Genomic DNA, 105,055 nt, shown 5'->3' with positions numbered 1-105,055 from the left:
GCCACTCGAGTACCCCCGAAGGAGCCTTTCCGTTCGACTTGCATGTGTTAAGCACGCCGCCAGCGTTCGTCCTGAGCCAGGATCAAACTCTCCAAACAAAAATCAGAGAAAAGACCTGACCAAAAAATAATCCAAAAAAATAAGAAATTGACTGGCAAAAAATTCGTCTTGTCAATGACAGACTCCTCAAGCACCAATCAATCACTGGCACAAGAAAATCCATCACACACTATCGAGTTCTCAAAAAACACACACCCATTGACACCACACAACCACAGTCATGCGAACTTCAATGAGCAGAGCGCCGCCCGGCAAGCGGGCAACTGTTCCAGACTAGCGTCTGAACCTCTTCGCCGTCAAGTCGCTCGGATCGGATTTCTCAAATCCCTTGCGCCGGCGGCCCGACCTAAGTTACACGCAGACGTGCACCTTCACAAATTCGCTGGTCAGGCGCCGATACGTGCGCCGGCGAAGGTCTTCTTACCGCGACGCAGCACCAGCCAGCGGCCGTGCAGGAGGTCGCCGGCACCGGGCGTCCAGTCCGCGTCGGTCACCTTGGCGTTGTTGACGTAGGCACCGCCTTCGTCGATCGCGCGCCGGGCGGCCTTGTTGCTGTCGGCGAGGCCGGAGTCGACCAGCAGCTCGACGATCGTCGGTTGCGCGCCGGCCGGGTACTCGGCGACGCCGGTCTCCCCCAGCGCCGCGGCGAGGGTCGCCTCATCGAGGCCGTCGAGCTCGGCACGCCCGAACAGCGCCTGGCTGGCGAGCTGCGCGGCCGCGGTGTGCTCCGGTCCGTGGATGAGATTCGTCATCTCCTCGGCGAGACGCTTCTGGGCGGTCCGCAGGAACGGCTTCTCCGCGGTGATCGCGGCGAGTTCGTCGATCTCGTCCCGAGTGAGGAAGGTGAACCACTTCAGATACTTCACGACATCGGCATCCGCCGTGTTCACGAAGTACTGGTACCAGGCGTACGGCGAGGTCAGCTCCGGATCGAGCCAGAGGCTGCCCCCGCCGGTCGACTTGCCGAACTTCTTGCCGTCGGCCGAGGTCACCAGGGGGACGGTGAGCGCATGGGCGGTGGCGCCCTCCACCTTGCGGATCAGGTCGACGCCGCCGATGATGTTGCCCCACTGATCGGAGCCGCCGACCTGCAGCACACAGCCGTACCGCCGGTACAGCTCCAGGAAGTCGTTCGACTGGAGCAGCAGGTAGCTGAACTCGGTGTAGCTGATGCCGTCGGTCTCCAGCCTGCGCTTCACGGTCTCCCGCGCCAGCATCACGTTGACCGAGAAGTTCTTCCCGAGATCACGCAGAAAGTCGATCGCCGACAGTTCCCGCGTCCAGTCCAGGTTGTTGACCAGCACCGCGCTGTTACTCGTCGGCCCGCTCGCTTCGCTCCCGGCGCCGGTCGGCGAGTCGTCGATCTCGACGAAACGCTGAAGCTGCCCGACGATCCGGTCGGCCCAGCCGGCCACCGTGTCGGTCGAGTTCATGGTGCGCTCACCGACGTCGCGCGGATCACCGATCAGACCGGTCGCCCCACCGGCCAGTACGACCGGCCGGTGCCCGGCGAGCTGGAATCGGCGCAGGGTCAGCAACGGCACCAGGTGTCCGGCGTGCAGGCTCGACGCCGTCGGGTCGAAGCCCGCGTACAGCGAGATCGGTCCCTCGGCGAGCGTCCGCGCGAGCGTCGCATCATCGGTCGTCTGGCCGATCAGCCCGCGCCACGTGAGTTCGCTGAGGATGTCCGACTGTTCCGAGTCGGTCACTTCGCCTCTCCGACCAGCAGACGATGCTCGTCGTCGCCGACCTTGCGGGCGTCGGCGATCAGCATGTTCGGGATGCCGAGTTCGTCGATGGCATACGCCACCCGCAGCCGGGGGTTATACAGCTCGTCGCCCGCATCGATCAGTTCGCCGAGATCCTGCGGGCACACCAGGCGCGCCCGCACGATCGGATCGAGCTGCTCTGCTCGTGACGTCATTCGTCCTCACTTTCGCCGGAGCCCAGGCTACTCGGCACGCTCACGACCGGTTGCGGGCCGGTCGCCGTCTCGCCCGACGGCCGCCGGGCGGCCGGGGCCCGGGTCGGCACCGACCAGTCGATCGACGCGGCAGCCGTCTTGGTGTAGCGGCGGTAACGTCCGCCCGGATCGCGATACCAGACCTTCGGACCGGGCTTCGGCACACCTCGCCGGACCAGCGCCGAGCCGAGCGGCCGGTACGACTCGCTGACCGGGATCTCGCTGACGATGCTGATCAGGTGCGGACGTTCGTGCGCTTCCAGTTCGCCGAGCGCGACCCGCAGCTGGGTCGGGGTGACCGACGAGGCTCCGTCGTGCAGGCTGAGCGCGGCGACGGCGACCTGGCTGCCGGGCTCCCCCACCCCGAAGACCACCACCTCGTCGATGCCCGCGACCCGGGACAGCGCCTGCCGGATCGGCTCGGGATACACCACACCGTCGCTGGTCTGGATCACCCCGGACGCCGAGCTGACGAACCACAGGTCGCCGTCCTGGTCTTGCCGGAACAGCAGACCGGACACCTCCCAGCGATCGTGCGGGCGGAAGACGTCACGCAGGACGCGCCCGCTCGCCTCGTAGCGCTGGCCGGCGTGCGCCATCAGCATCCCGACCTCGCCGGCCTCGGCGCGCCGGATGAAGCCGGAGTCCCGGTCGATCGCGAGCTGACCCACGTCAGCGCGATAAGCGGCGAGTTCGACGGCGTTGGTCTCCGGCAGCGGCCGGCCCATCGACCCGATCTTGCTGCCGTCGATGTTCGCCAGGATCGCCGAGCCGTCGGCGGTGGCGAAGAACTCCAGCACCTTGGCCTTGGGCAGCTTCTCGTCGATCTCGGCCCACAGTCCGGTCGGCAACCCCGAACCCATGAACAGCCGGACGCTGCTCAGCTGCGCGGGATCGAAGCCGGGGGCGTCGACCACCTCGCTGAGCATCGACCACGTGTAGGACACCACCGTGACGCCGTAGCGGCGCACCTCGGTGTGGAAGCGCTCGGCGTCGAGCCCGGTCGACAGGGCGATCCGCGACCTGCCGGCGACGGTGGCGCCGAGGGTGGTGAGCAGGCCGGATGCGTGGTGCAGGGGCGGCAGGCAGTACACGGTGTCGTAGCTGGTGAGACCGGCCGCGGCCGCCGCGCCGAACGCGGACATCGCGAAGCGGTGGTTGGTCACCGCCCAGCGGGTCAGCCGGCCTTCCACGCGGCTGTACAGGATGAACGCCAGGTCACCGGCGAGTCCCGGATCGGGCCGGTACCACGCGGGCATCCGCACCTTCTCCGGATCGATCCGCTCCATGTCGACGACGGTCGCGCCATCGGCGCGATCGATGACGCGCTGGTCACCGCCGCCGAGCACCAGGACGCGGTCGCTGACCGTCGAGGCGATCTCCAGATGATCGGGGTCGGTGACGATCACGCGGGCCTCCGCGACGGCGACCATCTCGCCAAGATCGTCGGCGCCCGCCGCCAGCAGCACGGCGACCGCACCCAGCCGCGAGAGGGCCGCGACCGCGACCAGGGCACTGGGCCGCGGATCCATCATCACGCCGATGTGCTCACCCGGCCGGACACCGCACTCGATCAGGCCCGCGACGACGTTGTCGATACGGGTGTTGACCTGCTCGTGGGTCAGCACCCGGTTCTCGAAGAGGAAGAGTTCGGCCTGCGGGCTGCGCTTGTTGTTCTCGCTCATCAGCTTGCCGAGCGAGATGCGCGTCGACGGCTGGATCTGACCGAGGCGGAACAGGCGCGGGACCGTGCGCACCGATTCGCTGGCCACCGCGCGGGCCGTCCGCTGCAGCGAATCCGCGGCGTCGAGCACTTCCTTGCCGATCACCGCACCCGCACCGGCCACCTGGCCGACGCCGTAGGTGAGCCGGTTGGTCCAGCTGATCCCCGATCCGTGCCCCGCGCGGTCCCGGCTCATCGGCGCCACATGCTCGGGCCGTTCGCCCGCGCCGTCGCGCCACCGGATCCACTCGGCGGTGGTCGGCCACGACAGCCGGCCCGCGGTGGAACCGACGACGAGGCCGAAGTGCCCGGCCGGGATCACCGTCTCGTACACGTCGGCGTCCGGTGCGGCGTCGACGATGCCGCGCACCGCGACCGGCTGGCCGATGTCGTCGGTCTCGCCGACGAACGCGAGCACCGGGCTGGTGATCTCGGTCAGCGACACGATGTCGCCGTCGATCACGAAGCCGCCGGACACCATGCGGTTGTGCGCGACGAACTGCCGGAGCAGTTCGGCGACGGCCGGGCCCGACCACGCGACCCAGCCCTCCTGTTCGATGAACCGGCGCTGGTCCTCCCGCGGCAGCAGAGCGTCGCGGTCGTGCAGCTTGCGCATGAAGTCGATGCGGCTGCGCGCGGTCTTCACCGGATCGGCGAGCTGGAATCCGGTGCGCGCCAGCCACCCGGGGATCCACAGGTGGCTGAACACCTTGTCGGCCAGCAGTTCGGCACCGGGCACGGCGAGGTTCGCCGGCAGCCCGAGCGGCAGCGCGGCGAGTACGTCGACCGGACTGCCCCAGGTGATCAGGCTGGCGATGCCCTCGGACCGGCGATACGCGGCGGTCTGGTACGCGAACATGCCGCCCTGGGAGTATCCGGCGAGGTGGACGTCGCGCCCGACCACCGCGTGCACCAGGTCGACGACGCGGCTGACCGCGAGGATGTGGTCGGTGAGGGTGCGCTCCATGCCGCCCTCTTCGTGGTCCGGGGACCCGAAGTCGATGACCCACGGAATGATTCCGTGCTCGTGCAGGATCGACACGGCGCCGTTGTGTTCGGTGACGTCGTAGACGTTGGCCGAGACCATCATCGGCGGAATCAGGATGATGTGCGAGCAGCCGTCGCCGGGGTCGTCCGGGAAGTACCGGCGCAGCCGGTACATTTTCTCGGTCTCGACGACGCGATACGGCGCCGGCTCGGTGCCGGTCTCGAACCCGCCGACCCGGATCACCTCGAGGCCGTTCTGGGCCGTGGCGACGATGCGCCCGACCGCCCCTCCGATGTTGGGCAGACCTACCACTGCGACACCCCTCTTCCGCGCACGATATGCCCAACTCTAAAGGATCGGCCGCGGTCTCCCTACCCGGGAGTCAGGTCACGCCGGAGGTCTCAGGCGAGCGCGGCACGCAGGTCGGCGATCGTGCTGCCCGCGACGTCGATCTGCCGCTGCACCTGCGACGACGACGTGCCGCCGAGCGCGTTGCGCGACTCGATCGACCCGGTGACGGTGAGCACCTCGCGCACCGCCGGAGTCAGCGCCGGGTGGATCGCGGTGAATTCGTCGTCGCTCAGGCCGTCCAGGCCGACGCCCTTGGTCTCGGCGGCACGCACGCAGGCGCCCGCCACCTCGTGCGCCACGCGGAACGGAATCCCCTGCCGCACAAGCCATTCGGCGATGTCGGTCGCGAGAGTGAAGCCGGCCGGGGCCAGCTCCGCCATGCGTTCCGGATGGAACTCGAGGGTCGCCACCAAACCGGTCATCGCCGGAAGCAGCAGATCGAGCTGGGCGACCGAGTCGAAGACCGGCTCCTTGTCCTCCTGCAGGTCGCGGTTGTACGCGAGCGGCTGCGCCTTGAGGGTGGCGAGCAGGCCGGACAGGTTGCCGATCAGGCGGCCGGCCTTGCCGCGCGCCAGTTCGGCCACATCCGGGTTCTTCTTCTGCGGCATGATCGAACTGCCGGTGGACCACGCATCGGCGAGCGTCACGTAGCCGAATTCCGGTGTGCTCCACAGGATCACGTCCTCGCCGAGCCGGGACATGTCGACCCCGATCATCGCCAGCACGAAGGCCGCTTCGGCGGCGAAGTCACGCGAGCTGGTGGCGTCGATCGAGTTGTCGGCGGCCTGGTCGAAGCCGAGATCCTCGGCGATGGCGGCGGGGTCGAGCCCGAGCGACGATCCGGCCAGCGCGCCGGAACCGTACGGTGACACGGCCAGCCGCCGGTCGGCGTCGACGATACGGGCGACGTCGCGCAGCAGCGGCTGGGCGTGCGCCATCAGGGTGTGACCGAGCAGAACCGGTTGCGCGGCCTGCAGGTGCGTCTTGCCGGGCATGACGACGCCCGGGTGCGCCGCGGCCTGGCCGACCAGCGCCTGTGCGAGGTCCAGGACGTCGGAGGCGACGCGGCGCAGGCTGTCGCGCAGCCACATGCGGAAGAGGGTGGCCACCTGGTCGTTCCGGGAGCGGCCGGCGCGCAGTCGCCCGCCGAGTTCCGGGCCCACACGTTCGATCAGGCCGCGTTCGAGCGCGCCGTGCACGTCCTCGTCGGACTCGGCGGCCACGAAAGCACCACTGACCACGTCGTCGGCCAGCCGGTCCAGGCCGACGAGCATCCCTTCGAGTTCCTCGTCGGTGAGCAGTCCGGCGCGCAGGAGCACGCGGGCGTGCGCTTTCGACGCCGCGATGTCGTAGGGGGCCAGCACCCAGTCGAAGTGGGTGGACTTGCTCAGCGCGGCCATCGCCTGCGCCGGGCCGTCGGCGAAGCGGCCGCCCCACAGGGCTCCGGTGTTCGTCGCGCCGGTGGTGTCGGTGTTCTCGGCCATTGCGTTGTACGTCCTCTTCAGGTGGTCAGGGTCGGTTGTCTGGGGCTTGGCTTCGACTCGGTCTCGGCTGGCGCCTCGACCGGCTCAGCCGGCGGTGGGCGAAGGTCACCCACGATGATCGAGCGGAGTCGAGATCACCCCACGCTGATCGAGCGGAGTCGAGATCAACACAGCACGACCGACCAGCACGGATGGTCTCGACTTCGCTCGACCATCATGGTGTCTCGACCGGCATGTGGGCTCACACCAGGCTTTCGATGCGGTCGGCGAGTTCGGCGCCGGTGACGGGTTCGCGGGCGAGGACGAAGACGGTGTCGTCGCCGGCGATGGTGCCGACCACGTCGGGCAGGCTGGCCCGGTCGAGGGCGCTCGCGAGGTACTGCGCGGCGCCGGGCGGCGTACGCAGGACCGCGGTGCCGCCCGAGGAGTCCGTGGAGACGAGCAGGTCGCCGAGCAGCCGGGACAGCCGGTCGGTGCCGCCCTCGACCGCGCGGACCGGGCTGCCGTCCTCGGGCACCACGTACACGCCCGCCCCGCCGTCGGGCGCCCGCAGCTTCACCGCGCCGAGTTCGTCGAGGTCGCGCGACAGGGTCGCCTGGGTGACGTCGATCCCCTGCTCGGCGAGCAGCTTGCTCAGTTCCACCTGGCTGCGGACCTGCCGGTGTGTGAGGATCTCGACGATCCGCGCCAGCCGCCCGGCCCGCGTCGCGGCGAGCCGGGCGTGGTCGTCGACGTGGTTCACGGCTGCTCCAGCAGCCAGGTGAGCAGTGCCTTCTGCGCGTGCAGGCGGTTCTCCGCCTCGTCGAACACCACGCTGGCCGGCCCGTCGATCACCTCGTCGGTGATCTCCTCACCGCGGTGCGCGGGCAGGCAGTGCAGCACGATCGCACCGGGTGCGGCCTGCGCCAGCAGTTCGTCGTTGATCTGGTACGGACGGAACGGCCCGACGCGGTCGAGTCCGTCGTCCTCCTGGCCCATCGACACCCAGGTGTCGGTGACCAGCACGTCGGCGCCGGCGGCCGCGGCGGCCGGATCGTCGATCACCGTCACGCTGCCGCCGGTCTGCGCGGCGCGATCGTGGACGGCCGCCAGGATCTCCGGGTCGGGGTCGAAGCCGTCCGGGCCGGAGAGGCGCACGTGCATACCGGCGGTGACGCCGCCCAGCGCCAGCGAGTGCGCCATGTTGTTGGCGGTATCGCCGAGGTAGGTCATGGTCAGCCCGGCCGGGGCGCCCTTGTGCTCGGTGATGGTGAGCAGGTCGGCCAGCACCTGGCACGGGTGGAAGCTGTCGGACAGCGCGTTGACCACCGGCACCGTGGCGTGGGCGGCCAGCTCGTCGAGCCGCTCCTGCCCGAAGGTCCGCCATACGACGGCGTCGACGAACCGAGACAGCACCCGGCCGGTGTCGGCGAGCGACTCGTCGCGCCCCATCTGCGTCTTGGTGCCGTCGACGACGACGGCGTGCCCGCCGAGCTGAGCGATGCCGACCTCGAAGGAGAACCGCGTCCGCGTCGAGTTCTTGTCGAAGATCACGCCGACGGCGCGCGGGCCGGCGAGCGGCTTGGGCCCGACCGGATCGGCCTTCAGTTCGGCCGCGAGGGCCAGCACGCGCGCTTGTTCGGCGGGCGTGAGGTCGTCGTCGCGGAGGAAGTGCCGGGTCATTTCTGGTCCTTCTGTGCGGCAGCGGTGTCGAGGATGTCCGGGAGGGCGGCGACGAAGGAGTCGGCCTGCTCCCGGGTGAGGATCAGCGGCGGGGCGAGGCGGATCACGTTCGGCGCCGGGGCGTTGATCAGGAAACCCCGCTCGCGCGCGGCGGCCTCGGCCTCGCGCGAGATGTCGTCGCGGAGCACCACGCCCAGGAGGAGGCCGTCGCCCCGGACCTCGACGATCTGCGGATGGTCCAGCGCCTCCATGGCGGCGGCCCAGTCCTTGCCGAGCGCGTCGACGTGGTCGATGAGGCCGTGGTCGTCGATGTATTTCAGCACGGTGAGCGCGGCGGCCGCGGCGGCGGGGTTGCCGCCGAACGTGGTGCCGTGCTGCCCCGGGCCGAACAGTCCGGCGGCCGGGCCGGTGGCGATGACGGCGCCGATCGGCAGCCCGCCGCCGAGGCCCTTGGCGAGCGTCATCACATCCGGCACGATCCCCGCGCGCTGGTGGGCGAACATGGTGCCGGTCCGGGCGATGCCGGTCTGTACCTCGTCGAGGATCAGCAGTGCGCCGCGCTCGGTGGTGATGCGCCGCGCCGCGGCCAGATAGCCCTCGTCGCGCGGGACGACGACACCGTTCTCCCCCTGGATCGGCTCCAGGATCACCGCGGCGGTCCGGTCGGTGACCGCGGCGTCGAGCGCGGCGATGTCGCCGTACGGCACGAACCCGACACCGGCGGGCATCGGCTCGAACGGACCACGTTTGGCCGGCTGCCCGGTCATCGCGAGCGCACCCATCGTGCGGCCGTGGAAGCCGCCCTCGGCGGCGACGATCTCCGGCCGGCCGGTGAGCCGGGCCAGTTTGAAGGCGGCCTCGTTGGCCTCGGTGCCCGAGTTGCAGAGGAAGACGCGCGAGTCGGGGACGCCGAAGGCATCGAGCAGCCGTTCGGCCAGTTCGACGACGATCGGCGAGATGTAGATGTTCGACACGTGGCCGAGGGTGCTCAGTTGCTCCGAGACCGCCTGCACGAGTTCAGGATTCGCATGCCCGAGCGCGTTGACGGCGATCCCGCCGAGCAGGTCCAGGTACTCGTTGCCGTCGGCGTCGTGCACGACGGCGCCCGCACCACGCACCAGCGCGATCTGCGGGGTGCCGTAGTTGTTCATCAGCGCGGTGGACCAGCGCTGTTGCAGCGGGGCGGTCATGACTTTCCTTTCGAAGCGAGAACCGTGGTGCCCGCGGTGGACGAGGTGAGCAGGGCGGCGAGTACGGCGTGCGGCTCGCGCCCGTCGATCACGTGGGCGGCACCGACGCCGCCCTCGACGGCGCGCAGGCACGCCTCCATCTTGGGGATCATCCCCGAGTCGAGCCGGGGCAGCAGTTCGGTGAGCGCGGCGGCGTCGATCTCCGAGGCCAGCGACGACCGGTCCGGCCAGTCGGTGTACAGCCCCTCGACGTCGGTCAGCATCACCAGGTGCTCGGCGCCCAGTGCCGCGGCGACGGCCCCGGCCGCGGTGTCGGCGTTGATGTTGTGCACCACCCCGTCGACATCGGGGGCGATGGTCGAGATCACCGGGATGCGGCCGGCGGCGATCAGGTCGTCGACCGCGGAGGTGTTGACCGCGGCGATGTCGCCGACCAGGCCGATGTCGACGGGCTCGCCGTCGACCAGCGCGGTGCGCCGGGTGGCGGTGAGGAGTTTGGCGTCCTCCCCGGTGAGGCCGACGGCGTAGGGGCCGTAGGCGTTGATCAGGCCGACCAGTTCGCGGCCGACCTGCCCGAACAGCACCATGCGGGCGATGTCCATCACCTCGGGGGTGGTGACGCGGAAGCCGCCGCGGAACTCCCCTTCCAGGCCGAGCCGCTTCAGCATGGCGGAGATCTGCGGGCCGCCGCCGTGCACGACGACCGGGTGGATGCCGCAGGCGCGCAGCAGCACCATGTCGGCCGCGAAGGCCGCTTTGAGACCGTCGTCGACCATGGCGTTGCCGCCGTACTTGACGACGACGCGGCGGCCGTGGAGGGCCTGGAGCGCGGGCAGCGATTCGGCGAGGATGGACGCTTTGTCGAGGGGGGTGGTCATGTCGTGTAGGCCGAGTTCTCTTCGACGTAGGCGTGGGACAGGTCGGTGGTGCGGACGGTCGCGCTCGCGTCGCCCAGGCCGAGGTCGGCGACCACCTCGATCAGGTCGCCGGACAGGTCGACGTCGCGGGCACCGGGCACCCCGGTGCCGTTCTCGCACACCGTCGAGCCGTTGAACGAGACGGTGATGGTGTCCGGGTCGATCGGCACGGTGACGGCGCCGATCGCCGCGAGGACGCGGCCCCAGTTGGGGTCGGAGCCGAACAGCGCGGTCTTGACCAGGGAGTCGCGGGCGACGGCGCGGGCGATGACGAGCGCGTCGTCCTCGGTGCGCGCACCCCGGACGGTGATCGCGCACCGCTTGGTGACGCCCTCGGCGTCGGCCTGCAACTGCGCGGCGAGGTCGTCGCACACGGCGAACACGGCGGCGTCGAGCTCGGCCTGGGTGATCTCGATCTGGCTGGCGCCCGAGGAGAGCAGCAGGACGGTGTCGTTGGTCGACATCGAGCCGTCGATGTCGAGCCGGTCGAAGGTGAGCGCGGTGGCCCGGCGCAGCGCGGTGTCGAGCATGTCGGGGGTGACCTTCGCGTCGGTGGTCAGCACCACGAGCATGGTGGCGAGCGACGGCGCCATCATGCCCGCGCCCTTGGCCATGCCGCCGACGTTCCACCGGCCCGGATGGTGCAGGGCGACCTGTTTGGGCACGGTGTCGGTGGTCATGATCGCGTACGCCGCGTCGGTGCCGCCTTCCAGGCCGCCGCCCATCTCATGGACGATCTCGGTGACCGCGGGCAGCAGCTTGTCCATCGGCAGTCGTTCGCCGATGATCCCGGTGGAGCACACCGCGACCTCGAACGCGCCGGTCTCGGTGCCCCAGTTCGACAGCGTCTCGGCGACCGCCTCGGCGGTGGCGTGCGTGTCCTGGAAGCCGCCGGGACCGGTGCAGGCGTTGGCGCCACCGGAGTTGAGGATCACCGCCCGCACCCGCCGGCTCTTCATGATCTCCTGGGTCCACAGCACGGGGGCGGCCTTCACCTGGTTGCGGGTGAAGACGGCGGCGGCACCGAGGTCGGGTCCCTCGTTGAAGACGAGGGCGACGTCGGACTTGCCGGACGGTTTGAGGCCCGCGGTGAGGCCTGCGGCCCGGAAGCCGAGCGGCGCGGTGACTCCCTGCCGCCGCATCATCCGCGCGCCGATCAGCTGATCGAGGTGCTCGTCGGGAAGGTTGGCGGTCACGGGGCGACTCCCACGGTGGTCAGTCCTTCGGTCTCGCCCCAGCCCAGGGCCAGGTTCATCGATTGCACGGCGGCGCCGCCGGTGCCCTTGGTCAGATTGTCCACGGCACCGATCGCCGTGAGGATACCGGTCCGCTCGTCGACGCCGAGGCCGATCTGGATCGCGTTGCTGCCGACCACCGCGCCGGTCTCCGGGAACTCTCCGGCCGGGAGCAGGTGAAGGAACGGCTCGTCGGCGCAGGCCGCTTCGTAGGCCGCCCGGACCCGGGCGAGATCGGTGCTCGCCGACAGCCGTGCGGTGCAGGTCGCGAGGATGCCCCGCGACATCGGTGCGAGGACCGGCGTGAACGACACCTCGACGGGCTGATCGGCCACCGCCGACAGCGCCTGGGTGATCTCCGGGGTGTGCCGGTGGGTTCCGCCGACCCCGTACGCCCGGGCCGACCCCATCACCTCGGAGGCGAGGAACGCCACCTTCGGGGCCTTCCCCGCACCCGACGTGCCGGTCACCGCGACCACCTGCACCCGGGGCTCGACCAGACCGGCGGCCAGGGCCGGAGCGAGGGTGAGGATGGAGACGGTCGGGAAGCAGCCCGGAACGGCGATCCGGCTCGCGCCGGACAGTTCCGTTCGCCCCCTGAGCCCCGTCGAAGGGTCGATCAGCAGTTCGGGCATCCCGTACGGCCAGGTCCCCGCGTGCTCGCCACCGTAGTAGTGGGCCCACTCGGCCGGGTCCTGCAGCCGGAAGTCGGCGCCGCAGTCGACGATCAGCGTGCTCGGCGGCAGGGCGTTCGCGATCTGCGCGGACTGACCGTGGGGCAGCCCGAGGAACACCACGTCGTGCCCGGCCAGTACCTCCGGTGTGGTGTCCTCCAGAACGCGGTCCGCCAGCGGCAGGAGGTGGCGATGGTGCTCCCCCAGCCGGGTCCCGGCGTTCCCGCCCGCCGTGAGGGCACCGATCTCGATCTCACCCGTGGCCAGGCGCGGGTGACCGCAGAGGAGCCGAAGAATCTCGCCTCCCGCGTAGCCACTGGCGCCCGCCACCGCAATCCGCGTTGTCATGGGATCATTATGCACGAGACTGCAATTTAATTCATCATCGGGTCGGCGGTCCGGCGCGTCTCGCCCCCTGACTCAGTGGGCATCGCCCACCCACGTCGTTGTCGCCCGCCCTGCCGAGTGGGCAACAACGAAGTCACGAGCACCGGTCCCGGTTTCGGCACCCGACGGACCACACCCGCTCAGCGGCGCAGTGTCAGCACCGCGATCTGCGGCGGCGCACCGACCCGGACCGGCGGGCCCCACGCACCCGCACCGCGCGACGTGAAGACCCGCACGTCACCGACATCGCCGAAACCCTCGACCACCGGTTGCTGCAGACCCACGAGATAGCCGAACGGCCACAACTGCCCGCCGTGGGTGTGCCCGGAGAGTTGCAGATCGACACCCCGACCCTGGACGTCCGTCGCCTGCCGCGGCTGGTGGGCGAGGTAGATCAAGACCCGGTTCGGGTCGTGCCCGGTCAGCGCCTTCGCCGGATCGGGAGCATATGGATCGGGCGCGGTGGCGTCGTAGACGCCGGCCAGATCGATCACGGCACCTTCGCGGTGCAGCTCGACGCGCTCGTTACGCAGCGGTCGCACACCGAGAGTCTGCCAGTAGTCGAGCCACGCCCCACCGTCTCCGGCGAGGTATTCGTGGTTCCCGGAAACGCCGAAGACGCCGAGCGGTGCGCGCAGGTCGCGCAGCGGGTGCAGATCGCGGCCCACCTCGGCGACCGTGCCATCGGCGAGGTCACCGCCCAGGATCACCACGTCCGGATGCGCGGCGTTGACCTCACGCACCACCCGCCGTGTGAACGACGCTCCCCGCGCGGGCCCGACGTGCAGGTCGGTGACCAACGCGATGCGCAGGCCGTCGAACGGCTGCGGCAGGCGGGCGATCCGTGCGGTCTCCTCGGTCGCGGTGACCCGGTTCGCCTCGGTGAGGCCGTACCCGACGATCACCGCCGAGGCCACCACGACCACGACCGTCGCGATCTGCAGCCAGCGCTGTGGACGGACCGGACGTCCTCGACCGCGCAGCCGGGAGACCGCGCGAATCGCCAGGGAGACGAGACCGAGAAGCAGGCTGCCGAGAATCAGATAGAAGACGACGGCCCACCAGGTGTACCCGGCGAAGCCGACCGGCCGCGCCCACGCCGGATCGAGCACACCCATGCCGACCAGAAAGGCGCAGACCCCCAGGACCATGCCGATGAGCAGGACCGTGTCGGCCACCATCGCCCAGCGGCCGGAGATCCCGGTGGCCACCACCAGCCGCCGATGCAGCCAGAAGGTCAGCGCGGCGACCACCGCGAGGGCGACGACGGCGACGATCCAGTACACGGCGGCCGATCAGGAGCGCATGCGGTCAGCGCAGGCGTGCGCCGACCACCCCGCCCGCGTGCTCGACCGCCGCGAGCTTGGCCGCGGTCGCCTCGTCCTCGGTGAGAGTGCGGTCGCCGGCCCGGAAGGTCAGCGCGAAGGTGAGCGACTTGTTGCCCTCGCCCACCTGCTCACCGGCGAAGACGTCGAACAGCGAGATCGACTCCAGGAGGTCGCCGGCGCCGGCGGCGAGCGCGTCCTGCACCCGCTGAGCCGGAACGTCCTGCGCCACTACGACATTCACGTCCTGCAGCACGGCGGGGAACGGCGAGACCGCCGGCGACGGCAGAACGGTCCGCAGCGGCAGTGCGTCGAGATCCAGCTCCAGGGCGCACAGGCGGGCCGGCAGTCCGGCACGTTCCAGGACCGCCGGGTGCAGCTCGCCCGCATGGCCGACGGCCACCCCGTCGACCTCCAGACGGGCACAGCGGCCGGGGTGGAACGGCGCGTACTGATCGGCGACCAGGGTCACCTCGATGCCCGCGGCGGCCGCGACGGTGCGGGCCGCCTCGAAGGCGTCGTACGCGTCGGCCGTCCGGCCCGGCCCCCACGGACCGGCGGGGTCGCGCAGCCCGGTGAGGACGGCGGCGACGTGCACTGGTTGTGCGGGCAGAGAGGCGTCGAGTGCGGTCAGCTCCTCGTCGGACGGGCGGCGGGTGACGTCGAGCGGTGGCACCACGGGCCCCCGCTCGCCGCCGAGCACCACCTGGCCGATCGTGTACAGCGACAGGTCGCGGTTGCCGCGCGCGATATTGCGGGCCGTCATCTCCAGGAGGCCCGGCAGCAGGGTGGTGTTCAGCTCCGGCCGGTCGGCTTCCAGCGGGTTGAGGACCTTCACGGTGTCGCGGCGCGGGTCGTCATCGGCCAGGCCCCAGGTGTCGAACACACCGGCCGGCATGAACGGATACGGCAGCACCTCGACGTAGCCGTCGGTGGCCAGGGCGATGCCGACGGCGCGGCGCCGGTGCTGGCGCGGAGTGAGGCCGGTGCCGCCGGGGGCGCTCGGCAACACCGCGGGGATGTCTTCCAGACCTTCCAGGCGCAGGACCTCCTCGACGAGGTCGGCGGGCTGCCGCAGGTCGGGACGCCACGACGGCGGGGTGACGCTCAGGGTGCCCGCGACGTCGTCGACCGCGGCGCCGACCTCGCGCAGTCGTGCGACGGTGGTGCCCGCGGGGTAGACGACGCCCGCGGTGCGGTCGGGCAGGTCGGCGTCGATCACGATCGCCGCGACCGGCGGCACCTCGGCACGCACGTCGGCGAGCGGGCCGGCGATCTCGCCGCCGGCGACCTCGGTGATCAGCGAGGCGGCCCGATCGGACGCGACCGCGGTGATCTCCGGATCCACCAGACGTTCGAAGCGCTTGGCGGCCTCGGAGCTGAGCTTGTGCCGCTTGCCGGTGCGGAAGACGCGGACCTGGTCGAAGTTCGCCGACTCCAGCAGGATGCGCGTGGTGCCGTCGGTGACCTCGGTCGCGGCGCCGCCCATCACGCCGGCCAGCGCGATCGGGCCGGAGTCGTCGGCGATCACCACGTCCTCGGGATCGAGGGTGCGTTCCACGCCGTCGAGGGTGGTCAGCTTCTCCCCCGCCCGTGCGGCCCGCACGACGACGGTGCCGGTCACCTTGTCGGCGTCGAACGCGTGCAGCGGCTGGCCGAGCTCGATCATCACGTAGTTGGTGACGTCCACGATGGCCGAGATCGGCCGGATCCCGGCGACCATCAGGCGCTTGGCGATCCACCACGGGGAGATCGCGGTGGCGTCGACGCCCTCGATCACGCGGGCGGTGTAGCGGGTGGCCTTGCCGTCGTCGTCGAGCCGCACCGGCCAGGACGCCGGCCCGGTGACTCCCTCGGCCGGCTCAGCGATCGACGGGACCGCCGCCGGGTCGGCGTAGTCGACGGCGAAGGCGCTGGCCAGTTCGCGGCCGAGGCCACGCATGGAGAACGCGTAGCCGCGGTCCGGGGTGACGTTGACGTCGATCGCGACGTCGTTCAGACCGAGTACCTCGTGCGCGTCGGCGCCGGGCTCGGCGGTCCCCGGCGCGAGGACCAGGATGCCGGCGTGGTCGGTGCCGATACCCAGTTCGGAGACCGAGCAGATCATGCCGTTGGAGACCCGGCCGTAGGTCTTCCGCGCGGCGATCTCGAAGTCACCGGGCAGCACGCAACCGGGAAGCGCCACGACCACCAGGTCGCCTTCGGCGAAGTTCCGGGCGCCGCAGACGATCTCCTGCAGCGTCGTGCCCGCGTCGGTGGCCTCGGCATCCCCCGTCGCTGCGCTCGCCCGGTCCCCGACGTCGACGCGGCAGAAACGGATGGGCTTCTTGAACTCGGTGAGTTCCTCGATCTCCGCGACCCGCCCGATCACCAGCGGACCGGTGACGGCCGGGAACGGTTCGACGTCCTCGATCTCGAATCCGACGCGGACGAAGCCGGCGTCGATCTGATCGGTCGACGCCGACCAGCCGGGAGCTCCGGCCTGCAGTGCTTCGGTCAGCCAGGACTGGGAGAGGCGCACGGGGAACTTCTTTCGCGTGAGTGCGGGGTGTGACGGTGTCTGCGGTGGGCCGGGGCTTAGAGCGCCGCGCCGAACGGGAGGGTGAAACGGATGTCGCCCTCCACCATGTCGCGCATGTCGGGCAGGTCGTTGCGGAACTGCAGGGTGCGTTCCAGCCCCATGCCGAACGCGAAGCCGGTGTACACGTCGGGGTCGATGCCGCTGGCGCGCAACACGTTCGGGTTGACCATGCCGCAGCCACCCCACTCGACCCAGCCGGCGCCGCCCTTCTTGCCCGGGAACCACACGTCGACCTCGGCGGAGGGCTCGGTGAACGGGAAGTAGCTGGCGCGCATGCGGGTGGTGGTGTCCGGGCCGAAGAGCGCCTTCGCGAAGGTCTCCAGGGTGCCGCGCAGGTTCGCCAAGGTCAGGCCCTTGTCGACGGCCAGGCCCTCGATCTGGTGGAAGACCGGGGTGTGCGTGGCGTCGAGTTCGTCGGTGCGGAACGTCCGGCCCGGGCAGGCGACGTAGATCGGCACCTCGCGGCTCAGCATGGATCGCACCTGGACCGGAGACGTATGCGTCCGCAGCACCTGCCGCGACCCCTCGGGAGCGATATAGAAGGTGTCCTGCATGGAGCGCGCCGGATGATCGGGCAGGAAGTTGAGCGCGTCGAAGTTGTGATGCTCGGTCTCCACCTCCGGGCCCTCGGCGATCTCCCAGCCCATGCCGATGAAGACGTCGGCGACCTGGTCGGCGATCACCGTGATCGGGTGGCGGGCGCCGGCCCGGCGTCGCGCCGCGGGCAGCGTGACATCGAGGGTCTCGGCGACCAGCACCGCGGCATCCCGCTCGGCGGTCAGTTCGGCGGTCCGCTCGTCGAGGGCGGCGGCGATCTGTCCCCGCACCTCGTTGACCAGCTTGCCCGCCGCCGAACGCTCCTGTTTGGGGAGCGCACCGAGGGCGCGTCGTGCCAGGGCGACCGGCGACTTGTCACCGACGTGCGCCACCTTGGTCTCGGCGAGCGCCGCGAGGTCCCGCGCATCGCCGAAGGCGGCGACCGCGGCGGTCACCGCGGCGGAAAGCTCCTCCGCGGACGGGAAACTGCTCTCAACGACATCGTCAGACACCGACGTGTTCTCCCTGGGCTCGACTGGCGAATATGCACCACAAGATTAGTCGACGCACCCGAACCCGCTGCCCGCGACCCGAAGGGGCAGGCGGCGGGCGGTCTTCTGCGCGACCAGCCGGGCACGGCGCGGACGGAAGTAGGCAGCACCGTCACGGGATGCTCCGCGCCGCCCTGCCGGGGTCGAGTCACACCCCGACGGGGGCCGCCTCTTCACGAACGGCCCGCCGCGGAGCCGGATCGAACAGCCGGTCCACCAACGCGCCGAAGACGAGTCCGATCACGAGCCAGATCAGCGTCTGGTTGAGCAGCGAGTACCACCGGAACTTCCACAGCACGTCGGCGTCGAACCCGGGATAGACGATCTGTCCGGGCGCGACGGTCCTGCCGTCGATGGTCAGCGGCGTGGACAGGATATTGGTGATCGGCTGCGGGGTCTCGGTGGCGGCCCGGGCGAAACCGAACTGGCCGCTGTGCGCCACGTTCGCCGACAGATCGCCCAGCGACGGCATCACGGCGAGCACGATCCCGAAGACCACCAGGAACCCGACGACGCTGACGATGATCGACGTGCCGCGCCCCAGCCGGGGCGTCAGCTTGACCGCCGCGTACACGGTCAGGCCGAGCAGGATCAGCGAGATGGCCACCATGCCCAGGTACAGGTGTCCACGGGCCTGGATGGTGAAGTCGTGACCGATGGCCGGCGGATTGGCCGGTACTTGACGAACGGCAGCAGGAATACGCCGAGGTAGCCGAAACCGGCGATCAGCCACGCCAGAGTGCGCGGACGGATCGAGAACCGGCCGTGCAGCACCACATACGCGACCGCCACGAGCGCACCCATGGCGATGGAGAACCCGATGATGCCGGTGGCGATCCCGACGGTCGACTGGATGGTCCGGCTGAAGATCTCCGGCCCGTCCGGTTCGACCGCCCGGCCGGCCGCCTGATTCAGCGCATGCAGGGCGTCGTCGCGCCCCGACTCGTAGTCGATGGCCTTGTTGATGACGGGTTCGGCGAAGACCTTGGCGAAGATGAAGCCCAGCACGCCCGCGATCAGACCGGCGAGCGCTCCGCGCCCGATGACACGGAGTTCCATGATGTCGGTCCCCGCTCAGTGGCAGGGGAAGCCGAGGAAGTGACGGGAGTCGTGCACCCATTCGTGCACGACCATCGTCTTGCCGAAGACCGACGTCATGCCCTCGTCGACACCGATGAAGTAGTACGCCAGCAGTGCGAGCAGCACCGTGATGCTCAGGATCAGGGCGACGCGTCCGGCCGACAGCGCCTCGGCGGAGATGCCGGCGCGCGGGTCGTGGGTCGAAACATGTGTGCTCATCGGGAGGGCCTCCTTCGGGGTGGTGCGCCCCGTCGTCGTCGGATGTCGAGCATGACGGCCGCGTATCTGACTCGATCCCCGGCCATCCGGTGATCTCACAGTGGCGCCACCGTCCCGGAGTCCCACCGGGTTCCGCTGGCCGTCGTACCTTCTCAAGCTGACCACCCGACATCGTCGCAGGTCAAGCCGGTGACCGATTTGCCACGAAGGTCGCATCCAGGGCGCGATCCACTCTCCCGGCACCGGGTAGATCTACGCATCGGGCACCCCGCAGGACTACTCGACTTGTCTCTTGGGGCCGCTGCAGCACGTTCGCGGGACCCCGATCACGGTAGGTTTGTCCCAAGCTTTGCCCCCGTCGCTCTCGCCCAGGAGGAATAGTGCCCGTCGCACCAGGTTCTGACATCGCCGGTTACCGGGTTGTCGCCCAGCTCGGGTCGGGCGCCATGGGCGACGTCTATCTGGTCGAGAACCCGCATCTGATGCGCCGGGAAGCGATGAAGGTGATCTCGGTCGGCGGGACCTCGAACCCCGACTTCCAGACGCGCTTCACCAACGAGGCCCGCACCGCGGCCGCCCTCGATCACCCGAGCATCATCACCGTCTACGCGTACGGCGTGGAGAACGACGCCCCGTGGTTCACCATGAGCTACCTCGACGGCCCCGACCTGGCGTCGGTGCGGCTCTCCACCGCCGACGTGATCAACGCCGTCTCGCAGGTCGCCGACGCCCTCGATTACGCGCACGCGCGGCAGGTGGTGCATCGCGACATCAAGCCGGCGAACATCGTGATCACCCGCGACGAGCACGGCAAGCTCCGGCGCGCCGTGGTGCTCGACTTCGGCATCGCGCGGCTGGCCGACTCGCCGCAACTCACCGCGGCGAACTCGGTGGTCGGCACCATGGCGTACACGGCGCCCGAGATCATCTCCGGCCAGACCGCCGACGCGATGTCCGATCAGTACGCGCTCGCCTGCACCACGTACACGCTGCTGGCCGGCACCACGCCGTTCCACGGGGACACCTCGGCCGCGATCATGATGGCGCACCTGCAGCAGCCGACGCCGTCGATCGCCCAGGTCCGTCCCGACCTCGCCGCGCTCGCCCCGGTGCTGGAGCGCGCCATGGCCAAGGCCCCGGCCGCCCGCTTCCCCGACTGCCGCACCTTCGCCGCGGAACTGCAGCGCGCGCTCGGCCAGACGCCGGGCGGCACCGCGACCGCGGTGGCGCCGGTGCCACCGGCCGGCGCGCCGAGTCAGCCGTCGCACCCCTCCCAGCCGTCACATCCCTCCCAGCCGTCGTATCCGACCGCGAACACCGGCGGCCAGCCGTCGGCGATGCCGCCCGGCTTCACCGGATTCCCCGGTCAGCAGAGCCATCCGAGCGTGCCGGGCACGGCCGGACAGACCGCGTGGTCGCCGATGGCGTCGTACCCGGGCCAGCCCGGCTATCCCGGCGCGCCCGTGCCGCCGAAGAAGAGCCGCAAGGCGCTGTGGATCTCACTGGCGGCGATCGCCGCGGTGGTCATCGTCGCGGTGCCCCTCGGGATCTTCCTCGCGAACATGGGCGGCGACGACGACGCGCCACCGACCGCGTCCGCCGCCACACAGGCTCAGCTGGCGTCGTTCGTCGGCACCGTCTGCGCCGTCCAGCACGACGCGCTGTACTGCTGGGGCAACAACGGCGACGGCCAGCTGGCCGACGGCACCAAGGACGACCGGGCGACACCGGTCAAGATCAACGGCCTGACCAATGTCACCGCCGTCTCGGTCGGCGGATACCTGCCGAGCAGCAGTGATTCGTCGGCGACGATCTCGGTGTGCGCCGTCGCCGACGGCCACGCGTACTGCTGGGGCAGCGGCCTGTTCGGCGTCCTCGGCGACCAGGACGACGGCGACCGCGGCACCCCCTACCAGGTGCCGGGGCTCGGCAAGGTCACCGCGATCGCCACCGACTTCCACACGACCTGCGCGGTCTCCGACGGCGACGTCTACTGCTGGGGCTGGAACGCCAACGGCGAGGGCGGACGCGGCTCCAGCGCCGGCCAGATCAACACCCCGACCAAGGTCGACGGCATCGGCGGCGTCGCGTCGATCTCGATGCGGCTGGGCACCACCTGTGCCCTGACCACCGAGCACAAGGCCTACTGCTGGGGCGATAACCGCAACGGCCAGCTCGGCAACGGCAACACCAGCGACGAGTACCAGCCGCAACTCGTCGGGAATCTCCTCGACAAGAAGGTGACCTCGATCGCCGTCGGCGGCGGGTCGTCGAGCACCAGCCGGTTCAGCCAGGTCTGCGCCGTCGCCGACCACCAGCTGTACTGCTGGGGCGCCCCGATCGGCGACGGCTCCAGCGATCAGACGACGCCCGCGCTGGTGAGCGGAGTGGAGAAGGTCGAAGCGGTCACCACCGACCTGAACACCGTGTGCACGGTGGCGTCGGGCGACGTGTACTGCTGGGGCAGCGACGGCTACTCGCAGGCCGGCGGCTCCGGTGATCCGAAGATCGTGAACTCACCGCGTCAGGTCAACGGCCTCAGCAAGGTCACCGCGGTGATGACCGGCACGCTGACCAGCTGTGCCCGCTCCGGCGACGACCTCTACTGCTGGGGTGACGGAGAGATCGGTCAGCTCGGCAACGGCAGCAAGACCGAGAAGACGGCGACGCCGCAGAAGGTTCAGTTCCCGGCGTGAGCTGAGGCGTAAAGGCAGATCGCCGACGCGGCCGCGAGGTTGAGACTCTCCGCGCGGCCGCGGATCGGGATCGACACCCGATGGTCGGCGGCGGCAAGGACGTCGCCGGGCAGGCCGTGCGCTTCGTTGCCGAAGAGCCACGCGTGCGGCCGGGCCAGCAGCTCGCCCGCGGCGGGCAGCGGCACCTCCCCGTCCATCGTGGTGGCGAGGGTGGTGCGGCCGGCAGCACGGATACGGTCGAGCGCCCCGGCGATGTCACGGTCGGTCAGCAGCGGGACATGGAAGACGCTGCCCGCGCTGGCCCGGACGCATTTGCCGTTGTGCGGGTCCACGCAGTCCCCCAGCAGCACCACCGCGTCGGCGCCCATCGCGTCGGCACAGCGAATCAGGGTGCCGAGGTTCCCGGGCTCCCGTGGTTCGACGGCCACGACGAGGAATCCGGCGCCCGCGAGGGCGTCGTCGTCCACCGGTCCGGTCAGGAGTTCACAGACCGCGATGATGCCGGGCGCGGTGGTCGTCTCGGCGAGTTTGTCCGCGGCGCGCGCGTTGAGCAGGTGCACCGGAAGACCGGCCGCTTCGGCGCGGTCGATGAGCCCGGCGAAGCGCTCGGCGTCGTCGGACCGGACCAGCAGCTGTTGTGCCCGGCCGGTGGCGAGGGCGGCGTCGACGCTGTTGGCGCCCTCGGCGAGGAAACGGCCCTCGGCACGTCGTACCGGGGCGCGATGAAGCTTGGACAGCGAAACGACCCGTGACGAGCGTTCGGTGAGAACGTCCATCACGGGTCGTTTCGGTGGGTGCTGATCGGCGACGATCAGGCAGCCGGCGCGTTGACGTCGGCCGGGAGCGCCTTGCGCGCGACCTCGACCAGGCCGGTGAAGGCGGTCGGGTCGGTGACGGCCAGGTCGGCCAGCACCTTGCGGTCCACCTCGACACCCGCGAGCTTGAGGCCCTGGATGAAGCGGTTGTAGGTCATGTCGTTGGCGCGGACCGCGGCGTTGATGCGCTGGATCCACAGCTTGCGGAACTCACCCTTGCGTGCGCGGCGATCGCGGTACGCGTAGGTCAGCGAGTGGAGCTGCTGCTCCTTGGCCTTGCGGTAGAGGCGCGAACGCTGGCCGCGGTAGCCCTTCGACGCTTCGAGGGTGCTGCGGCGCTTCTTCTGGGCGTTGACGGCCCTTTTCACACGTGCCATGAGTATCTAGTCCTTCACTAACGATTCTTGAAAGTCACTTGTTGAGCAGGCGCTTGATGCGCGGGGCGTCGGCCTCGCTGACCACCTCGGTGCCGCTCATCCGGCGGGTGACGCGCGACGACTTGTGCTCCAGGAGGTGGCGCTTGCCGGCCTTCTCGCGCACGATCTTGCCGCTGCCGGTCACCTTGAATCGCTTCGCGGTGCCCTTGTGAGTCTTGCTCTTAGGCATGAATTTCCTTCATTCGGGCGAAGTCCGATCCCGGGCCGGCTGGCCGGCTCGGGATCGACTCCGCGTGAGTGGGGGTTTCGGGGTGGGTGCGGCTCAGGAGCCCGAAGCGGACTGCTTGGCCTGCGCCCTGGTCTTGGATCCCTTATGCGGGGCCAGGACCATGGTCATGTTGCGGCCGTCCTGCTTGGCCGAGGTCTCGACGAAGCCGTAGTCGGCGACGTCGCCGGCCAGCCGCTGGAGCAGCCGGAAGCCCAGCTCGGGGCGGGACTGCTCGCGACCGCGGAACATGATGGTGACCTTCACCTTGGAACCCGCTTCGAGGAACCGGACCACGTGACCCTTCTTGGTCTCGTAGTCGTGGTCGTCGATCTTCGGGCGGAGCTTCTGCTCCTTGATGACGGTCATCTGCTGGTTACGGCGGGACTCGCGCTGCTTCTGCGCCGCCTCGTACTTGAACTTGCCGTAGTCCATGATCTTGCACACCGGCGGGCGCGCGTCGGGCGCGACCTCCACCAGGTCCAAGTCGGCTTCTTCAGCCAGGCGGAGCGCATTTTCAACACGCACGATGCCCACCTGCTCCCCGCCGGGGCCGACAAGTCGAACCTCGGGGACGCGGATGCGGTCGTTGATGCGGGTCTCGGTGCTGATGTGGCCTCCTCGATCAATGTTTCTCTCTCGCCGACCGGGCTGGGCGGTGGCGGAGTAACAAGGGGGGCTTCGAACCGTGGACGCCATCGATCGCGGGCCGCGCCCTTCCCTACGGAAGGTCGCGCTGCACCGTCGTCGTACGATGACGTGACCGGAACCGCAAAACTGCGCGTTTCTCGCTCATCGAGCTTGTCGAAACGTCACGTCGGGCGGTGGGATTCGAAGATCCTCTTGCTACCCCGACAGAGCCGGGGCGGTCGTGCTGTGCCAGTCTAACAGTCGTGAGCGCAGATTCCCACTCGACCGATCCGTCCGGCACGCCGGAGTCCTCCGCCGACGACCAGGTCCGCGAGCTGGCCACCATTCCGGCCATCGAGGTGATCACCCGCGCCGCCGTCATGCTGATGAGCGCGGCGGCGGAGAAGATCGGTCCCGAGGCCGGCGGTGACGAACAGTACCGCGACCTGCCGGAGGCCCGCGCCCTGATCACCGCGCTCGCCGGTCTCGTCACCGCCTCCGCGGGCGACCTGGGCCTGCACCGCAAGCCGATCCGCGACGGCCTCACGGCCCTGCAGCTCGCGTTCCGGGAGGCCAGCGCCTACCCCGACGCCCCGGGCGAGGGCCCGGGCGAGAAGCTGACCGGCCCGGTCAAGGGATAGTCGTTCCCGCTGGTAGCTTGCAGGCATGTTCGGTAAGGCACGACGTCAGCAGCAACACATCGATCACCTGGCGGCACACGTGCGGAATCTCACGGGTCTTTCGGGGGTTCTGGCCGAAAGGGCGGGAGTGGACCAGCGCGAACTCGCCGCCCTCGAAGCCGACGCCGACCCCGGCCTCACCTCTGAGGTGCGCGGATTGGCCGACCGTGGTGACGCGGTAGCCGCCATCCGCGCCTACCGCGTGGCCACCGGCGCGGGATTGATCGAGGCGAAGGACGCCATCGACGCCTACACCACGCGACGGCCTTAGTCTCTCGTTCTCAGACCGTTGCATCGACGGTCATCATTCCCGCTTCTGCGACGGTCTGCGAGCTACCCCCTACCCCGCGTTGCCGGAGCCCATCGACTTGCGGATCTCGTCGAGCTTGGCTTTCGCGGCCTGCTCGCGCTCGGCGAAGAACTCGTCGAACGACATGCTCTCGGGCATCGCGGCGAGCAGTTCCTCGGTGCCGATGGCGAGCGCGGCGCGCTGCTCGATCTTCTCCCGGACGTGGTCGAGGGTCGGTTCTCCGGCGCGCGTGTAGCCGGTGACCTCCTCGTACGACGGCGCGCTGACGCCGGGCATCTCGACCACCTCGGCGTCGAGGATGGTGTCGGGATCGATCGGCTGGTCGGCGCTCATGGCCCCAGCCTAGTGGCGGCGCCGCTGGCGGCGCCGGACGGTCCAGCCGAACCTGGACGCCGCTGGCGATACCTGACCAGCGGCGTGGAAGTCCGCCAGCGCCGTCCGACGACGCCCGCGCGATCAGCTGGCGGACTCCTCGGCGGGGAGCAAGGGCCGCAGGAAGCCGCCGGTGTGTGACGCCGGGGTGGCCGCGATCTGTTCGGGGGTGCCCTGCGCGACGACGGTGCCGCCGCCGCTGCCACCCTCCGGCCCCATGTCGATCACCCAGTCGGCGGTCTTGATCACGTCGAGGTTGTGCTCGATGACGATCACCGTGTTGCCCTTGTCGACCAGGCCGTTGATCACCAGCAGCAGCTTGTGGATGTCCTCGAAGTGCAGGCCGGTGGTGGGCTCGTCGAGCACGTAGACGGTGCGGCCCGTCGAGCGCTTCTGCAGTTCGGCGGCCAGCTTCACGCGCTGCGCCTCGCCACCGGACAGCGTCGGCGCGGGCTGCCCGAGGCGCACGTAGCCGAGGCCGACGTCGACCAGCGTCTTGAGGTAGCGGTGGATCGAGCTGACCGGCTCGAAGAATTCGGCGGCCTCCTCGATCGGCATGTCGAGCACCTCGGCGATGGTCTTGCCCTTGTAGTGGACTTCCAGCGTTTCGCGGTTGTATCGCGCACCGTGGCAGACCTCGCACGGGACGTAGACGTCGGGCAGGAAGTTCATCTCGATCTTGATGGTGCCCTCGCCCATGCACGCCTCGCAGCGGCCGCCCTTGACGTTGAACGAGAACCGTCCGGGCTGGTAGCCGCGCACCTTGGCCTCGGTGGTGGCCGCGAACAGGGTTCGGATCTTGTCGAAGACGCCGGTGTAGGTGGCCGGGTTGGAGCGCGGGGTGCGGCCGATCGGCGACTGGTCCACCTGGACCAGCTTGTCGAGGTGCTCGAGCCCGGTGATGCGGGTGTGGTGGCCGGGAACCTGTCGTGCACCGTTGAGCTTGTTGGCGAGGACGGTGGCCAGAATGTCGTTGACCAGGGTCGACTTGCCCGACCCGGACACCCCGGTGACGGCGGTCAGCACCCCGAGCGGGAATTTCACGTCGATGCCGCGCAGATTGTTCTCGCGGGCGCCGACGACGGTCAGCTGGCGCTTGCGGTCGATCGGCCGCCGCAGGTCGGGCACCTCGAGGGTCTTGCGGCCCGACAGGTAGGCGCCGGTCAGCGATTCCTTGTTCTTCAGCAGCGCCTTGTAACTGCCGCTGTGCACGACCTGCCCGCCGTGCTCGCCGGCGCGCGGGCCGATGTCGACGATCCAGTCGGCAGCACGGATGGTGTCCTCGTCGTGCTCGACGACGATCAGCGTGTTGCCCAGGTCGCGCAGGCGCACCAGGGTGTCGATCAGGCGGCGGTTGTCGCGCTGGTGGAGACCGATCGACGGCTCGTCGAGCACGTACAGCACCCCGGCGAGACCGGCGCCGATCTGCGTCGCGAGCCGGATACGCTGCGCCTCGCCACCGGACAGTGTGCCCGCGGCGCGCGCCAGCGAGAGGTATTCCAGGCCGACGTCGAGCAGGAAGGTGATGCGCGCCTGCACCTCTTTGAGGACGCGCCCGGCGATGGCGGCCTCGCGCTCGCCGAGCGCCAGCGAATCGAGGTATTCGGCGCACTCGGCCACCGACAGCGCGGTGACCTCGGCGATCGACTTGTCGCCGTGCTCCGGGCTGTGCAGCGTGACGGCCAGGATCTCCGGGCGCAGCCGCGTCCCCGAGCAGGCCGGGCACGGCACGTCGCGCATGTAGCCCTCGTACCGCTCCTTCATCTGCTCGGATTCGGTGGCGTCGGCCCGGCGCGTCAGGAAGGCCATCACGCCCTCGAACTCGGTGTAGTAGCTGCGCGTGCGGCCGTAGCGGTTGCGGAACTTGACGTGCACCTGATGGTCGGAGCCGTCGAGCAGCGCCTTGCGGGCGTTGCGCGGCAGTTTGTTCCACGGGGTGTCCAGATCGAAGCCCATCTGTTCGGCGAGCCCGCCGATGAGCCGGCCGAAGTATTCGGCGTTGTGGCCGGTGGACCACGGGGCGATGGCCCCCTCGGCGAGGGTCATGTCCGGGTCGGGAACCACCAGCGACTCGTCCACTTCCTTGCGGACGCCGAGGCCGTCGCACACCGGGCACGCACCGTACGGCGAGTTGAACGAGAAGCTGCGCGGTTCCAGGTCGTCGATCGCGATCGGATGGTGATTGGGGCAGGCCATCTTCTCGGAGAAGCGGCGAGTCCGTTCCGGGTCGTCCTCAGCGCGGTCGACGAAGTCGAGCACGACGATCCCGTCGGCGAGCCGCAGCGCGGTCTCCACCGAATCGGTGAGCCGCTGCTTGGCCGACGGCTTCACCACCAGGCGGTCGACGACGACGTCGATGTCGTGCTTCTCCTGCTTCTTGAGCTTCGGCGGATCGGCGAGCTGATGCACCACCCCGTCGACGCGGGCACGCGCGAAACCCTGGGTCTGGAGTTCGGCGAACAGGTCGACGAACTCGCCCTTGCGCGTCCGGACCACCGGAGCGAGGACCTGGAACCGGGTCCCCTCCTCCATGTCGAGCACCTGGTCGACGATCTGCTGCGGCGTCTGCCGGGAGATCTTCTCCCCGCACACCGGGCAGTGCGGGGTACCGGCGCGGGCGTAGAGCAGGCGCAGGTAGTCGTACACCTCGGTGATGGTGCCGACCGTCGACCGCGGGTTGCGGTTGGTCGACTTCTGGTCGATGGAGACCGCGGGCGAGAGACCCTCGATGAAGTCGACGTCGGGCTTGTCCATCTGCCCGAGGAACTGGCGCGCGTACGCCGACAGCGACTCGACGTAGCGGCGCTGTCCCTCGGCGAAGATCGTGTCGAAGGCGAGCGACGACTTCCCGGACCCGGACAGGCCGGTGAAGCAGATCAGCGAATCACGCGGCAGATCGACGTCGATGCCACGCAGATTGTGCTCACGCGCACCCCGGACGATCAGGCGATCTACCACTGCTCAAACCTCACAGAATTCATGTTCGTCACCGCTGCCGGTGCAGCGGTTTTCCCATTGATCAAGCCTACGCGGGGGTACCGACAAGATCCGCGCTGGAAGCCTTCGCCCGTAGCGGACACCGCGAGACCTGTGAGCGCGGCCACTACCCTGAACGGTATGAGCATTCCAGTGACGATCTCCGACGACTACACCGGCGACGTGACGCCCGCGCCGGACCATCACGGCGTCCGCGCCCAGCGCCGGATCCTCGACGACGCGACGATCGTCAAGATGTCGGTCGGCCCGATGGACAACAACGTGTACGTCGTGACCGACGCCGCGACCGGCAAGAGCCTGCTGATCGATGCCGCCAACGACCCCGAATCGATCCTCACCCTGCTCGACGCACTGCCCGGCGAGCTGACCCAGATCGTCACCACGCACGGCCACTTCGACCACTGGCAGGCCCTCGAAGACGTGGACCGCGCGACGCACGTCCCGACCGCGGCCGGCGAGGCCGATGCCCCCGAACTGCCCGTCGCCCCGACGCGGCTCCTGCACGACGGCGACACCATCGAGGTCGGCGGCCTCACGCTCGACGTGATCCACGTGGTCGGCCACACCCCCGGCTCCATCGTCCTCGCCCTCACCGAGAAGAGCGGCCGCGTCCACCTGTTCACCGGTGATTCGCTGTTCCCCGGCGGCGTCGGCAAGACCTGGCAGCCGGGCGATTTCGAGATCCTGCTGAACGACGTGGAGACCAAGCTGTTCGGGCGGTACGGCGACGACACCGTCGTCTACCCGGGTCACGGCAAGGACACCACGCTGGGCGCCGAGCGCCCGAGCCTTCCGGAGTGGCGCGAGCGGGGCTGGTAGCGACCCGGTGGACGTTCGACCGCGCGAAGGGCCGGCGACCGACCGGAGTCGAGATCACCCGCCCGACGACGGGACCGGTCTCGACTCCGCACGATCGTCGGGGACGGGCCGGAAGCGGTCGATCAGTGCCAAAGGGGGTCGAGGCCCGCACATCGCCGCGCGGATGTGCTTACTCTCGATGCGGAGCCCCCGTTCACGGCGGCGGGCCGTCCGCACGCTGTAGTCCCCGAAAGCCGGAAGGTGTTCTCCCCTGTGATTCTCCGCAAGATCGCCCGTCCCCTACTCGCTTCCGCGTTCATCGCCTCGGGCGCCGAGTTGCTGCGCGCGCCGGCCCCCGTCGTCGAGACGGTGCAGCCGATGGTCGACACCGGCCGCGATGCGCTGCCCGCCCCGGTCGCGGGCAAACTGCCCGCCAATGCCGCGACGGCGATGCGGATCGCCGGTGCGGTGCAGATCGGCGGCGGCGTGCTGCTCGCCACCGGCAAGATGCCGCGCTTCGCGTCCGGCATTCTGGCCGCCTCGATCGTCCCGGTCACCGTCTACGACAGCGCGTTCTGGACCGAGACCGACCCGGTGCGCCGCGAGGCCCGCAAGGTCGGCCTGATCAAGAACGCCGGGCTCCTCGGCGGTGTCCTGATCGCCGCCGGTGACACCGCGGGCCAGCCGTCGCTCGCGTGGCGCACCCAGCACGCCATCGCCGAGGCCGAGTTCGCCGGCAAAGTCGCTGCCAGGGAAGCCCAGCTGGCCGGCAAGGTCGGCAAGCGGGCGGCCAAGCGCGCCGCGAAGCGGGCCGCCCGTCAGGCCCTCCGGTCGCACGGCCACCCGGTCGCCGCCCTCGCCCTCCCGGTCGCCGTCAAGGCCGGATCGTCGGCCGTCTCGCACCTGAACGACAAGGCCGGCGACGACTTCGCCGACTTCACCGACCGGGCCGCGGTCGTGGCCGACAAGGCACGCGGCCGTGCCGAGGTCGCCGCGGTGAAGGCCAAGGCCAACGCGCCGGTGCTCGCCGAGAAGGCCCGTAACCGGGCCGAGGAGGCCGCCGCGGTGATCGCCGACCGCGCCCCCGTGGTCGCCGAGGACGCCAAGGACAAGGCCGCCGAGCTGGCCGGCAAGGTCGCCGATCGCGCGCCGGTGGTCGCCGAGAAGGCCCGCGACGGTGCCGAGCAGGCCCGCGACCTGGCCGCGGACTTCGCGAGCAAGGTGGCCGACCGGGCACCCGAGGTGGCCGAGGACGCGAAGGAGAAGGCCGCCGCGGCCGGCCAGAAGGTGGCCCGCCGCGTCCGCAAGGCGCAGGAGAAGGCCGCGAAGAAGGTCGCCGAGGCGAGCTGACACGCACCGCAGTCGCTGTCGACGACGGCCGCCCGACCACGTCGGGCGGCCGTCGTCGTTCCTGCCGATGTCGCGGCGGATCAGTACACTGGAACGACTGTGACCCCTGATCCCCGCCTCGCCGAAGAACAGGTCTACCTCGATGCCGTCTACGGGCGGCTCGACCGCATGCGCGCGACCGCGAACCGGCGCCTGGATGCCACGCTGCTCGAATCGGCGGGGACGCCGCAGGCGCTGTCCGAGCGGGAGTCGTACGAGCGGCACTACCAGCAGATGCTGACCCGGATCGACGCCGCCGAGCACAACCTGTATTTCGGCCGGCTCGACATGTCCGACGGCGAGCCGGACGACGACCCGGTGCGCCGGATCGGGCGCATGGGCATCCTCGACGACGATCAGGTGACCACCCTGCTCCTCGACTGGCGCGCCCCGTTGTCGCGGCCGTTCTACCTCGCCACCCCGGCGTCGCCGGAAGGCGTGGACCGGCGGCGCCACCTGCGCACCCGGACCCGGGCCGTGCGCTCGGTGTCGGACGAGTACCTGCTCTCCGGTGAGATCGACGCCGCCGACGCCGGTGAGGTCTCGGTGGTGAACGAGACCGCGCTGGTCGCCGCGCTCAACGCCGCCCGGACCGGCGAGATGACCGACATCGTCGAGACCATCCAGCGCGAGCAGGACGAGATCATCCGCTATCGGCACCGCGGGGTGCTGGTGGTGCAGGGCGGGCCCGGCACCGGTAAGACGGCGGTCGCCCTGCACCGCGCCGCCTACCTGCTCTACACCCATCGCGACACCCTCTCGCGCAGCGGTGTGCTGATCATCGGCCCCAACGAGACCTTCCTCGACTACATCGCGCAGGTCCTCCCCTCCCTCGGCGAGACCGGCGTGCTGCTGTCGACCGTCGGCAATCTGTTCCCGGGAATCCGGGCGGAAGGCAACGACAGCCGTCGTGCCGCCGAGCTCAAGGGCGACGCCGAGCGGATGCTCCCCGTCCTGCGCGCCGCGGTGCGGGGCCGTCAGACGCTGCCGCCGCGGGGAGTGACCGTGCAGGTCGACGGCTATCCCGTCGCGGTCGACGCCGAGGTGATCAAGAAGGCCCGCGCGGCGGCGCGTTCCACCCGCCGTCCGCACAATCTGGCGCAGCGGACCTTCCTGCGGACCGCGCTCGACGAGCTCGCCGCCGCCCACGCGCGGAAGATCGGCTCGTCCACGCTCGACGGATCCTCGCTGCTGACCGCCGCCGATCTCACCGACATCCGCGACGAGATGGAATCCGACGACGACGTGGTCCGCACCGTCCTCGAGTACTGGCCGGCCCTCACGCCCCAGCGACTGCTCCGCGAGTTCTACTCGGACACCGCCTTCCGGCGCCGGTCCACGCGCGGCTGGACCGACGACGACCGCGCCGCCCTGGCCCGGCCGGCGCATCCGCTGCCCGACGACGCGGACCTCTCCCCGGCCGACGTTCCGCTGCTCGACGAATTGGCCGAGCTCATCGGCTACCGCACCGACGAAGCACAGCGCGAGCAGAAGGCGCAGTGGCGCAGGCGGATCGCGGAGGCACAGGACGCCCTCGACATCCTCACCGGCTCGGCGCCCCAGGATCTCGAGGATGAGATGGACCCCGAGCTGCTGATGGCGTACGACCTGATCGACGCCGAACAACTCGCCGAGCGCCAGGAGGTGACCGAGTACCGGACGACGGCCGAGCGCGCCTACTCCGACCGGAACTGGACCTTCGGTCACGTGATCGTCGATGAGGCCCAAGAGCTATCGACGATGGCGTGGCGGATGATCATGCGCCGCATCCCGAATCGGTGGATGACGGTGATCGGGGACACCGCGCAGACCGGCGATCCGGCGGGCACCACGTCGTGGGGGCGGATCTTCTCGTCGTACGTCGCCGATCGGTGGCGGCTGCGGGAGCTGACTGTCAACTACCGCACGCCGACCGAGATCACCCGCTACGCGAATCGCCTGCTGGCGCGGATCGATCCGGCGCAGACGCCGCCGGAGTCGTTGCGGAGCAACGGGATCGAACCGTACGCGGTGCCGACCTGGGACGAGAGTGCGCTCGCCACGGCACTGGCCACGGCGCGGGCGGCGGACTGGCCGGGACTCACCGCGGTGCTGGTGGCCGACGTCGAGGCCGACGCGGCGCGAGCCGCCGACGATCCGGACGGTATCCGGGTGCTGCCGCTGACCTCGGCGAAGGGGCTGGAGTTCGACAACGTGGTGCTCGCCGAACCCGCCGAGATGCTCAGCACCTCACCGCGCGGACTGTCGGACCTGTACGTGGCGCTCACCCGGGCGACGCAGCGGCTGGTCGTGGTGCACGATGCACCGCTGCCGGCAGATCTCGCGGATCTGCCGGCAGGGGAAGACGTCTAGAAGGTGTGGTCTCGACTTCGCTCGACCGGCATGCAACCGTGCCCGACCACCATGGAACCGTGCCCGACCAACATGGAACCGTGCCCGACCACCATGATGGTCGAGCGGAGTCGAGACCGGGCGAACTACGTGGTGTGGACGATGAGGACGTCGCAGGCGGCCTTGCGGGCGACGTCGGCGGGGACCGAGCCGAGGAGGCGGCCGGCGATCGAGTTGAGCCCCTTGTTGCCCACCACCAGGAGATCGGCCTGGACGTCGGTGACCAGCTGCAGCAGCGCGTCGACCGGGGCGCCCTTGACCGAGCGGGTCTGGATCACCGACGCACCGGCGGCGGCCGCGCGCTCCTTGGCGCTGCGCAGGATCTCCTCGGTCGGCGAGCTGCCCATCACCTGGTAGGCGTCGGCGCCGAGCGCGTCGCTCGCGGCGCTGGCCGAGCGGCCGTCGTTCGGGAAGTAGGCGCACGCGATCACGAGGGTGGCGCCGTCACCGGCGATGCCTCCGGCACGCGCGACGGCGTGCAGTGAGGACTCAGATCCGTCCGTACCGACGACGATGGTCTTGTAAGCACTCATTCTGGGTTCTACCTCCGGAGTGTTCCCGGCCGGCGTCTCCGACCTGAAGGGCAGTGTCCTAGAAGATACCTTGCCACGCCGGTAACTTACGGCTACTTGATCCCCGCCGCATCCATCCCGCGCAGTTCCTTCTTCAGATCCGAGATCTCGTCGCGCAGCCGCGCGGCCAGCTCGAACTGCAGATCCCGGGCCGCGGTCATCATCTGCTCGGTCAGTTCCTGCACCAGATCGGCCAGCTCGGCGCGCGGCATCGACGATGTGTCCCGCTGTTCGTAGACCCCGGCGCTGACCGCCTTGGACACCTCGCCCTGGGCACGCCGCCCGCGGCTGGCGTTGCGGCCGGAGCCGCCGATCTCCACGGTGTCCTCGGCTTCGGCGTACACCTGGTCGAGGATGTCGTTGATCTTCTTCCGCAGCGGCTGCGGGTCGACGCCCTTCTCGGTGTTGTAGGCGATCTGCTTGGCACGGCGCCGATCGGTCTCGTCGATCGCGTTGCGCATCGAGTCGGTCACCTTGTCGGCGTACATGTGCACTTCGCCGGACACGTTGCGGGCCGCGCGGCCGATGGTCTGGATCAGCGACGTGGTGCTGCGCAGGAAGCCCTCCTTGTCCGCGTCCAGGATCGCGACCAGCGAGACCTCCGGAAGGTCGAGTCCCTCGCGCAGCAGGTTGATGCCGACCAGCACGTCGTATTCGCCGCTGCGCAGCTGACGCAGCAGTTCGACGCGCCGCAGGGTGTCGACCTCGGAGTGCAGGTAGCGGACGCGGACACCGAGTTCGAGCAGGTAGTCGGTGAGGTCCTCGGCCATCTTCTTGGTCAGCGTGGTGACCAGCACGCGCTCGTTCCGCTCGGACCGTTCGCGGATCTCGCCGACCAGGTCGTCGATCTGGCCCTTGGTGGGTTTGACGACGATCTTCGGGTCGAGCAGACCGGTCGGCCGGATCACCTGCTCGACGAATTCGCCGCCGGACTGCCCCAGTTCGTACGGCCCGGGCGTGGCCGACAGGTACACGGTCTGGCCGACGCGGTCGACGAACTCGTCCCAGGTGAGCGGCCGGTTGTCGACCGCCGACGGCAGGCGGAAACCGAACTCGACCAGATTCCGCTTGCGCGACATGTCGCCCTCGTACATCGCTCCGATCTGCGGCACGGTCACGTGGGACTCGTCGATCACCAGGAGGAAGTCGTCCGGGAAGTAGTCGATGAGGGTGGCCGGCGCGCTGCCGGCACCGCGGCCGTCGATGTGCCGCGAGTAGTTCTCGATGCCCGAACAGAAGCCGACCTGGCGCATCATCTCGATGTCGTAGTTGGTACGCATCCGCAGTCGCTGCGCCTCCAGGTGCTTGCCCTGTGCCTCGAACTGGGCCAGCCGCTCCTCCAGTTCCTTCTCGATGCCGTCGATGGCCCGGGCCATCCGCTCGGGACCGGCGACGTAGTGCGTCGCCGGGAAGATGCGCAGGCTGTCGACCTGGCGGATCACATCGCCGGTCAGCGGATGCAGGTAGTAGAGCGCCTCCACCTCGTCACCGAAGAACTCGATACGGATCGCGAGCTCCTCGTACGACGGGATGATCTCCACGGTGTCGCCACGGACCCGGAAGCTGCCGCGGGTGAAGGCGACGTCGTTGCGGCTGTACTGGATGTCGACCAGCAGCCGCAGCAGGGCGTCGCGGTCGATGGTCTCCCCCACCGACAGCTCCACCGACCGGTCCAGATAGCTCTGCGGGGTGCCCAGGCCGTAGATGCACGACACCGAGGCCACCACCACGACGTCGCGCCGGGACAGCAGGCTCGACGTGGCCGAGTGCCGCAGGCGCTCGACGTCGTCGTTGATCGAGCTGTCCTTCTCGATGTAGGTGTCGGTCTGCGCGATGTACGCCTCGGGCTGGTAGTAGTCGTAGTACGAGACGAAGTACTCGACGGCGTTGTTCGGCAGCATCTCGCGCAGTTCGTTGGCGAGCTGGGCCGCGAGAGTCTTGTTGGGCGCCATCACCAGCGTCGGCCGCTGCATCTTCTCGATGAGCCACGCGGTGGTCGCCGACTTGCCGGTGCCGGTGGCACCCATCAGGACCACGTCGCGTTCGCCCTCGGTGAGCCGCTGCTCCAGGTCGGCGATCGCGGTGGGCTGGTCGCCCGCGGGCTCGAGTTCGCTGATCACCTCGAAGGCCGCGGCGCTGCGCTCCACCTCCCCGATGGGGCGGTATTCCGAATGCGCGACGATCGGCTGTTCCGCTGCAAATGCCATGAGACCAGGGTATCCGGCGGTACCGACAACACCGGGTGACCAGCGCTCCGTGAGCGCTTCCCAGGCGACTGCCAGGTTCGGCGGCGACAATGGATGCGCACAGCCCCGCACCGACCGAAGGACGATCGACCATGGATCAGCCCGTCTCCGCACCCGTCGCCCGCCGTACCGTTCTGACCGGCGCCGCGGTCGGCGCCGTCGCCCTCACCGCGGCCGCCTGCGGCGACGCCCGGCAGGCCGCGACCAAGCCCAAGACCACCGAGACGCCGGGCACCGCGCTCACCACCACCGACAAGGTGCCGGTCGGTGGCGGTGTGGTGACCGGCGACATCGTGGTGACCCAGCCCGTCGCCGGCCAGTACAAGGCCTTCGCCCGCACCTGCCCGCACGCCGGGTGCGCCGTCGCGGCCGAGGGCGCCGGGCTGGCCTGCCCGTGCCACGGCAGCCGATTCGACCTGTCCGGCGAGGTGACGCAGGGACCGGCCGCGTCGAACCTCACCTCGGTGCCGATCCGGGTCGACGGCACCGACATCGTCCGGGCTTGACGGGGCGGTACCTGCGACCCTGGCCCGATCCACCCCGCGCCCGGACAATGGGACCATGACCGACGGACAGTTCCGCGAGTTCGAGATGACCACGCTCCGCCGGATCGGCGAGAAGGTGATGCCGCCTCTCGTCCGGGCCGGTCTGATACCGCACACCTACATGCTCACCACCGTCGGCCGGAAGAGCGGGAAGCCGCGGAGTCACCCGGTCACCCTCGTCGAACGTGACGGCCGCCGCTGGCTGGTGGCCCCGTACGGCCCGGTCGGCTGGGTGCACAACGCCCGCGCCGCCGGTACGGTCCGTATCCGGCGGCGCGGGGAGAACAGTGAACTCGGGATCCGGGAGGTCACCGATCCCGCGGAGGCCGCGCCGATCCTGAAGGACTACCTCACGATCACCGGTCCGCCGCGCGACTATTTCGCCGCCGCACCGGAGGCGCCCCTCGCCGAGTTCGAGGCCGAGGCCGGGCGCCATCCGGTGTTCGAGCTGCTGCCCGGCGGCCGATGATCAGCCGGTGACGCCGGTCATCTCCAGGTTCTCCTTGCCGGTGGAGTGCTCGGCGAGCACGGCACCGTCGTGCAGGCTCACCGCGAGCACCCGCTTCTTGGCCGGATCACTGACGTAGGCGGTGGAGCCGATCACATGCAGATCGGGCATCGGATCCTGCCAGTTCTCCGGCTCGGTCCACGGATCGATCACCGGGTAGGCCGCCTTCTCCTGGCCGCTCTCGGCGTCGAAGACGTGCAGCTTGCCGTCCGCGCCGAGCAGCAGCGCCTCCCCGGCCGGACCGCGGCCGAGCGAGCGGAAGCTGTAGGTGGTGTCGATGTCGACCACCTTGATGGTCTTGCTGCGCGTGTCGGTCAGCGAGAACTTCTTCGGGTGCTCGTGCTCGTTGTCCTTCTCGGTCTTGTAGTCGCCCATGATGATCGGCGACACCTCGCTGCCGGCCTGGTTGCCGATGCGGGCGTACGGATCGGCGGCCTTCACCTTGGTGATCTGCTCGCCCTGCACCAGCAGGATGCCGTCCTCGCAGCCGAAGCTGACCGCACCGCCCTGCGCGGCCGCCTCACCGTGCAGTCCCGGGCACTGGTCGTTGCTCGCGATCGTCTCGCCGGAGGCGTCCCGGATGATGACCCCGGTGCGGGTCTTCGCATCGCCCTGCGACACGATCACCGATCCGTCCGCGCGGGCGACGGCCACGCCGTGGTGCGCGGGCACGGTGAACTTGCTGATCAGCGCGTCGTCCGAACCGATCTTGGCGGAGTCGAGGATCTCGACCTCGCCGGTGCCGTCGCTGAACAGGGTGGTCCGGCCGTCGTGCACCACGACGTGACCGGGCTTCTCCCCACCGAAGGACTGGCCGGTCATCTTCGGCGCGGCCGTGTAGTAGTGCGAATGGTCGCCGTGCGGTTCGCTCCAGGTGCCGGCGTCGAGCAACTGGAACCCGTTGGAGGTCGAGACGAAGACGTAGCGCCCATTGCCGGCGTCGTTGACACGGGTGAACCCGTCGACCGGGACGTCGGAGACCGAATCGAGGGTGCCGGCGTCGATCACGTTGAGGCCGCCGTCGTACGTGAGCACCAGGCGCGGCGTGGCCTTTCGCTGTTCGACCGGCTTGCTCGCCGACCGGCTCGCGGAGTCGGTCTTCCCGTCGTCGCTGGAGCAGGCGACGAGTGCCAGTAACGCCGCGGACGAGAGAATCATGAGTTTTGAGGTGTTTCGCATGGCGCACAGTGAACACTTCAATGAAAATTATTGTCAATAAAGCATGGGAGCATGGTTCGGCGGACCTTCCGATCGGTCGCGACCGTCGTACCGGCGGCATAGGGTGAGGCCATGACCGGCACCCCGATTCCCCACGTCACGGCCGTCACACTCGGCGTGCGCGACGTCGAGACCGCCACCCGCTTCTACACCGAGGGTCTCGGATTCCGGCCCGTCAGCCGGATGGGCGACGAGATCGCGTTCGTCCAGGCCGGGCACGGACTGCTCCTCGCTCTCTGGAACATCGAGTCGATGCCGGGCGAGTACGGCGACGTGGGGCACGGGCCGCTCGCGCCACCGATGTCGCTGGGGCACAACGTCTCGGCCGCCGAGCACGTGGACAAGCTGTATCACCGCGCCCTCGACGCCGGCGCCACGTCGGTCGGCGCGCCGAAACAGCAGGAGTGGGGCGGGGTGAGCGCGTGCGTCGCCGACCCGGACGGCTTCCGCTGGGACTTCGTCTACAACCCGGCGTTCACGGTCGACGCCGACGGCGAGATCACCGGTGTCTGAATCCGCGCCCCCGGCGCACGTCCACCCGCCCAAGCGGGAGGTGTTCGACGTGCCCGCGATGACCAACACCGACAACAAGGGATTCGTGCGCCCGGTCCTCGACTACCGCGAGACGCCCTACGGCCTCTACATGTCCCGCACCGCCGACCATCCTCGGTTCAGCCACCTGGAGAGCTGGCTGCTGCCGTCACTGGGGCTGCGCGCCAACATCTTCCATTTCACCGCGGGCTACCGCTCCGGCCAGCGCCTCTACCTCGACGTCGGCCGATTCTCCGGACCGGACGACGACGGGCGGTGGCACGCCGTCGACTGGTATCTCGATCTGGTCGACGTGCCGGGCACTCCCCTGGCGCTGATCGACGTCGACGAACTCTTCGAGGCCCACGCCGCGGGCCTGGTCACCACCGGCGAGGCGACGTCCGCCACCGAGATCGCTGTCCGGGCCCTGGCCGGCGCCGCCCGCACCGCCGGGATCCAGGACTGGCTCGACGAGCAGGCGGGCGAACGGATGCGCTGGCTCGACAGGCCCTGACACCGGGCGGCCGCCGGTGGCTCCGGGTGCCCGTCATCGCCGGTATGACAGACTTTCCCCGAATATCCGTACACACTGCAGGAAACCGGGAGCACCGATGACCACACCCCCGACCGAACCCACCGGCGACGATTCGGCCCCCGAGCAGCCCCAGCAGTTCGATCAGCAGCAGCCTCCCGGTCAGTACGACGCCGGCCCGGCGACCGGTGAGCCGTACCCCGGTCCGGCGGGCGCCGGTCCCGCGGGCCAGTATCCGGCGGGCCAGGTTCCGGCCGCGCCGTACCCGCCGATCGCCGCGCCCGGCGCCGCCCCGGCGGGACCGGGCTACGCGTATCCGGCCGGACCCGGGTACGCCCCGATGCCGCCGGCCCCGCCGAAGAAGTCGCGCACGCCGCTGATCGTCGCGCTCGTCGTCGGCGTCGTCCTCGTCGTGGCGATCGTCGCGATCGGCGCCCTCGCCTTCATCGGCCGCGCGGCGAACTCGGTCTCGGACGCCATCACCTCCGCGACCGCCACCCCGTCGTCGGCGGTCGATCGGACCGCGATCGGCGACTGCGTCCGCGTCAACGGCACGGAGATGAACACCGACGTGACCGCCATCGACTGCGCCGACACCAGCGCCGTCTCATTCATCGTCGGCGACAAGCAGCCCACCAGCGACGCCTGCAAGACCGCCGGCTACGAGTACTACTACACCGAATACGGAGGCTCGGGCACCGACAAGGCGCTCTGCCTGATCGCGAACTACCGCGTCGGCACCTGCTACGAGGAGTCCACGCTGGGGCTCGGCATCGACCTGAAGGAGGTGTCGTGCGATCAGAGCTCCGGCGCGATGACGATCCGCTACCAGATCACCGAACGCGTCGACAGCCAGCAGGTTCCCCGCTGCTCCGATCCCGACAAGCAGAAGAAGATCAGCCATCTGATCCACACCGATCCGGCCCGGCCCATCGGGTTCTGCGCCGAGATCCTCGGCGACTACATCTGGCAGCGCTGACCCGCGGCGCGCAGGCGTTCTCCACCTCGCGCGATGCGTGCGAGGCCGCCCGGTACACCTACTCGGTCTCCGGGTAGGTGTACCGGGCCGGCACCTGCGAAGAGGAGTCCACGGTCGCCGTCGGCATCGATCTGAAGACCGTGTCGTGCGCGGAAGCGTCGTCGATCATGACGGTGCGCTACAAGATCACCCGGCACGTCGACTCCGCGAACGTGCCGAACCGCACCGATGCCGGCTGACGGAAGCCACGCATCGCCGCCTACTCCGGACCGGTCTCCGCCGATCTGCGGGCACCGGCGACGATGCCGTCGATCAGCCGGCCGAGCCCGAACTCATAGGCATGGTCGGCATCGCCCGGCCCGGCGAAGAGTTCGCCGACCACACTGCCCACACGGGATGAGACCGGGTAGTCCCCCGCGGGCATCGACTCGGCCAGCCGTGGCCCGGCGACGGCCCACCACTGCGCGTCGGTCATCCCCGAATCCCGGTGCGCCGCACGCTGATCGATCCGTGAGCGGGCGTTCCCCATCGCGAACGCCCGCAGGGCGGCGACCACCGCGTCCAGTTCGACGTCGCCGAAGACCATGCCCTCCCGCGCGGCGGCTTCCGTGATCGCGACCAGCTGCCGCTCGTAGCGCCGCGACGATCCGGGGCCGGGCACCGGCCGCCAGGCCGGCACTCCGAGCAGCCACGGATGCGCCAGCAGTTCGTCCCGGTACTGTCCGGCGACCGCCCGCAGACACTCCGCCAGACCCGTCTCCGCACGGATCGGTCCGTCCTCGGCGGCCACCGCGTCGACCATCAGCGCCAGCAGCACCTCGCGGTTCGGCACGTAGGTGTACAGCCCCATCGGACGGAGCCCGACCCGCGCGGCGAGGGTCCGCATCGACAGCTCCGCCAGTCCGTGCGCGTCGGCGATACCGATCGCCGCGGCGACCACCTCGCGCACGCTCGACCGCTGCCGCGGCCCCGGCCGGGGCGCCGGCGTCTCGTCCGCCCGGGCCGCACCCCACAGCAGATCGACGATCCGCCGCACGTCGTCGGCGCTCTCCGCCATTCTCGACAGTCCTCTCCGTAGGGTGTACGGTATCAATGCCGTACACCCTACGGTATCTGTCGAGAAGGAGCGCCGCATCCCCGCATCCGCCGGTCCCGAACACGCCACCTACCTGCCCGAGCGCCACGCCTTCGCGCTGTGGACGCCGATCGCCGCCACCGGCGCGGGCGGCGCCGAGCAACCGACGGTGCACCTGCCCCAGCCGGCCGGCCACGGGCGCAACACACGACTCGAAGCGTGCCGGCTTCCTTGCCGTGTCGTCTCCGTCGACGAACTCCCGGACGGCACGACCGCGTCGATCACCGCCTGGCGCACCCTGCGTGACGACCCGGGCGCCGAGATCACACTGCCGACCGCCGCCCACGCGGTGTGCAACAGCGTCGGCGACGCCGTGGTCTCCGCCGAGTACGCGCGCGCAACCTTCGCCGCGACCCGCAGCGCGGGACTCGCGCTGCGCGATCTGGTGACCGCCGATCTGCGCGACTACCAGTTGCGCGGCGTCACCTGGCTCGACGAGGTGACCGCCGACGACAGGGGCGGCGGCGTCCTCGCCGACGAGATGGGACTGGGCAAGACACTGCAGACCATCGCGCACTTGGCGCACACCGGGCGTGGACCCGCGCTGGTGGTGTGCCCGACCGGCCTGGTCACCAACTGGGTGCGGGAGATTCGCCGCTGGGCGCCCGGCCGTCTCGCACCGGTCGACTACCGCGGCGGGGCGCTGCCCGAGATCGGCCCGGCCGGCGTAGTCGTCGCCGGCTATCCGGCGCTGCGGAGGCACACCGCCGCCCTCACCGGGAACCACTGGGCCAGGGTGGTTTTCGACGAGGCGCAAGCACTCAAGAACTCGCGGACCCAGGTGGCCCGGGCCGCGCGGGAACTGTCCGCCGACGCACGGATCGCGCTGACCGGTACGCCGGTGGAGAACCACCTCGACGAGCTGTGGTCGCTGCTCAACCTGGTCGCACCGGCCGCCTTCGGTAATCGTGCGCTCTTCCGGCGCCGCTACGCGCAGCCGATCTCGGCCGGTTCGGCGGATACCAAGCGGCGCATGCACGACGCGATCTCCGGCCACGTGCTTCGCCGCACCAAGGCCGACGTCGCCGCCAGCCTCGGCCCCAAGATCGCGAGCGATGTGGAATGCGACCTCACCCCCGAACAGGCCCGGCTCTACGACACCGTCCTGGACGAGGCCGAGGCCGCGGGATTCGGTACCGGCATCGCCCGCCGTGGCGCGATCCTCGCCGCCCTCACCCGGCTGAAACAGGTGTGCAACCATCCCGCACTGCTCGGTTCCGGCCCGGTCCGCGGCACCATCGAGGGCCGTTCCGGGAAACTCGACGTCTGCACCGACATCATCGTGACGAACCTCGACAACGACTGCCCCACGGTGATCTTCACCCAGTACCGGCAGACCGGCGAACTCCTGCGCGCCCACCTCGGCGCGGTGCTCGGCGCGCCGGTGCCGTTCCTGCACGGCGGACTCTCCCGCACCGAGCGCGACCAGATCGTCGACGACTACCAGGCCGGCGGCGGCTGCGGGGTGCTGATCGCCGGCCTGCAGGCGGCCGGCACCGGACTCACGCTGACGCGCGCCGCGGACGTGGTGCACTTCGACCGGTGGTGGAACCCCGCGGTCGAGGCGCAGGCCACCGACCGCGTGCATCGGATCGGGCAGGATCGCGTGGTCACCGTCACCACGCTGACCACCGCCGGGACCGTCGAAGAACACATCGCGGCGATGCACCGACGCAAGTCCGCGCTCAGCCTCGACGCCGACGCCGGTGCGCTCGCCGCGTTGACCGGACTCTCCGATGAACGGCTCCTCGAGACGCTGCGCCGAAATCGAGAGGAGTCCGCATGACGACCGGTACGACCGCCGAATTCGGGTACACGTGCTGGGGCCGCGACTTCCTGCGACTGGCCGAGCCCACCCGGGTCACCCGGCCCGAGCCGCTGCTGCCGCGCGCCCGCAGCCTGGCGCGCAACGCGATGAGCGCGGTGCAGTGCGAGGACCGGCTGGTCCGCGGCACCGTCGTCCGCGGCGGCGCTGCCTCCGTCGCGTACCTCGAGTTCGCACCGATGCCCCGGGACGCGGCGCGCGCGGTAGCCGAGCGGGTGGGCGGCGCCCCGTCGACGGCCGCCCTCACCGACGAGGTGCACGCGGCGCTCGCCGGTGACCCGCCGGAACTGGCCGCCGTCGACTGCTCGTGCCGCGCCCGGTCGGCGCGCTGCGTGCATGTGCTCGCGCTCCTCTACGAGACCGTGCGACGGGTCGACGAGGACCCTCGCCTGGCCCTGTCACTGCGCGGGTACAGCGCCGCGACCGGCCGGCCCGGCGCAGCATCCAGCGACGCGGTCCCGCGCTGGACTCCGCTCACCGCCCTCGACCCGGCGTCCTTCTACGGGTGATCAGGCGTTCTCCAGCTCCGCTTCCCGTGCGGCCTCGCGCTCGGCCACCAGGGTGAGCGCGATGTCGACGATCATGTCCTCCTGCCCACCGACCAGTCGGCGCTCCCCGCAGATCGTGAGGATGTCGCGCACGTCGAGGTCGTAGCGGGCCGCGGCCGCCTCGGCGTGCCGCAGGAACGACGAGTACGCGCCGACGTAACCGAGAGTCAGCGTCTCCCGGTCGACCCGGACCGGCCGGTCCTGCAGTGGCCGGACGATGTCGTCGGCGGCGTCCTCCAGGGCGTTCAGATCGCAGCGATGCTCGAACCCCAGCAGGTTCGCCACCGCGATGAACGGCTCGATCGGGCAGTTGCCCGCACCCGCACCGTGCCCGGCCAGCGAGGCATCGACGCGGAAGGCACCGTTCTCGACGGCCACCACCGAGTTCGCCACCGACAGCGACAGGTTCTCGTGCGCGTGGATGCCGATCTGCGTCTTCTCGTCGAGGACGTCACGATAGGCCTGGACGCGCGCGGCGACGTCGTTCATGGTGAGCCGCCCCCCGGAGTCGGTGACGTACACGCAGTCCGCGCCGTACGACTCCATCAGCTTCGCCTGCTGCGCCAGGGACTCCGGATCGCTCATGTGCGAGAGCATCAGGAACCCGGAGACGTCCATGCCGATCTCCTTGGCCGCGCCGATGTGCTGCGCCGAGACGTCGGCCTCGGTGCAGTGGGTGGCGACCCGGACGGACCGTACGCCGAGGTCGTAGGCGCGCCGGAGTTCGGCGACGGTACCGACACCGGGGAGCATGAGGGTGGTGAGGCGCGCGTGACGGATCGCGCCGGCCGCGGCCTCGAGCCACTCCCAGTCGGTGTGCGATCCGGGACCGTAGATCACCGAGCCGCCGGAGATGCCGTCACCGTGGGCCACCTCGATCGCGTCGACACCGGCCGCGTCGAGGGCGGCGACGATACGCGCGACGTCGGCGGTGGAGATCCGATGCCGGATGGCGTGCATACCGTCGCGCAGCGTCACGTCCTGCACGTAGATGGGGGTTCCCATGTCAGTTCTCCTCGCCCGCGGCACCGGCCGCGATCCGCTCGGCGACCTGCAGACCGGCCGCGGTCATGATGTCCAGATTCCCCGCGTAGGCGGGCAGATAGTGGGCGGCACCCTCGACTTCCAGGAAGACCGAGACCTGATGTGTCGGCCGGGTCTCCTCTCCGTCGGCGAGCAGCGTCTCGATGGGCGTCGACTCGGGGATCTCGGTGATCTGCACCTTCTGCTTGAGCCGGTAGCCGGGCACGTACGCGGAGACGTCGTCGATCATCTTCTCCACGGACAGCCGGATCTGTTCCTGGGTGTCCTCGTCGGGTGCCTCGACCAGCGTGTAGACCGTGTCGCGCATCATCAGCGGCGGCTCGGCCGGGTTGAGGACGATCACCGCCTTGCCCTTGCGCGCGCCGCCGACCTGCTCGATGGCGCCCGACGTGGTCTCGGTGAACTCGTCGATGTTGGCTCGCGTACCGGGACCGGCGGACTTGGAGGAGATCGACGCGACGATCTCGGCGTAGACCACCGGCGTCACGGCCGAGACGGCGGCGACCACCGGGATGGTCGCCTGACCGCCACAGGTCACCATGTTCACATTCGGCGCGTCCAGGTGGTCGTTCAGGTTCACCGCGGGCACCACGTAGGGGCCGATCGCGGCGGGCGTGAGGTCGATCAGCCGCTTGCCGTGCGGGGCGAGCGCGGCCGCGTTGCGGACGTGCGCGGAGGCCGAGGTGGCGTCGAAGACGATGCCGATGTCGGCGAACTCCGGCATGGCGATCAGGCCCTCGACGCCGTCGTGCGTGGTGGGTACGCCCAGGTCACGGGCACGAGCCAGGCCGTCCGAGTCCGGATCGATGCCGACCATCGCGCCCATCTCCAGGTGTTGGGCGGTGCGGATCACCTTGATCATCAGGTCGGTGCCGATGTTGCCCGAGCCGATGATGGCGACCTTGGTTCTGTCAGTCATGGGTATTTCCTTCGTTGAACGTGGCGCGGACGGTGCCGAGGCCGGAGATCTCGACGACCACCTCGTCGCCGGGGCGCAGCGGCCGCATCGGGCCGAGGGCGCCGGAGAGGATCACCTGTCCGGCGCGGAGCGGTTCGCCGAAATCACGCGCGGCGCGGGCCAGCCAGGCGACGGCGTTGAGCGGGTCGCCGAGGCAGGCGGCGCCGTCGCCCGTCGAGACCTCCGCGCCGTTGATCAGCATCCGCATGCCGACCTCGACCGGCGTGAACTCGTCCAGGGTCAGGCGCCGGGTCCCCAGCACGTAGACGCCGGACGACGCGTTGTCGGCGACGGTGTCGGCGAAGGCGATGTCCCAGCCGTCGATCCGGGAGTCGCAGATCTCGATCGCGGCGACGCCGTAGTCGACGGCGGCGGCGATCTGCGCCACGTCGAGCGGCCCGTCCGCGAGATCGGACTTCAGCACGAACGCCACCTCCGCTTCGGCCTTGGGCTGCAGCAGCCGCCCGATCGGCACCCGCGCACCGTCGTCGTAGGCCATGTCGTCGAACAGCACGCCGAAGTCGGGCTGGTCGACGCCCATCTGTTCCTGCACGGCCTTGCTGGTCAGCCCGATCTTGCGGCCGACGATCGACGCACCGGCGTCGGTGCGGCCGCGGGTGAGCCGTTCCTGGACCCGGTAGGCGGCGGGCAGGTCGTCGGAGCCGATGAGGTCACGGACCGGGGTACACGCGACCCCGGTACGCAGTGCGGTCAGCAGCCGGTCGGCCGCTCGCGCCTCGGCCGTCTCGCTGTGGGTTGTCGTCATGTATCGATCGTGTTCTCCCCCGCCGCCCGGGGAAAGCATGCCGTCTCGTTCAGCGAGACGTGGCGCTATCCTGGACCGGATGAGCACTCCGGACAGCGTCCTCGGCAAGGTGATGCTGATCCTGCACGCGTTCGACGTCGACGACCACGACCTGCCGCTCGCCGAGATCGTGCGCCGCACCGGTCTGCACAAGGCCACCGCGCACCGTCTCGCCGGTGACCTGGTCGACGCCCGGCTGCTGGACCGGACGGACGGCGGCTACCGGCTGTCCGGCGGGCTGTTCGAACTCGGCATGCGCGCCTCCGTCGAACGCGGCCTGCTGGAGATCGCCATGCCGTTCCTTCAGGACCTTTACGAGCGCACCCACGAGACCGTGCATCTGGGTGTCCTCGACGGCCACGAGGTGATGTACGTGGCGAAGATCGGCGGACATCGCCAGGCGAACGCGCCGTCGCGCACCGGTGGCCGAATGCCCTTGCACTGCACCGGAATCGGCAAGTCGTTGCTGGCGCACACCACACCCGAAGTGCGCCGGGAGGTGCTCGCCGGGCCACTGGAGCGGCGGACGCCGCGGACGATCGTCGCCCCCGGACTCCTGTCCGCGGCGCTCGACACCGTCCGCGAGCGCGGCGTCGCGTTCGAGTACGAGGAGTCGACGCCGGGGATCGCCTGCGTATCCGCGCCGATCCTCGACGTGCGGGACAACTCGGTGATCGCCGCGCTCAGTGCCACCGGCCCGCTCCGCAGGTTCCGCCCCGAGCAGCACGTCGACGCGGTCCGGGCCGCGGCCGGCGGGGTCGCGGCCACCCTGGCGCGGCGCCGCGCACTGCGCGACTGAGCTGCCTGTCACACTGGAGGTGTGATCAGAGTGGGACTGACCGGCGGCATCGGCGCCGGCAAATCGACCGTCGCCAAGACTCTCGTGGCCCAGGGGGCACACCACATCGATGCCGACCGCATCGCACGAGAGGTGGTGGAGCCCGGAACTCCCGGCCTGGCCGCCCTCGTCGACGCCTTCGGACCGGAGATCCTGGACTCGCACGGTGCGCTGAATCGTCCGGCGCTGGCGGCCCGCGCCTTCGCCGACGAGGAAGGCGTGAAGAAGCTCAACGCCATCACCCACCCGCTGATCGGCGCGCGCACCCAGGAGCTGACCGCGGCGGCCCCCGCGGACGCGGTGATCCTGCACGACGTGCCGCTGCTCGTCGAGGGCAACATGGCCCCGTTCTACGACGCGGTGATCGTCGTGCACGCGGACGCCGAATCCCGGCTGCATCGGTTGGTGTCGCTGCGGGGCATGGACGACGCCGACGCCCGCAAGCGGATCGAGGCACAGGCGAGCGACGCGCAGCGTCGTGCCGTCGCCGACATCTGGCTCGACAACTCCGGCACCCCGGAGGAACTGGCCGAGCAGGCGCTACAGGTGTGGAACGATCGGGTACTTCCTTTGCGCGAGAACCACTCTCGCGGCGTCGCCGCTCCCTTGCCGACCGCCGTGGTCGACGCCGACCCGGCGTGGGCGGTGATCGGCACGCGCGTGGTGAACCGGCTGTGGGCACTCCTCGGGGCCGGTGCGAAGCGGATCGAGCACGTCGGCCCGACCGCCGAACCCGGCACCCCTGCTCCCCCGGTGATCGACGTCGCAGTGATCGTCGCCGACGACGCGGCGGCGGACGAGGCGGCGCGCCTGCTGCACGCGGGCGGGTTCCCGGTGATCGACGCCGAGGGCGGCGTGACCCCGGCGCGGACGCACGGCGCGGCCGACCCGGGCCGCCCGGTACGGATCCACCTGCGCGTCGAGGACTGAGCCGACCAGCGGACCTCACATCGCTCCTTGCCCACTGATTCAGTGGGCGTCGCCCGCTTGCTTCGGTGCCGCCCACTCAGCAGAGTGGGCGACGACGAAATGACTGGCGCGAGAGACGGAGAATCCCCCGCACCGATCTCTCGGTGCGGGGGATTTCCCTTCGACAGGCTCAGAGAGCGATCAACAGCTCAGGGAGCGGTCAACGGCTCAGGGCGCTGTGGACCGCTCAGTTGCCGCCGGTCAGCTTCTCGCGCAGGGCGGCGAGCTGCTCGTCGCTGGCCAGCGAGCCGCCGGCCGGAGCCGAGCTGCTGGACGACGACGAGGACGAACCGGTCGAGCTGGAGTAGTCGCCCGCGTTGTCGGCCTCGGCGGCCGCGGCGGCGAACTTCTCCATCTGAGCGGTGTGCATCTTGTGGCGACGCTCGGCCTCGGCGTAGCGGCCTTCCCACTCTTCACGCTGCGCGTCGAAGCCCTCGAGCCATTCGTTGGTCTCGGGATCGAAGCCCTCGGGGAAGATGTAGTTGCCCTGCTCGTCGTAGCTGTCGGCCATGCCGTACTTCGAGGGGTCGAACTCCTCGGTGTAGTCCTCGTTGGCCTGCTTCAGCGACAGCGAGATACGGCGGCGATCCAGGTCGATGTCGATGACCTTGACCATCGCGTCGTCGCCCACGGCGACGACCTGATCCGGCACCTCGACGTGGCGCTCGGCCAGCTCCGAGATGTGCACCAGGCCCTCGATGCCCTCCTCGACGCGGACGAACGCACCGAACGGCACCAGCTTGGTGACCTTGCCCGGCACGATCTGACCGATCGCGTGGGTGCGGGCGAACTGACGCCACGGGTCTTCCTGCGTGGCCTTGAGCGACAGCGACACGCGCTCGCGGTCCATGTCGACGTCGAGCACCTCGACGGTGACCTCGTCGCCCACGGCGACGACCTCGGACGGGTGATCGATGTGCTTCCAGGACAGCTCGGAGACGTGCACCAGGCCGTCGACGCCGCCGAGATCGACGAACGCGCCGAAGTTGACGATCGAGCTGACGACACCCTTGCGGACCTGACCCTTGGCCAGCTTGTTGAGGAACTCGCTGCGGACCTCGGACTGGGTCTGCTCCAGCCAGGCACGGCGCGACAGGACCACGTTGTTGCGGTTCTTGTCGAGCTCGATGATCTTGGCCTCGACCTCCTTGCCGATGTACGGCTGCAGGTCGCGCACGCGGCGCATCTCCACCAGCGACGCCGGGAGGAAGCCACGCAGGCCGATGTCCAGGATCAGGCCGCCCTTGACGACCTCGATGACGGTGCCCTTGACGGCCTCGTCACGCTCCTTGAGCTCCTCGATGGTGCCCCAGGCACGCTCGTACTGAGCGCGCTTCTTCGACAGGATGAGGCGGCCTTCCTTGTCCTCCTTGGTGAGAACAAGTGCTTCGACCTCGTCGCCGACCTCGACGACTTCGCTCGGGTCGACATCGTGCTTGATGGACAGCTCACGCGAGGGGATGACGCCCTCGGTCTTGTAGCCGATGTCCAGCAGAACCTCGTCACGGTCGACCTTGACGATGGTGCCTTCGACGATGTCGCCATCGTTGAAGTACTTGATCGTGGAGTCGATGGCAGCGAGGAAGTCCTCAGCCGAGCCGATATCGTTGACGGCTACTTGCGGCGAGGTGATCGTGGGGGACGACATGTGTTGAGTGGCTCCGGACAGGTATGTAGTAGTGGATGGAGTGCGTGCAATCGAACACACGCACCCAGCAAGGTTACTCCCCCGGGATGAACTGCACAAATGGGGCCGGGCACTAGGATCGGTCCCGATGAGTACCGATCCCGCCCCCGCCCGCCCGCCGCGTGTCCTGGGCGCCATCGATTCGGCCACCAGCGAATCGGCGAGCAGGTCGTGGTGGGATGCCGAGTCCGACGACTACCAGGCCGAGCACGGCGTCTTCCTCGGCAACGACGTCCCCGGCGGCGACTTCGTGTGGGGTCCCGAACGACTCCGCGAGGACGACGTCCACCTGCTGGGCGACGTCGCCGGGCGCGCGGTGCTGGAGATCGGGTGCGGCGCGGCACCCTGCGCGCGCTGGCTGGCCGCCCGCGGCGCGGACGTCGTCGGCCTGGACGTGTCGGCGGGGATGCTGGCGCACGCGGTGACGGCGATGAGCCGCGACACCCGCCGCGTTCGGTTGGTCCTCGCCGGCGCCGAGCGACTCCCCTTCGCCGACGCGTCGTTCGACCTCGCCTGCTCGGCGTTCGGTGCCGTTCCCTTCGTCGCCGATTCGGCGCGGGTGATGCGCGAGGTCGCGCGGGTGTTGCGGCCCGGCGGTCGTTGGGTCTTCGCCACCAACCATCCGATGCGGTGGATGTTCCTCGACGATCCCGGACCGGAGGGGCTGGTGGTGAAGATGTCGTACTTCGACCGCACGCCGTACTCCGAGACCGACGACGCGGGCGGCGTCAGCTACGTCGAGCACCACCGCACCATGGGCGACCGCGTCCGGGAGATCGTCGCCGCCGGGCTGGTACTCGACGACGTCGTCGAGCCGGAGTGGCCGGAGGATCTCGACGACGAGTGGGGCCAGTGGTCTCCGCTGCGCGGGTCGTACTTCCCGGGCACCGCGATCTTCTGCTGCCACAAGCCGGAGGTTCCGCGGTGACGACCCGCCGCCCGGGAACGCTCGGGCCGGACCGGGTCCGCGCCCTCGGTGCCGCGCCGTTCACCTACTCCGCGGTGGGCGCCGCGTGCGGCGGCGCGGTGCCCACCGGTTTCCACGGGCTGTACCGCTGCGTGGTGATCGGGCACGGGGACGACGCCTTCGCGACGGCCGGCGAGGCGTTGCTGACCTGGCAGGTGCAGTTGCGCTCCGGGATCCGGGTGTGCGCGTCGTCGCCGCGTATCGCTCCCGGCGCGGTCGCGACCGTCGGCGTCGGGGTGGGCCCGCTGCGGATGACCGGACCGGTCCGGGTGCTCGACGTGACCGAGGCGCCGTCGCTGCGGGCGTTCTCCTACGGCACGCTGCCCGGCCACCCCGAGTGCGGTGAGGAGCGTTTCGCCGTCGCCCTCGACGAGGACGGGACCGTCCGGTTCGAGCTGACCGGATTCTCCCGCCACGTCTCGCGCCTGGCTCGCCTCGGCGCACCGGTCGCGCGGTTCGTGCAGCGGGTGGTCACCGACCGGTACGCGCGCTCGCTGATCGTCGCACCGCCGCCGGCGTAGTTCGCGACAGCAGTCGGACAGGCGCGACACCTCGTGTCGACGCGACGACCGCGCATGTCGCTTCCTCGCCGGCTGTCGCGGTCAATGGCCGGTTGTCGCGTCCGGCGACGTCCTACAGGAGCTTGGACAGGAAGGTCTTGGTGCGGTCGTGCCGGGGGTTCTCCAGCATCTCGCGCGGGTCACCGCGTTCGACGACCTTGCCGTCGGCCATGAACACCAGCTGGTCGGCGACCTCGCGGGCGAAGCCCATCTCGTGCGTGACGACCAGCATCGTCATCCCGGCCTTGGCGAGGTCGCGCATGACGGCGAGGACGTCGCCGACGAGTTCGGGGTCGAGCGCGGAGGTCGGCTCGTCGAACAGCATCAGCTTGGGGTCCATGGCGAGCGCGCGGGCGATGGCGACGCGCTGCTGCTGGCCGCCCGACAGCTGCGCCGGGTAGGCGTCGGCCTTGGTCGCCAGCCCGACCTTGGACAGCAGGTCCTCGGCGCGGGCGACGGCCTCGTCGCGGGACGTGCCCTTGACGAGCATCGGCGCCTCGATCACGTTCGCCAGCACCGTGCGATGCGGGAAGAGGTTGAAGTGCTGGAAGACCATCCCGATGTCGCGGCGCTGGCGGGCGGCGTCCTTCGCGCTCATCTCGTACAGCTTGCCCGCGCGCTCGCGGTAGCCGATCAGCTCGCCGTCGACCCGCAGCCGGCCGGCGTTGACCTTCTCCAGGTGGTTGACGCAGCGCAGGAACGTCGACTTGCCCGAACCGGACGGCCCGATGAGGCACGCCACCTCGCCGTGGGCGACTTGCAGATCGATGCCGCGCAGCACCTGCAGCGCACCGAAGCTCTTGCAGACGCCCTCCGCGGACACCATCGCCGAGCCGGCGTCATGTGCGGTGCTCATCGGCCGCCCTCCAACGTCTCGGCCTGCGCGAGCTCTTCGAGCTGACGGTCACTGAGCATGCGGCTGGCGCCCTTCGAGTAGTGCTTCTCCAGATAGTGCTGGCCGATCATCAGCAGGCTGGTCACCGCCAGGTACCAGGTGGACGCGACGAGCAGCATCGGGATCGGCTGGAAGTTGACGCCGGAGATGTCGCGCGAGCGGCCGTAGAGTTCCAGCGAGAACGGCACCGCGGTGACCAGCGACGTCGTCTTCAGCATGCTGATCAGCTCGTTGCCGGTCGGCGGGATGATCACCCGCATGGCCTGCGGCAGCACCACCCGGCGCATGGTCTGCGACCAGGTCATGCCGAGCGCCACCGAGGCCTCCATCTGCCCCTCGCCGACCGACGAGATGCCGGCACGCACGATCTCGGCCATGTAGGCCGCCTCGTTCAGGCCCAGGCCGATGATGGCGAACAGGAACGCCGCGTTGAGCGACTGCACGTCGATGTGGAAGAACTGCGGACCGAACGGAACGCCCAGATCGATCTGCTTGTAGATGGAGCCGAACAGGCCCCACAGCACCAGCTGCACGTACACCGGGGTGCCGCGGAAGACCCAGAGGTACACCCACGCGACCGTCCGCAGCACCGGGTTCGGCGAGAGCCGCATGACGGCGAAGATCACGCCCAGGACCACGCCGATCACCATCGCGCACACCGTCAGGGCCAGGGTCCAGCCCGCGGCCTCGATGATCCGGGTGTCGAACAGGTACCGCGCGTAGGTGTGCCACTTGTAGGCGTCGTTGGTGGCGGCACCGTAGACGAACAACCCGACCAGCACCAGGATCACCGCGGCGGCGATCCACTGCCCGGGATGACGCAGCGGCACCGCCTTGATCGGGGCCGGATCGCCGCCGGTCACCGCGACGTCACCGGCCGGCTTCTCTGCGCTCATCGGCGCTCCCCTCGCGAGGTGGACATGGTCATGACTCCGCTCCGTTGATCACCGAGGTCTGGATCATTCCGTCTTCCACACCCCAGTGCTTCGAGATCTGTTCGTAGTAGCCGTGATCCATCAGGTACTGCACGGCCTGTTGCAGGGCGGGCCCCAGCGACGAGCCCTTCGCGACCGGGAACCCGTACGGCGCGGCGTCGTAGATCGGCCCCACCGCCTCGAGCTGGCCCTGCGTCTTCTTGATGGCGTACGCGGTGACCGGTGAGTCCGCGGAGATCGCATCGACCTGGCCGAGGAGCAGCGCGTTGACCGCCTGATCCTGGCTGTCGAACTTCATCTTGATGATCGCGGGCTTACCCGCCTTGACACATGCCGCACTCTTGGCGGGCACCTCGTCGGTGTCCTGCACCGTCGTCGACTGCACGCCCACGCGCAGCCCGCACGCGTTGTCCGGGTCGACCTTGCCGCCGGTCCGCTGCGCCCACTGCACGCCCGCGCTGTAGTAGGTGACGAAGTCGACCTGCTTCTCGCGCTCCTTGGAGTCGGTGAACGACGACATGCCCACGTCGTACGTGCCCGACTGGAGGGCGGGGATGATCTTGTCGAAGTCGGACTCGAAGAACTTGGCGCGCAGGCCGAGGACCTGGGCGATCGCCTTCATCAGGTCGACGTCGTAGCCGATGATGTTGCCGTTGCGGTCCTTGAACTCGTTCGGCTGGTACGGCGGATTGGTGCCGACGCGCAGGACTCCGCTCTTGGCGATCGGCGCGGGCACCAGCGCCGCGATCTCCGGCTGCTTGGCCACCGTCACCGAGATCGGTTTGACGTCGAGCGCCGATTCGTCGTTGGTGCAGCCCGCGACGAGCAGGACCGCCGAGAGGGCGACCAGCGCACCGAGCCATCTGCCCCGTCTGAGCCGTTCGCGCAGCAATCGAACCACCTCTCCCGGCGACCGGCGGCCGCGCCCCACTGTTGTCCCGTCCGGACAGTCTCCCGTACCGGACGTTTCTTGATCGTTGCCGGTAAGTGAAACTACAGGCCGGTAAGTGAAACTACAGGACCTCGCGCAGCCGTTCATGGAACTCGGCGGTTGACGCGGTACCGCCCACGTCAGGAGTCGCCACCCCCGCGCGGACGGTCGCCGAGATCGCCGCCCGCATCGACGCGCCGGCCACCGCGAATCGCCGGTCGCGGTGCGCGGCGGCGTACCAGTCGAGCGCCGAGGCCACCGAGCCGATCATCGCGATCGGATCGGCGACGTTCCGGCCGGCGATGTCCGGCGCCGCACCGTGCGCGGCCTGCGCCATCACCTGCGTGTCGGAGGCGTTGATCGACGACGCGAGACCCAGCGATCCGGCGAGTTCGGCGGCCAGGTCGGACAGGATGTCGCCGAAGAGGTTCTCGGTGACGAGGACGTCGAAGTCGGCGGGGCGCCGCACCAGGAGCGCGGCCATCGCGTCGACGTGCTGCTGATCGACCGTCACGTCCGGAAAGCGTTGTGCCACCTGGTAGCACGCGTCCCGGAACAGTCCGGTGGTGAGCTTGAGGACGTTGGCCTTGTGCACGACGGTGACGTGCCCGCGACGGGCACGCGCCGCCTCGAAGGCCCGCTCGGCAATGCGCTCGCTGGCCTGCCGGGTGATCAGCCCGACCGCGAGCGCGACGTCGGGCGTCGGCATGAATTCGCCGGAGCCGACGGCCATGTTGCGATCGGCATAGAGGCCCTCGCTGTTCTCCCGGACGATCAACAGATCGATGTCGGGCGCCGTCGCCGGGATTCCCGGAATCGCTTGTGCCGGGCGGAGATTGGCGTACAGGCCGAGCCGTTTGCGGAGCACCGCACCAGGTGCCGGCCCGCCCCGGTGCTCCCCCGGATACGACGCCGAGTCGTGCGGTCCGACGACCATGAATTCGTGGCCGTCGAGCGCCGCCAGGGTGCTCTCCGGCAGGGCACCGCCGTGGCTGTCGATGGCATCGCGCCCGAACGGCAGGTACTCCGGTGCGAGGGTGATCCCCTGCGCGGCCAGTGCCCGCTCGGCGGTATCGAGCGCGACCGGGACCACCTCGGGCCCGATCCCGTCGCCGACCAGGACAGCACAGTTCAGGACGTCGTCGGTGCGCATGGCGGTAGCGTAGCCGGGCCGCCGAGGGCCGGCGCCCGACAGGTGCGCGCCGCCGAACACGCGACGGTCTCCTGTCCATCGAGAAGGTAGACGTGAAACTCCGGGATCTGTGACCCGATATGGGCAACAGATCCCGGAGCTTCACTTTCGCGCCCGAGGCGCGGGGCGCGGGGTGGCGTCAGTGGGCGGCGTCGTCCCAGGAACGACCGAAACCGACGGAGACGTCGAGCGGGACGGACAGTTCGATCGCGCTGCCCATCTCCTCGCGCACCAGGTGTTCCATCCGGTCTCGCTCGCCGGCGGCGACCTCGATCACCAACTCGTCGTGCACCTGCAGCAGCATGCGGGAGGTCAGCTGTTCGGCGGTGATCCGGCGGGCGACGTTGATCATCGCCACCTTGATGATGTCGGCGGCGGTGCCCTGGATGGGGGCGTTGAGCGCCATCCGTTCGGCGGCCTGGCGGCGCTGGAAGTTGTCGGAGTTCAGATCCGGCAGGTAGCGGCGGCGGCCGAACATCGTCTCGGTGTACTCCTTGCGCCGGGCCTCGACGACGACCTCGTGCAGGTAGTCGCGCACACCGCCGAAGCGGGCGAAGTACATCTCCATCTGGTCGCGCGCCTCTTCGCGGCCGATCCCGAGCTGCGCGGCCAGCCCGTACGCGGACAGACCGTACGCCAGCCCGTACGACATGGCCTTGACCCGCGAGCGCATCTGCGGGTCCACCTCGTCGATCGACACCCCGAACGCCCGGGAGCCGACGAAATTGTGCAGGTCCTCGCCCGAGTTGAAGGCCTCGATCAGGCCCTCGTCGCCGGACAGATGCGCCATGATCCGCATCTCGATCTGCGAGTAGTCGGCCGTCATCAGGCAGTCGTACCCTTCGACGGAGCTCAGGGGGCGGGACGACGAGCCCAGGGGGCGGTCGGCGCCGACCACGAACCCACCGCGGATCTGGCGCCCGGCGTCGGTGCGGACCGGGATGTTCTGCAGATTGGGCTCGGTGGAGCTGAGGCGGCCGGTGGCCGCGACCGTCTGGTTGAAGGTCGTGTGGATGCGGCCGTCGTCGGCGACCGTCTTCAGCAGACCGTCGACGGTCACCTTCAGCCGGGTGGCGTCGCGGTGCTCCAGCAGGTACTTGAGGAACGGGTGCTCGGTCTTCTCGTACAGGGAGGCCAGGGCGTCGGCGTCGGTGGTGTAGCCGGTCTTGGTCTTCTTGGTCTTCGGCATGCCGAGCTTGTCGAAGAGGACCACCTGGAGCTGCTTGGGCGAACCGAGGTTCACCTGCTCCCCGATCACCTCGTACGCCGACTCCGCGGCGTCGCGCACGCGCTGCGCGAACTCGCGCTCCAGCGTCTGGAAGTGCTCGACGTCGACCGCGATGCCCGCGGCCTCCAGCTCGGCGAGCACGAACGCCAGCGGCAGCTCCATGTCCCGCAGCAGCGGCACCGACTCGATGCGTTCGAGTTCGGTGTCGAGGGTGTCGGCGAGTTCGGCGACGGCCTGCGCCGACAGCATGAGCTGGTTCGACGCCGCGAGGTCGTCTTCCTCGCTGTCGAGCAGCGACAGCTGGCCGTCATCGGTGGCGGTATCGGCCTTGAGTTCGCGCCGCAGGTAGCGCAGGGCGAGATCGTCGAGATTGAAGGTCCGCTGCCCGGGTCGCACCAGGTAGGCGGCGAGCGCGGTGTCGGAGGTGACGCCCGCCAGCGTCCAGCCGCGGCCGCGGAGCGCGTGGAACGCCCACTTGACCTCGTGGACGGCCTTGCCGAGCTCCGGGTCGGCGAGCCAGGCGCCGAGGGCGGCGTCGTCCTCCGGGGTCAGCGTGATCGGGTCGACGAAGGCGGCCTCGCCGTCGGCGGCCGCGATCGCGATGCCGGTGGGCTCGGAGTCGACGACGCGCTGCGGTCCGGTCACCGCGAGACCGCTGCGGCCGGTGCGCGCGTGGGCGTCGAGCCAGGCGGCGACCTCCCCGGCGCCCAATCGCGTGCCGCTCACCTCGAAACCGGATTCCGCCTCGGGTTCGACGCTGCTGAGGGTGGAGAACAGCCGGTCGCGCAAGACCTTGAATTCGAGGTCGTCGAAGAGCCGGTGGATGCGGTCGCGGTCCCAGGCGTGCAGAGCGAGGTCGTCGGGTCCGGCCGGCAGATCCATATCGCGGACCAGTTCGGTGAGGCGGCGGTTCATGATGACCGCGGCGAGGTTCTCCCGCAGCGAGTCGCCGACCTTGCCGCGCACCTCGTCCGCGCGGTTCACCAGTTCCTCGAACGAGCCGTACTCGCGGATCCACTTGGCCGCCGTCTTCTCGCCGACGCCGGGGATGCCGGGCAGGTTGTCACTCGGGTCGCCGCGCAGCGCCGCGAAGTCCGGGTACTGCGACGGGGTGAGACCGTACTTCTTCTCGACCTCCTCCGGCGTGAACCGGGTGAGCTCGGAGACACCGCGCTTCGGGTAGAGGACGGTGATGTTGTCGTTGACCAGCTGCAGCGAGTCGCGGTCACCGGTGACCACCAGCACGCGGTAACCCTCCTGGTCGGCGCGCGTCGCCAGTGTCGCGATGATGTCGTCGGCCTCGTAGTTCTCGATGGCCATCACCGGGATGCCCATCGCGTCGAGCACGTCCTTGGTCAGGTCGACCTGGCCGCGGAACTCATCCGGCGACGACGACCGCTGCGCCTTGTAGTCGGGGAACATCTCCGACCGGAAGGTCTGCCGGGAGACGTCGAAGGCCGCCGCGATATGGGACGGATCCTCGTCGCGCAGCAGATTGATCAGCATCGAGGTGAACCCGTACACCGCGTTGGTCGACTGCCCGGTGTTGGTCTTGAAGTTCTCGGCGGGCAACGCGAAGAAGGCCCGGTAGGCCAGCGAATGGCCGTCGAGCAGCATCAGCGTGGGCCGCTGCTCCTTCTTTCCGCGGGTGGTGGCGTTGGTCGACGTCTGCGCAGGAGTCACGTGTTGAAGTGTAGTGAGGGGGTCCGACGACGCCCCACGGGCGCAGCCACGGGATTCATTCGACTCCCTCCGCCGACATTCGCACCAGCAGGCCGACCATCAGATCCTAGCCAGACGGTCTCCGCGCCAAACCGCACTTCCACCGCGGGCGAACCGTCGTCACGTGTAGAGAATCACTCCCCCGGCGCTCTGATCTCATCCATGACTGATTTCAGCACGCACCTCCGACAAAGCCGTCAGCACTCACGTCTCCAGGGCGGTGACGGCATCGATCGACGTCCGCCACTTCCGCCGACGCGCGGTGGCCCCGGCAATGCTCGGACCCTCCGCTCGAGGGCCAAGCAATACTCAATTCTACATATCTACCTGCATAAACACCATTTCCGAGACCTCCAAAGCAGATCCTGAATATTTAGAGAATTCGTACATATGTTCCTATGCTCAGTGGAGTCATCATGGAACCAGGCACCAGCCAGAAAGCCACCTTGCCAGCGAGGGAGGGAAACACACCATGGACTCCACCACACTCACCGAGTTCGCCGACCACCTCATCGACGACCTCACGGTCGGCACCGATCCCGGCACCGACTCGCTCGGCCGGCTGCTCTCGGAGACGCGCATGACCGTCGACGATGACGCGATACTCGCCGTCATGGTCGCGGCGGTCCGGCTCGGCAATGTCGCCGCCTACCTGCTGGCCCAGACCAGCGCAGCCGCCGAGCGGTTGGCCATACCGGCCCGCAAGCGGCTCAAGAACGGTGCCCAACTGCTGACCGAACTCGGTGTCGCACCGGCCGCGGCGTGTCGCGCCGCCCGCGTCGGGCGCGCGGCCGCAGGCCTTGCCCCCGTGGCCAACGCTCTGCGCGACGGCGCGCTGAGTATCGAGCACGCCGACGCCGTGGTCAGGGGAATCGCGCACATCGCCGGCCGCACGGGCGCAGTTCAATCAGCAGTGGACCACGACGAACGCGGCCGGATCGTCGCCAGCCTGATGGTGCAGACGACGCCGCGCGAGATCGAGACCCGCGCCCGCCAGATCGCGATCGCGCTCACCCCGGCCGCCGGGGAGGCCGATCCCGCCGCGATCCCGGTCGCCGAGAACCACGATCTCAATGAGATGACCCTGCACCAGAACGACGAAGGACGCATCACTGCAACCCTCGACGTGGACGTCGTCACCGGTGAGGAACTCCATGCTGCCCTCGACCCCCTGTGCCGCCCGGTCCCCCGGCCCGACGGCTCACCGGACCCGCGTTCGGCAAGCCGGCGTCGCGCGGACGCCTTCGGGCAGATCCTCCGCACGTACCTCTCCGGCAGTGAACGCCCGACCTCCGGCGGCGTGCTCCCGCACGTCACGCTCATCCGGCCAATTCTCAGCGGAGGCGACACCCCGATCGTTTACTCTTCAGCGGACGACACCGCCGAGGGCGGTTCCGTCGACATTCTGGGTTTCGCCGGGCCGATCACTGCGGCTACTGCCGACCTGATCTCGTGCGACTGCACCGCCACCGACGTCACGGTCGACGACGAGCGCGCCCCACTCGACGTCGGACGCACGCGGCGGCTCTTCCCGCCACGCCTGCGTAAGGCGCTCGGGGCGCGCGACCGCGGTTGCGCCTTCCCAGGCTGCGGACGTCCGGCATCCTGGTGCGATGCCCACCACATGACCGAGTGGAAAGAGGGCGGCGAGACCAGCGTCGACAACGGCGTCCTGCTCTGCCGGATGCACCACGTGCTGATCCACCACACCGGATGGGAGGTGTTCCTCGGCCCGGACCGCCACCCGTGGTTCCGGCCGCCCGCCGACCCGGGCAGCCCGGGTCGACGACCCGCACCGCTCCGATCGCATGCACGACGAACACTGACCGACCTCCCGCACGCCGCCCAGGCGGCCTGACCCCGGCCTATCGACCCGACGACACCAAGTCGTGCGCGCAGCACCTTCGTCGGCCGGCGACAGACACCGGCATCGACTCGCCTCAGGACGGGGCGGGTGTGTGTTCTTTGACAATTCCATACCGCGCCCGCGGAGCACTCGATCGGACTTCGCCACCTGCGGCCGACATTCAGGCGACGCCGAGGTACGCCTCCCGGACGGCGGGGTCGTGCAGGAGGTCGCGGCCGCGGCCTTCGAGGGTGATCGAACCGGTCTCCAGGATGTAGCCGCGATCGGACCGGCTCAGCGCCTGCTGCGCGTTCTGCTCGACGAGCAGGATCGTGGTGCCGGCGGCATTGATCTCGGCGATGATCGAAAATATCTGCTTGATCACCATCGGCGCCAGGCCCATCGACGGTTCGTCGAGCAACAGGAGGCGGGGCCTGGCCATCAGCGCCCGGCCGATGGCCAGCATCTGCTGTTCCCCACCGGACATGGTGCCGCCGTACTGCTTGCGCCGCTCACCGAGCCGGGGGAAGAGTTCGAAGACCCGGTCCAGCGCCTCACCGTAGGCGGCCTTGGACTCGAATCTCCGGCCGTAGCAACCCATGTCGAGGTTCTCCAGCACCGTCATGCCCGGGAAGATGTGCCTGCCCTCCGGTACCTGGACGATGCCGCGCGCGACGCGCTGGTGCGTCGAGAGCCCATCGATCCGCGCCCCCTCGAAGTAGATCTCCCCGCTGGTCAGTTTGTTGAGCCCGGAGATCCCGCGCATCGTCGTCGACTTGCCCGCGCCGTTCGCGCCGAGCAGGGTCACCAGTTCGCCCCGGTCGACGCGCAGCGAGATACCGTGCAGGGCGGTGATCCGGCCGTAGCCGATCACCACGTCGCGCAGCTCGAGCACCGGCGGACCGTCCGAAGCACCGGCGGCCGGGTACGACGCGCCGCGGCCGGATTCATTCGAGTTCGTCATCGGGCACCCCCAGGTAGGCCGCGATCACCGCGGGATTCTCGCGGACCTGCGCCGGCGTGCCCTCGGCGATCTTGCGGCCGAACTCGAGCACGACGATCCGGTCGGTCACGCCCATCACCAGGCGCATGTCGTGCTCGATGAGCAGGACGGTGTAGCCGTCGTCGCGGATCTTCATGATCAGGTCCATCAGCGCCGACTTCTCGCTCGGATTGAAGCCGGCCGCCGGCTCGTCCAGGCACAGCAGCTTCGGCTCGGTCGCCAGGGCACGCGCGATCTCCAGCCGCCGCTGATCGCCGTACGGCAGATTCGACGCCTTCTCGGCGGCCCGCGCGCCGATCCCGACGAATTCCAGCAGCGCCATGCCCCGGTCGACGGCGTCACGTTCCTCGCGGTAGAGCCGCGGCGAGCGGAAGATCGCACCCCACACGGACGTCTTGTGCCGGGCGTCGGTGCCGACGCACACGTTCTCCAGCGCCGTCATCTCGCCCCAGAGCCGGACGTTCTGGAAGGTCCGCGCGATTCCCCGGCGCGTGATCTGGTGCCGTTTGACCTTGCCCAGCGGCGCCCCGTCGAACACGACGGTGCCGCGTGTCGGGGTGTACACGCCGGTGATCGCGTTGAAGCACGTCGTCTTGCCCGCGCCGTTCGGGCCGATCAGACCGAGGATCTCGCCGCGCCGGATCTCGAACGTGACATCGTCGAGGGCGGCGAGTCCGCCGAACTCGACGGTCAGACCCGCCACCTCCAGAAGGACCGCGCCTTCGGTGACCGCGATGTCGCGGTGCGGGGCGACGGCCCGCGCCACCGCGCGTGGATCGGCCAGCTCGGCGTCGACCGCGGCCGGGTCGAGGACGACGGTGGCCTCGGGATCGGCCAGCGCCTCGGCCACCTGCTCGGCCGGTGACTCGATACCCGGCACGGACGAAGCGGCGTCGTCGTCCGCGGCGTGCCTGCTCATGCGTTCGCCTCCTCGCCACCGGGCCGGTTCTCCGGGGACGGCGGCACCCGGAGGACCGCCGCATACACTCGCCGCCCGAAGGTGATCAGCCGCGCCCGGACCGGGAACAGGCCCTGCGGCCGGAAGATCATCAGGATCACCAGAGCGAGACCGAAGAACAGGTACTTGTAGTCGCCGAGCGACTGCTCACCCACCTGCACGCCCTGCACCCGCGCCGGCAGGTACACGATGATGAACGCGCCCACGATCACCCCGAGCTTGTTGCCCTGGCCGCCCAGGACCACCGCGCAGAGGAAGAGCATGGAGTTGATCACGGTGAACGCCTTCGGGTCGACGTACTGCACCTGCCCGGCGTAGACGGCACCGGACAGTCCGCCGATCCCGGCGCCGATCACGAACGCCCACAGCTTGTACTTGAAGGTCGGCACACCCATGATCTCCGCGGCGTCCTCGTCCTCCCGGATCGCCACCCACGACCGGCCCACCCGGCTGCGTTCCAGATTGCCGATCATCAGCAGTACCAGCACCACCAGTGCCAGACCCAGCCAGTACCACCACACGCCGTAGCTGAGGAGCCCGGAGTTGTTGGAACTGGCGAACACGCCGTCGGGATGCCGGGCGCTGGTGCCGAGTTCGGGGAACAGCACCCCCTGCAGACCTGCCGGGCCGTTGGTGACGTCGCTCAGGTTGTCGGCGAGCAATCGGACGATCTCACCGAAGCCGAGCGTCACGATCGCCAGGTAGTCGCCGCGGACGCGCAGCGTCGGGCTGCCGAGGATCACGCCGGTGACACCGGTGATCACGATGGCCAGCGGCACGCAGGCGAGCCACGCCCACGGTCCGGAGAAGATGCCGTGGTCGGGGCTGTTCCACACAGGGCTCGCCGGGCTGGTCAGCAGCGCGACCACGTAGGCGCCGACCGCGTAGAAGCCGACGTAGCCGAGGTCGAGGAGTCCGGTCTGCCCGACGACGACGTTGAGACCGATCGCGATCAGGGCGACCATCGCGAACTGCGCCATCGTCGCGCCGAAGTCGGTCGCCGTAGTGGTGATCAGCGGCGGCTTGATCACCGGCAGCAGGGCGAGCAGTCCGAAGGCCACCACGCCCACCGCCCACTGGGCGGGCCGCGGCAGCGCGTCCCACCACTCCCGGATCCGGTCGCCGGGCGCGCCGAGCGCCCGCACCCATCCGCGCGAATCGGCCGCCGGGCCGCTGTGCTGGTTCATACTCGCGCCTTCCCGAGCTTCTCCCCGAGGATGCCCGTCGGCCGGAACATCAGCACCAGGATCAGCAGCGCGAACGCCACCACGTCCTTCCACTGGTTGCCGAAGACCACCGACCCGTAGTTCTCCATCACACCGAGCAGGAGGCCGCCCAGCAGGGCTCCGCGCACATTGCCGATGCCGCCGAGCACCGCCGCGCAGAACGCCTTGATGCCGAGGATGAAGCCGCCGGAGTAGATGACCGTGTTGGGATACCGCATGGTGTAGAGCAACGCCGCCGCTCCGGCCAGCAGACCGCCGAGAAGGAACGTGACGGTGATGATCCGGCCCCGCGAGACACCCATGAGCATCGCCGCGTCCGGGTCCTGCGCCACCGACCGGATGCCGCGGCCCAGCCGGGTCTTGTTGATCAGCAGGTCGGTGCCCGCCGCCAGGACCAGCGCCGACACGATGACGATCAGCGTCACGTTCGAGACGGACGCGCCGAACACCGAGAACTGCTCTTTCGGGGCGACGAGCCGGATGGCCGGCTGCGCGCTCGACCCGCCGAGCGGCGGATTCGACGGCACTTTCGGCAGCACGTAGTGCACCAGTTCCTGGAGCACGAACGACATGCCGATCGCGGTGATCAGGAACGCCAGCGGCTTGGCGTTGCGCCGTCGCAACGGCCGGTAGGCGATGAACTCCACGCCGACCGCCACCGTGCCGGAGACCGCCATGCCGATCAGCCCGGCGACGGCGAGGAAGCCGACGGTCGCCAGGGTCCCGACGTCGTAGGTGTCGCCGGACGGGGTGAAGCCGAGGACCAGCAGACCGACGTAGACGCCGAACATGCCGAGCATGAAGACCTCGGAGTGCGCGAAGTTGATCAGCCGGAGCACGCCGTAGACCAGCGTGTACCCGCAGGCCACCAGCGCGTACACGGAACCGTAGGCCAGGCCCTCGATCGTCAGGTTCCAGAATCCCTCGCGGAGGGAACCGAGATCGAAGCCGATGGTCGCGTTGGCCAGCGAGGTCGTCGCGCCGGCCAGGGAATGCACGATCATGCGTCCCTTTCGGACTCGGGTGGCAGACCCCGGTGCGCCCGGGCGGTGATGTCCGTGCGCACCGGGGTCTCCGGCGCTACTTGACCTCGTACATCCAGATGAGCGACGACTTCAGCTCACCGTTCGGCTGCCACTCGTAGGCGCGGGCCAGGCCGACCCCGGAATAGGTGCGGACGTATTCCAGCAGCTCCGCGCGGGTGCGCTTGCCCTCGGCGATGCCCTTCATCAGGATCGACGCGAGGTCGTAGGCCTCCACCGAGTAGACGCCGGGCGCCTGCTTGAACTTGTCGGTGTACTCGGTCTTGAACTTGCTCGGCGCCGGGCCGCACGGGCACGACAGGTAGGCGCCCTTCGCGGAGTCGCCCGCCTGCTTGATGAACTGCGGATCGTTGGCGCCGTCACCGGAGACGAAGGTGATGTCCGGTGCCGCCGTCTTCAGCTGCTGCGCGAGCGGAGCGGCTTCGGCGTAGTAGCCGGCGAAGAAGACCGCATCGGGCTTGGCGGCGGTGATCTTCGAGATCAGGGCCGCGAAGTCGCGCTCCCCCTTCTTCACCTCGCCCTGGCACGACGCCACGTTCGCCGAGCCGAGTGTCGCCACGATCGCCCGCGAGAGCCCGGCACCGTACTCGGTGTCGTCCTTGACGACGCAGACCTTGGTCTTGCCGAGCTTCCCGGTCAGGTACCTGGCGACGGCGGGACCCTGGACGTCGTCGTTGGCGAGGCCGCGGAAGAAGGTCTTCCAGCCGTTGCCGGACAGCGCCGGATTGGTGGCCGAGGCGGTGACCGCGACCAGACCGGCCTGGTTGAAGACGCCGCCGGTGGCCTTGGTCTCTCCGGAGAAGCCGGGGCCGATGAGTCCGACGATCGACTTGTCGTTCACGATCTGCGGCGCCACCTGCGTCGCCTTCTGCGGATCGCCCTCGGTGTCGAAGGTCTTGAGCACGATCTTGCAGTTCGGGTTCGCCGCGTTGTGCTGCGCGACGGCCAGCTGCGCGCCGTCGCGCATGTTGATACCGAGCGCCGCGTCCGCGCCGGTCAGCGCACCCATCTGCGCGAGCGTCGTCTCGGGACACTGCGCCTTGCCGTCTCCCGCCGGATCCAGCGCCTGGTTCTCGGCGACGGCCTGCTGCTCGTTGCCCTGCGTGTCGATCTGGGCCAGCGGCGTGATCTCCAGGCCGGAGCCGGAGGACGCCGTGTCGGTGGACTTGTCGCCGCACGCGGACAGGGCCATGACCCCGGCCAGTGCCGCCGCGACGGCGGCCGTCCGGACGTGACGCCGCGAATTCAACCTCGGCATATCGAAACCTCTTCTGCTGTGACCCGGCGTGGCGCCGAGAGGTCATCCGCTCGAAAGACCTGGGCAAAAGATAAGCGGAATCTGTGCGTTGGGTGTGAGCTTTCCCACGAACTCCCCGGTCGCCGGCATCGAGATTTTCCCAGTGTTAACAGACGGGGCTCAGGAAGCGGTGTCGCCGCCCAGGGTCTCGACGACGACCTGCGCCACCGCCTTCATCGTCACGCGGCGGTCCATGGCGTTGGTCTGGATCCACCGGAAGGCCTCCGGTTCGGTGAGCGCCTGCTTCTCCATCAGCAGGCCCTTGGCGCGTTCGATGAGCTTGCGCGCCTCGAAGCGCTCGTTCATCCCGGAGATCTCGTCCTCGAGCGCCTTGAGTTCACGGAAGCGGCTGAGGGCGACCTCGATGGCGGGCACCAGATCGGACTGGTTGAACGGCTTGACGAGGTACGCCATGGCGCCGGCGTCGCGGGCCTTCTCGACGAAGTCGCGCTGGCTGAAGGCGGTCAGCATGACGACCGGGGCGAGTCGTTTCCGGGCGATCTCGCTGGCCGCGTCGATCCCGTCGCGCACCGGCATCTTGATGTCCATGATGACGACGTCGGGGTGCAGCGACTCGGTCAGATCGACCGCGACCTGCCCGTTGGGAGCCTCGCCGGCGACGTCGTAGCCCTCATCGCGCAGCATCTCGCACAGGTCCATGCGGATCAGGGAGTCGTCCTCGGCGACGACCACCCGGTGGGTACGCGGCTGGTCCGGCGTGGACCCGGCTTCGCTCATCGACTCACATCTTCTCGATCGGTGGTCTCGCCGGACACCGGCGAGGAAGGTGACAGTGCCCCGGGCCGGACTCGAACCGGCACCCCTTTCGAGACCGCATTTTGAGTGCGGCGCGTCTGCCAATTTCGCCACCGGGGCTGGTGAACGTGCGTAGTGCAGTGTACGGACCCGGCGGCCGTCGTACACATTCACCCTCCCGGACACGCCGTGACGCGGCAGGATCGGAGCATGTCGTCCTCACCCTCGCACCCCGCCGGCCCGCTTCTGGAGATCGCCGTGCAGGACCCCGCCGGCGCGGCGATCGCCCGGACCGCCGGCGCCGACCGCATCGAACTCTGCGCCGCGCTGGGCGCCACCGGCGGACTGACCCCGTCGCCGGGCACCCTTCGCGCCTGCGCCGGCGTCTGGCACGACGCGCCGCTCCCCGCCGTGCATGTCCTGCTCCGGAACCGGCCGGGCGGGTTCGTCTACTCCCCCGGCGAGATCTCCGTACTGGTCGACGACGTCGCGCTCGCCGTCGAACTCGGCGCCTCCGGGGTGGTGATCGGCGCGCTCACTCCCGACGCCGAACTGGATCTCGACGGCACCCGGCGGCTGGTCGATGCCGCCCGCACCGCCGAACGAGCCGCCGGGCGACGCGTCGAGGTCACCTTCCACCGCGCCATGGACGTCGCCGCCGATCCGGTGGCCGCGCTGCGGACGCTCGCCGGTCTCGGTGTCGACCGGGTGCTCACCTCGGGCGGCGCCGCGCGCGTCGGGCTCGGCCTGGCGGAACTCGGGCGACTGGTCGAGGCCGGCACCGGCGTGCAGATCATGGCCGGTGGCGGCGTCACCATCGACGACATCGCCCCGCTGTGCGCCCTCGGCGTCGACGCCGTGCACCTGTCGGCCAAGACCGTCGAACCGGACCCGGGAGCCGCCGGTCCGGGCGGCGGAACGGCCGGCGACCTGGAGGTCACCTCCCCGGAAACGGTGGAACGGGCATACCGGGAAATCCGCCGCTGCCGCGGCGGGGGGACGTAGACATCGTTAGAGACGTCCGCTACGCTACGTTACGTCTCAGTAACATCACAGGAAGTCTCACATCTCTAAGTCGGGGAGTTGTCTGTCACATGGTTCAGGTCACCGCGGCGCGATTGCGCCGTTTACTGGTCCTCCTACTCGTTCCCATCCTGATCGCCGCGGGCGCGCTGCTCGTCGTCAGCCCGCCACGGTCGGACGCCGCCGTGTTCGGGGCGCTCGGCGCCAAGTGGACCAAGACGGCGGAGGGCCCGCAGAAGTATCCGGGCTACACGGTGACCCCGGACGTCCCGATCCGGATGAGTGACGGCACCGTCCTGCGCGGCAACCTGATCCGTCCCGCGGATGCCCGCGGTCACGCGATCGACAAGAAGATGCCGACGATCGTGAACATGACGCCGTACACCAAGATGGTGAGCGCGCTCGCCTCCGAGGTGATGAACTTCCCCGTGCTGATGCCGGAGCTGATCGCCCTGCTCAACGCGATCAATCTGCGGGGCACCGTGCTGTCCGGCTACAACGACCTCGTCGGCTCGCTGCGCAGCGGCTTCGTCGACGGCTTCTCCTACGATCCCAAGCTGATCCGCTCGGGATACAACATGCTGGTCGTCGACGTTCGCGGCACCGGCTTCTCGCAGGGCACCTGGCAGGTGTTCGGTCCGCGGGAGCGCAAGGACACCGTCGAGGTGGTGGACTGGGCGTCGAAGCAGAAGTGGTCGAACGGCAAGATCGGCATGGCCGGCGCGTCGTACTCGGGTATCAACCAGCTGCAGGCCGCGGCCGACCAGCCGGGCAAGATCGGCGCGCTCTTCCCGATCGTGCCGGGTGCCGATCTGGTCCGCGACGTCGTCGCACCGGGCGGTGGCGTCGGCTTCGGCTTCCTGTCCCTGTGGCTCACCCTGGTGAACACCACCAAGCTGATCCCGAACGTCGCCTCCATGCTGAACGGCACCTTCGACTGGCAGTGGCTGGCCGATCGCGTCAAGGATCCGCTGACCTTCTTCGATGTGATGGCGCAGGCCCTGAGCATGCAGCGCCCGGGCCAGGCGACCGGGGACACCCGCGCGCTGCTCACCGAGGGCACCGACCGGCGCACCGCGCTCAACACCGACGTCGGCCGGATCACGACCCCGACCTTCGCGATCGGCGGCTGGAACGACCTGTTCACCAACAGCGAGGCGCGGCTGCTGACCAACCTGAAGCAGCTACCGACCAGCCAGAAGAAGCTGATCATGGACGACGGCTACCACGTGACCGTCGGCTCGCAGTTCGGGACGCCGGGCAATCCGCCGAAGATGAACGTGCTGGCCCGCGCCTGGTACGACAAGTGGCTCAAGGGCATCGACAACGGCATCGACCGCTACGACCCGGCGACGCTGGCCTCGATGCCGCGCGACAACTTCGTTCAGGGGCCGAGCTTCCCGCTGCCCGGGTACACGCACCAGCGCCAGTACCTGACCGGCAAGCCGTCGGGTTCGGTGGGCACCCCGGTCGCGGGTGACGGCTCGCTGTCGTCGGCGGCTCCGGTCACCCGGACCACCCGCCTGGTCCAGCCGGGTCTGAGCAACATCTGCGGTAAGGACGGCGCTCAGGGCGCCGCCGGTGTGACGGCGGTCTTCGATTTCTGCGTCCGGGACAACCGGCTCGCCGAGGTCGCGGCGCAGACCTTCACGACCGCCCCCGTGAAGCAGCTGACCCGGATCTCCGGCTGGCCCGGCGTACAGCTGCTGCAGCGGCTGGGCGCCACCGACGGCTACTGGCACGTGACGGTGAACGTCGTCTCCCCCGACGGCCGTTCCCAGGTGATCTCGATGGGCCAGCTGGTGGTGTCACTCCGCGAAGTGGATCGCTCCCGCAGCGGTTTCGCGGCGAACGGCGACCTGGTCGATCCGTTCCTGTACCTCTCGCTGAACCACTACAAGCCGGTGAAGCCGGGACAGATCCTCCCGGTGAACATCCCGATGACGCCGACGCAGGCGGCGCTGCACCCGGGTGACCGGCTGCGGATCGACGTCTACTCGCTGAACGCGCCGAAGGCCCTGCCGCTCGGCCCGGAGATGTGGGCGAGCCGCTTCGGCCCGCAGTACCTGGAGATCGATCCGAAGAACCCGAGCTGGGTCTCGGTTCCGGTGGACCGCCCGCTGCGCTGACCCCGCGCCCGGAGGCCGGTGCCGCTCTCATTCGAGAACGGTGCCGGCCTCCAGTGCATCCCGGGACACCAGCTGACCCGGCTGATCATCGATCTCGACGAGGTAGCCGCGGGAGACGACGCGGACGTCGTGGATCCGGAAACCCTCATAGCAGGCGCCCTTGCCGGCCTCGACGTCGACGGCCCGGTCGAGCGACGTGGTCGCGATCAGGGAACCGCTGTGCGCGTCGTACAGCCGCACCCGCGAGCCGCGGCCGATCGGGCCGCCGTCGAGCGCCTTCTTGGTGGCGCAGTCGACCCGGACGTAGCCGCTGGCGGTGAACTTGGTGGTGCTCGCGATGCCGAAGACCAGCACCACCGCGGTGACGGCGGCGAGCAGCAGCGCGGCGAGCACGCTGACCACCCAGACCCAGCCGTGGTCGTGGCGGCGCCAGGCGCGCGGCGGCAGGAACGCACCGCGCGGCTGGAAGTACTGGATCTGCGGCATCCCCGGCCCCGGGTCAGTCACGCGGCGGGAAGTACTTGATCAGGGCTTCCTGCACCACCGAGGTCGCCAGGGTGCCGTCGCGCATGAAGAACCGGCCCGAACCGATGCCCCGCGAACCCGCCGCCACCGGCGACTCGGTGGCGTACAGCATCCACTCGTCGAATCGCGGCTCGCGGTGGAACCACATCGAGTGGTTCACCGTCGCCGCGAACAGCCGGTCCATCCCCCACGACAGACCGTGGGTGGTGATGATCGAATCGAGCACGGTCGTGTCGGAGGCGTACGCCATGGCCGCGACGTGCAGCAGCGGATCGTCGGGCATCGCGCCGTCGGCCTTCATCCAGACCCGGTTGTGTGTGAGGGTCTCCCCCGCGTCCTTCACCTTCCACGTCGGGTCGTTGGCGAACCGGATGTCGATCGGGTGCAGCGCGTTGACGAACAGCGCGATCTGGTCCTCGTACCCCTTGAAGTGCTCGCCGAGCGTCGGCAGTTCCTCTGGGAACGGCACCAGCGGGATCTTCACGGCGTGCTCGAGACCGACGTTGTTGTCCTGGAAGGCGACCAGCATGGTGAAGATCTCCTCACCGTCCTGCTTGGCCGTGACCTGCCGATTGGCGAAGGCCTTGCCGTCGCGGAACCGGTCGACGTGATACTCCATCGGCTTGTTGACGTCGCCGCCGCGAATGAAGTGGGCGTGCAGCGCGTGCACCGGCGGGGTGCCGCGGACCAGTGTCCGGCCCGCGGCGACCACGCCCTGGCCCAGCAGCTGACCGCCGAAGGTACGGGCGGTCTTCTGCTCGGGATGCCGTCCGAGGAAGACGTCGTCGGACACCTGCTCGATGTCGAGCAGCTCGATCAGTTTGCCCAGATCGCCGCCCTCGGTCTCCACCTTGATCTGATGGCTCGGGTCGTTCAGGTTGCGGGTCATCCCACAACCCTATTCGACGCCCGGCCCGCTCCGGGCCCAGGCGCGTCAGTGGTCCTGTTCGCCGATCCGATGCAGGTGCAGCAGATTGGTGGAGCCGGGCACCTGCGGCGGGGCGCCGGCCACGACCACCACCACGGAGCCGCGCTTGAGTTCGCCGTTGACCTCGCAGAACTCGTCGAGCTGGTCGATCATCGCGTCGGTGCTGCCGGCCTTGGGCACCAGGAACGGCGCGACGCCCCAGCTCATAGTGAGCTGATTGCGGGTGAGTTCCTGCGTGGTGAACACCATCAGCCGCAGCCGCGAATGCAGCCGCGCGATGCGGCGCGCGGTGTCGCCGGTCTCGGTGAACGCGGCGATCGAGGTGACGTTGAGGCGTTCGCCGATGTCACGGGCGGCGTACGTGAGCACTCCGCGCTGGGTCCGCGGCACGTGCTTGAGCGGCGGCACCTCGCGGCGGCTCTCCTCGGCGGCGACCACGATGTTGCCCATGGTGCGGACCGTCTCGAACGGGAACGCGCCCACCGAGGTCTCGCCGGACAGCATCACGGCGTCGGCCCCGTCGAGCACCGCGTTCGCGACGTCGGACGCCTCGGCGCGCGTCGGGCGCGAGTTCTCGATCATCGAGTCGAGCATCTGCGTCGCGACGATCACCGGCTTCGCGTTCTCGCGGGCGATCTGGATGGCGCGCTTCTGCACCAGCGGGACCTGCTCGAGCGGCATCTCGACGCCCAGGTCGCCGCGCGCGACCATGATCGCGTCGAAGGCCAGCACGATGGCCTCCAGATTGTCGATGGCCTCCGGCTTCTCCAGCTTCGCGACGGTCATCACGCGGCGGCCGACGCGGTCCATGATCTCGTGGACCAGTTCGACGTCACCGGGGCTCCGCACGAACGACAGCGCCACGAAGTCGACGCCGAGCCCGAGGGCGAACTCCAGGTCGGCGACGTCCTTCTCGCTGAGCGCCGGGACCGAGATGTTCATACCGGGCAGCGACAGGCCCTTGTGGTTGCTGACGGTGCCGCCCTCGGTGACGAGGCAGACCACGTCGTTGCCGTCGATCTCCTCGACCGTCAGACCGACCTTGCCGTCGTCGACCAGCAGGCGGTCGCCGGGCTGCGCATCGGCCGCGAGCTGCTTGTACGTGGTCGACACGCGGTCGTGGTTGCCGATGACGTCGTCGACGGTGATGCGGACGACCTCGCCCTTGAGCCAGTCGACGGCCCCGTTGGGGCGACCGTTGTCCTCGAACCAGCCGAGGCGGATCTTCGGTCCTTGCAGGTCAGCGAGGATGCCGACCGGCTTGCCGGTGATCTCGGCGGCCCGGCGCACCAGCTCGTAGACCTTCCGGTGGTCGTCGTGGGTGCCGTGGCTGAAGTTCATGCGGGCGACGTTCATCCCGCATTCGACGAGCTCTGTGATGCGCTCCTGAGTATTGGTGGCGGGTCCGAGGGTGCAGACGATCTTGGTTCGACGGGTCACGTCACCAAGGCTAGTCCTTCGGGCCCGAACCTTCCTCTTCAGTTCGAGACTCGGACAGTGGCCCGAATTCGTCGTCGGCGAGTTCCTCGTCGTCGACGTCGACGACGCTCACGCCGGCCGGATTCGTGACGGTCTCGGCGTCGTCGTCGACGGCCTCGGCGGGTCCGGAATCGGTGTCGGCGTCGGCGTCGGCGTGCTCGTCGGTGTCGGCGTGCTCTTCGGTGTCGTCCACGTCCGGGTCCGCCGACTCGTCGGTGCCGGGCTGATCGTCGGCGGGCTCTGCGGACTCGCCGGCCTCGGGCTCGTCGGTGCTGGGCTCGTCGGTCTCGGACTCATCCGTGCCCGAGGTCTCGTCCTCATCAACGGTCTCGTCCTGAGCGCCAGCCTCGTCCTCAGCGGCAGTCTCGTCCTCAGCAGCGATCTCGTCCTCGGCGACGGCCGCATCCTCGTCGGAGGTCTCGTCGGCAGCGGCGCCCGGATCGGCCGCGGCGTCCTCGTCGGACTCGGCGGACTCGGCGAGGGATTCCGCGGCGGTCTTCGGGGCGAGCACGACCATCCCGGTGTCCGCGGCGCTGGCGATCACCTCGCGGATCTCGATGCCGCCGACCTGCGAGGCCGGATCGGAGACCACCGTGTAGACGGTCGCATCGGCGCCGGACCCGGCGTCGTCGGCCTCGTCGGCGGCCCGGTCCTCGGCGGCCAGGATGTCGTCGTCGAGAACCTCCCGGTCGAGGTCTTCCGCCCCCAGCGCTTCCGCCTCCAGGTCTTCTGCGTCCAGGTCCTCAGCGTCCAGATCCTCGGCGTCCAGATCCTCGGCGTCGTCCAGATCCTCGGCGTCGAGGTCCGCGGTGCCGGGACCGACGGCGACCGGCACGTGTTCCGGCTCATCGTCGTCCAGCGCGGGCGGGACATAGCCCAGTTCACCCTCGGCGGCGAGTTCTTCGGCGCGACGCGGCCAGTACATCGACAACCCGGTCTCCCGGCCGCGCGGGGCGAGCACGAAGTAGAGGGCCGCGCACAGGAACACGATCGCCGCGGTGAAGATGTTGATCCGGATGCCGAGGATGTGGGTGGCGGCGTCGGTGCGCAGCAGCTCGACCCCGAAGCGGCCCGCGCAGTAGCCCGCGACGTAGAGCGCGAACAGCCGGCCGTGCCCGATCCGGAAGCGGCGGTCGAGCAGCACCAGCACGATCACCACCAGCACGTTCCACAGCGCCTCGTAGAGGAACGTCGGGTGCACCACGCTGTGCAGGACGCCGGTCGACACCCCGTCGGGCAGCGAGATCCCGGTCTCGGCGCCGTCGCGGCGCACATACAGTTCCAGGCCCCACGGCAGCGTGGTCGGACCGCCGTACAGTTCCTGGTTGAAGTAGTTGCCGACGCGCCCGATGGCCTGCGCCAGCAGGATCGCCGGCGCGATCGCATCGCCGAACGGCGGCAGTTTGATGCCCTTCCAGCGGCAGCCGATCCAGGCGCCGAGGGCGCCGACCAGTACCGCACCCCAGATGCCGAGACCACCGTCCCAGATGGCGAGCGCCCCGGAGATACCGCGGCCATCGGTCCCGAAGTAGCGATACCAGTCGGTGGCCACGTGGTAGAGCCGGCCGCCGATCAGGCCGAACGGCACCGCCCAGAGGGCGACGTCGAGCACATCGCCGGGCCGGCCGCCGCGGGCCTGCCAGCGCCGGTCGCCCCACCAGACGGCGACGACGATGCCGATGATGATGCAGATCGCATAGGCGCGCAGGGGTACCGGTCCGAGGTACCAGACCCCCTGCGGAGGACTGGGCAGGTACGCGAGAACGCTCGTGTGACTCACGCGTCCACCCTAAAGCACCGACTCTCCACGTCGGGTCCCCGTCGCTGTCGCGGAACCGTGGTGTCTTACGACGTCGCCCCGTCGGCCACTCCGGTGTCCGCCCGGGAGCGGAGCGGACCCTTGTGCCACAGCGGCAACAGCCCGCGCCGCGCACCGCCGGATTCCACGCCCCGTCCCGTCGGCCATCCGCCCTCCGCCACCCGCGCCGCGCGCTGCCACGCGTCCGCGTAGCCGCCGGGATGGTCGATGGTGCAGACCGACGGGCACCGCGTGTGGAGGAACTCGGCGAAACCCCCGGCGACGGGTTCCTCGAGTGTCCCCGCGGCGAAGTCCGCCATCAGCGTCTCGACAGCACCTTCCGCGCAGGTGCGGTTCACGCCGATTCCCCCGTGCGGTCCGCGCGCCGCCCATCCGGTGGCGTACACACCGCTGCGCACCTCGCCGGTGCGCGGGTCGATCACCCGGTGGCCGTCGTTCGGAATCGTGTGGGTCTCCGCACAGAACGGCACCCCGTCGATCGCGCCGCCACGGAAGCCGATGGCGCGCAGCATGAGCGTCGCCTCGAGTGTCCGGCACCGTCCGTCCGCGCCGCGGAGTACGACATCGAGTCCCTCGTCTCCGCGGGTGATCTCGGTCGCCTCGGTGCCGAATCGCAAGACGATGCGCCGGGCACCCGGCACCCGCCCGGTGCCGGCGGCGATTCGCAGCAGGTCGGCCTTCGGTGACTCCGGGGCCGCGGCCAGGTCCGCGGCATCGACGACCACCTGTACTCCGGGTGTCTGCATGAGACCGTGCAACTCCGCAGCGGTGAACGAGGCGTGCTCGACCCCTCGGCGGCCACAGATCACCACCTCCTCGACCCGCGAGGCACGCAGCGCGGCCAGGGCGTGCGGGGCCGTCCCGGTACCGGTCAGCGTCTGCGGCGGTGCCGCCAAGATCCTGGCCATGTCGAGTGCCACGTTGCCGTTGCCGACGATCACCACGCGCCGGCCGGTCAGATCCGGCGAGAGCCTTCGATGGTCGGGATGGTCGTTGTACCAGCCGACGAACGCCAGAGCACCGACGGTGAGTTCTTCGCCCGGCACGGCCAGCGGGCGTTCATGCTGAGCTCCGTGCGCGTAGATCACGGCGTGGTGGTGGCGCATCAGATCGGAATGGTCGACATCGGTACCGACCTCGACTCCGAGGTGGAGGTGAAACCGCTGTTGCTGCCCGCGCATCCACCGGAACTGACCTGTCACCGACTTGGTCTCGGGATGGTCGGGGGCGACTCCATAGCGGATCAGACCGCCCGGAACGGGCAGCTTGTCGAGCATGGTCACCTCGACGCCCGGGTGGCGCAGAAGCGATCGTGCGGCATACCAGGCCGCCGCTCCGGATCCGACGATCGCCACCCGCAGACCGCCGGCACCGGCGTGAATGCCGGGCACCTCGCGGCGTTCCCACCGCGGAGACGTCGGATGATCGGCGTAGTAGCCGGCGTTGACCTCGGCGAACCATCGCTGGTCACCGCGGAGATCCGTGTCCGGCACGATCGCCCCGATCGGGCAGGCGTCCGCGCAGGCTCCACAGTTGATGCACGTGTGCGGATCGATGTGCAGGATCTCGGCGGCACCGAATCCCGGCTCGTCGGGTGTCGGGTGGATGCAGCCCACCGGACACGCCGTGAGGCAGGAGGCGTCGCTGCAGCAGTTCTGGGTGATGACGTAAGACACGGCAGGACTCCTCGCTACGTATCCGACGACTCGGCCAGCTCCTTCAGGAGCGGCAGCGGGTAGGGACAGGAACCGGCGCCGACGATGCGCGATCCGCCCCACGGGTCCTGGTCGACCAGTAGGCCGGGCACCGGGGGATTCGATCCGATGGTCAGCGTCACGGGCTGGTTGACGGTCCGGTGCAGCGACGCCAGCACGGGGGTGGGCAGGATCCGCCCGGACCAGCGAATCGCATTGTCGATCGGCTGGAACACCGCCAGAATGTGTATCTCGACATCGACGTTGCCGCCGTCGGCGTCGTGCAGAACGGCCGGGCCGCGGTAGTCCTCGCCCTCCTCGCGATCGTCCCGGCGAGTGAACTCGAAATCGCCGAGACGGGGACGCTTACCGATCACCGGGTTGAGATGCTCGCGCCGGCCGTCGATGTTTCGCGACGCCTGAGCCTGAGCGTGTCCCCGGACCTCGACACGCGTGCAACGGCGTTCGACCAGTGTCTGGACGCAGCGGGCTGCGTAGCGGCCCGACATGCGATCGGTGACCACGAAGTAGTTCGGGAACCCGTGCCGGGCGACACCGAGGTATCTGTGCTCGCCGAAACGCCGTCGTGAGTCGCTCTCGTCGAGCAGTCCGCGGCGGTGGGGTGCCTCCGCCGAATCGATGATCACGTCCACCGCGCGGGTCGTCCCGTCGCCGCCGGTGATGACCCACTTGTCCAGGTCGGCGTCGAACGCGACCGGCCGGTCCGGGGCGACGGTGAGAACGTCGCTCTTCAGCGCCGGCCGCGCGCGGCGTACGAACTCGCCGATGCCCTCACCCTTCCCGCGCACCGCGACATCGGTCGCGGCGCCGACGACGGCGTTCACTCCAGGAACCCGTAGTGCCGCCACATCCGCTGGGCGATCGACCCCATGAGCCCGTTGTCGGTCATGAAGCGATACAGCGACTGGAAGGCTTCGCGTCGCAGGGCGTTCACCTGCTCGTTGGCGCGCGCCTGACGCATCGCTTCCTTCGGATCCAGGCCCGTCCGGCGATAGACCTCTTCGTTGTACATGATGCGGCGCAGGACGAAGCCCGCGATGCCGTTCGTCTGCCCCACGACGAACCGCTCCCACCGCGATGAACGCTCCAGACGCCGGAGAACGCCCTCTCGCGCATACCTGATATGCCGGGCTTCCTCCGCCGTATGGATACGGAACATCTGGGCGACGATCGGTTGAATAGCCGGATCGTGCGCCGCCTTGCGCTGCAGGTCGTCGAGAATCTCCTCGCCGCAGAGCGCCGCGACCCACAGCATCACGCCCCGGTACGCGACCGGCATCCACTGCACCACCCGTGCTTCGAGCGTGGAGAGCCGGTAGGGCTGCGCGCCGACGGCGGCAGCCCCGCGCCCGAACATGATCATGTGGCGGGTCTCATCGCCGATCTCGGTCAGCGCGTAGTGCACCTCCCGGGCCGACGGATCCTGGTACAGCATCGTCCGCAGCAGCCCCTGGTTGAGGGTGTTCTCGAACCAGACGCCGCGGCTGAGCAGGTTCGCCACCTCTTGCCGCGACAGTTCCACGCGCTGACGGTGCGTCATCGATTCCCACATCGGGGTGCCGTACAGCGAGACGAACTCGACCGGCAGATAGAAGACATCGGGATCCTGTGGCGCATCCCAGTCGATGTCGACGGCCGAATCGTACGAGCGGCGCGACGAGGCATCGAGCAGACGGTCGGCGACCGCCTCCGGATCACTCGGCGATACCGCACGCACCGGGGGAGAGAACATCGTCATGGCGGGCCTCCAACCTGTTTCACGATCGACGGGCCGCACGCCCATCGGTTGTCTTCTCGAACGCTAGCAGTCATATAGACATATGTCATCCATCTGTCTATAAATGCGTCAGGGCTCGGGCAGACACCGAGGTAGACTGCGTCTATGTCACGTCGTCCGGGCCCTCGAACCGCCGCCAGTACCCGCGACAGGATCCTCCGGGCCGCACTGGGGCTGGCCGAAACGACGGGTTTCCGGAAAGTCTCGATGGACGAGATCGCCCGTCTCGGCGGTATCGGCCGCGCGACCCTGTACATGCATTTCAACGGCAAGGACTCGCTGATCCGCGCGGTGGTCGATTCCGAACTCCAGCGGTTCTTCACGACGATCACCGAGTCGGTGCAGGGCATCGACGACCCGGACGACCGCTTGATCGCCGGTTTCAGCGCCGGGTACCGGTGGCTGCGCGGTCATCAGGCGCTGCAGACGACCCTCAAGGTCAATCCCGACGCGATCAAGCAGTACATCGTCGCCGAGCACAGCAGCGCCCTCGATCTGGCGCGCACGTTCGTCGAACCGCTCGTCTGCGACGAACTCCCCGACCCGGTGCTGCGGTCTCAGTTCGCCGAATTCGTGGCCAGGCAGATCCACTCACTGGTGCTGATTCCGGGCGGCGTGGTCGGCATCGACGGTGCGACAGGACCGGAAGACTACGCACGGCAGTTCCTGGTGCCGGCGCTCACGGCACTCCGCGCCAGATCCGGCGACGCGGCACTGACCTGCGGCGTCGCCACCGTCTGACACTCAGGACGCCCGGATCGAACGGTGCGGGCGGGCCATCATGCCGCCGCACCGACCGGGGCGGCTACCCGACCTTCCGGACGCCCTCGGCGAGCTCGGTGACCAGGCTGGACAACTCCCCCGGCCCCTGCGTCGCGGCCGAGACCAGCGCTGAGCCGACGATCACGCCGTCGGCGTATTCGGCGATCTCGGCGGCCTGCCGCCCGTCGCGCACACCCAGCCCGACGCCGATCGGGATGTCGGAGTGCTCGCGGATCCGCGCGCAGAGTTCGGGGGCGAGGTTGTCGACGGCGTCGCGCGCACCGGTCACGCCCATCGTCGACGACGCGTAGACGAAGCCGCGGCAGTGATCGAGGGTCATCGCCAGCCGTTCGGGCGTCGACGACGGCGCCACCAGGTAGATGCGGTCCAGGTGATGCGCGTCGGAGGCGGCCTCCCACTCGGCCCCCTCGTCGGGGATGAGGTTCGGCGTGATGAGGCCGAGGCCGCCGGCGGCGGCGAGGTCCCGCGCGAAGGCGTCGACGCCGTATTTGAGGACCAGATTCCAGTAGACCATCACGACGGGGGCGGCCCCGGCGCCGGCCACGGTCTCCACGGCCCGGAAGACGTCGCGCACGCGGCTGCCGTTCGCCAGGGCGAGTTGCGTGGCCTTGGCGATCGTCGGGCCGTCCATCACCGGGTCGGAGTACGGGATGCCGACCTCGACGATGTCGCAGCCGGACTCGACCATGATGCGCAGCGATGCGAGGGAGTCGTCGACCGTCGGGTAGCCGACCGGGAAGTAGCCGATCAGGGCGGCGCGGTCCTCGGCGCGGCAGGCGGCGAAGGTCTCGCCGAGGCGGGACTCGGCGCCGGGAGCACTTCGACGGGGCTCAGCATGAACTCCGCGAGCGGGCCGGGTGTTGTCGGGTGCGGGCGTGCTCACTGATGGTTCTCCTGTGCCTCATTCGCCTGGGCCTTCGCGGCCTGCTGGGCGGCGTATTCGAACTCCGACGGCGGCTTGCCGAACAGCCCGAACCATTCCGCGGCGGTGTCGACGTCCTTGTCGCCGCGCCCGGACAGGCTGACGACGATGATCGCGCCCTCCCCCAGTTCGCGGCCCAGTTTCAGCGCGCCGGCGACGGCGTGCGCGGACTCGATCGCCGGGATGATGCCCTCGCGGCGCGAGAGCAGCGCGAGGGCGTCCATCGCCTCGGTGTCGGTGACCGGCCGGTACTCCGCGCGGCCCGTCTCCCGCAGGTAGGCGTGTTCGGGTCCGACGCCCGGGTAGTCCAGGCCGGCCGAGATGGAGTGCGATTCGATGGTCTGCCCGTCCTCGTCCTGCAGCAGGTACGAGTAGGCGCCCTGGAAGGCGCCGGGGCTGCCGCCGGTGAAGGTGGCCGCGTGCCGGCCCGTCTCCACGCCGTCGCCCGCGGCCTCGAACCCGACCAGGCGTACGGCGGCGTCGTCGATGAACGGGTGGAAGATGCCGATGGCGTTGGAGCCACCGCCGACGCAGGCGACGACGGCGTCGGGCAGCCGGCCGGCCTGATCGAGGATCTGGACGCGGGACTCCATGCCGACGATGCGCTGCAGGTCGCGCACCATCATCGGGAACGGATGCGGTCCGGCGGCGGTGCCGAAACAGTAGTAGGTGTCATCGGCATTGCCCACCCAGTCGCGCAGCGCCTCATTGATGGCGTCCTTGAGCGTCGCCGAACCGGTCTCGACGGCGACGACGTCCGCACCCAGCAGCCGCATCCGGGCCACGTTGAGGGCCTGCCGCTCGGTGTCGACGCGGCCCATGTAGATCACGCATTCCAGGCCGAGCAGCGCGCACGCGGTGGCGGTGGCGACGCCGTGCTGACCGGCGCCGGTCTCGGCGATCACCCGGGTCTTGCCCATCCGCTTGGCGAGCAGCGCCTGGCCGAGAACGTTGTTGATCTTGTGTGAGCCGGTGTGGTTGAGGTCTTCCCGCTTGAGGAAGAGCCGCGCGCCCCCGGCCTCGTCGGACAGGCGGGTGGCCTCATACAGCGGCGACGGCCGCCCGGTGTAGTCGCGCTGCAGACCGTCGAGCTCGGCGAAGAACTCATCGTCGGTGCGGAGCTTCTCGTAGGTGGCGGTGGCCTCCTCGATCACCGCCATCAGTGCCTCGGGGACGTGCCGGCCGCCGAACACGCCCCAGTGGCCCTTCTCATCGGGGCCGATCGGCGAGCGCTGCGCGACACCGTCGCTGGCCCGGGGGAAACGCGGCGAGCCGCCGTCTGCGGAATGTTCGGTCACGGTTCCTCAGTATCCTCGTCGTCTCGATGGATGCGCGAATCGGACCCGGGCGGTGCCGCGGGTTCGGTGCTCCCGGAGGTGGTGGGCTGGTCAGTGCGACGGTTTGGGGCACGACGGATGCGTGCCCGCGGTCACCAGGTCGGAGACCGCCTGGCGGGGGTCGCCACTGGTGACGAGGCCCTCGCCGACCAGCACGGCGTCGGCTCCGGCGCCGGCGTAGGCCAGCAGGTCGGCGGTGCCGCGGACACCCGACTCGGCGATCTTGATGATGTTCGACGGCAGGCCCGGCGCGATCCGGCCGAAGCAGTCGCGGTCCACCTCGAGCGTCTTGAGATTGCGCGCGTTGACGCCGACGACGGTCGCACCGGCTTCCAGCGCGCGGTCGGCCTCTTCTTCGGTGTGCACCTCGACCAGCGCGGTCATCCCGAGCGATTCGGTGCGGTCGAGCAGCGAGGCCAGCGCCTGCTGCTCCAGGGCCGCCACGATCAGCAGGATCACGTCCGCGCCGTGCGCGCGCGCCTCGTGGATCTGGTACGGCCCGACGATGAAGTCCTTGCGCAGGATGGGGATGTTCACCGCGGCGCGGACGGCGTCGAGATCGGCGAGGCTGCCGCGGAATCGTCGTTCCTCGGTGAGGACGCTGATGATCCGGGCGCCGCCGGCCTCGTAGGCCTGGGCCAGGTCCGCGGGGTCGGGGATGTTGGCGAGGTCGCCCTTCGACGGGCTCGCCCGCTTGACCTCGGCGATCACGCCGATCCCGGGAAGGTGCAGCGCGGCGGTCGCGTCGCGGGGCTCGGGGGCGCGCTCGGCGGCCCGCTTCACCGCGGCCAGATCGAGAACGGATTCGCGCGCGGCGACGTCGGCCTTCACGCCCTCGATGATCGAGTCGAGTACTGTGCCGCCAGTCACCGAACCAGCCCCTTTCTCGCGTACCTCTCCGGCTGTGGGGTCCAGCCTAGAGACCGTGCCGGGCCACCCGGCCCCCGGGGTCTGCTACGCCCAGCTCGGCGGCGAGGTAGGGCGCGGTGACGCTGCCCGGCGCCGCGGCGACCTGCGCCGGGGTGCCCGCGGCGACCACGGCGCCGCCGTCACCGCCCGCGCCGGGGCCGAGGTCGATCACGTGATCGGCCTGCGCCACCACCCGCATGTCCAGCTCCGCGGCGACCACGGTGTTACCGGCGTCGACCAGCCGGAACAGGTGCGCGAGCAGCCGGTCGGTGTCGGCCGGATGCAGGCCGGCGGTCGGCTCGTCGAGCACGTAGAGGGTGCCGCCGCGCGCGGCGCGCTGCAGTTCGCTGGCGAGTTTCACGCGCTGCGCCTCGCCGCCGGAGAGCTCGGTCGCGGGCTGTCCGAGGCGGAGGTAACCGAGCCCGACGTCGACCAGCGCCTGGATGGGCTGGCGCACGGCGGGCTCGCCGTCGAAGACCTCCAGCGCCTCCTCGACGGTGAGGTCGAGGACCTGCGCGATGGTCCGCCCCTCCCACTCGATCTCCAGGGTCTCCGGGTTGTAGCGGCTGCCGTGGCAGTCCGGGCACGGGCTGTAGACGCTCGGCAGGAACAGCAGTTCCACCATCACCCAGCCCTCGCCCTCGCAGGTGGGACAGCGGCCGCCGGCGACGTTGAACGAGAACCGGCCGGGCTTGTAGCCGCGTTTCTTCGCCTCGGGGGTGGCGGCGAAGCACTTGCGGATGTGATCGAACATGCCGGTGTAGGTGGCGACATTGGAGCGCGGGGTGCGGCCGATCGGCTTCTGATCGATGCACACGACGCGTTTGACGTCGCCGAGATCGCCGCGCACCTCGCCGCCGACCGGCGCCGCGGTCTCGGCGAGCATGTCGTCGTCATCGGGCTCCGCCACGCTCACCGGCTTGCCCAGCCGCTCGCCGACGAGTTCCGGGATCGCCTGCGCGACCAGGCTCGACTTCCCCGCCCCAGACACCCCGGTCACCGCGGTGAAACGGTGCAGAGGGACGGTCACGGTCTCCTCGTGCAGGTTGTTCCGGGTCACCCCCACCAGTTCCAGTTCGCCGCCGGTGTCGCGCAGTGACCGGGGCGCGGGCCGCGCGCCGTCACCGAAGAGGTAGCGCCGGGTCACCGACTCGGCCACCTCGGCGAGGCCCGCGGGCTCACCGCTGTACAGCACCCGGCCACCCCGGGTGCCCGCACCGGGCCCCAGGTCGACCAGCCAGTCCGCCGCCGCGATCACGTCCAGCGAGTGTTCGACGACGAAGACGGTGTTCCCGCGCTCCTTCAGGCCCGCGAGGATGCCGCGCAGCGCGTCCCGGTCGCGCGGGTGCAACCCGGCCGACGGCTCGTCGAGCACGTACACCACGCCGAAGAGCTGCGACGACAGCTGAGTCGCCAGCCGTACCCGTTGCAGTTCGCCGCCGGACAGCGTCGGGGTGCTGCGGGCGAGCGACAGGTACCCCAGACCCAGCTCGATCATCGGCCGCAGCCGCTCACCGAGGTCGGCCACGAGGCGCTGCGCCGCCGCGCGCTTCTCCACCGACATGTTCGGGGTGTGCCGGACGTCCGGGGCGGAGGCGTGCGCCGCCCCGCCGGCCGCGACCCGCTCGGCGGGCGCCCAGTCCGGATCGGCGACGCGGGCGCACAGTTCGGCGAGGCGCGCCATCGGCAGGCGCGACAGTTCGGCGATGTCGAGCCCGTCGAAGGTGACCGCCAGCGACTCCGGCTTCAGGCGCTTGCCGTGGCACGACGGGCAGAGCGCGGCCCCGACGAACTGGGCGACGCGCTTCTTCACCGAACCGCTCTTGGTCTTCGCGAAGGTCTCCAGCACGTACTGCTGCGCGCCGACATAGGTGCCCTTGTACGCCGGTTCGACGCCCTGTTCCCGCAGCCGGCGGATCTTCTCCGGGGTGGCGTCCCGGTACACGTGGACGGTCGGGCGTTCGTCGGTGAAGAGGATCCAGTCGCGGTCGGCGCGCGGCAGGTCGCGCCAGGGCACGTCGACGTCGTACCCGAGGGTGACCAGCACGTCGCGCAGACTCTTGCCGTACCAGGCCGGGGGCCACGACGCGATGGCGCCTTCACGGATGGTGAGGCTCGGGTCGGGGACCATGAGTTCTTCGGTCACCTCGTAGACGCGGCCGATGCCGTGGCACCGCGGGCAGGCGCCCTGCGGGGTGTTCGGCGAGAAGTCCTCGGCGTACAGCATCGGGGCGTCGGCCGGATAGTCGCCGGCCCGCGAATAGAGCATCCGCAGCAGACTCGACAGCGTGGTCACACTGCCGACCGACGACCGGACGCTGGTGCCGCCGCGCTGCTGCTGCAGCGCCACCGCGGGCGGCATGCCCTCGATGGCGTCGACGTCGGGCACGCCGGCCTGGTCGATCAGCCTGCGGGCGAACGGCGCCACCGATTCGAGGTAGCGGCGCTGCGACTCGGCGAAGAGGGTCCCGAACGCCAGCGACGACTTCCCCGACCCGGAGACCCCGGTGAAGACGACGAGCGCGTCGCGGGGGACGTCGACGTCGACGTCGCGCAGATTGTGTTCGCGGGCGCCGCGCACCCGGACGGTGTTGTGCAAGTCCACGCCGGTCATGCTCGCCGGTCGGTGTCCCCGTCGTCTCCGGAATCGCCGTTCTCGGTCAGATCCATCCCGTTGTCGAGCGCATCCCACATCTCGCGTTCGCTGGCCGGGACCTGCTCCCGCTTCTCCCGCTCGGCGAAGACCCGGCGTTCCAGCTCGTCCCGGCGCGCGGCCGGCGACGTGTACTTCGACGACGACCCGCCCGTCCCGGAGGCCGACCGCATCATGAACACGGCGGCGACCACCGTGCACACGACTGCGACGAGGACCACCACGGCCGGGAAGGTGGCGGTGGTGACGGCGATGACGTCACGAGAGGCGGGTAGATCGATCGCCTGCGCCGCGTACGCGCTGTTCTTTCCCCCGGCGAGCAACGAGATCGCCGGGTACGACACGGTGACACCGATGATCGCGACGACGACGGCGACGATGCGGAGCCCGATCCCGTGCAGCACGAACTGCACGGCGAGCGCGGCCAGCAGGACGATCGCCACCGCGACCAGCCAGGGACTCCAGTTGGAGCCCTTGACCGCGTCGAAGTGCGGCGCCCCCTGCAAATCCTCCGAGGCCACCGTCGCCCACCGCATCCGGGACGAGATCCACAGCAGCAGCGCCGCGACGATCAGCAGGATCGCGGCGATCGCCCGGCGGCGCCGGTCCGGCGGCGCGGCCTTCTTGTCGCGGGTCGCGGTCGCGGGAACCTCCGCGCCGGACGGGCCGCTCACCGGCCGGCTCCCTCGGCGGCGACCGGCATCATCGTGCCGGCCGCGGCGACGGCACCCAGGACGGCCATCGCCTTGTTGCGGGCCTCGGTGTACTCGTAATCGGCGTTGCTGTCGGCGACCACGCCCGCGCCGGCCTGGACGTAGGCCCGGCCCGGGGTCATCAACGCGGTGCGGATCGCGATGGCGGTGTCGGCATCGCCGGCGAAGTCGAGGTAACCGACCACGCCGCCGTAGAGTCCGCGCCGGGTGAGTTCACTGTCTTCGATCAGTTCCATCGCCCGGACCTTGGGCGCCCCGGTGAGGGTGCCGGCCGGGAAGCAGGCGGTGACCGCGTCGAGCGCCCGCTTGTCCTCGCGGAGCTGCCCGGTGACCGTCGACACCAGGTGCATCACGTGGCTGTAGCGTTCCACGCGCCGGTAGTCGTTGACCCGGACGGTGCCCGGCCGGCAGACCCGGCCCAGGTCGTTGCGCCCGAGATCGACCAGCATCAGGTGCTCGGAGTTCTCCTTCTCGTCCTCCAGCAGCCCCTTGGCCAGCAGGACGTCCTCCTCCTCGGTGGCACCGCGCCAGCGGGTGCCCGCGATCGGATGCGTCGTCGCGACGCCGTCGCTCACCGTGACCAGAGCCTCCGGCGACGAACCGACGATGCTGAAGGGCTTGGCACCGACACCGCTCGCGGTGATCCCGGGCAGCCGCAGCAGATACATGTACGGGCTCGGGTTCGACGCCCGCAGCACCCGGTACACGTCGATCGGGTCGGCGTCGGTGGCGATCTCGAAACGCATCGACGGCACCACCTGGAACGCCTCACCGGACTCGATCGCGTCGATGAGACCGTCGATGATCGGGGTGAATTCGGCGAGTGTGCGCTGGCAGTCGTAATCGGGGGCGGGCCGGTCGAAGGTCGACACGGTCGACGCTGCCGGGGCCGCCAGGGCCGCGGTCATCGCATCGAGGCGGGCGACGGCGTCGTCGTACGCGTCGTTCGCCCGCTCGTCGCTGCCGTCGAAGTTGATGGCGTTGGCGATGAGCGTGATGGTGCCCTCGTGATGGTCGAACGCGGCCAGGTCGGCGACGAGCAGCCAGAACATGTCCGGGAGCCCGAGATCGTCGACCGTGCTCGACGGGAGTCGTTCCAGGCGCCGGACGAAGTCATAGGCCATGAACCCGACGAAACCACCTGTCAGCGGTGGCAGGCCGGCGAGCCGATCGGTGTGCAGCAGGCGCAGCGAGGCGTCCAGGGCTTCCAGGGGATCGCCGTCGACGGGGGCGCCGGCGGGCACGGTCCCCCACCAGTGCGTCTGCCCGTCGACGACGGTCAGCGCGGACGGCGAGCCGGCCCCGATGAAACTCCATCGCGACCACGACTGGCCGTTCTGGGCGGACTCCAGCAGGAAGGTGCCCTCCTTGTCGCCGGCCAGCTTGCGGTACGCCGACAGCGGGGTCTCCGAATCGGCGAGCAGCTTCCGGGTGACCGGGACGACGCGGTGGTCGGCGGCCAGATCGAGGAAGGTCTCGCGGGTGGTGGTGTGTGCGGCGCCGGTCATCCCAGCGGCACCCCGCCGACTCCCCACTGGGTGCGCGGCACCTCGGTGATGGTGACCCACACCGAGTCGGGATTCTTGCCGGTGGCCCGCGCGTAGGCCTCGGTGACCGCGGCGATGGTCTCGTTCTTGACCCGGTCCGAGAGGCCCGGGGTCTGGGAGATCTGGATGAGCGGCATGGCTCGGCCCTTCTGTGGTGTGGCGTTCTGGAGGTCTAGGTCGTGTTGCGAAAATCCCTTTACGGGCCTCGTCGGCCCGATGAACGGCTGGCTGCGTTGTCGTCGGTCAGGATACCTGCCGGTATCCCTCCCTCCTCCGCCTTGCCATCCGCCCATCGGACTCGCCGAATGCCTCGCAGAAGACTTTCGCAACACGACCAGGCGGCGCGGGTCAGTCCGCGAACCGCAGCGGCTCGGTGTCGAAACAGCTGTGGTTGCCGGTGTGACACGCGGCGCCGGTCTGATCGACCGTCAACAGCAGGGTATCGCCGTCGCAGTCCAGGCGCGCATCGTGCACGTACTGGGTGTGACCGCTGGTCTCGCCCTTGACCCAGTACTCCTGTCGTGACCGGGAGTAGTAGGTGGCGCGGCGGGTGGCGAGGGTGCGTTCGAGCGCCTCGTCGTCCATCCACGCCATCATCAGCACCTGACCGGTGCCGCGTTCCTGGGCGATGGCGGCGAACAGGCCGTCGTCGTTGCGCTTGAGCCGCGCGGCGAGCTCTTCGGGGAGGGCCATGGGATCTCCTGGTCAGTCGTGGGCGTGGCGGACGACGATGCCGTCGGCGGCCATCGCGGCCTTGACGTCGCCGATGGTCAGCTCGCCGAAATGGAACACCGAGGCGGCGAGCACGGCGTCGGCGCCGGCGTGCACGGCCGGCGGGAAGTGGGCGGCGGTGCCTGCGCCCCCGCTGGCGATCACCGGGATGCTGACGGCCTCCCGAACGGCCTCGATCATGCGCAGATCGAAGCCCTCCTTGGTGCCGTCGGCGTCCATCGAGTTGAGCAGGATCTCCCCCACCCCGAGTTCTTCGCCGCGGCGAGCCCATTCGACGGCGTCGATCCCGGTGCCCTTGCGGCCGCCGTGCGTGGTGACCTCCCAGCCGGACTCGGTGGGCTCGTGCTCCGCCTCCGCCGCCTGTGTCCGCGCATCGACCGACAGCACGATGCACTGCGAACCGAAGCGGCGGCTCATCTCACTGAGCACCTCGGGCCGGGCGATCGCGGCGGTGTTGACGCTGACCTTGTCCGCGCCGGCCCGCAGCATGGCGTCGACGTCGTCGACGGTGCGGATACCACCGCCGACGGTCAGCGGAATGAAGATCTGATCGGCCGTGCGCTTCACCACATCGATCATCGTCGAGCGGCCCGAGCTCGACGCGGTGACGTCGAGGAAGGTCAACTCGTCGGCGCCCTCGGCGTCGTACCGGGCGGCCAGCTCGACGGGGTCGCCCGCGTCGCGCAGATTCTGGAAGTTCACACCCTTGACCACCCGGCCGCCGTCGACGTCCAGGCACGGGATCACTCGTACGGCCAGGCTCACTTGTCATGCCTCTCGGTCGGGTGCTGCGACGAATCCTGCGGCCCGGAGGCCGGGGGCGAATCCTGCGGCCCGAAGGCCAGGGTCTGCGGGGGCGGCCACTCACCGGCCGCGATCACGTCGAGCAGTTCGTCGTGGACGCCGGGGGCGGCGGCGACCAGCGACGGCGTGCTGACCGTCCAGGGCCGGCCGTGGATGTCGGTGGCCAGTCCCCCGGCGGCGCGCACCAGCGCGACCCCGGCGGCGTGGTCCCACGGGTGGCGGCCGTACGACACCGCACCGGCCAGCTTCCCGGCCGCCACGTACGCCATGTCGGTGCCGGTGGAGCCGTGCATCCGGATCCGCGCGTGACGGCGGGTGATCTCGCCCTGCACGCGGGCGCGCTCGGCTCCCGGGAACATCCCGCCCTGGTCGACGTAGTACGACACGTAGCCGATCGCCGAGGAGCGCAGCGTCCCGGCACCCAGATCCGGGGCGGGACGGCCGTCGATCAGCAGCGGCCTGCCCTTGTAGGCGGCGAAGCGCTGGTCCTGGCCGGGCAGCCAGGTGAGGCCGATGACCGGCTCGCCGTCGACCACCAGAGCCAGCAGCATCGCGGTGAGCGGCAGGCCGGTGGAGTAGTTGAAGGTGCCGTCGATCGGGTCGAGCAGCCACACCGCGCCGCAGCTCGGATCCGGGCCGCCGAACTCCTCGCCGTGCACCTCGATTCCGGTGCGCGCCACCAGGTCCCGTGTGATGCGGCGTTCGAGCGCGAGATCGAGTTCGGTGGCGAAGTCGGTCCCGCCCTTCGAGTGCGCGCTCGGTGCGCCGAGTCCGCCGAGGAATTCCGGGACGGCCTCGTCGAGCACCGTCGTCGCGACGTCGAGGAGACCCGCGAGGTCGCCGGGGGCCGTCACGTCGCTCATCGTCTTCTGCTCCGAACGTCTACTTCTCGAGCGCCTACCGCGCCGCCGCGGCGACGGCAGCGAGCGCCTCGGGCAGGGTGAAGCGGCCGGCGTAGAGCGCCTTGCCGACGATCGCGCCTTCCACGCCGAGCGGAACCAGACCGGCGATCGCGGTCAGGTCCTCGATCGCGGAGATGCCCCCGGAGGCGACGACCGGCGCATCCGTGCGCCGGGCCACCTGCTCGAGCAGTTCCAGGTTCGGGCCGGTGAGCGTGCCGTCCTTGCTGACATCGGTCACCACGTACCGCGCGCAGCCGTCGGCGTTGAGCCGGTCGAGGACCTCCCAGACCTCCCCGCCCTCGGTGACCCAGCCGCGGCCGCGGACACGATAGCTGCCCTGTTCATCGCGCAGGACGTCCAGGCCGACGGCGATGCGGTCGCCGTGCTCGGCGATCGCCCGCGCACACCACTGCGGGTTCTCGATCGCGGCCGTGCCGAGGTTGACCCGGGTGCAGCCGGTCGCGAGGGCCGCAGCCAGCGACGCGTCGTCACGGATACCGCCGGAAAGTTCCAGCTTCACGCTGAGTTCGGCGGCGACCTCGCTGATCACCGCGCGGTTGTCACCGCGGCCGAACGCCGCGTCGAGGTCGACCATGTGAATCCACTCGGCGCCGCCGCGCTCCCAGGCGAGGGCGGCGTCGCGCGGCGAGCCGTACGGGGTCTCCGAGCCCGCGGCGCCCTGCACCAGCCGGACGGCCTGTCCGTCGACGATGTCGACGGCGGGCAGCAGTTCGAGGATCTGGGCCATCGGGTGGGTCACTTCTCTTTCGGTTCTCGGGAGGGGGTGGTTCCGGCGGGCGGGTCGTCGCGACGGGCGCGCAGTTCGTCGATCTCGCGCTGCACTCCGCGCAGCTCGCGGCGGGCGACGACGGCCAGCACGACCACCATCAGCACCACCGCCGCGATCGCGACGGCCAGCGCGACGGTCACCGTCATGGTCGAGATCCACCAGACGATCGGGATGGCGATCAGCAGCACCAGGGCCGCCGCGCCGAGCGAGCGGGCGACCATGCGGCCGAACGAGAACTCGTCGGCGGCGCTGGGGCCCGGCGGTTGCCGTGTCACAGGGTCGCCACCCAGTTGGCCAGCAGCCGCGCACCGACGTCCCCGGACTTCTCCGGGTGGAACTGGGTGGCCCACAGCGGACCGTTCTCGACGGCGGCGAGGAACGGCGCACCGTATTGCGTCCACGTCAGCTTCGGCGCCGTCAGCGGCGACCCGCCGCTGTCCATCTCCCACGACTGGGCGGCGTAGGAATGCACGAAGTAGAAGCGCGCGTCCGGGGCGATCCCGTCGAACATCACCGAGTCCTCGGGGGCGTCGACGGTGTTCCAGCCCATGTGCGGCAGCACCGGCGCGGGCAGCCGGGTCACCGCGCCCGGCCACTCGCCGCAGCCGGCGGTTTCGACGCCGAACTCGACGCCCTCGTCGAACAGGATCTGCATGCCGACGCAGATCCCGAGCACCGGGCGGCCGCCGGCCAGCCGCCGGCCGATGATCCGGTCGCCACGCACCGCGCGCAGCCCCGCCATGCACGCCTCATAGGCGCCCACGCCGGGAACCAGCAGACCGTCGGCGTCCAGGGCGGTCTGGAAGTCGGAGGTCACCTCGACCACGGCGCCGGCCCGCTCCAGCGCACGCTGCGCGGAGCGGACGTTGCCGGAGCCATAGTCGAGGAGCGCGACTGTGGGAAGCGGCCCGCTCGCGGAGTTCATATTGAGCCCCGCCGAAGTGCTCCCGGCGCCGGTCGGGTCGGTCACAGCGTTCCCTTGGTCGACGGGATGCCGGTGATCCGCGGGTCGGGTTCGACGGCCGCGCGCAGCGCGCGGGCGACGGCCTTGAACTCGGCCTCGGTGATGTGATGCGGGTCGCGGCCGTACAGCACCCGCACGTGCAGCGCGATCCGGGCGTTGAGCGCCAGCGACTCCCAGACGTGCTGGTTGATGACGGTCGCGTACGAGGTCACGGGGCCTTGGTCACCGCCGCTGTAGCCCGCGCCGATGACGCTGGTCAGCATGTGTTCGGGTTCGCCGGTGAACACGCAGTACGGGCGGCCGGAGACGTCGACCACGCCCTGCACCAGCGTCTCGTCCATCGGGATCCAGGCGTCGGCGAACCGGCGGATACCGGCCTTGTCGCCGAGCGCCTCGGCGATCGCCTGGCCGAGCACGATCATCGTGTCCTCGACCGTGTGGTGCGCCTCGATCTCGATGTCGCCCACCGACCGCACGGTCAGGTCGAACCCGCCGTGCGCGCCGAACGCGGTCAGCATGTGATCGAAGAACGGCACCCGGGTGGAGATGTCGGTCTTCCCGGTGCCGTCCAGGTCGATCTCGACGGTGATCGACGACTCGCGCGTCGTCCGTTCGATCCGTGCGATGCGGCTCATGGCCGGGCCTTTCGGTCGGAAGTGGCAAGAACGCGACTGACGTCCAGGAAGACGTCGTTCTCGGCGGGCAGGCCGATCGTCACCCGCAGGCGGCCGGGAATGCCGACGTCGCGGATCAGCACGCCGTGGTCGAGGTATCGCTGCCACGTCGCGGGAGCGTCGGCGAACTCGCCGAACAGCAGGAAGTTGGCGTCCGAGTCGATCACGTCGTACCCCATCGCGGTGAGTTCCCGCGCCACGCGCTTGCGCTCGGCGACGATCGCGGCGACCCCGGCGAGGGTCTCACTACTGTGCCGCAGCGCGACCCGCGCGGCGGCCTGGGTCAGCACCGACAGGTGGTACGGCAGGCGCACCAGTTGCAGGGCGTCGATCACCGCGGGGTCCGCGGCGAGGTAGCCGAGACGGCCGCCGGCGAACGCAAAGGCCTTGCTCATGGTGCGGCTGACGATCACCTTCGCCGGGTACTCGTCGATCAGGGCGACGGCGCTGCGCCGGTCGGAGAACTCCGCGTACGCCTCGTCGACGATCACGATGCCCGGTGCCGCATCGAGGAGGCGCCGCAGGTCGTCGAGGCCGAGGGAGCCGCCGGTCGGGTTGTTCGGCGAGGTCACGAAGACGACATCGGGCCGCTGCGCGACGATCTCGCCGACCGCGTAGTCGATGTCGAGACCGAAGTCGGCGGTGCGCTTGGCGTCGAGCCAGGTGGTCTGGGTGCCGTCGGCGATGATCGGGTGCATCGAATACGACGGTGTGAAGCCCAGCGCGGTGCGGCCCGGCCCGCCGAAGGCCTGCAGGATCTGCTGCAGGATCTCGTTGGAACCGTTCGCCGCCCAGATGTTCGCCACGCTCAGCGGGACACCGGTCGCGCCGGACAGATAGTCCGCGAGATCGGTGCGCAGCGCGACCGCATCGCGGTCGGGGTAACGATGCAGGACCGTCGCGCAGTCGGCGACGGCCTCGGCGAGGTCGTCGACCAGCGCCGGGCTGGGCGGGTGAGGGTTCTCGTTGGTGTTCAGGACCACCGCGACCTGCAGTTGCGGCGCGCCGTACGGGCTCTTGCCGCGCAGGTTCTCGCGCAGCGGCAGGTCGTCGAGGGTGGTCGTGCCGCTCACCGGCCGGCCCCGAAGCGCACCGTGACCGCGTCGCCGTGCGCGGGCAGATCCTCGGCCTGGGCGAGGGTGACCACCTGGTCGGCGACCCCGGCGAGCGCGTCGCGGTCGTAGTCGATCAGGTGCACGCCGCGCAGGAAGGTCTGCACCGACAGACCCGACGCGTAGCGCGCCGAACCCGACGTCGGCAGCACGTGATTCGACCCGGCGCAGTAGTCGCCGAGGCTCACCGGAGAGTAGGCGCCGACGAAGATCGCCCCGGCGCTCGTCACCCGCTCGGCGACGTCGCGGGCATCGCGGGTCTGGATCTCCAGGTGTTCGGCGGCGTAGGCGTCGACCACGCGCAGGCCGGCCTCCAGGTCATCGACCAGCACGATGCCCGACTGCGGCCCGCCCAGTGCCTCGCCGACGCGCTCGGTGTGCTTGGTGGCCGCGGCCTGTCGTGCCACTTCGGCGTCGACCGCCCCGGCCAGCTCCTCGCTGTCGGTGACCAGCACCGACGCGGCGAGCACGTCGTGCTCGGCCTGGCTGATCAGGTCGGCGGCGATCAGCGCCGGATCGGCGGAGTCGTCGGCCAGAATGGCGATCTCGGTGGGGCCGGCCTCCGAGTCGATGCCGACCACGCCGCGCACGAGGCGCTTGGCAGCGGTCACATAGATGTTGCCGGGACCGGTGATCAGGTCGACCGGGTTCAATTCGCTGCCGTCGGTGTCGGCACCGCCGTAGGCCAGCAGGGCCACGCCCTGGGCACCGCCGACGGCCCACACCTCGTCGACGCCGAGCAGCGCGCAGGCGGCGAGGATGGTCGGGTGCGGCCAGCCGCCGAAATCGGCCTGTGCGGGCGAAGCGACCACCAGCGAACCGACGCCGGCCTCCTGCGCGGGCACCACGTTCATCACCACCGACGACGGGTACACGGCGTTGCCACCGGGCACGTAGAGACCGACGCGGCGGACCGGGATCCACTTCTCGGTCACGCTGCCACCGGCGACCACATCGGTGGTGACCGTCGCCCGGCGCTGATCGGCGTGCACCAGCCGGGCGCGGCGGATCGACTCCTCCAGCGCCGCGGTGATCGCCGGATCGAGCGCGTCACGCGCCTGCGCGATCACCTCGGCCGGCACTCGCACCGACGCCGGCCGGACCTTGTCGAACCGCTCGGTGTAGTCGAGGGCCGCGGACGCTCCATGCTCGGCGATCGCCTCCACCACCGGCGTGACCACCGGAAGAACGGAGTTGATGTCGGTACCTCCGCGCGGCAGGGCACGACGCAGCTGGCTCAGCGTGACGTCGGTGCCGCGCAGATCGGTTCTGGCGAGCATGAAGTGGTTGTCCTCTGGCGTTGGCTTCGAATGTCCTTTAAGGATATGCGCCGCCAGCAAACTCTTTCCAACCAGTCCTGCGCTGAGCGTGACCGTGGCGCTCGAGGCGTCCCCACCCCGGTCGTGTCGCGGGTCTTCTTCCGTCTCGCCTGTCGTTCGGGGCCCGCGACGCGCAAGTGGACCCGCGACACGCGGCCACGTCCCGTGACCGCCGACGGACCGGCGCGATCTACGACGCCGCCGGCGATTCGTCGTCGAGGAACCGCCAGATGTCGGCCTCGGTCAGACCGGCCTCCCGTTCGGCGGGCTGGAGAGCGATGCGATATCCCGCGCGGCGGAGCGTCGATTGCCGTAGAGACGCAATCCGCCCGATATCGGTAAGGATGTCGGGTGCGAGTTCGCCGCTGTCGAGTGCACTCATCGCACTACTCCTCTCCGATCAGCATCGTCGCGCGCCACCAGCCGACATTTCGATCATACTGCGGCGCCAGAATGACGTAGCCAAGGTTTCTGCCGAGAAGAATTTCGCACTGTTCCGGACAACGCGACACGTCTTCCAGCGCCGCCGCCGGGGTTCCGGCCGGGACGTCGACATCGAGCAGAATCGGATCGGCCCGATTCTTGACCGGGTATGTCCGCATCCGACTGGTCGACAAGAAGCCGGCTTCCATTCGTGGCTGCCCGACGATTCGATCCAGATCGTGCCCGTCGGTGAGTCCGAATGTCGCCCGGATACCGACGACCCGGGTCACGTGCATGGCGCGCGTCAGAGGTATTGCCGCGAGTACCGCGTCGAGACTCGCCGTGCGCGAACGGGCGTAGTCCGCCGATCGACGCGACAGCGCCGCGCCCCGCAGCCACCCGTTGATCACCGCGTGACCCTCACCGGTGTAGTCGATGACATGCTGCCGATACCGCCCACGCAGACCGCGCACATGCGCACGACTGACCGTCAGCCACCGCGGATCAGGCCCCTCCCCCGACAGGTCCATACCGTCGACGATCGCCCGCCGATCGTTCCGGCGGTAGTGCCCGCCACCGCGGCCTGTGGACAGCCGTGTTCATCCACAGCGGCGCGGGCCGGCCCTTGCTGTTCGGGGTGTGTTGTGTTCGGGCCGGTCGGGGTCAGACGATTCTGCGCGCCTTGTAGTAGATGTGCCCGGCATACGCGTGAATCCAGCTTTGACTCATGTCCTCCGACATCAGGGACCACAGCGGTGACGTCGCCCCCGGACCGAACGCCGACACCCCGGCGACCGTACTCCCGTCCTGCTGGTGGGAGACGGCCATCCGGGTGCCGTCGCTTCCCAAAGGAAAGGAGCCTCCATCCTCGGTCCCGGTGACTCCGCCCTCGCCGGTGGCACAGTCGTACCAGGCGGCACCGTACTTGTCCCGGTCGACGTAGAGGTTGTAGAGCATCACGCTGCGACCGGCCGGCCGCGCCTTCGCGGTGGCGGCACCGTCGAGTTTGCGTGACCAGAGCAGCTTCCCCGTTCCCGGATCGACCGCTCCCACAGCGTCGGACGTGTAGAAGATCGGCAGTGCGGGAAATCCGCCGCTGTCCGGGTAGCTGTTGTATCCGTCGCTCACGGTGATGTAGACGGGCTCCCACTTTTCGTCCGCGAGGTCTGCCGTCTTCTTGCCGCTCTCGTCGTAGAATGTGCCGCCGAAATAGAACCCGCCCGGGTACGCGGTGAACGCCGTCTTGGACATCGAGTGTCGGACATCGTCTTCGGTCAGCGGGACGGTACGCAGAGTAGAGCCGTCGGACGCCCGCAGCACCGCGGCCTCGGTCTTCTGGAACGGAGCGGTCCCGCTCGTTCGGATCAAGCTGACGAACGGCCCGATCACGTGTACGAACTGGGTGGCCGAATGTGCTGTCCAGGTCTGTTTGCCGTTCGCGTCGTAACCGGTGATGTCAGCGTTGTCGCTGATGCTGTTGATCGAGACGAGGCTGTCCCCGGCGACAACGACCCCTCCGACGCCGAAGCTGTACAAATGAGTCAGGACCGCACCCTTCACGAGGTCGATCACGCCGAAGTCGTCGCCTTTGCCGCCGATCTGGCACAGCGCGCGTGTCTCTTTCAGGTACACCGAGCACGCATACGGCGGATAACTGCCGGGCACACGGATAGTGCGCCGGATCTGCGCCGTCGCCGGATCGACCAGGTCGAGCGCGCCCTTCCGTCCCACCAGGACTACATTCTCCGTGGCACCCACGACGCCCCGGACATCGTTCTCCTCCACACCGGGCGGCGGGCGGTGTTCCCACGACGACCCGCTCGGCTTGGTCTCCAGCGACGGCAGCCACGGCGTGATCAGCGGCAGCTCCATGTCGCGGGCGGCCGCGGTTGGCTTCTGCAGGTAGTCGCCCTCGCCGGCGGTCCAGCTGTCCGGGATCGCGTACCAGATCGCCGTCGCGACCAGGACGAGTACCGCGATGACCGCGACCGGGATGATCCACAGCAGACGTCGCGACTTCTTCGGAGCCGCTTGCGGCGCCGCGGCGGGAGGCATGGCCCGCGCGTACGGTATCTGCGCCGCGACCGGATACGGCGGCGGCACCGGCTGACTCGCAGACGTGCCGGGCCCGCTCGCGGAGTTCATATTGAGCCCCGCCGAAGTGCTCCCGGTGCCCGCGCTGCCGGGCACCTCGGCGAGCGCCGCGGTCAGCGCCGCCGCGAACTCCGACGACGACGCGTACCGCTGCGCCGGGTCCTTCGCCGTCGCCCGGGCCAGCACCGCGTCCACCGACGCCGTGACGTCGGGACGGCGCCCGAGGATGGACGGCAGCGGCTGCGTGAGGTGCTTGCCGATCACCAGCGCCGCGTTGCTGTCGGCGAACGGCCCGTGCCCGGTCAGCAGCGCGTACGCGGTGCACGCCAGCGAGTACTGGTCACTGCGGCCGTCGACCGGGAAGCCTTGCAATTGTTCGGGCGACGCGTAGTCGAGGGTGCCGATGGTCGCGCCGGTCGCGGTCAGATCTGTGCTGCGCCCTTCGGCGCGGGCGATCCCGAAGTCGGTGAGCAGGACGTCGCCGTCGTCGCTGAGCAGAATGTTGGCCGGTTTGACGTCCCGGTGGACCAAGCCGCGCGAGTTCGCCCGATCGAGGGCGTCGCCGATAACCGAGACGACGTGTCCCACCTGATTCGCGGCGAGCGGTCCGGACTCGCGAAGGCGGTCGGCGAGGTCCCGTCCGTCGACGTAGGCCATCGAGATCCAGAGGCGGCCGTCGGCTTCACCGCGGTCGTACACGGTGACGATCGCCGGATGCCGCAGTCCGGACGCGAGTTCGGCCTCACGCTCGAACCGGGCGCGGAACGCCGGGTCACCGGTGAACTGCGGCGCGAGGACCTTGAGCGCGTCATGCCGCGGCAATCGCGGATGCTTCGCGAGGTAGACCTCGCCCATCCCGCCGGCGCCGAGGCGTCGTTCGATGACATACCCGGCGAACTCGGCGCCGGGCTCGAGCGTGCTCACGCGGGAAACCGGATGTCGGGGCGGTAGTGCCGCAGGTACGCGCCGACCACGCCCTGCGCCCAGTTCTCCTCGAACTCACCCGGGAAGATCAGGCCCTGTTCGGCGAGGTGCGACCCGCCGCCACGCAGGTTCGATCGGCCGCCGCTCAGTCGGTCGTGCACTTTCAGCTGGGCGCGATTGGCACCGGGCAAAGGTGAGATCGTGGCCCGCCCGACGATCCCGGCCGCGATCTTGGTGCGTGCCACGTCCAGGACCGCGTTCGCTCCCACCCCCGCCGCTCCGGCCTGCCGCACGTTCGCGCGGCGCCCGGGCAGCGCGGAGTTGCGCACCTCGATGCGGTTCATGCCGGCCCACGGCATGTCGGTGCGGATGGTCCCGTCGGTGCGGATCAGCCCGTACGGACTGACGGTCAGTCGTTGCCGATCGCCGTAGGTCCGGGCCAGTCGTGCATGGATCCGGCCATACATCAGCCCACCCGTGGCCAGACCGACGACGATCGCCGCGGTCAGCCAGATCGCCGGCGTGTTCGGTGCCATCAGCCCGACGATCACCGCGACGACCAGTCCGACGAACAGGGTGGTGAAGATGACGGTCGGAATCATCCGCCGCATCTCACTCTGCGGACGCAGGATGCAACGCAGCTCCACCGGTGCCGAGAAGTCGATCCCCGCAGGCACCGCGCCGCCGGCCTGCGGCGCGACCGATGGCAGACTGCTCGGCGCCGCATGTGGGACGGAGGCCGGGTGCGGGACGGGTGCCGGGTACGGATGCGGCGGGTAGCCCGACGGCGCGGCCGGTGCGGACCATCCCGCGGGGGCCTGCTGCGGGGGCGCGGCAGGCGGAGGCGCCATGCCGGGCCGCGCGGGTACGGGACGGTCGGGTGCCGGGAACCTGCCGAATCCCCCACCCGCAGGACGCGGACTGTTCACGGCCCAAGGTTATCGAACGGCAGCGCTCGGGGAGGCCTCCTACGCGTTGGACGTGCCCGAACAAGTGGTCTGACCGGTTCGCCCAGACAGGTAGATCGAGTCTTGACCCGACCGTGACGTATTCCCGGCCGGTCGAATCCGCGGGCGGGTATTCGACCATGTCGCCAGGCTCGGTCCGGCCGATTCCGGGTCACTACGTCACAGTTGGGACAGAAGCCGCGCGTGACTGCACGGCGACTGCACGCCGGTCAGACGATCTTCGCCCGCACCCTCCGCGCGCCGGCGCCGAGTCCCACCGCGACGGCCGCGGAGATCCCGGACAGCGCCAGGCGCCGCGTGCGCTGTTCGGCGCAGGTCGCGATCGCCGACGCGCTGCCGTGGCCGTCCGTGCCCGGGCTCGACAGCACCGATCCGCACGTCAGTGCCGCGCTGCCGTAGCCGACCGTCGAACCCGAGAGAAGCAGCATCACGGCCGCACCGGCGGCCACGAACGCACCGATCCACAGAACCAGTGCCGCGATCACGCGCGGGCCGGGGCGGAATCGGAGCGTCTCCACCGGGTACTTGTCGTAGTAGCTGCCCACGGGCGGTGACTCTACCGCGGGGACGTCGAATATCGGCGCCGGTCAGGACTGCGTCCGGCTCGGCGGGCCGCGGTGGCGCCCGGACCCCGGCGCGCCGGCAGCGCGTCCGCCGATCGCGGGCGAGCGCCCGAAGGCCTGACATCGTCGTCGAGTGCACTCGTCGGGCTCCCTTCTTCCGCGACCTTCGTGAGCCGGTCGCCCGAGTCGAGGTCGCACGTATGCACCAGACCGACGACCCGAATCAGCACGGCCGAGACGCCGGGTCCGCGAACGGACGAACGCCGCCGACCGCCACGGCAGATGTCCGGACCGGATCGGTCAGCCGATCAGATACACGAGACCCAGGCCGTCGCGGGTCAGTCCGGCCGTGAACTCCTGGGCGGCCGTCAAATAGTGGTTCACGTAGTCGGCACTCGAGTTCCACCGGCCGATCAGCGCAGCCTTCTCGTCGTCGATCGGCTCGACGCGCGCCAGGTCGAGGGCGATCGCCGCGACCACGTCCGGGCCGTGTACCGCGGTGAACGGACTGTGCGCACCGCACCCGGTCTCGCTCACCGCACCGCGCACCAGCTCGAACGCCATCCGCGGCCGCGGATGCGGATCGTCTCGGGCCGGCACGAACAGCCGCTGCAGCTCGTACCAGCATTTGTCGAGGTACAGCATGCGCGGACGATCCTCGTCGCGCGCCCAGGCATCCATGAGCGGGTCGTCGGACAGGAAGGGCCAGGGATCGAGCCGGGCGGCGCCGACCTGATCGGGCCGGATCGGATAGGCGTAGTAGCGGATTCCCATGCCCCGACGATCCCGCGGCCCTGACACCGCCGAAACCCCGGAATCCGCTGCCTGTGGACGACATCGGCTGTCCACAGACCGCGCTGAGAGAGCCTTGACAATGCGCGCCGCCTCGGCTGCTTCCGATACCGGCCTCGAACGATCGGCGTTCTCCTGGACGCCGGACCGTAGTCTGCCCCTATGCCCGCCTCACTGATCACCGTGCATGCCGAGCTCGAGGAGCTGGAGCCACCGGTCACCCGGGACCTGCAGATCGACGGATCATCGACGCTGGCGGACCTGCACCACGCACTCCAGATCGCCTTCGGCTGGCGCGACGTCCACGCGCATCTCTTCCGGGACCGCGATCGGCACGACCCCACCGCCGCGCACTGGGGTGATCCGCATCGGCTGACCGGGCGGGACTTCGTCGCGCTGCGACCCGAATCCACGACGACCGTCGCCGACGCCCTGGCCGGCGGCACGCTCTGGTACGACTACGACTTCGGCGACCGCTGGTGCCACCGCCTCACCGCCGGCGCCCCGACCACCGCGATCGGGACCACGCGCCCGGTCACCCTTATCGGCGGCTCCCGCCGTGGCCCGATCGAGGACTCCGGCGGCCCGGCCGGCTACACCGACAAACTCGCGGTGCTCGACGACCCCGATCATCCCGATCACGACCGGATCGCCGACTGGGCGGCCGAGGTCACCGGTCCCTGGTTTCCGCCGACACCGGAGAGTTTCGACGCCGAGGCGATCCAGGCCGAGTTGGACGGCTTCTTCGGGTTCGGCGCCGACGAGCGCGATCCGCACGACGTGTCGGGTCTGGTGGCCGCCGACGACCTGCGCCGCCCCGGCGACCTGTCCCCCGAGTCGCTGCTCGTCGATTTCGCCGCCGGACTTCCCGCAACGCTGCGCTCGGAGTTCCGTCGATACGCACGACGCACGGGACTGCTGGAACCGGTCGAGGTGGACCCGGAGGTCCAGGCGCGGCTGCTGGCACCGTTCGCCTGGTTGCTCGACGCGGTCGGACCGGACGGGATCGCATTGTCGGAGGCCGGACGGTTGCCGCCCGCGGTCGTGCTCGACGGTATGACGACGCTGGGCCGGCACGACTCCCGCCTGGGCGCGAGCACCCGGGAGCGGTCGACCGTGCCGATCCGCGCGCTCCACGAGGCGACCGTCCGGCTGGGTCTGGTCCGGGTGCTGGAGGGACGGCTCGTCCGTACCGCGCACGGCGCCCGCGCCGCGGCCGGCCCGGAGCACCTGTGGGACGCGCTCACCACCCGACTGCTCACCAAGCTCTCCCCCGGCGCGCAGGTCGCCGCGACCGCCCTGCTGCTCAGCCATGCCGACGGTCGTGCGCAGCCCGGTGCCGGCCTGCCGGACTCGCGGTGGCGTGAGGTCGCCTTCGCGCTCGAAGCGTGTGGGTGGGCGCCCGGCGATCGCTCCGGGGAGTTCGACCGGTGCGCCGTCGCCGAGATCGTCCGGCCGGTCCAGAACGTGCTCGACTCGCTGGGCTCCACCCGGGGCGACGCCGGATGGCCGCGGCCCGCCGAGCCCGAGCCGCACGTCGCCGACTTCGCGCGCGCCGCGCTGCACGGGACCGCCGCCCTGCGGTCCGGTACCGCCTCGCGGTATCGGCGATAGCGTTCAGCCGCGCCGCATCGGCGTGTGCGGGATCTCGTCCTCGATGAACTCCGGCCCGTCGATCGCGTACCCGAACCGCTGGTACATCCCGGTCAGGTGCGACTGCGCGTCGAGCACGCTCGGCCGTTCCCCGATCTCGGCCAGCACAGCCTCCATCAGGCCGGTGGTAACGCCGGTGCCCCGCGCCGACGGCGCGGTGGCGAGGCGCCCGACCCGGTATTCCCAGCCGCCGGGCACGTCGTCGCGGAGCAGCCGGGCCGTCGCGATCGGCTCGCCCGCGTCGTCGGCACACCAGAACTGCCGGGTCGCCGGCTCCAGATCCCGTCCGTCCAGCTCGGGATACGGGCAGTCCTGCTCGACAACGAAGACGTCCACCCGCAACCGCAGAATCCGGTAGAGGGTGACCGCATCGAGTCGGTCGGTGGCGGCACTGTGCACGATCGGCTTCACGCGTCCATCTTCGCGCACCTAACCTGAACTCATGCCACAGACGCGACCCACGGCCGAACCCGTCGGAGACTTCCTCGCGTCGATCGACGGCGACCGGCGCCGCGCCGACGCCCAGGCGGTCTGCGCGCTGATGCGCGAGGTGTCCGGGGTCGAACCGGCGATGTGGGGCCCGTCGATCGTCGGATTCGGCCGGCAGCCGTACCGCACGGCCGACGGCCGGGAACACGAGTGGTTCGCGATCGGCCTCGCCCCGCGCAAACAGGCCCTGACGCTGTACGGCCTCACCTACGACGGCTCGCACGCCGACCTCCTCGGCCGCCTCGGTCCGCACACCACCGGCAAGGGCTGTCTCTATCTCAAGCGGATCTCCGACGTCGACGACGACGCGCTCCGCGAACTCATCGAGCGCGCCTGGACGGCGAACCACCACCCGGCATGATCGCCGCGCCAGGTCAGCCCCGCGCGACGCCCGGGTCCAGCCGGAGTTGATCGGAGTCGGCGTCGTAGTCGTACAACTCGGCATAGCGGCCCCAATCGACCGCGGTGCGCAGTTGCCGGTCGGCGTCGTCGTCGGCGAAGCCCCGGCGCAGCAGGTCCCGGAAGAAGCTCAGCCGCAAGCAGTGCCGGTCGTTGACGCGCAACGCGCGGACGATGGTCCGGACCAGCGGGGCACGCTCCGCGGCCTGTGCGGCGAAGACCACCTTGGCTTCGGTGAGGGGCACCGCGGCGAAGTCGCGGCCGGCGGCGCTGATCTCCAGATCGTTGCCGTCGACGGTCACGAACCCGAGGAGTGCGGCGGCGTCAACGAGCGGCATCAGGTCGTCGATCTCGAAGGTGAGTTCGGCAGCGAGCTCGGGAAGGTCCGCCGAACCGCCCTTGGACGCCAGGATCTCGACCAGTCCGGCCATCCCGCCGACCGTGGCGTTCGGCAACGGACGGCTCACCGGAGTCGCGTCGGCGGCCGGCAGTGCGTCTTCCAGCACCTTATCGCGGCCGGTCAGCGTGCCGTAGAGCTCGTCGACCAGGGCCTCGAACGCGGGAGCCGAACGGTCCCGTGGTCGCGGCATCGGGATCCGCGCCTCGTGAATGATCCGGCCCGGCTTGCTGCCCAGCACCACCACCCGGTCGGCCAGCAGCACCGCCTCCTCGATGTTGTGGGTCACGATGCACACGCTCTTCGCCGGGAAGGTGCCGGCGGTCCACAGCTCGGTGATCTCGTTCCGCAGGTTCTCGGCCGTCAGCACGTCGAGCGCGGAGAAGGGCTCGTCCATCAGGAGAAGGTCCGGTTGCCGGACGAGGGCCCGGGCGAAGCCGACACGCTGCCGCATACCGCCGGACAGTTCGCGCGGGTAGGCGGACTCGAATCCGTCCAGGCCGATGGTGTCGATGGCGCGCAGCGCGCGATCGCGCCGCTCCCGCCGATCGACGCCGCGCGCCGCCAGTCCCAATTCGACGTTCTCCTGCACCGTCAGCCACGGCATCAGGGCGAACGACTGGAAGACCATCGCGGCGCCGGGATTCGGACCGGTCAGCGGCTTCCCGTCGACCTCGACGGTCCCGCTGCTCGCGGGGATCAGCCCGGCGAGGATGCGCAGCAGCGTCGACTTTCCGGATCCGGACCGGCCGAGCAGTGCGACGATCTCGTTCTCGGCGATGTGCAGGTCGATGCCGTCCAGAACCGGCAGGGCGTCACCCTTGGCGTCGCCGAAGTTCTTCTCGATACCGACGACGTCGATCAATGCGTTGCGGGTGAGGGTGTGGTCGGTCATGATTCGCTCCTGGTCGGCGGGTGGGCAGGTCGGTGTCGGGAAGGGTCAGTAGGAGAACCGGCGCGCGGCGAGCGCGTACAGGCGGCGCCAGAAGACGGCGTTCGTGGCGACGACGAACACGCACATCATCACGATGCCCAGCAGCAGGTGCGCGCCGTGGCCGGGCGCGGCCGACGCGGTCCAGGTCGCGATGTAGTCGCCCAGGCCGAAGGCGTGGTAGGTCCGGCCGTGGTAGGTGAGCACCTCGGCGACGATCGAGGCGTTCCACGCGCCGCCGGCCGCCGTGATGCCTCCGGTCACGACGCTCCCGAAGATCGCGGGCAGCAGCACCTTCCGCCATTTCAGGGCCCGCGTCAGGTTCATGTCGCGGGCGGCCTCGAGCAGGTCGTTCGGGATGGCGGAGGCGCCCGCGATCACGTTGAAGAGGATGTACCACTGGGTACCGAGCGCCATCAGCACGATGCCGCCGACATCGAGGCTGAGATGCCAGGCGAGGAATACCGCGCCGACCATCGGAAACAGGAAGTTGGCGGGGAAGCTCGCGGCGATCTGCAGGATCGGTGACAGGAACCGGCTCATCCTGGGGTCGAGCCCGATCAGCACGCCGACCGGCACCCAGATCAGCGTGCAGACGATGATCAGTACCACCACGCGCGACATCGTCGCGGCGCCGAGGAGGAAGACGTGCCGCACCTCACCGCCACCGGCGCCGCGCAACACCACCTGGACGACCTGGAACACGGCGTACGACAGGATCGCCGCGACGGCGAGCGCGAACACGGCGTCGCCGCTGCGCCGCCGCCGAGTGCTCACCACGGTCTGCCCTCCGGCGCGGCCGAAAACGGCCCCGAAGACCTTGTCGCACACGGCGGTGACCGGTGCCATCACCCAGCCGAACGCGGCTGAGACGCGGGAGCGCCGCAGGACGGTCAAGACCAGCGATCGCGGCTCACGGCCCGACTCGGAGTCCTCGACCCGGAACTTCTCGGCCCACGCCGTGAGCGGACTCCAGAACAGGACGTTCACCGCCGCCACCACGACGACCATGGTCAGCACGGCCCACCACACGTCGGTGAGCCGGCCGGCCTGTGCCGCCGACGCCACGTATGCGCCGACGCCGGGGAGTGCGTAGCTCTTCCCCGCGACGGTGACCGCCTCGGATGCGGTCAGGAAGAACCAGGCGCCGCCGAAACTCATCATCGAATTCCAGACCAGGGGAATCGCTCCGCTGGGCAGGTCGAGCCGCCAGAATCGCTGCCACCTGGACAGCCGCAGATCGACCGCCGCCTCCGCGAGGTCGCGAGGCTGACTGGCCAGGCTGTAGTAGAGCGAGAACGCCATGTTCCAGGCCTGCGACGTGAAGATCGCGAAGATCGCCGCGCACTCCAGTCCCATCTCCGATCCGGGGAACAGGGCGATGAACGGTGTCACGGTGATCGACAGGAAGCCGAGGACCGGGACCGACTGCAGGATGTCGAGGATCGGCAGCAACACGGCACGCGCCCGGCGTGAGCGTGCCGCGGCCACCGCGAAGACGAAGGTGAAGATCAGCGAGGCGAGCAGGCCGATGAACATACGGAGCAGCGATCGCGCCGCGTAGTACGGCAGCTTCGCCGGGTCGGTGTCGATGGTGCCGGAGGCGTTTCCCAGGTCGACGTGGGCGTTCATCCCCTTGCCGACTTCGACGAGCACCCAGATCAGCGCGATCGCACCGAGGATCACGACGATGTCGGCGGCGATGGTGCGTAGGGTGCGG

Annotated in this window: 95 protein-coding genes, 1 tRNA gene, 1 rRNA gene, 1 pseudogene and 1 riboswitch; of the genes and pseudogenes, 24 read left to right on the top strand and 74 right to left on the bottom strand. The window is 69.8% G+C overall.

All coding sequences use genetic code 11. From position 1 onward, the window contains the following. The 16 genes and pseudogenes from ACSEEN_RS06535 to ACSEEN_RS06460 all read right to left on the bottom strand — a co-directional run. Nucleotides 1–98, bottom strand: a 16S ribosomal RNA gene (locus tag ACSEEN_RS06535); the annotation flags it as partial. Nucleotides 99–446: 348 nt separating this feature from the next. Continuing rightward, a complete protein-coding gene (tyrS, locus tag ACSEEN_RS06530) occupies nt 447–1,769 on the bottom strand; it encodes a tyrosine--tRNA ligase (protein WP_440712672.1) in 1,323 nt (440 codons plus the stop codon). Then, nucleotides 1,766–1,984, bottom strand: coding sequence for a Trm112 family protein (locus tag ACSEEN_RS06525; RefSeq protein WP_247863901.1), 219 nt, complete (start codon nt 1,982–1,984; stop codon nt 1,766–1,768). The genes tyrS and ACSEEN_RS06525 overlap by 4 nt, the downstream gene beginning before the upstream one ends. Further along, entirely contained in the window at nt 1,981–5,046 is a 3,066-nt protein-coding gene (locus ACSEEN_RS06520) for an AMP-binding protein (RefSeq protein WP_247863902.1), read from the bottom strand. The genes ACSEEN_RS06525 and ACSEEN_RS06520 overlap by 4 nt, the downstream gene beginning before the upstream one ends. An 89-nt stretch (nt 5,047–5,135) precedes the next feature. Next, a complete protein-coding gene (gene argH, locus ACSEEN_RS06515; protein WP_440712671.1) occupies nt 5,136–6,569 on the bottom strand; it encodes an argininosuccinate lyase in 1,434 nt (477 codons plus the stop codon). Between the two features lie 241 nt (nt 6,570–6,810). After that, complete coding sequence (locus tag ACSEEN_RS06510; RefSeq protein WP_247863904.1) at nt 6,811–7,311, bottom strand: arginine repressor; 501 nt, start codon at nt 7,309–7,311, stop codon at nt 6,811–6,813. Further along, complete coding sequence (argF, locus tag ACSEEN_RS06505) at nt 7,308–8,231, bottom strand: ornithine carbamoyltransferase (protein WP_298444704.1); 924 nt, start codon at nt 8,229–8,231, stop codon at nt 7,308–7,310. The genes ACSEEN_RS06510 and argF overlap by 4 nt, the downstream gene beginning before the upstream one ends. Then, nucleotides 8,228–9,421 (bottom strand): acetylornithine transaminase, encoded by a 1,194-nt coding sequence (locus ACSEEN_RS06500; protein ID WP_440712670.1) that lies wholly within the window; start codon nt 9,419–9,421, stop codon nt 8,228–8,230. Before ACSEEN_RS06500 ends, argF begins: the two co-directional genes overlap by 4 nt. Continuing rightward, nucleotides 9,418–10,299 carry an acetylglutamate kinase gene (argB, locus tag ACSEEN_RS06495; protein ID WP_247863907.1) on the bottom strand — a complete coding sequence of 294 codons (882 nt, stop codon included), beginning with the start codon at nt 10,297–10,299 and terminating at the stop codon, nt 9,418–9,420. The genes ACSEEN_RS06500 and argB overlap by 4 nt, the downstream gene beginning before the upstream one ends. Continuing rightward, nucleotides 10,296–11,483: a bifunctional glutamate N-acetyltransferase/amino-acid acetyltransferase ArgJ gene (gene argJ / locus ACSEEN_RS06490; RefSeq protein ID WP_440712679.1), complete on the bottom strand. Its 1,188-nt coding sequence runs from the start codon at nt 11,481–11,483 to the stop codon at nt 10,296–10,298. The genes argB and argJ overlap by 4 nt, the downstream gene beginning before the upstream one ends. Before the next feature lie 47 nt (nt 11,484–11,530). Continuing rightward, nucleotides 11,531–12,595, bottom strand: a complete 1,065-nt coding sequence (gene argC, locus ACSEEN_RS06485) for an N-acetyl-gamma-glutamyl-phosphate reductase (RefSeq protein WP_440712669.1) — start codon at nt 12,593–12,595, stop codon at nt 11,531–11,533. A 179-nt stretch (nt 12,596–12,774) separates the two neighbouring features. Continuing rightward, on the bottom strand, nt 12,775–13,920 hold the full coding sequence (locus tag ACSEEN_RS06480; RefSeq protein WP_440712668.1) for a metallophosphoesterase: 1,146 nt from the start codon (nt 13,918–13,920) through the stop codon (nt 12,775–12,777). A gap of 25 nt (nt 13,921–13,945) precedes the next feature. After that, nucleotides 13,946–16,480: a phenylalanine--tRNA ligase subunit beta gene (pheT, locus tag ACSEEN_RS06475; protein ID WP_440712667.1), complete on the bottom strand. Its 2,535-nt coding sequence runs from the start codon at nt 16,478–16,480 to the stop codon at nt 13,946–13,948. Between the two features lie 56 nt (nt 16,481–16,536). Then, complete coding sequence (gene pheS, locus ACSEEN_RS06470) at nt 16,537–17,589, bottom strand: phenylalanine--tRNA ligase subunit alpha (RefSeq protein WP_247863911.1); 1,053 nt, start codon at nt 17,587–17,589, stop codon at nt 16,537–16,539. A gap of 187 nt (nt 17,590–17,776) precedes the next feature. Beyond that, nucleotides 17,777–18,687: pseudogene (locus ACSEEN_RS06465) on the bottom strand (CbtA family protein). Between the two features lie 15 nt (nt 18,688–18,702). Continuing rightward, entirely contained in the window at nt 18,703–18,927 is a 225-nt protein-coding gene (locus ACSEEN_RS06460) for a CbtB domain-containing protein (protein WP_247863913.1), read from the bottom strand. A gap of 39 nt (nt 18,928–18,966) precedes the next feature. Beyond that, nucleotides 18,967–19,112, bottom strand: a riboswitch (cobalamin riboswitch). A gap of 195 nt (nt 19,113–19,307) precedes the next feature. Here ACSEEN_RS06460 and ACSEEN_RS06455 point away from each other — a divergent pair. Continuing rightward, on the top strand, nt 19,308–21,623 hold the full coding sequence (locus ACSEEN_RS06455) for a protein kinase domain-containing protein (protein WP_247863914.1): 2,316 nt from the start codon (nt 19,308–19,310) through the stop codon (nt 21,621–21,623). Here ACSEEN_RS06455 and ACSEEN_RS06450 read toward each other — a convergent pair. The 4 genes from ACSEEN_RS06450 to infC all read right to left on the bottom strand — a co-directional run bounded on the left by ACSEEN_RS06450 (nt 21,608) and on the right by infC (nt 23,710). Next, nucleotides 21,608–22,399, bottom strand: coding sequence for a TrmH family RNA methyltransferase (locus ACSEEN_RS06450; protein WP_247863915.1), 792 nt, complete (start codon nt 22,397–22,399; stop codon nt 21,608–21,610). The two genes, ACSEEN_RS06455 and ACSEEN_RS06450, sit on opposite strands and share 16 nt — an antisense overlap. A gap of 35 nt (nt 22,400–22,434) precedes the next feature. After that, complete coding sequence (gene rplT / locus ACSEEN_RS06445) at nt 22,435–22,815, bottom strand: 50S ribosomal protein L20 (RefSeq protein ID WP_247863916.1); 381 nt, start codon at nt 22,813–22,815, stop codon at nt 22,435–22,437. 34 nt (nt 22,816–22,849) lie between these two features. Beyond that, complete coding sequence (rpmI, locus tag ACSEEN_RS06440) at nt 22,850–23,044, bottom strand: 50S ribosomal protein L35 (RefSeq protein ID WP_247863917.1); 195 nt, start codon at nt 23,042–23,044, stop codon at nt 22,850–22,852. 93 nt (nt 23,045–23,137) lie between these two features. Further along, nucleotides 23,138–23,710, bottom strand: coding sequence for a translation initiation factor IF-3 (gene infC, locus ACSEEN_RS06435; RefSeq protein ID WP_247868035.1), 573 nt, complete (start codon nt 23,708–23,710; stop codon nt 23,138–23,140). Between the two features lie 263 nt (nt 23,711–23,973). Between infC and ACSEEN_RS06430 the strand changes: the two genes are divergently transcribed. Both ACSEEN_RS06430 and ACSEEN_RS06425 read left to right on the top strand, forming a co-directional pair. After that, nucleotides 23,974–24,351 (top strand): DUF1844 domain-containing protein, encoded by a 378-nt coding sequence (locus ACSEEN_RS06430; RefSeq protein WP_247863918.1) that lies wholly within the window; start codon nt 23,974–23,976, stop codon nt 24,349–24,351. Nucleotides 24,352–24,376: 25 nt separating this feature from the next. Continuing rightward, nucleotides 24,377–24,661, top strand: a complete 285-nt coding sequence (locus ACSEEN_RS06425; RefSeq protein WP_247863919.1) for a hypothetical protein — start codon at nt 24,377–24,379, stop codon at nt 24,659–24,661. Nucleotides 24,662–24,730: 69 nt separating this feature from the next. Here ACSEEN_RS06425 and ACSEEN_RS06420 read toward each other — a convergent pair whose 3' ends face one another. Then, nucleotides 24,731–25,033: a hypothetical protein gene (locus ACSEEN_RS06420; RefSeq protein WP_440712666.1), complete on the bottom strand. Its 303-nt coding sequence runs from the start codon at nt 25,031–25,033 to the stop codon at nt 24,731–24,733. 123 nt (nt 25,034–25,156) lie between these two features. Continuing rightward, nucleotides 25,157–28,030: an excinuclease ABC subunit UvrA gene (uvrA, locus tag ACSEEN_RS06415; RefSeq protein WP_247863921.1), complete on the bottom strand. Its 2,874-nt coding sequence runs from the start codon at nt 28,028–28,030 to the stop codon at nt 25,157–25,159. A 159-nt stretch (nt 28,031–28,189) separates the two neighbouring features. Here uvrA and ACSEEN_RS06410 point away from each other — a divergent pair, with 159 nt between their 5' ends. From ACSEEN_RS06410 to ACSEEN_RS06400, 3 genes are all read left to right on the top strand, one after another. Beyond that, the gene (locus ACSEEN_RS06410; protein WP_298445857.1) at nt 28,190–28,888 is read left to right on the top strand and encodes an MBL fold metallo-hydrolase; all 699 of its coding nucleotides are present in this window, start codon (nt 28,190–28,192) and stop codon (nt 28,886–28,888) included. 252 nt (nt 28,889–29,140) lie between these two features. Continuing rightward, entirely contained in the window at nt 29,141–30,217 is a 1,077-nt protein-coding gene (locus ACSEEN_RS06405; protein WP_247863923.1) for a DoxX family protein, read from the top strand. Nucleotides 30,218–30,316: 99 nt separating this feature from the next. Further along, complete coding sequence (locus ACSEEN_RS06400; RefSeq protein WP_440712665.1) at nt 30,317–32,608, top strand: HelD family protein; 2,292 nt, start codon at nt 30,317–30,319, stop codon at nt 32,606–32,608. Nucleotides 32,609–32,733: 125 nt separating this feature from the next. On the opposite strand, the gene ACSEEN_RS06395 is transcribed toward ACSEEN_RS06400, so the two are convergent. After that, entirely contained in the window at nt 32,734–33,180 is a 447-nt protein-coding gene (locus ACSEEN_RS06395) for a universal stress protein (RefSeq protein ID WP_247863925.1), read from the bottom strand. 92 nt (nt 33,181–33,272) lie between these two features. Beyond that, a complete protein-coding gene (uvrB, locus tag ACSEEN_RS06390) occupies nt 33,273–35,426 on the bottom strand; it encodes an excinuclease ABC subunit UvrB (RefSeq protein ID WP_440712664.1) in 2,154 nt (717 codons plus the stop codon). A 131-nt stretch (nt 35,427–35,557) separates the two neighbouring features. Between uvrB and ACSEEN_RS06385 the strand changes: the two genes are divergently transcribed. Next, complete coding sequence (locus tag ACSEEN_RS06385; protein ID WP_440712663.1) at nt 35,558–35,971, top strand: QcrA and Rieske domain-containing protein; 414 nt, start codon at nt 35,558–35,560, stop codon at nt 35,969–35,971. 55 nt (nt 35,972–36,026) lie between these two features. Next, nucleotides 36,027–36,479: a nitroreductase family deazaflavin-dependent oxidoreductase gene (locus ACSEEN_RS06380; RefSeq protein WP_440712662.1), complete on the top strand. Its 453-nt coding sequence runs from the start codon at nt 36,027–36,029 to the stop codon at nt 36,477–36,479. On the opposite strand, the gene ACSEEN_RS06375 is transcribed toward ACSEEN_RS06380, so the two are convergent. Beyond that, the gene (locus tag ACSEEN_RS06375; protein ID WP_440712661.1) at nt 36,480–37,697 is read right to left on the bottom strand and encodes a hypothetical protein; all 1,218 of its coding nucleotides are present in this window, start codon (nt 37,695–37,697) and stop codon (nt 36,480–36,482) included. It lies immediately after the preceding gene. Between the two features lie 111 nt (nt 37,698–37,808). On the opposite strand from ACSEEN_RS06375, the gene ACSEEN_RS06370 reads away from it, so the two are divergent. From ACSEEN_RS06370 to ACSEEN_RS06355, 4 genes are all read left to right on the top strand, one after another. Beyond that, nucleotides 37,809–38,249 (top strand): VOC family protein, encoded by a 441-nt coding sequence (locus tag ACSEEN_RS06370; RefSeq protein WP_298441577.1) that lies wholly within the window; start codon nt 37,809–37,811, stop codon nt 38,247–38,249. A gap of 58 nt (nt 38,250–38,307) precedes the next feature. Beyond that, nucleotides 38,308–38,781, top strand: a complete 474-nt coding sequence (locus tag ACSEEN_RS06365) for a ribonuclease FAU-1 family protein (protein WP_298441602.1) — start codon at nt 38,308–38,310, stop codon at nt 38,779–38,781. 97 nt (nt 38,782–38,878) lie between these two features. Further along, on the top strand, nt 38,879–39,778 hold the full coding sequence (locus tag ACSEEN_RS06360; RefSeq protein ID WP_440712660.1) for an LppU/SCO3897 family protein: 900 nt from the start codon (nt 38,879–38,881) through the stop codon (nt 39,776–39,778). 77 nt (nt 39,779–39,855) lie between these two features. Beyond that, complete coding sequence (locus ACSEEN_RS06355) at nt 39,856–40,017, top strand: hypothetical protein (protein WP_440712659.1); 162 nt, start codon at nt 39,856–39,858, stop codon at nt 40,015–40,017. Between the two features lie 20 nt (nt 40,018–40,037). On the opposite strand, the gene ACSEEN_RS06350 is transcribed toward ACSEEN_RS06355, so the two are convergent. Continuing rightward, nucleotides 40,038–40,835 carry a TetR/AcrR family transcriptional regulator gene (locus tag ACSEEN_RS06350; protein ID WP_247863933.1) on the bottom strand — a complete coding sequence of 266 codons (798 nt, stop codon included), beginning with the start codon at nt 40,833–40,835 and terminating at the stop codon, nt 40,038–40,040. 136 nt (nt 40,836–40,971) lie between these two features. On the opposite strand from ACSEEN_RS06350, the gene ACSEEN_RS06345 reads away from it, so the two are divergent. Both ACSEEN_RS06345 and ACSEEN_RS06340 read left to right on the top strand, forming a co-directional pair. Further along, on the top strand, nt 40,972–42,699 hold the full coding sequence (locus ACSEEN_RS06345) for a DEAD/DEAH box helicase (protein ID WP_440712678.1): 1,728 nt from the start codon (nt 40,972–40,974) through the stop codon (nt 42,697–42,699). After that, complete coding sequence (locus ACSEEN_RS06340) at nt 42,696–43,247, top strand: SWIM zinc finger family protein (protein WP_440712658.1); 552 nt, start codon at nt 42,696–42,698, stop codon at nt 43,245–43,247. Before ACSEEN_RS06345 ends, ACSEEN_RS06340 begins: the two co-directional genes overlap by 4 nt. Here ACSEEN_RS06340 and dmpG read toward each other — a convergent pair whose 3' ends face one another. From dmpG to ACSEEN_RS06325, 3 genes are read right to left on the bottom strand one after another with little or no spacing between them, the layout of a single operon-like run. Next, nucleotides 43,248–44,291 carry a 4-hydroxy-2-oxovalerate aldolase gene (gene dmpG / locus ACSEEN_RS06335; RefSeq protein ID WP_298441581.1) on the bottom strand — a complete coding sequence of 348 codons (1,044 nt, stop codon included), beginning with the start codon at nt 44,289–44,291 and terminating at the stop codon, nt 43,248–43,250. Between the two features lies 1 nt (nt 44,292). Next, the gene (locus ACSEEN_RS06330) at nt 44,293–45,249 is read right to left on the bottom strand and encodes an acetaldehyde dehydrogenase (acetylating) (RefSeq protein ID WP_371307669.1); all 957 of its coding nucleotides are present in this window, start codon (nt 45,247–45,249) and stop codon (nt 44,293–44,295) included. Then, the gene (locus ACSEEN_RS06325; RefSeq protein ID WP_440712657.1) at nt 45,242–46,054 is read right to left on the bottom strand and encodes a 2-keto-4-pentenoate hydratase; all 813 of its coding nucleotides are present in this window, start codon (nt 46,052–46,054) and stop codon (nt 45,242–45,244) included. The genes ACSEEN_RS06330 and ACSEEN_RS06325 overlap by 8 nt, the downstream gene beginning before the upstream one ends. Nucleotides 46,055–46,133: 79 nt before the next feature. Here ACSEEN_RS06325 and ACSEEN_RS06320 point away from each other — a divergent pair, with 79 nt between their 5' ends. Both ACSEEN_RS06320 and coaE read left to right on the top strand, forming a co-directional pair. Then, on the top strand, nt 46,134–46,892 hold the full coding sequence (locus ACSEEN_RS06320; RefSeq protein ID WP_247863939.1) for an IclR family transcriptional regulator: 759 nt from the start codon (nt 46,134–46,136) through the stop codon (nt 46,890–46,892). A gap of 21 nt (nt 46,893–46,913) precedes the next feature. Then, entirely contained in the window at nt 46,914–47,861 is a 948-nt protein-coding gene (gene coaE / locus ACSEEN_RS06315; RefSeq protein WP_247863940.1) for a dephospho-CoA kinase, read from the top strand. 226 nt (nt 47,862–48,087) lie between these two features. Here the strand turns inward: coaE and rpsA are convergent, their stop codons facing one another. Next, nucleotides 48,088–49,548 carry a 30S ribosomal protein S1 gene (gene rpsA / locus ACSEEN_RS06310; protein ID WP_298441588.1) on the bottom strand — a complete coding sequence of 487 codons (1,461 nt, stop codon included), beginning with the start codon at nt 49,546–49,548 and terminating at the stop codon, nt 48,088–48,090. A gap of 127 nt (nt 49,549–49,675) precedes the next feature. Here rpsA and ACSEEN_RS06305 point away from each other — a divergent pair, with 127 nt between their 5' ends. Next, nucleotides 49,676–50,515, top strand: a complete 840-nt coding sequence (locus tag ACSEEN_RS06305; RefSeq protein WP_298441590.1) for a class I SAM-dependent methyltransferase — start codon at nt 49,676–49,678, stop codon at nt 50,513–50,515. Next, complete coding sequence (locus ACSEEN_RS06300) at nt 50,512–51,075, top strand: DUF1990 domain-containing protein (protein ID WP_440712656.1); 564 nt, start codon at nt 50,512–50,514, stop codon at nt 51,073–51,075. The genes ACSEEN_RS06305 and ACSEEN_RS06300 overlap by 4 nt, the downstream gene beginning before the upstream one ends. 112 nt (nt 51,076–51,187) lie before the next feature. Here ACSEEN_RS06300 and ACSEEN_RS06295 read toward each other — a convergent pair whose 3' ends face one another. From ACSEEN_RS06295 to polA, 5 genes are all read right to left on the bottom strand, one after another. Further along, on the bottom strand, nt 51,188–51,940 hold the full coding sequence (locus ACSEEN_RS06295) for an amino acid ABC transporter ATP-binding protein (protein ID WP_440712677.1): 753 nt from the start codon (nt 51,938–51,940) through the stop codon (nt 51,188–51,190). Between the two features lie 26 nt (nt 51,941–51,966). Further along, a complete protein-coding gene (locus ACSEEN_RS06290; protein ID WP_247863944.1) occupies nt 51,967–52,905 on the bottom strand; it encodes an amino acid ABC transporter permease in 939 nt (312 codons plus the stop codon). Between the two features lie 28 nt (nt 52,906–52,933). Beyond that, complete coding sequence (locus tag ACSEEN_RS06285; protein ID WP_440712676.1) at nt 52,934–53,833, bottom strand: ABC transporter substrate-binding protein; 900 nt, start codon at nt 53,831–53,833, stop codon at nt 52,934–52,936. 124 nt (nt 53,834–53,957) lie between these two features. Next, the gene (locus ACSEEN_RS06280) at nt 53,958–55,028 is read right to left on the bottom strand and encodes an isocitrate/isopropylmalate dehydrogenase family protein (RefSeq protein ID WP_298441597.1); all 1,071 of its coding nucleotides are present in this window, start codon (nt 55,026–55,028) and stop codon (nt 53,958–53,960) included. A 178-nt stretch (nt 55,029–55,206) separates the two neighbouring features. Beyond that, complete coding sequence (polA, locus tag ACSEEN_RS06275; protein WP_440712655.1) at nt 55,207–57,978, bottom strand: DNA polymerase I; 2,772 nt, start codon at nt 57,976–57,978, stop codon at nt 55,207–55,209. A gap of 259 nt (nt 57,979–58,237) precedes the next feature. Here polA and ACSEEN_RS06270 point away from each other — a divergent pair, with 259 nt between their 5' ends. Next, complete coding sequence (locus ACSEEN_RS06270) at nt 58,238–59,875, top strand: HNH endonuclease signature motif containing protein (RefSeq protein ID WP_440712654.1); 1,638 nt, start codon at nt 58,238–58,240, stop codon at nt 59,873–59,875. 169 nt (nt 59,876–60,044) lie between these two features. Here ACSEEN_RS06270 and ACSEEN_RS06265 read toward each other — a convergent pair whose 3' ends face one another. The 7 genes from ACSEEN_RS06265 to ACSEEN_RS06235 all read right to left on the bottom strand — a co-directional run bounded on the left by ACSEEN_RS06265 (nt 60,045) and on the right by ACSEEN_RS06235 (nt 66,266). Continuing rightward, nucleotides 60,045–60,827: an ABC transporter ATP-binding protein gene (locus ACSEEN_RS06265; protein ID WP_247863948.1), complete on the bottom strand. Its 783-nt coding sequence runs from the start codon at nt 60,825–60,827 to the stop codon at nt 60,045–60,047. Then, nucleotides 60,811–61,785, bottom strand: coding sequence for an ABC transporter ATP-binding protein (locus tag ACSEEN_RS06260; protein WP_247863949.1), 975 nt, complete (start codon nt 61,783–61,785; stop codon nt 60,811–60,813). Before ACSEEN_RS06260 ends, ACSEEN_RS06265 begins: the two co-directional genes overlap by 17 nt. Continuing rightward, the gene (locus tag ACSEEN_RS06255) at nt 61,782–63,011 is read right to left on the bottom strand and encodes a branched-chain amino acid ABC transporter permease (RefSeq protein ID WP_247863950.1); all 1,230 of its coding nucleotides are present in this window, start codon (nt 63,009–63,011) and stop codon (nt 61,782–61,784) included. Before ACSEEN_RS06255 ends, ACSEEN_RS06260 begins: the two co-directional genes overlap by 4 nt. Further along, nucleotides 63,008–64,054, bottom strand: a complete 1,047-nt coding sequence (locus tag ACSEEN_RS06250; protein WP_247863951.1) for a branched-chain amino acid ABC transporter permease — start codon at nt 64,052–64,054, stop codon at nt 63,008–63,010. The genes ACSEEN_RS06255 and ACSEEN_RS06250 overlap by 4 nt, the downstream gene beginning before the upstream one ends. 76 nt (nt 64,055–64,130) lie before the next feature. Then, a complete protein-coding gene (locus ACSEEN_RS06245) occupies nt 64,131–65,351 on the bottom strand; it encodes a branched-chain amino acid ABC transporter substrate-binding protein (RefSeq protein WP_247863952.1) in 1,221 nt (406 codons plus the stop codon). Nucleotides 65,352–65,510: 159 nt separating this feature from the next. Further along, a complete protein-coding gene (locus ACSEEN_RS06240) occupies nt 65,511–66,128 on the bottom strand; it encodes an ANTAR domain-containing response regulator (protein WP_247863953.1) in 618 nt (205 codons plus the stop codon). 56 nt (nt 66,129–66,184) lie between these two features. Continuing rightward, a tRNA-Leu gene (locus ACSEEN_RS06235) sits at nt 66,185–66,266 on the bottom strand. A 90-nt stretch (nt 66,267–66,356) separates the two neighbouring features. Here ACSEEN_RS06235 and ACSEEN_RS06230 point away from each other — a divergent pair. Together ACSEEN_RS06230 and ACSEEN_RS06225 are read left to right on the top strand one after the other, a co-directional pair. Further along, nucleotides 66,357–67,151 (top strand): copper homeostasis protein CutC, encoded by a 795-nt coding sequence (locus ACSEEN_RS06230; RefSeq protein ID WP_440712653.1) that lies wholly within the window; start codon nt 66,357–66,359, stop codon nt 67,149–67,151. Between the two features lie 89 nt (nt 67,152–67,240). Then, a complete protein-coding gene (locus ACSEEN_RS06225; RefSeq protein WP_440712652.1) occupies nt 67,241–69,298 on the top strand; it encodes a CocE/NonD family hydrolase in 2,058 nt (685 codons plus the stop codon). A gap of 27 nt (nt 69,299–69,325) precedes the next feature. Here ACSEEN_RS06225 and ACSEEN_RS06220 read toward each other — a convergent pair whose 3' ends face one another. The 7 genes from ACSEEN_RS06220 to ACSEEN_RS06190 all read right to left on the bottom strand — a co-directional run bounded on the left by ACSEEN_RS06220 (nt 69,326) and on the right by ACSEEN_RS06190 (nt 77,547). Beyond that, nucleotides 69,326–69,805 (bottom strand): hypothetical protein, encoded by a 480-nt coding sequence (locus tag ACSEEN_RS06220; protein WP_247863956.1) that lies wholly within the window; start codon nt 69,803–69,805, stop codon nt 69,326–69,328. Continuing rightward, nucleotides 69,798–70,712 carry an acyl-CoA thioesterase gene (locus ACSEEN_RS06215; protein ID WP_247863957.1) on the bottom strand — a complete coding sequence of 305 codons (915 nt, stop codon included), beginning with the start codon at nt 70,710–70,712 and terminating at the stop codon, nt 69,798–69,800. The genes ACSEEN_RS06220 and ACSEEN_RS06215 overlap by 8 nt, the downstream gene beginning before the upstream one ends. 45 nt (nt 70,713–70,757) lie before the next feature. Beyond that, a complete protein-coding gene (pyk, locus tag ACSEEN_RS06210) occupies nt 70,758–72,191 on the bottom strand; it encodes a pyruvate kinase (RefSeq protein ID WP_371307665.1) in 1,434 nt (477 codons plus the stop codon). 10 nt (nt 72,192–72,201) lie between these two features. Further along, nucleotides 72,202–74,010, bottom strand: coding sequence for a prolipoprotein diacylglyceryl transferase (lgt, locus tag ACSEEN_RS06205; RefSeq protein WP_440712651.1), 1,809 nt, complete (start codon nt 74,008–74,010; stop codon nt 72,202–72,204). 65 nt (nt 74,011–74,075) lie between these two features. After that, nucleotides 74,076–75,725 carry an FAD-dependent oxidoreductase gene (locus ACSEEN_RS06200; protein ID WP_440712650.1) on the bottom strand — a complete coding sequence of 550 codons (1,650 nt, stop codon included), beginning with the start codon at nt 75,723–75,725 and terminating at the stop codon, nt 74,076–74,078. A gap of 14 nt (nt 75,726–75,739) precedes the next feature. Beyond that, entirely contained in the window at nt 75,740–76,588 is an 849-nt protein-coding gene (locus ACSEEN_RS06195) for a DUF4873 domain-containing protein (protein ID WP_440712649.1), read from the bottom strand. Next, entirely contained in the window at nt 76,585–77,547 is a 963-nt protein-coding gene (locus ACSEEN_RS06190) for an AurF N-oxygenase family protein (RefSeq protein ID WP_440712648.1), read from the bottom strand. The genes ACSEEN_RS06195 and ACSEEN_RS06190 overlap by 4 nt, the downstream gene beginning before the upstream one ends. Before the next feature lie 99 nt (nt 77,548–77,646). Between ACSEEN_RS06190 and ACSEEN_RS06185 the strand changes: the two genes are divergently transcribed. Beyond that, nucleotides 77,647–78,282 (top strand): TetR/AcrR family transcriptional regulator, encoded by a 636-nt coding sequence (locus ACSEEN_RS06185; RefSeq protein ID WP_440712647.1) that lies wholly within the window; start codon nt 77,647–77,649, stop codon nt 78,280–78,282. A gap of 64 nt (nt 78,283–78,346) precedes the next feature. Here the strand turns inward: ACSEEN_RS06185 and trpA are convergent, their stop codons facing one another. The 22 genes from trpA to ACSEEN_RS06075 form a co-directional block, all read right to left on the bottom strand. Then, nucleotides 78,347–79,207 carry a tryptophan synthase subunit alpha gene (gene trpA / locus ACSEEN_RS06180; RefSeq protein ID WP_440712646.1) on the bottom strand — a complete coding sequence of 287 codons (861 nt, stop codon included), beginning with the start codon at nt 79,205–79,207 and terminating at the stop codon, nt 78,347–78,349. After that, nucleotides 79,204–80,544: a tryptophan synthase subunit beta gene (trpB, locus tag ACSEEN_RS06175; RefSeq protein WP_440712645.1), complete on the bottom strand. Its 1,341-nt coding sequence runs from the start codon at nt 80,542–80,544 to the stop codon at nt 79,204–79,206. Before trpB ends, trpA begins: the two co-directional genes overlap by 4 nt. A 90-nt stretch (nt 80,545–80,634) precedes the next feature. Then, nucleotides 80,635–81,453: an indole-3-glycerol phosphate synthase TrpC gene (trpC, locus tag ACSEEN_RS06170; protein WP_247863962.1), complete on the bottom strand. Its 819-nt coding sequence runs from the start codon at nt 81,451–81,453 to the stop codon at nt 80,635–80,637. Nucleotides 81,454–81,499: 46 nt separating this feature from the next. Next, a complete protein-coding gene (locus ACSEEN_RS06165) occupies nt 81,500–84,106 on the bottom strand; it encodes an excinuclease ABC subunit UvrA (protein ID WP_440712644.1) in 2,607 nt (868 codons plus the stop codon). After that, on the bottom strand, nt 84,103–84,819 hold the full coding sequence (locus tag ACSEEN_RS06160) for a TIGR02234 family membrane protein (protein ID WP_247863963.1): 717 nt from the start codon (nt 84,817–84,819) through the stop codon (nt 84,103–84,105). The genes ACSEEN_RS06165 and ACSEEN_RS06160 overlap by 4 nt, the downstream gene beginning before the upstream one ends. Beyond that, a complete protein-coding gene (locus tag ACSEEN_RS06155) occupies nt 84,816–86,366 on the bottom strand; it encodes an anthranilate synthase component I (RefSeq protein WP_440712643.1) in 1,551 nt (516 codons plus the stop codon). The genes ACSEEN_RS06160 and ACSEEN_RS06155 overlap by 4 nt, the downstream gene beginning before the upstream one ends. Further along, nucleotides 86,363–86,542 (bottom strand): tautomerase family protein, encoded by a 180-nt coding sequence (locus ACSEEN_RS06150; RefSeq protein WP_005935191.1) that lies wholly within the window; start codon nt 86,540–86,542, stop codon nt 86,363–86,365. The genes ACSEEN_RS06155 and ACSEEN_RS06150 overlap by 4 nt, the downstream gene beginning before the upstream one ends. Nucleotides 86,543–86,753: 211 nt before the next feature. Further along, complete coding sequence (gene hisI / locus ACSEEN_RS06145; protein ID WP_247863965.1) at nt 86,754–87,098, bottom strand: phosphoribosyl-AMP cyclohydrolase; 345 nt, start codon at nt 87,096–87,098, stop codon at nt 86,754–86,756. A gap of 12 nt (nt 87,099–87,110) precedes the next feature. Next, nucleotides 87,111–87,902: an imidazole glycerol phosphate synthase subunit HisF gene (gene hisF / locus ACSEEN_RS06140; RefSeq protein WP_247863966.1), complete on the bottom strand. Its 792-nt coding sequence runs from the start codon at nt 87,900–87,902 to the stop codon at nt 87,111–87,113. Continuing rightward, a complete protein-coding gene (locus tag ACSEEN_RS06135; RefSeq protein WP_440712642.1) occupies nt 87,899–88,804 on the bottom strand; it encodes an inositol monophosphatase family protein in 906 nt (301 codons plus the stop codon). The genes hisF and ACSEEN_RS06135 overlap by 4 nt, the downstream gene beginning before the upstream one ends. A 34-nt stretch (nt 88,805–88,838) precedes the next feature. Then, nucleotides 88,839–89,591: a bifunctional 1-(5-phosphoribosyl)-5-((5-phosphoribosylamino)methylideneamino)imidazole-4-carboxamide isomerase/phosphoribosylanthranilate isomerase PriA gene (gene priA, locus ACSEEN_RS06130; RefSeq protein ID WP_247868039.1), complete on the bottom strand. Its 753-nt coding sequence runs from the start codon at nt 89,589–89,591 to the stop codon at nt 88,839–88,841. Nucleotides 89,592–89,599: 8 nt separating this feature from the next. Next, nucleotides 89,600–89,908: a hypothetical protein gene (locus tag ACSEEN_RS06125; RefSeq protein WP_247863968.1), complete on the bottom strand. Its 309-nt coding sequence runs from the start codon at nt 89,906–89,908 to the stop codon at nt 89,600–89,602. Beyond that, nucleotides 89,905–90,558 (bottom strand): imidazole glycerol phosphate synthase subunit HisH, encoded by a 654-nt coding sequence (gene hisH / locus ACSEEN_RS06120; protein WP_298445694.1) that lies wholly within the window; start codon nt 90,556–90,558, stop codon nt 89,905–89,907. The genes ACSEEN_RS06125 and hisH overlap by 4 nt, the downstream gene beginning before the upstream one ends. 41 nt (nt 90,559–90,599) lie before the next feature. Further along, complete coding sequence (hisB, locus tag ACSEEN_RS06115; protein WP_298445692.1) at nt 90,600–91,232, bottom strand: imidazoleglycerol-phosphate dehydratase HisB; 633 nt, start codon at nt 91,230–91,232, stop codon at nt 90,600–90,602. Further along, on the bottom strand, nt 91,229–92,344 hold the full coding sequence (locus ACSEEN_RS06110; RefSeq protein WP_440712641.1) for a histidinol-phosphate transaminase: 1,116 nt from the start codon (nt 92,342–92,344) through the stop codon (nt 91,229–91,231). The genes hisB and ACSEEN_RS06110 overlap by 4 nt, the downstream gene beginning before the upstream one ends. Next, nucleotides 92,341–93,663, bottom strand: a complete 1,323-nt coding sequence (gene hisD, locus ACSEEN_RS06105; protein ID WP_440712640.1) for a histidinol dehydrogenase — start codon at nt 93,661–93,663, stop codon at nt 92,341–92,343. The genes ACSEEN_RS06110 and hisD overlap by 4 nt, the downstream gene beginning before the upstream one ends. Before the next feature lie 229 nt (nt 93,664–93,892). Next, nucleotides 93,893–94,084: a hypothetical protein gene (locus ACSEEN_RS06100; protein WP_298445689.1), complete on the bottom strand. Its 192-nt coding sequence runs from the start codon at nt 94,082–94,084 to the stop codon at nt 93,893–93,895. Between the two features lie 4 nt (nt 94,085–94,088). Further along, nucleotides 94,089–94,655 (bottom strand): ADP-ribosyltransferase, encoded by a 567-nt coding sequence (locus ACSEEN_RS06095; RefSeq protein ID WP_440712639.1) that lies wholly within the window; start codon nt 94,653–94,655, stop codon nt 94,089–94,091. Nucleotides 94,656–94,788: 133 nt separating this feature from the next. Beyond that, nucleotides 94,789–97,143: a serine/threonine-protein kinase gene (locus ACSEEN_RS06090; RefSeq protein WP_440712638.1), complete on the bottom strand. Its 2,355-nt coding sequence runs from the start codon at nt 97,141–97,143 to the stop codon at nt 94,789–94,791. After that, the gene (locus ACSEEN_RS06085) at nt 97,140–97,745 is read right to left on the bottom strand and encodes a hypothetical protein (RefSeq protein WP_371307653.1); all 606 of its coding nucleotides are present in this window, start codon (nt 97,743–97,745) and stop codon (nt 97,140–97,142) included. Before ACSEEN_RS06085 ends, ACSEEN_RS06090 begins: the two co-directional genes overlap by 4 nt. A 575-nt stretch (nt 97,746–98,320) precedes the next feature. After that, the gene (locus tag ACSEEN_RS06080) at nt 98,321–98,656 is read right to left on the bottom strand and encodes a hypothetical protein (protein ID WP_440712637.1); all 336 of its coding nucleotides are present in this window, start codon (nt 98,654–98,656) and stop codon (nt 98,321–98,323) included. Nucleotides 98,657–98,974: 318 nt separating this feature from the next. After that, entirely contained in the window at nt 98,975–99,448 is a 474-nt protein-coding gene (locus ACSEEN_RS06075) for a hypothetical protein (protein ID WP_440712636.1), read from the bottom strand. A gap of 180 nt (nt 99,449–99,628) precedes the next feature. On the opposite strand from ACSEEN_RS06075, the gene ACSEEN_RS06070 reads away from it, so the two are divergent. After that, nucleotides 99,629–101,080 (top strand): plasmid pRiA4b ORF-3 family protein, encoded by a 1,452-nt coding sequence (locus ACSEEN_RS06070; protein WP_440712635.1) that lies wholly within the window; start codon nt 99,629–99,631, stop codon nt 101,078–101,080. 3 nt (nt 101,081–101,083) lie between these two features. Here the strand turns inward: ACSEEN_RS06070 and ACSEEN_RS06065 are convergent, their stop codons facing one another. Then, entirely contained in the window at nt 101,084–101,530 is a 447-nt protein-coding gene (locus ACSEEN_RS06065) for a GNAT family N-acetyltransferase (RefSeq protein ID WP_440712634.1), read from the bottom strand. Between the two features lie 31 nt (nt 101,531–101,561). Here ACSEEN_RS06065 and ACSEEN_RS06060 point away from each other — a divergent pair, with 31 nt between their 5' ends. After that, entirely contained in the window at nt 101,562–101,969 is a 408-nt protein-coding gene (locus ACSEEN_RS06060) for a DUF1801 domain-containing protein (RefSeq protein ID WP_440712633.1), read from the top strand. Nucleotides 101,970–101,982: 13 nt separating this feature from the next. Here the strand turns inward: ACSEEN_RS06060 and ACSEEN_RS06055 are convergent, their stop codons facing one another. Together ACSEEN_RS06055 and ACSEEN_RS06050 are read right to left on the bottom strand one after the other, a co-directional pair. Then, on the bottom strand, nt 101,983–103,299 hold the full coding sequence (locus tag ACSEEN_RS06055) for an ABC transporter ATP-binding protein (RefSeq protein ID WP_440712632.1): 1,317 nt from the start codon (nt 103,297–103,299) through the stop codon (nt 101,983–101,985). 45 nt (nt 103,300–103,344) lie between these two features. Beyond that, nucleotides 103,345–104,874 (bottom strand): ABC transporter permease, encoded by a 1,530-nt coding sequence (locus ACSEEN_RS06050; protein ID WP_440712675.1) that lies wholly within the window; start codon nt 104,872–104,874, stop codon nt 103,345–103,347. Between the last annotated feature and the right edge of the window lie 181 nt (nt 104,875–105,055).

It is taken from the genome of Gordonia marina (assembly GCF_052036135.1).
Classification (GTDB): domain Bacteria; phylum Actinomycetota; class Actinomycetes; order Mycobacteriales; family Mycobacteriaceae; genus Gordonia.
The sequence above is the reverse complement of the archived record's forward strand: the minus strand, read 5'-3'. Positions and strand labels throughout refer to the sequence as shown.

Coding starts and splice junctions, on each gene's coding strand:
- ACSEEN_RS06525 (WP_247863901.1), bottom strand. CDS start 1,984: ATGACGTCACGAGCAGAGCAGCTCGATCCGATCGTGCGGGCGCGCCTG.
- argH (WP_440712671.1), bottom strand. CDS start 6,569: ATGGCCGAGAACACCGACACCACCGGCGCGACGAACACCGGAGCCCTG.
- argF (WP_298444704.1), bottom strand. CDS start 8,231: ATGACCCGGCACTTCCTCCGCGACGACGACCTCACGCCCGCCGAACAA.
- ACSEEN_RS06500 (WP_440712670.1), bottom strand. CDS start 9,421: ATGACCGCCCCGCTGCAACAGCGCTGGTCCACCGCGCTGATGAACAAC.
- argB (WP_247863907.1), bottom strand. CDS start 10,299: ATGACCACCCCCCTCGACAAAGCGTCCATCCTCGCCGAATCGCTGCCC.
- argJ (WP_440712679.1), bottom strand. CDS start 11,483: ATGATGCGGCGGCAGGGAGTCACCGCGCCGCTCGGCTTCCGGGCCGCA.
- argC (WP_440712669.1), bottom strand. CDS start 12,595: ATGACAACGCGGATTGCGGTGGCGGGCGCCAGTGGCTACGCGGGAGGC.
- ACSEEN_RS06460 (WP_247863913.1), bottom strand. CDS start 18,927: ATGAGCACACATGTTTCGACCCACGACCCGCGCGCCGGCATCTCCGCC.
- ACSEEN_RS06450 (WP_247863915.1), bottom strand. CDS start 22,399: ATGGACGTTCTCACCGAACGCTCGTCACGGGTCGTTTCGCTGTCCAAG.
- rplT (WP_247863916.1), bottom strand. CDS start 22,815: ATGGCACGTGTGAAAAGGGCCGTCAACGCCCAGAAGAAGCGCCGCAGC.
- rpmI (WP_247863917.1), bottom strand. CDS start 23,044: ATGCCTAAGAGCAAGACTCACAAGGGCACCGCGAAGCGATTCAAGGTG.
- ACSEEN_RS06425 (WP_247863919.1), top strand. CDS start 24,377: ATGTTCGGTAAGGCACGACGTCAGCAGCAACACATCGATCACCTGGCG.
- ACSEEN_RS06420 (WP_440712666.1), bottom strand. CDS start 25,033: ATGAGCGCCGACCAGCCGATCGATCCCGACACCATCCTCGACGCCGAG.
- ACSEEN_RS06410 (WP_298445857.1), top strand. CDS start 28,190: ATGAGCATTCCAGTGACGATCTCCGACGACTACACCGGCGACGTGACG.
- ACSEEN_RS06395 (WP_247863925.1), bottom strand. CDS start 33,180: ATGAGTGCTTACAAGACCATCGTCGTCGGTACGGACGGATCTGAGTCC.
- uvrB (WP_440712664.1), bottom strand. CDS start 35,426: ATGGCATTTGCAGCGGAACAGCCGATCGTCGCGCATTCGGAATACCGC.
- ACSEEN_RS06385 (WP_440712663.1), top strand. CDS start 35,558: ATGGATCAGCCCGTCTCCGCACCCGTCGCCCGCCGTACCGTTCTGACC.
- ACSEEN_RS06380 (WP_440712662.1), top strand. CDS start 36,027: ATGACCGACGGACAGTTCCGCGAGTTCGAGATGACCACGCTCCGCCGG.
- ACSEEN_RS06375 (WP_440712661.1), bottom strand. CDS start 37,697: ATGCGAAACACCTCAAAACTCATGATTCTCTCGTCCGCGGCGTTACTG.
- ACSEEN_RS06370 (WP_298441577.1), top strand. CDS start 37,809: ATGACCGGCACCCCGATTCCCCACGTCACGGCCGTCACACTCGGCGTG.
- ACSEEN_RS06365 (WP_298441602.1), top strand. CDS start 38,308: ATGACCAACACCGACAACAAGGGATTCGTGCGCCCGGTCCTCGACTAC.
- ACSEEN_RS06360 (WP_440712660.1), top strand. CDS start 38,879: ATGACCACACCCCCGACCGAACCCACCGGCGACGATTCGGCCCCCGAG.
- ACSEEN_RS06350 (WP_247863933.1), bottom strand. CDS start 40,835: ATGGCGGAGAGCGCCGACGACGTGCGGCGGATCGTCGATCTGCTGTGG.
- ACSEEN_RS06340 (WP_440712658.1), top strand. CDS start 42,696: ATGACGACCGGTACGACCGCCGAATTCGGGTACACGTGCTGGGGCCGC.
- dmpG (WP_298441581.1), bottom strand. CDS start 44,291: ATGGGAACCCCCATCTACGTGCAGGACGTGACGCTGCGCGACGGTATG.
- ACSEEN_RS06330 (WP_371307669.1), bottom strand. CDS start 45,249: ATGACTGACAGAACCAAGGTCGCCATCATCGGCTCGGGCAACATCGGC.
- ACSEEN_RS06325 (WP_440712657.1), bottom strand. CDS start 46,054: ATGACGACAACCCACAGCGAGACGGCCGAGGCGCGAGCGGCCGACCGG.
- ACSEEN_RS06320 (WP_247863939.1), top strand. CDS start 46,134: ATGAGCACTCCGGACAGCGTCCTCGGCAAGGTGATGCTGATCCTGCAC.
- rpsA (WP_298441588.1), bottom strand. CDS start 49,548: ATGTCGTCCCCCACGATCACCTCGCCGCAAGTAGCCGTCAACGATATC.
- ACSEEN_RS06305 (WP_298441590.1), top strand. CDS start 49,676: ATGAGTACCGATCCCGCCCCCGCCCGCCCGCCGCGTGTCCTGGGCGCC.
- ACSEEN_RS06295 (WP_440712677.1), bottom strand. CDS start 51,940: ATGGTGTCCGCGGAGGGCGTCTGCAAGAGCTTCGGTGCGCTGCAGGTG.
- ACSEEN_RS06290 (WP_247863944.1), bottom strand. CDS start 52,905: ATGAGCGCAGAGAAGCCGGCCGGTGACGTCGCGGTGACCGGCGGCGAT.
- ACSEEN_RS06280 (WP_298441597.1), bottom strand. CDS start 55,028: ATGCGCACCGACGACGTCCTGAACTGTGCTGTCCTGGTCGGCGACGGG.
- ACSEEN_RS06265 (WP_247863948.1), bottom strand. CDS start 60,827: ATGACGAACTCGAATGAATCCGGCCGCGGCGCGTCGTACCCGGCCGCC.
- ACSEEN_RS06260 (WP_247863949.1), bottom strand. CDS start 61,785: ATGAGCAGGCACGCCGCGGACGACGACGCCGCTTCGTCCGTGCCGGGT.
- ACSEEN_RS06255 (WP_247863950.1), bottom strand. CDS start 63,011: ATGAACCAGCACAGCGGCCCGGCGGCCGATTCGCGCGGATGGGTGCGG.
- ACSEEN_RS06250 (WP_247863951.1), bottom strand. CDS start 64,054: ATGATCGTGCATTCCCTGGCCGGCGCGACGACCTCGCTGGCCAACGCG.
- ACSEEN_RS06245 (WP_247863952.1), bottom strand. CDS start 65,351: ATGCCGAGGTTGAATTCGCGGCGTCACGTCCGGACGGCCGCCGTCGCG.
- ACSEEN_RS06240 (WP_247863953.1), bottom strand. CDS start 66,128: ATGAGCGAAGCCGGGTCCACGCCGGACCAGCCGCGTACCCACCGGGTG.
- ACSEEN_RS06230 (WP_440712653.1), top strand. CDS start 66,357: ATGTCGTCCTCACCCTCGCACCCCGCCGGCCCGCTTCTGGAGATCGCC.
- ACSEEN_RS06225 (WP_440712652.1), top strand. CDS start 67,241: ATGGTTCAGGTCACCGCGGCGCGATTGCGCCGTTTACTGGTCCTCCTA.
- ACSEEN_RS06215 (WP_247863957.1), bottom strand. CDS start 70,712: ATGACCCGCAACCTGAACGACCCGAGCCATCAGATCAAGGTGGAGACC.
- ACSEEN_RS06190 (WP_440712648.1), bottom strand. CDS start 77,547: ATGGGCGTGCGGCCCGTCGATCGTGAAACAGGTTGGAGGCCCGCCATG.
- ACSEEN_RS06185 (WP_440712647.1), top strand. CDS start 77,647: ATGTCACGTCGTCCGGGCCCTCGAACCGCCGCCAGTACCCGCGACAGG.
- ACSEEN_RS06165 (WP_440712644.1), bottom strand. CDS start 84,106: ATGACCGGCGTGGACTTGCACAACACCGTCCGGGTGCGCGGCGCCCGC.
- ACSEEN_RS06155 (WP_440712643.1), bottom strand. CDS start 86,366: ATGACCGGCGCCGCACACACCACCACCCGCGAGACCTTCCTCGATCTG.
- ACSEEN_RS06150 (WP_005935191.1), bottom strand. CDS start 86,542: ATGCCGCTCATCCAGATCTCCCAGACCCCGGGCCTCTCGGACCGGGTC.
- hisI (WP_247863965.1), bottom strand. CDS start 87,098: ATGGCCCTCCCCGAAGAGCTCGCCGCGCGGCTCAAGCGCAACGACGAC.
- ACSEEN_RS06135 (WP_440712642.1), bottom strand. CDS start 88,804: ATGAGCGACGTGACGGCCCCCGGCGACCTCGCGGGTCTCCTCGACGTC.
- priA (WP_247868039.1), bottom strand. CDS start 89,591: ATGGCCCAGATCCTCGAACTGCTGCCCGCCGTCGACATCGTCGACGGA.
- hisH (WP_298445694.1), bottom strand. CDS start 90,558: ATGAACTCCGCGAGCGGGCCGCTTCCCACAGTCGCGCTCCTCGACTAT.
- hisB (WP_298445692.1), bottom strand. CDS start 91,232: ATGAGCCGCATCGCACGGATCGAACGGACGACGCGCGAGTCGTCGATC.
- hisD (WP_440712640.1), bottom strand. CDS start 93,663: ATGCTCGCCAGAACCGATCTGCGCGGCACCGACGTCACGCTGAGCCAG.
- ACSEEN_RS06100 (WP_298445689.1), bottom strand. CDS start 94,084: ATGAGTGCACTCGACAGCGGCGAACTCGCACCCGACATCCTTACCGAT.
- ACSEEN_RS06095 (WP_440712639.1), bottom strand. CDS start 94,655: ATGGACCTGTCGGGGGAGGGGCCTGATCCGCGGTGGCTGACGGTCAGT.
- ACSEEN_RS06085 (WP_371307653.1), bottom strand. CDS start 97,745: ATGATTCCGACCGTCATCTTCACCACCCTGTTCGTCGGACTGGTCGTC.
- ACSEEN_RS06075 (WP_440712636.1), bottom strand. CDS start 99,448: ATGGGAATCCGCTACTACGCCTATCCGATCCGGCCCGATCAGGTCGGC.
- ACSEEN_RS06070 (WP_440712635.1), top strand. CDS start 99,629: ATGCCCGCCTCACTGATCACCGTGCATGCCGAGCTCGAGGAGCTGGAG.
- ACSEEN_RS06060 (WP_440712633.1), top strand. CDS start 101,562: ATGCCACAGACGCGACCCACGGCCGAACCCGTCGGAGACTTCCTCGCG.
- ACSEEN_RS06055 (WP_440712632.1), bottom strand. CDS start 103,299: ATGACCGACCACACCCTCACCCGCAACGCATTGATCGACGTCGTCGGT.
- ACSEEN_RS06050 (WP_440712675.1), bottom strand. CDS start 104,874: ATGTTCATCGGCCTGCTCGCCTCGCTGATCTTCACCTTCGTCTTCGCG.